Source organism: Amycolatopsis sp. NPDC054798 (genome assembly GCF_053611505.1).
The window spans coordinates 1-111735 of sequence record NZ_JBSHAM010000020.1; the positions used below are offsets into that span (position 1 = coordinate 1).

Genomic DNA, 111735 nt, shown 5'->3' on the forward strand with positions numbered 1-111735 from the left:
GTGCTTGTCAAGGCATCTTTCCCGCCTTGACAAGCACCCGCCGCCCGTCGTCACAATCAGGCTTCGGGGTGCCCCACCGCAACACCCCTCACCCCGCCTTTCACCCCACCGTCGTCAACGGCGGCCTCCCCAGCTTCATCGCCAGCGAATCCAGCTGCCGCCGCACCGCGGCCTGCAACGGCACCCCCAACGCCCGGCACTGCTCGAGATACTGCGCCTCCCGCCACCCCGGATAGCGAATCGGCGTCCCCCCGCCTTCCCAGCCGAGCATGCTCCCGAACACCGCACTGGCCGCGCGATAAAACCCGTCGGCGCTCCGCAGCGTCGTCGGCGCGATCGCGAGCACCAGCAACCCGGTGTCGTGCTCGTGATCAGCGACCCCGGACAGCACCCCGGCGAGAACGTCCACCATCAGCGCGAACCCGGCGAACTGCGGGTCCCGGGCCGCGTCGGCGAGGTCGACGTCGAACACGAACTCCGGATACGCCCCCGCGGGCGCGGCCATCCCGAGCGGATGCACCGGCTGGTCGGCATAACCGCCCGCGGCCATCACGATCCCGATCATCCCGTGCGGCAACGCCCGCGCGGCGTGGTGCCCGACGCGGCCGAACGGTCCCACTCCGCGCACCGACAGCAATCCGACGCCGAAGCGCCCGGCCCGCTGCACCGCGCGGTCCATCGCGTCGCCGACCGCCCACAACCCGGACGCACGCCGGTAGTCGATGAGCGCCGCGGCTCCGCGGTCCGCGATCAGCAATGGCTGCGCGCCGGGACTGACTAATCCGTTTTCGATCGCGGGCAAATGCACCCGGGTCAATTCCCCGACGCCGGTTTCGGGCGCGCCGGTGAGATCGCCGTGGCACAACGCTTCCGCGGCCGGGCGGGCACGTTCTTCGGGAAAGCCTTGTGCCATCAGGACAACAGAGACAAGCGTAACCAGTTCGTCGGCGGGAACGCGGTGCCAGGCCTGCTCGGGAATCGGGGTGTCGGAGGGAACTTCCGGAAGGGGGCGGCTGAGCCGGGGAGCACGCGGTCTGAGGGGCACTTCATCAAGGGTGCCGGGCGGTCTCCGGCCCCGTCAACGAGGATGGCCCGAGAGTGTGATGCGTTCAGCCGAAGACACGTACCCTGAACCCCATGTGCCGAAACATCACGACGCTCCGCGGCCTGCAGCCCGCCGCGACCACGGAAGAGATCGAAGCCGCGGCACGCCAGTACGTGCGCAAAGTGACCGGGGTGCAGTCCCTTTCGGACGCGACGCGCGAACCATTCGAAGCGGCGGTCGCCGAAATCGCCCAGATCACCACGCGGCTGCTGGAAGAACTTCCGCAACGCCGCCAGCCGCCGGCGACCGTGCCGCCGCTGCGCCGCCCGGAAGTCCAGGCGCGGATCGCCCAGCGCGAAGCCGGAAAAGCCTGACGCCGCAATCACTCCACGGCTTCCCCGCGAAACCGCGGTTTGATCTCCTGGTTGAGATACCGCCCCGCGCTTCCGGCGGCCATCAGCTCGCGATGCACCCGCGCGGGCACGAGGTGGTAGCGGTAGACGCTGCCGTTGCGGAAGCCGATTTCCAGCACTGAATTCGCGGCGTCGTAGCCGACGTCGCGGATGACGGAGGACTCCACGGGAACCCGGCGCACAGCACGCGCCAGGGTACCTGCGGCAACCGGACGCGAGCAGTCAACACCGCGCCGGTCACCTGCGGCCGAGACTCCGAGATTTTGCGCGCTTCAGCGTTCACCCGTTCGGCCGGTACTGCGCAAGGCATTGGGGCTGACTGCCTCAGCTGGAAGACAGCCGAATCGCGAACTCCCCCTCCGGTGCCTGCGCCATTTCTTGCTGAAGAAAACGGCCCCGGTCTCCCGCTGCAGGCGCGGAATCCGGGGCCGGACACTCGAGGCGTCAAGCGGAAGCGGAGGGATTTGAACCCCCGGTAGGTTTCCCTACGGACGCTTTCAAGGCGTCTGCATTCGGCCGCTCTGCCACGCTTCCTTCTAGGTCAGGGTATCGCGCCGTCCTTCGACGTCGTCCAGGTGTTCGAGGACCCGGGTGAAGGCCGTGGCCACCGCGGTCTGCTCGTCGTCCGTCAGCAGGTCGATCAGGTGCTCGCGGGCTCCTCGCACGTGCGTCGGCGCGGCTTCGGACAGCACGCGCAGGCCCGCGGCAGTCAGTTCGGTGAGGACGCCGCGTTTGTCCTCCGGGTCCGGGCGGCGGGTGACCAGCCCGGCCGCTTCCAGTTTGCCGATCTGGTGCGACAGCCTGCTCTTCGTCGAGCCGAGCTGCGAAGCCAGCTCCGTCATCCGTGTGCACCGGCCCGGGGCCAGGTCGAGGCAGACCAGGACCTCGTAGTCGGCCAGCGAGATGCCGTGGCTTTCGGCCAGTTCCCGGTGCAGCCGCTGGCGCAGCCGCAGCGACGCGACGATGTAGGCGCGCCAGGCGTGCTGTTCGGCCGGGTCGAGCCAGCGCACGTCCTGGTCATCGCTCATGTCCGGAAGGGTAGAAGGCCGGTTTCGCGCCCTCCGCTTCGGCCCGCTGTGAAATTTTCGGACGAACTTCCCCCAATGGAGGGTTACGAAAAGGTTGAGACTCGGCGCGAAGAAGCGCATCCTCGGGGCAGCGGAGGGAAGACGAGGACCCCGGAGCGCGCCGGAGGGCACGCCGGACCGGTCTCCCTCTGGGAAAGGCCAGGTGGTGGCATGGCAGGTAGTTCCCGCGGTTGACCGCCCGCTGTGACCCCGCGATCGGCACGGCCCCGTTCCGGTTCGGTCGCGATTGCGAACAGCACGAGCATCCCGTGCGCTCCGGCATCGGCCACGCGCACCGGCGTCGTTATGCCGCTGCTTCTCTTCGCGGCCTCGGCACCGCGAAGGCAGCGCCGGACGCCAAGCCCGACCGGTGGCCAACCGCTGTTCACGAAACCTCGGTAGTACCTGGGTGCGGCCCCGAGCGCAGGGGCCGCACCCAGCCTCGTTTCCGGGTTTCCGGCTACCCTTTCCGCGTGCGATTCGACGACAACGCGGATCTGGACGCCTCAGAAATCCAGGACATGCGCGGCAGCGGCGGAGGCGGCGGCATCGGCGGCCGCGTGGCCATCGGCGGCGGCGGGCTCGGCCTCGTCGGCCTGGTCATCTACTTCCTGCTTTCCCAGTTCGGCGGCGTTCCCAGCACCGGGACCTCGCCCGCGGCGGGCGGGCTCGGCCTCGGCGACGTCCAGTCCGGGCAGCAGTTGGACGCCGGCACGCTCGCGAAGAAGTGCAAGACCGGAGCCGACGCGAACCGCGACCACGACTGCGCGATCGTCGCGATCGTCAACTCCATCCAGGATTACTGGACGCAGGAGTTCTCCCGTTCCGGGCAGACCTACCGCAAGGCGACCACCCGCTTCTTCAGCGGCGGCGTGCGCACCGGCTGCGGCGGCGCGACCTCGGACACCGGGCCGTTCTACTGCCCCGCCGACTCGTACGTCTACATCGACCTCACGTTCTTCAACGAGCTGAAGACCCGCTTCGGCGCGAAGGGCGGGCTGTTCACCGAGGCGTACGTGCTGGCCCACGAATACGGCCACCACGTGCAGAACCTCACCGGCACGTCCAAGCGCGGCACCGGCACCGGACCGACGTCCGGTTCGGTCCGGCTGGAACTGCAGGCCGACTGCTACGCGGGCGTCTGGGCCAACCACGCCAGCACGACCCCGACCAGCTCCGGGAAACCGCTGGTCCAGGACGTCACGCAGGACGACATCTCGCGCGCGCTCGACACCGCGTCGCGGATCGGCGACGACTACATCCAGAAGAACCTCGGCAACGGCCACGTCGACAAGTCGAGTTTCTCGCACGGCACCTCGGCGCAGCGCGAGAAATGGTTCACCACCGGCTACCGCACCGGCCAGCCCGCGAGCTGCAACACCTTCAGCACCAACGACCTCGGCTGACCCGGGATACAGTCGGGCGCATGCACGCGATCACTATCCGCGAACCCGGTTCCCCTGACGTGCTCGAATGGACCGAGGTCCCCGATCCGGAACCCGGTCCCGGCGAGGTGCTGCTGGACGTCACGGCCAGCGCGGTGAACCGCGCCGACCTGCTGCAGCGCCAAGGCAACTATCCGCCGCCGCCCGGGGCGAGCGACATCCTCGGCCTGGAATGCTCCGGCACGATCGCCGAACTCGGCGAGGGCGTCGAGGGCTGGCAGGTCGGCGACGAGGTGTGCGCGCTGCTCGCCGGCGGCGGGTACGCCGAGCGCGTCGCGGTCCCGGCCGGGCAGCTGCTGCCGGTGCCCGCCGAAATCGAGACGGTCGCCGCGGCCGGGCTGCCCGAGGTGGCCTGCACGGTGTGGGCGAACGTGGTGATGCACGCCGGTCTCGGCGAAGGCCAGGTGCTGCTGGTGCACGGCGGCGCGGGCGGCATCGGCACGCACGCGATCCAGGTGGGCAAGGCGCTCGGCGCGACCGTCGCGGTCACCGCGGGTTCGGCTGAGCGGCTCGAACGCTGCAGGCAGCTCGGCGCCGACCTCGCGATCAACTACAAGGAAGAGGATTTCGTCGAGGTGCTGCGCGCCGAGACGAAGGGCGCCGACGTCATCCTCGACAACATGGGCGCGAAATACCTGGACCGCAACGTCGACGCACTCGCCGCCGACGGCCGTCTGGTCATCATCGGCATGCAGGGCGGGATCAAGGGCGAGCTGAACATCGGCAAGCTCCTCCGCAAACGCGCGAGCGTGTTCGCGGCCGGGCTGCGTTCCCGTCCGCTGGACCAGAAAGCGGCGATCGTCGCGGATGTCCGGGAACGGTTGTGGCCGTTGGTGGAACAGGGTTCGGTGCAGCCGATCGTCGGCGACGTGGTGCCGATGGCCGAGGCCGCGTCCGCGCACCGGATGCTCGAAGAAGGCAGCATCTTCGGGAAAGTGCTGCTGGCCGCGAAATCCTGAGCCTGGCCTCGTGAGTGTTGATCGCGGCTAGGGCGCACCGCGTTCCGGCTACCTACGTGCGGGCTCAAGCACCCCAATGCCACATTGGGTGCGTCACATGCACCCAATGTGGCATTGGGGCGCACTATCGCCTCTCGACCCGCACCGCCGGAGGTTCCCGCCTCGTGAGTGCTGATCGCGGCTCGAACCGTGATCAACACTCACGAGCACCTCAGCGCAGTTCTTCGAGCACCCGCACCAGCTGGTTGATCTCGAACACGTTGGAGTAGTGCGCGAGCCCGATCCGCACCGCTCCGCCGACCTCGCCGACGCCCAGCGACGCGAACACGCCGCTGGTGCCGTCGTCGGCGAACGCGCACAAGCCTTGCGACGCCAGGTATTCGGCGACCTGGGACGCTTTCGCGCCGGCCACGGCGAAGGCGAGCGCGGGGATCCGCCGCATCGCGTCGCCGATCACCATCACGTGCCGCAGCGAGCGCAGTTCCGTGGACAGCTGCGCGAGCAGGCCCGCGTGGTACGACTTGGCCGAGCCGAGCGAGGTCACCAGGCGTTCGCGACGGGAGCCGGTCGCGGCGTCGTCGAGGCCGGCGAGGTAGTCGATGGACGCGACGAGACCGGCCAGCAGCGGGTACGCGTGCGGGCCGAGTTCGAGCCGCGCGGGACCGGTCGCGGCCGGGTCGAGCGACGCCGACGAGATGCGTTCCAGCAGCTCCGGGTCGCGAAACACCAGCGCGCCGACCGCGGGCCCGCCCCACGAGGGAGCGGACACGACCATCACGTCGGCACCGAGTTCCTGTACGTCAAGCGGCACGAACGGAGCCGCGTAGGTCGCGTCGACCACTACGAGCGCCCCGACGCGCTTGGCGAATTCGATCACCGTCGGCACGTCCGGCCGGGTCCCGACGGACCCGGACGCCAGCGTCACCGACACCGCTTTCGTCCGCGCGGACACGAGGTTCTCGTACTGCCACGCGGGCAGCTCGCAGGTCTCGATGTCGATCTCGCTCCACCGCACGACCGCGCCGACGCGTTTCGCGGCACGCCGCCACGGCGCGATGTTGGCCTCTTCGTCGAGCCGGGAGACGACGATCTCGTCGCCGATCGTCCAGCGTTCGGCGAGCGCGTCGACGAGCCTGCGCAACAGGACCGGCGCGCTCGGTCCGAGCACGACGGCGGCCGGGTCCGCCCCGACCAGATCGGCCACGGCCCGGCGGGCCGCGGTGACGATGCTTTCCGCCCGCTGGGAGGCCGGAAAGGCTCCGCCCGGCCCGGACACCGGCGCCCGCATGGCCGTCGAAACGGCCGAAGCGACCTGTTCCGGCACGAGCATTCCGGCGGCGCCGTCGAAGTGAATCCAGCCGTCGCCAAGCGCGGGGAAGAGCCCACGGATACGAGCGACGTCGAACGCCATGGGGACACCGTACGGACGTGCGGTTTCGCGGTTGCCGCGGGGTTGGGCAGAACTGCCCGAACGGCCGCTAGGCTCGGGTCAGGACCGCTGACCGACGGGGATGGAGCATATGAGCGAGCCGAACTTCGGGGGAACGGGCGCAGCCGGGGACACGGACGCGCCGCGCGTGGTCGTCGTCGGACCGGACGGGGTCCCGGTCGGCACCGCGCAGGCGGTACCCGAGGGCGAGGAGAACGAGTCCGTCGGCGACCTGGTCGAGGAACCGGCCAAGGTGATGCGCATCGGCACCATGATCAAGCAGCTGCTGGAGGAGGTCCGCGCCGCTCCGCTGGACGACGCCAGCCGCAACCGGGTCCGCGAGATCCATCAGACGTCGGTGCGCGAACTGGAGGAGGCGCTCGCGCCCGAACTGCGCGAGGAGCTGGAGCGGCTCGTGCGGCCGTTCACCGAGGACCACACGCCCTCGGACGCCGAACTGCGGATCGCGCAGGCGCAGCTGGTCGGCTGGCTGGAGGGGCTGTTCCACGGCATCCAGACCGCGCTGTTCGCGCAGCAGATGGCCGCGCGGGTGCAGCTGGAGCAGATGCGCCGCGGCCTGCCCGCCGGGTCGTCCGGTTCCGGCGGCCACCCGGGCGAAGGGCACGGGCACGGCATCACCGGAACCGGGCAGTACCTCTAGCTTTCCCGGGCGAAGAAGGCTCGGAGATCCCCGATCAGCAGGTCGGGTTCTTCGAGCGCCGGGAAGTGCCCGCCGCGCGGGAGTTCGGTCCACCGCACGATCCGGTCGGTGCGCTCGGCCAGGTGCCGCAACGGAAGCCCGATGTCGCCAGGGAACACCGCGACCGCGGTCGGCACGGTGGACACCGGCGGCGGCGCGCCCCACTGGACGTCCTGGTCCGCGTAGATCCGCGCGGACGACGCGGCGGTGCGCGTGAACCAGTAGATCGAGACGTTGGCGAGCAGGTCGTCGCGGTCGATCAGGTCGTGGTCGGCGTTGGAGAAGGCCCGGAACTTCTCGGCGATCCAGGCCAGCTGCCCGGCCGGGGAGTCGGTGAGGCCGTACGCAAGCGTTTGCGGCTTGGTGGACTGGATCATCGCGTAGCCGACGCCGCTCTGCTGGAAGGCTCGCGCTTTCTCCAGCGACCGCTCCCCCTTCGCCAGCTCCGCCCCGCTGAGCCCGGCGAGGTCGGCCTCGTCGCGCGCCACCGCGGACGGCAGCATCGTCACGTGCGCCCCGAGAATCCGTTCGGGGAACTGGACGCCGAGTTCGCGGGAGATCAACGCACCCCAGTCGCCGCCGTGCGTGCCGAATTTCCGGTACCCGAGGCGGGTCATCAACTCCGCCCAAGCCCGCGCCGTCCGCGCCGGACCCCAGCCGCGGTCGGGGGTCGGTCCGGAAAAGGCGAACCCGGGCACGGACGGAACGACCACGTGGAACGCGACGGCTGGGTCGCCGCCGTAGGCGCGGGGGTCGGCGAGCGGGCCGATGAGGTCAAGGAACTCGACGATCGAGCCGGGCCAGCCGTGGGTGAGCAGGAGCGGGACGGCGTCCGGTTCGGGCGACGTGAGGTGCAGGAAGTGGACGTTGGCGCCGTCGATGGTGGTGGTGAACTGGGGGAAGCCGTTGATGCGTTCTTCCTGCGCGCGCCAGTCGAAGCCGAGGCGCCAGTAGTCGGCGAGGTCTTGGACCTCGGACACCGGGATGCCCAGCTCCCACGCCGGGTCGTCGAAGGGGTCCGGCCAGCGGGTGCCGGCCAGGCGGCGCTGGAGATCGTCCAGATCGGCTTGCGGGACGCGGATGCGGAAGGGGGCGGGATCTTGAGCCATGGGGCGAAGCTATGCGGGATTGAGGACCGTTCAGGTCCTCAATCCGCAACGCCCCGGCGGCGACGTCGAACGCGCCCGTTCAGTTCCGGATCCGCCGCGCCCACCGCCGCCGCTGGGCAGGCGGTTCCACGTCCACCGGCGGCTCCGGCTGCGGTTCCGGCTCCTCTTCGACCGGGCGGACGACCGGCGCGTAAACCTGTTCGGCGAGCTTGCGCTTGTTCTCTTTGAAGCCGGCCAGCGTCTCGCTCGCGTAGCCGCCCGCGTTCGGACGGTCCGGGACCTGCGAGAGGTCTTCGAGCAGCGTCCAGTTCGAGCCGAGCCCGACCAGGGAACGGTGCTTCGTGGCGTAATAGTCCGGGTGGATGCTCACCGCGACGCCGGAAGCCCCGGCCGCGGCCGCCATCATGTGGAGGTGGAATCGGGTGGAAATCCAGGTTTGTTCCGGCCCGGCGGGAAGACCGTGCGTCCAAATGTGCGAAAACGGATAAAAGCGGGCACCCGGCAATTCGCGTTCGAGCAACGAAAACACTTCGCGGTCGACCCGGGGCACGCCTTCGACGATGCCGATCTTCGCCGGATCCGTCTTCCACGAGCGCAGCATGGAAAGCACCGAGCCGGCCAGCGTGCCGATGCCGACCTCGACCAGGTCGGATTGCAGGCACAGCATCACTTCGGGCAGATCTTCGGAATGGTCGAACCGCTCCGGCCCGATCGTGAGGAACGCGTCGTCCAGACCGACCGGACGGCCCAGCAGATCCGCTGACGCCTCGTCGCGGGCCTCCACCACTTCGAACCGGTCGGCGAGCGCTTTCACCAGCGGAATCGAACCCTCGCAGGCGGGCAGCAAGCCCTGTCCGGTCATGGCCGCCCTGCCGCCGGACCGTTCGACCGCGGCGACCGCGCCGGCCAGCAAGCCGATCTGCTTGGGCCACAGCTTGTTGATGTATCCGCCGCCGACGACGTGCACCACGTCGGCCTTGGCCAGCAGTTCGACACTGTGGTGCAGCCGCGGCAGCATGCCCGGGTTGTGCACCGCGTCGCGCACCCAGGCGGCGGTGCGCCACGGTTCCTCGTCCGGGGCCTCCCAGCACAACCGCCACAAAGTGTCGGTGAACTTCGCGCGCGGATGAATGCCGTCGAGCAGGACACTCGCCGGCCCCGGCGAATGAGTGTCCACCCACACGTCGGCGTCCGGAGCTGTCTCCGCGAGATAACCCAGCCAGCCAGCGGTGATGAGCTCGTCCCCGTAATTGGGGTGGCCCACAGGTGCGACCAGGTGATACTGCGCACGCGAAGAAACAGACTCCGAGTGCGAAGTGCTGATTTCGGGGACCGGCATTGGCTTATCGTAACGTTGCACACACCGCGCCGGACAGCACGGGGGAGAACGGCCGGGACGGCCGCGCGACGGGTCGGGCCTAGCCCGCGTCGTCCCATCGGTACCCTCGTCCACGTGCATGCCACCAGCACGGTTCACGCAGCCGAACCCGATGTCTCGACTCCGGTTCCACCGTCGTCGGACAGCAAGACGTTCGGGCGTGCTATCGACGACATCAAGACCGGTTTCGCCGCCCGCGAGCTTTGGACTCATCTCGGCTGGCAGGACATCAAGCAGCGCTACCGGCGGTCCATCATCGGGCCGTTCTGGATCACCATCAGCCAGGGTGTCATCGCGCTCGGCCTCGGCCTGCTGTACTCGCAGCTGTTCCGGACGCCGATCGAGGTATTCCTGCCCTATCTCTCCACCGGCTTCATCATCTGGGGCTTCATCCAGGGCTGCCTCACCGAAGGCATGGAGACGTTCATCGCGAACGAGGGGCTGATCAAACAGGTCCCGGCTCCGATCAGCGTCTACGTGCTGCGCACGATCTGGCGGCAGACGCTGCTGCTGGCGCACAACATGATCGTCTACGTCGTGCTGCTGATCATTTTCTTCTCGGCACTCGATTCCCCGTATTCGCTGGGGTCGCCAGACGGCGCGTGCCTGCCCGAGAAGTACTGCCACCCCGGGTTGAGCTGGAACATTTTCCTCGCCATTCCCGGCTTCGTGCTGCTCGCGCTCACCGCGGGCTGGGCGGCGCTGCTGCTCGGCATCATCTCGACCCGGTTCCGCGACATCCCGCAGCTGATCAACTCGCTGATCCAGCTGATGTTCTACGGCACCCCGATCGTCTGGCCGGTCGACCAGCTGCTGTCCGGCGGTGCGCGGGACGGCGCCTCGTGGGCGCTGCCGATCATCAAGCTGAACCCGCTTTACCACTACATGCAGGTGGTGCGGTCGCCGCTCATCGGACAGGCGGTGAGCTGGACCAGCTGGGTCGTGGTCGGCGGCCTCACCATCGTCGGGTGGGGGCTCGCGCTCGTCGCCATGCGCAATTACCGGTCTCGCGTCTCGTATTGGGTGTGACAGATGGTCAGCATTGACGTCCACAACGCGTACGTGGACTTCCCGATTTTCGACGCGAAAACGCGTTCGATGAAAAAGCGCGTGCTCGGCAAGGTCGGCGGCAAGATCAGCTCCGACCAGAAAGTGCCGATCATCGAGGCGCTGCACGACGTCTCGATCAGCCTCCGCGAGGGCGACCGGGTCGGTCTCGTCGGGCACAACGGCGCGGGCAAGTCCACGCTGCTGCGGCTGCTCGCCGGGATCTACGAGCCGACCCGCGGATCGTCGCGGATCGTCGGCCGGATCGCGCCGGTGTTCGACCTTGGCATCGGGATGGACCCGGAGATCTCCGGCGTCGAGAACATCCTCATCCGCGGCCTGTTCCTCGGCATGAGCGCCAAGGAAATGGAGAAGCGGGTCGACGACATCGCGGAGTTCACCGAACTCGGCGATTACCTGCAAATGCCGCTGCGGACGTACTCCACCGGCATGCGGGTGCGGCTCGCGCTCGGCGTGGTGACCTCGATCGACCCGGAGATCCTGATCCTCGACGAGGGCATCGGCGCGGTCGACGCGGCGTTCCTCAACAAGGCCCGCGACCGGCTCAAGGACCTGGTCAAACGGTCCGGCATCCTGGTGTTCGCGAACCACTCCGACGAGTTCCTGATGGAACTGTGCGACACCGCGATCTGGATGGACGAGGGACACGTCAAGCAACAGGGTTCGCTGCGCGAGGTCCTCACCCAGTACAAGGGCCGCGACCCGTTCGAGAACATGAGCCAGGAAGGTCTCGAGCGCCTCGGCATCGAGCCCGCCACCACGACGAACGGCGGGGAATGATGGCCGGCGAGACGCGAGAGCTGCCCGAGGGCGCCGTCGTCGGCGTGGTGGTCACGCGGCACCGCCGCGAGCTGCTCGCGGACTCGCTGAAGATCATCGCCGCCCAGACCCGGCCAGTCGACCACCTGGTGGTGGTGGACAACGGACCGGACAAGTCCGCGCGGGACGTGGTGGAGGCCTACCCGCTGCCGTACACGTACCTCCCGTCGCACCGGAACCTCGGCGGCGCGGGCGGTTTCGCGCTCGGCATGCTGCACGCGCTGTCGCTCGGCGCGGACTGGGTCTGGCTCGCCGACGACGACGGCCGTCCGGTGGACGAGCACGTGCTCGAAATTCTGCTGGAGGAGGCCGAAAAGCGCGGCCTCGCGGAGATTTCCCCGGTGGTGGCGAACATCGACGCCCCGGCGAAACTGGCGTTCCCGCTGCGCCGCGGCCTCACCTGGAAGCGCTCGTCGGCTGAACTGGGCACGGACTTCCTGCCCGGCATCGCGTCCCTGATGAACGGCGCACTGTTCCGTGCGTCCACTTTGGACGTCACCGGGGTACCCGATCTGCGCCTGTTCTTCCGCGGCGACGAGGTGGAACTGCACCGCAGGCTCGTGCGGTCGGGGCTGCCGTTCGGCACTTCGCTGCGCACGACCTACCTGCACCCCGACGGCTCGGACGAATTCAAGCCGATGCTGGGCGGGAAATTCCACGCCCAGGATCCGGAGAACGAGGTCAAGCGGTACTACACGTATCGCAACCGCGGGTATTTGCTGTCGCAGCCGGGAATGCGGAAGATCGGCGCGCTGGAGGTGCTGCGCTTCGGCCTGTATTTCGTGGGCGTGAAGCGGGATCCGAAGGCGTTCCTGCAGTGGCTGAAGCTGGTCCGGCAGGGCCGGGCGGAGAAGTTCTACCGGTACTGAGCCGGTCGTTGGTCCGTGAAGGGCCCCTTGAGGGAATCAGATTCCCTCAAGGGGCCCTTCACGGACTACTACAGCAGTGACTATTCCCCGATGACCGGCGGCGCGGAACGGTGCCCGCCGAACTCCTCGTTCTCGTCGATTTCCATCACGAACGCGGGCTGGTCGTTGCCGTCGTCGTACGGGCGGGCTCCGAAGCCCATGCCAGGGCGGGCCGGGGCGCCGCCCATTCCGCCCGCCGCGACATCCGCCGCGCCCGGGGTCATGGCTCCGTCGCCGGGGCCGAAGGAACCGCCGCCGCCGCGGCCGACCTTGGTCTGGTGTTCCTCGTCGCCGCCGAAACCGCCGCCGCCACCGCCCATCATGCCGCCCATCGGCATCGCGCCCATGCCCATTCCGGCCGATCCGGCGCTGCCGCCGCTCGGGCCCGCCTGGGCCGCGGCCGGTGCGTAACCCGCCGCGGTGGTCGAAGCGCCGTCCAGCATCGGCTGGTGGACCGCACCGGTGAACTGGCTCGGGCCGCTGACGGTCGGGGCGCTGGCCGCCGCGTGTCCCGCTGCCGCGCCGCCACCAGCCGCTCCAGCACCCGCTGAGCCAGCGTCGGCCACCGCAGGAGCTGGGGTGGCCGGAGGAGCGTCCGCGTGTCCGGCGGGTGCCGCGTCGTGGTGCTCACCGCCCGTCGGCATCGCCACCGCGGCACCGCCACCGGACGCGACGCCGAACTTCGGCGGGTGCGCGAAAGCCGGCTGCTTCGAACCCGACGAGTACAGCGAAGCGTCGTACTTCGACATCGTCTCCGCGGCCTGTTCGTGCGCGGAACGGCTGTCCTGCTGCTTCTTCAGCGTCGCGTCGATCGCGTCGCCCATTTCGAGCGGGCTCGCGTGCGACCATTTGTCGAATTCCTCGGACCAGTCGAACGGCACCGCGTCCGGCATCGAATGCTTCGCCACCTGCGCGGCGGACGCCTGCTCCTCGACGATCTGCGCGGCCAGCTTCGCGTTCTGGCCGTTCGCCTCGGCCCATTCGGCGAGGCTCACGAAATACGCCTGCGCACCGGCCGCGGCCTCGCCGCTCCAGGCGTGCGCGGCCTTTTTCACGGCCTCGCCCAGCTGCGTGGCGAAATCCTCGAACGCCTTCTGCACCTCGGTGTACGCGTGCGACACCGAGGAAACCTGCTCTACATCGAGGTTCGCTTCGACGTACGACTTCAGCTGCTGGTGCGGGTGCCCGAGGTAGTCGGCGTCCGACGGCGCGAGCCCCGGCTGCGGCGTGCTCATTCGGTGCCCTTCACAGTGCGGTGGGAGTCGATGGCCTGGCTCTCGTTCTCGGTGTAGACCCCGCCGGCGCGCGCGAGGGCTTCGTCGGCCTCCCGCAGGATGCGACCGAACTGGTCCAGCACGTCGAGGGCCGCTCCGGGGGCGTCGGCACCGCTCTTGCGGTCATGCTCGGCCACGGTGTGCCCGTACGGGTGGCTGCCGAGCTTCGGCGCGGACGTCAGCGCCTGTGTCTGCGGCTTGAGCCGTTCGAGGCGCGTGACCATGTCGGTGAGCGCTTTGCGCAGGTCACCGAGTGCGTCGCCGTCGATGCTGAACCCGCCGGCTTTCGCAGTGCCGGCCAGCTTGTGCGTTTCGGCCGCGGCTTCGGCGATGCCCTTGGCGTTCAGCCCGCCTGCCGCCAGCGGATCAGTGCTCATGCGCCGGAGTTTACCGACGCGAGCCGCTCCGGTCAGGCGTTTGCCGAATAGCCTTCAAGCTGGGTGAACAGTTGTTGGGCCAGACGGGCATTGTCGGCCGGGGCGTAGGTGAGCCAGCGGTTGCCGTCGCTGGAATCGCGCGTGCTGAGCAGGTAGCGGCCGAGTTCGGTGTCGAACCACGCGAGCGACGGCAGTGCCTTTTCGTGGCCGGCGCCGTCCCGGACGTACGGCGTGAACTGGCCGACCGCCAGCCGCGGCTTCTCGAAGATCCGCTGTACGGCCCTGAGCTGCGGATTGTGCGTGCGCGGGCCGCTGACCCCGGCGAACGGGTCGTAGGCGTCGCCCTGGACCGGCCGCTTCGACGGCCGCGCGACGGTCACCGACTGACCGGGCGCGGCGGGCGTCAGCGGCAGCAGGTCGACGATCGCCGGGACGATGCCGGTCGGCCGGACCTCCTCGAAGACGAACATCCCGTCCCGCTGGCAGACGAGCACCGCGAACTGGCCGTTGGACGCCACCCGCGCGAACAGCTGCTCGTCGCCGAGCTTGGCCGCCGCGGACACCGCGAGGCCGGGCTTGGCGAACGTGGCGAGCGCGATCTGGATGTCGTCGTCGACGGTCCCGCGCCGCAACAGGCCGCGGCCGTCGAGGTCGCGGAAGACGGCGTCGCGGACCGCGGCGCGTTCCTCACCGGTGATGCCGATGTGCGGCACCACGAACGGCACCGGCGCGCGGCCGAGCCCGAGTTCGGCCAGCAGGAGATCCACCGCCGCCGGCGACAGCGTGAACGAATACGGCACGACCCACCCCTAAATCCGGTCTCTCCCCGGCGAAACCGTAGTCCACTCCGCCCGGTCGCGGCCATCGGCTCCGGACCGCCACGAGATCCGCCCCGGTTCCGCTTCCGCTGTGAGCAGATCCGCTGTCGGCGAACCGCTCTTGCCGCCGTTGATCACCCGCTGCTGCCATGGAGACATGGCAGATCCCAAACCAGCACTGGTCCTGCACCTCGCGGCGGGCGGCGAACCGCTGATCTTCCCGCTCACCGCCGACAGTTCGTCCGCTGTTCAGGAAAAGCTCCCGGATCTTCTGAAACACGGCGGCGTCCACTCGCTGGAAACCCGGGACGGCAATGCTGTTTCCGTGAATTTCGTCCACGTGGCAGCCGCTTATGTGGACGATCTGAGCCGAAAGGGCAAATTCGGCCTGTCCGTTTAGCGCCGGGCGAGGGCGAGCAGTCCGGCGCGGATCTCCGGTCTGCTCGCGGCCACCAGGAGGAAGGTCGCCTCGCGCACCAGACGGCCGGCGTGCGCCCCGGGCAGCACCGCCCGGCTGCCCGTCGCGGCGACGAGCGCGCCCGCTGACCGGTACGCCAGGTCGGCACCAGCAGCGCGCGCCGCCGGGAGCGTGGCCGGGTCGGCGAGACCGGCGTTGAGGCGACGACGGATTTCGTCCTGTTCGACCCGCAACGCCGTCGCGGTTTCCTTCTCGCCCGCAGCCTCGATCAAAGTGGCGCAACGCTCGGCCAATCCCAGCGGAGCGCACCCGTTGAGCCGTGACACGAGAGTGCTTTCCGCCACGAATTTGTCGTAGCTGACCTTGGCGAAAACCGACTCGTCCGGAATGAAGTGATTGTCGAGCTTCAACCGCACTGTCGCGGTGCCTTGCGCGGCCATGAGCGTCAACGGCTCGGCGACCAGGCTGTGCCCGACGATCGGCGACACCAAGGCGTTGACCACCGTGTCACCGTCCCGGCCGGACAGTTGCAGCAGGTCGATCGCGTCCCAGCCGCTCACGAACGGCGCTTCGCCGTCGAACCGATAGCCGCCGTCGACGCGCTCTACCCGCACTCGCGGCGGCGTCGGGATCACGCCCGCGCGTGCGACGCCCGCGCGCAGCCGTCCGCTGATCAGGTCCGCCAGATACCGCTCGCGCAGGTCCGCCCGTTCCGTCGCGGCCAGCCCGGACACGAGGCCGTGATGCTGCAGCCAAGTGAACGCGGTGCTCAGGCACCCGCTGGCCAGCGCTTCGATGACGCCGGCCAACTGTTCGAGGTCAGCCCCGGAATCCGGCGCGGCGAGACCGTAGAAACCCTCCTCGGCGAGCGCGTCGAAATGCGATCGCGGCACCACGCCTAGCCGGTCCACCTCGGCCGCCGCCGGAAACAACAGATCGTCGGCAAGAGCACGCGCGCGGGAAACCAGGTCGGCCATGAAACCAAGCTACCTAAAAAGACAAAAAGGGCGTCTCGCCGAACGCGAGACGCCCTTTCCGGATCAGCTCAGGCAATCACAGCTTGTACAGCCGCTTCCAGTTCTCCCGCGAGGTGAGTTCCGGCATCGCGCGCTTGTACTGCTCCTGCACGCTCGCACCCTCCTTGCGCAGCCGGTTGATCACCTTCGCGCCGCGCTTGGCGAGGTCGAACATCTTGACCTTGTCGTAGGTGCGCACGCGCACGCCTTCCTGCGACGCGTCGGTGACCACAGCGGTGTCGAACAGCGCGATGTGCCACCAGTGCGCCTCGTCGACCGGCACCGCGCCCAGCCCGAAGCGGCTGCGGCCGAGCACCTTGTCGAGGATGCGCTTGATCAGCACGAGCCGCTGCATGCTCGGCCGCGGCGCGCTGTTGATGATGCCGATGTCGTTGGACGCGATGCCCGGCACGTCAGTGGCCTTGTGCCGCTTGGTCTCCGGGTACGCGTCGCGGATCCGGCGGATCTCCTTCATCGCCTCGACGCCGCCGTCGCGCAGGATCTCCGGGCCCTCCAGGAAGTCCTCGACCGCCTTGATCAGCGTCGCGGACAGGCCGTACTGCATGCCGAGCAGGTAGCGCACCAGCTGCGCCATCAGCACGCGGGACAGCAGGTTCAGGTTGAACGGCGAGTGCAGCGCGGCGGTGATGATCGAGTTGCGCAGGTTGAAGTACCGGTGCCACTCGTCCCAGTCCTTCCAGTGGAAGTCCGCGTGCCACACGCCCGCACCCGGCAGGGTCACGGTGGGGAAGCCGTATTCGCGGGCCCGGTAGGAGTACTCCGCGTCGTCCCACTGGAAGAAGAACGGCAGCGGGTAGCCGATGGCCTTGACGACCTCGTACGGGATCAGGCACGACCACCAGCCGTTGTACCCGGCGTCGAGGCGGCGTTCCTGGCGGTTCGGGTTGCCGTCCTCGTCCACGCCGAGCAGGTCGGCGGTGGACAGCGAGTGCTGCACCGGCTGTCCCGGCTCCAGCGTGTTCAGCCGGGCGTACTCGGCGCCGACGTGCAGCTGGTTCGGGTGCAGCAGGTTGAGCATCTGGCCGCCGACGATGATCGGGTTGGCCGCGCGGTTGGAGAACGCCGTCATGCGCACGACGAGGTCCGGCTCGAGCAGCACGTCGTCGTCCATGAACAGCACGTTCGCGTGCTCGGTGGCGGTGTGCCCGGCCACCTCGTACAGGCCGCGGGTGAAACCGCCGGCACCGCCGAGGTTCGGCTGCTTGATGTAGTGCAGCTTCTCGCCGAGGTCCTTCGCGACCTGCTCGAAGCCCTCGCGCGATTCGACCAGGTCGGTGCCCTGGTCGGCGACGTAGATGGCGTCGAGGGTGTCGAGCGAGGACACGTCGGCGGCGAGCGCCTGGAGGTTCTTCAGGCAGTCGTCGGCCCGGTTCATCGTGCAGATGGTGACCGCGGTCGGACGGATCGACTCCGGCGCGTCGACGGTCCAGCGGACCTGCTCGACCCGCAGCGTCTGGCCGCCCTCGGTCTCGAGGTCGAGCCACAGCGCGCCGCCGTCGTAGAACTTGTCCAGCTTGCCGGTCAGCTCGACCGTGGCGCCCTTCGCGCCGGACACCTGCTGGGCGTCGACCACGCGCGGGTCGCCGAGCATGTCGGAAGCGCCGAGCGACAGCAGCCCGTCGCCGGTGACGACGGCTTCGAGCTTCACCTCGGTCGCGTTGGTCCAGCGCTGCCAGTAGCTCGCCGGGAAGCGGCCGAAGTAGGTGTTGCCGGTGACCTTCGCGGACGGCTCCAGCACGACGCTGCCGCGCTCGCGCTGGGCGTTGCCCTGCACGACCTCGGCGTACATGTCCTTGCTGACGATCGGAGCCGGCCCGGCGTACAGCCCGCGCTGGGCCGTGAGCCTGCCTTCGGGGGCGTGTTCGGCGAACCGCGTCTGGCCTGCGGGGGCCGCCTCCGCGACCGGGGCTGCTTTACCGGGCATCGAACTCAGTTCTCCTTTACCGGCCGTACACGGAACACGACCCACTTGAGCATCACGAAATTGATCACAGTCGCCGTTGCCTGGGACACCACCCAGGCCAGCGTGGCCTTCCACCCCGACTCCGGCAGCACGTGCAGCATGAGCTGGTTCACGCCGACGGCGACGAAGAAGGTGACGGCATACAGCAGAACGAAGCTGCCGACCTGGGCGTTCCCGTCGCGCCGCCCGTCGGCGAACGTGAAGCGCCGGTTCAGGAAGAACGCGGTGGTCGTGCCCACGACGAAGCTGATCGCGCGCGCGAGGTCCACCCAGGGGGTGGCGTCCATGCCGATCGCGCGCAGCAGCGAGTACGTGCCCAGGTCGAGCAGGGCGCAGAAGCCGCCGATCACCCCGAACCGGATCAGCTGGCCCAGCAGCCCAGGGCCCGCGGGCGCCGGCTGCGCTTGGTCACTCTGCGGTTCTGTAGCCACCACTTGGAATACCTTCTCGGCCTATTGCGTCAGTGTCCGTATTACCCACTTCGACGCTCGGACGCTTGTGCCTTGATGCGCAAAGTGTAGAAGCGAGCACTTCAGGGTCACGTTCCGGGCGGGGTTCGGCGTGGCTACCCTGGTCCGCGTGACCCAAGCACCGCAGACACAGCGCCGAACGCTCACCGGCTGGGGCCGCACCGCCGGGACCGTCGCCGACGTGCTGAGCACGCGCGATGTCGAGACGATCGCCCGCGCCGTCGCCTCCGCAGGCCCGCGCGGGGTCATCGCTCGCGGGCTCGGCCGGTCCTACGGCGACCCGGCGCAGAACGCGGGCGGCCTGGTCGTCGACATGACCGTGCTCGACCGCATCCACTCGATCGACCCGGACTCCGGCCTCGTCGACCTCGACGCGGGCGTCAGCCTCGACAAGCTGATGCGCGAGGCGCTGCCGTACGGCCTGTGGGTGCCGGTACTGCCGGGCACCCGCCAGGTGACGATCGGCGGCGCGATCGCCAACGACATCCACGGCAAGAACCACCATTCGGCGGGCAGCTTCGGCAACCACGTGGTGTCGATGGACCTGCTCACCGCCGACGGATCCGTGCGCACGCTGACCCCGGAGGGCCCGGATTCGGAGCTGTTCTGGGCGACCGTGGCGGGGGTCGGGCTGACCGGGATCATCACCCGCGCGACGATCCGGATGAAGAAGACGGAAACGGCGTACTTCTACGTGGACGCCGACCGCACCTCGAACCTCGACGAGACCCTCGGGCTCTTCACCGATGGTTCAGACCTCAACTACGACTACTCGATGTCGGTGCCGGACTTGATCTCGTCCGACAGCCGCCTCGGCCGCGCCACGTTCTCGCGCGGTTCGCTCGCGAAGCTCGACCAGCTGCCGCCGAAGCTGCGCAGCAACCCGTTGAAGTTCGACGCGCCGCAGCTGCTCACGCTGCCCGACGTGTTTCCCAACGGGCTCGGCAACAAGCTCACCTTCGGCTTGATCAACGAGCTGTGGCAGAAGACGGTGCCCAAGAAGGGCGCGCGCGGCAAGATCCAGAACCTGACGCAGTTCTACCACCCCCTCGACATGCTGAGCGAGTGGAACCGCGGCTACGGCAGCAAGGGCTTCCTGCAGTACCAGTTCTCCGTGCCGTTCGGCGCGGAAGACCAGCTCAAGGGCATCTGCCGGGCCATCTCGCGGTCCGGGCACTACTCGTTCCTGAACGTGTTCAAGCGGATGGGCGACGCGAACCCGGCTCCGATGTCCTGGCCGGCGCCGGGCTGGATGCTGAGCGTCGATTTCCCGATCAAGAACGGCCTCAGCCGGTTCTGCGAGGAAATGGACGAAATGGTCCTCGACGCGAACGGCCGCCTCTACACCGCGAAGGACTCGCGCACCTCGCCCGAGACGTTCGCGAAGATGTACCCGCGGCTGGAGGAGTGGCGCAAGGTGCGCGCTTCCGTTGACCCCGAAGGCGTTTTCGCCTCTGACATGAGCCGGAGGCTCGCACTGTGATCGACGCGGTCGGTAACCCCCAGTCCCTGCTGCTGCTCGGCGGCACGTCCGACATCGCGCTGGCGATCGCGGAGAAGTACCTCGCGGAGAAGCCGCTGCGGGTCGTGCTCGCCGCTCGGCCTTCGCCGCGGCTGGAGGAGGCCGCGCAGCGCCTGAAGGATCGCGGCGCCGAAGTGTCCACTGTGGCCTTTGACGCCAAGGACCTGTCGTCCCACCCGAAGGTGCTGGACGAGGCGTTCGCCGGCGGCGACATCGACGTCACGGTGGTCGCGTTCGGCCTGCTCGGCGAGGCCGAGGAGCTGTGGCAGGACCACGGCAAGGCGGTCGAGCTGGCGACGGTCAACTACACCGCCGCGGTTTCGGTCGGCGTGGCGCTGTCGGAGAAGCTGAAGACGCAGGGCCACGGCAAGGTCATCGCGCTGTCGTCGGTGGCGGGCGAGCGGGTCCGCCGGTCGAACTTCGTGTACGGCTCGACCAAGGCCGGTTTCGACGGGTTCTACCTCGGTCTCGGCGAGGCGCTCGCGCCGCACGGCGTGCAGGTGACCGTCGTCCGGTCGGGCCAGGTCAAGACCAAGATGACCGCCGGGATGAAGGACGCTCCGCTGACCCGGACCGCCGAGCAGGTCGCCGACGTCGCGGTCGAGGCCGCGCGCAAGGGCAAGGAACTCGTGTGGTCGCCGTCGGAGTTCCGGCTCGTGATGTCGATCCTGCGGCACGTGCCGCGGCCGATCTTCCGCAAGCTGCCGGTCTGACGTTTTCTTCGGGCCCGGCATCCACCGGACGGTGGATGCCGGGCTGACCAGCTCGACGATGCCCGGAGGCGCCCAGTGCGCCGAAACTCGGGGCATGGGGAACGAGTTCCGGTCTTCGCTGGCCTCGCTGCTGATCGATCTCGGCGCGCCGGTCGGCGGCTATTACCTGCTCCGCGCCTTTGACGTCCCGCCAGTGTGGGCGCTGCTGCTGAGCGGCCTGCCGCCCGCGCTGCGCGTGCTGTACACGCTGCTCACCCGGCGTCGGGTGGACGGGATCGGCCTGCTCGTCCTGACGTTCCTGGCCGTCGGCTTGGCCACCACCCTGATGACCGGCGACGCCCGGCTGATGTTGGTGCGCGGGGCCTGGTTCAGCACTCTGGCGGGCGTCTGGCTGCTCGCGAGCATGGTCGTCGGCCAGTACCCGACGACCTATCAGGCGGCCCGCGCCCTGCTGCCGGGTCGCGGCTCCCGGCTGGACTCGGCGTGGGAGGAGCGGCCGTCGTTCCGCCGCGTGTGGCGGACGCTGACCGTGGTGTGGGGTGTCGGCAGTCTGGTCCACAGTGGACTGAGCATCGCGATGGCGTACACGCTGCCGGTCGACGACGTCCCCGCGCTCGACGCCGGGCTGTCGATCGCGTTTTTCGTCGGACTGCAGGTGATCACGCAGATTTTGCTGATCCGCGAGGGCAGTCTGCGTCAGGTGCTTCGACCATCCACAGTGGACTGATCGGCATCCGACGGCGGCCGTAGCCCGTCCACCAGCCGAGCCGGGTTCACCCCGAGCCCGTCGGCGAATTTGAGCAGGTTGTGCAGATTGATGTTGCGCAGCCCGCGTTCGACCTGACTCACGAACGTCCAGTGCACTCCGGCCAGTTCGGCCAGCTGTTCCTGGCTCAGCCCCGCTTCGGCGCGGAATTCGCGCACACGTTCGCCAACGGCGCGCGTCGCGGCGGAGATCGGAGGCTTGGCCATCGTCGGTTAATCACACACGTCTACCGCCGCCGAAGCCAGAGCAGGAATGCTCAGAACATTTATGCCTATAGCGTCTGCGTCTAGCCGGAGGCGGCATTTCCGATAACCGCTACCTGTTCTCAATTGCAGACACCAACACCATGCGGGTGATCAATCGACTACCGTGCCCATGGGGCAGCCGATTGCGAAAAGCCAGAGCCGAGGGGGCGCCGGTGCGGGAGGACGTCGATCAGGCGATAACCCTGCCCGCCGAAGCACTCTCCGCCGTCTGGGACATGCTCGACCTCGGCGAACAGCATCCGATGCTGCGCGCCAACCGAGTCTGGGTCAAAACCGGTGCGCACCGCGAACTCCATGCCGCCACCGTCACTCTCCTCGCCCAGCTCGGCCTCGCGGACAATGCCGCGCCGTCCCCGTATTTGCGCGCCACCCTGCAGGTGCTCGCCTACGCCGAACGGGAGTACTTCGCCTGGTCGGCATTACCCGGCGGAATCCAGAAAACCACGATAGTCGCGCAACGAGAACAAACCGCGATTCTGGTGTCCGCTCAGGACGGCCTGGTCGAAATCCGCTCAGCCGCACCGACCCGGCTAGCCACAACGCTTTTCGGTGCCCTTCCGCAAATCCCCGGCGCGCCAGTCCGCTCGGTCTCGGTAACATCCGCGTCCGACGCCGCCCCGGACCCGTTCGACGAGACCAACAGCCACGAATATCTCGCCTCGGTCCTGAACCAGCCCGCGGAAGCCACCCACCAGCTCTACGTCGCGCGACGCGCGAACGGCCGCCACCTCACCGGCGGACCGATCCTCGCCGCCGACGTGAAATCGGGCCGAATTCTCACTTACCAAACCACCAACGGCCGGACCGAACTCATTCCCGGCACCCCGCGGGCGATCGTAAAGATCCTCAACGACACCTTCGCCGCTCTTTAACCCAGCACGACCGGGCAATGCGGATTCGGCGCCTCCGCCAATTCGATCATCGCCTCCAGCCGCTCACGAGTGCGTTCGAGACCGGAGATGTACTCGTCCAGCCGGGCTTTCTCCGCACGCAACCGAACCCGCGACTCCGGGGTGCTGACACCCGCGCGCAGGCACGGCATCAACTCGCGGATAGTCGTGCTGGACAGCCCCGCCGCGTAAAGCTGCTGGATCAGCCCTACCCACGACACCGTGTCCTCGCCGTACCGGCGCTGGCCGCCGGACGTGCGCGTCGACTCGATCAGCCCCTGCTGCTCGTAGTAGCGCAGCGAACGCACGCTGACCCCGGCGCGCTCCGCCACCTCTCCGATCCGCATCCGAGCCTCCGAAGTGATCCGCACTACAAACACGAGAACCTGACACCAACGTCAGGATTCAGGATAGCCGTTGTCCCCTTCTGACGGCTTTTCCAGGAGAACCCCATGCAGATCGAAGGCTCAACCACGCTGGTCACCGGTGCCGGACGCGGACTCGGCACCCATTTCGTCCGCGCCCTGCTGGACCGCGGCGCGGCAAAGGTCTACGCCACCGCTCGCCGCCCACTCGACATCGACGGTGCCGTGTCCTTGTCGCTCAACGTCACCGACCCCGCCTCGATCTCCGCCGCCGCGGCTGCCGCGCCGGACGTCAACCTGCTGATCAACAACGCCGGAATCGCCGCCTTCACCGACCTGGTGACCGGCGACCTGGCCGCGATCCGGCAGGAAATGGAGACCAATTTCTTCGGTCCGCTGCAGATGATTCGCGCATTCGCGCCAGGTTTGCAGGACGGCGCGGTTCTGAACGTCCTGTCCGCCTTGTCCTGGGCGACCTACCAGGGCTCAGCGGGATACGCCGCGTCGAAAGCGGCGGCGTGGAGCATGACCAACTCGGTGCGGCTGGAGCTGCTGGCCCAGCGCACGCTGGTGAGCGGCCTGGTCATGGCCAGTACGGACACCGACATGATGGCGGGATTCGACATCCCGAAGAACGACCCGGCCGAGGTCGTCCGCGCCGCGCTGGACGGTCTGGAAGCGGGAGAAATCGAGATCATCGCGGACGCGGACAGCGCGACGGCGAAAGCCGCGCTGTCGCAGCATCCGACGGTGCTCTACCCGGCACTGCTGGCCGAATGAGGTACGAGAGGCAGTAATTCTGCGCGAAAGGCTCGATCGAAGCCGTTCGCTCAGTTGCCGGACCCGGTGCCGCCGCCATTTCCGTTGCCGAACCCGGGACCGTTGTTCTGATTGCCGCCGTCCTGGCCGTCCGGAACGCGGTGGCGCTGGCCTGGACCGCCGTCGTCGAAGCGATGGCCATTGCCGCCCTGGTGCTGGCTCATGCCGGGACGGCCGGGGTGGTGGTGTGTCGCGGCCATGACACCGCCGACGATGCCTCCTCCGACGGCCAAACCCAGGACGCCGACCGCGACCAGCTGCGTGGCCCGGTGGGCGACGAACCGGCGGAAGCCGCTCTGCTTCGGCGGCGGCAGCGGCATGCCCCACGGGCCGGGTTGAGCGAATGGGCCGGGCTGAGTGGGTTGTTGGGCGGCCGGACCGGCCTGCTGGCTGGTCTGAGCGGCCTGTTCGGCAGACGGTGCGGCCTGGCCAGTCTGCTCACCAGGCGACCCCGGTCCGCTCTGCTGAGCGGCTTCCTCGGCTTCCCCCGGCCGACCAGCCGAAGCGGCCCCGGCCGGGCCTTCACCGGAAGAGTCCCCGCCCCGGCCGAACTGCTCAGTCGGCTCGTCAGACGAGGGGTTCTTGTCGTCGTTCATCGTCGGTCCTCCGGGCTGAGCGGGTGGGAGGCGGGGTGTCCCGGCTCCCACCCCCGAGGGTGACCGTCGATGCTGTGGAGAAGCTGGATGCCAGCTGTTTAAATCCGCGCGCCGTTCACAGGTAGAACGACAGGAACAGGGTCACGACCCAGGTCGCGCCGAGCACCTGCAGCACGCGGTCCTTCAAGGCGATCTCGTCGGGCGCGCCGGCGTTGCCGCCGTCCACGTCGACCGCGTAGCGGAGCACCGCGATCACGAACGGGACCATCGACACGACCGCCCACACCGAGTTGTGCTCGGCCTGCCGGATCTCGAACGCCCACAGGCAGTACGACATGATCAGGATCGCCGCGGACGTCGCCCACACGAACCGCAGGTAGCTCGCCGAGTACTTCTTCAGCGAGGACCGGATCTTCGCCCCGGTGCGCTCGAACAGCATGATCTCCGCGTACCGCTTGCCCGCCACCATGAACAGCGAGCCGAACGCGGTGACCAGCAGGAACCACTGCGACATCGCGATGCCGCCCGCGACACCGCCGGCGACCGAGCGCATCAGGAAGCCCGAGCCGACGATCGCCAGGTCCACCACCGGCTGGTGCTTCAGGCCGAAGCAGTAGCCGAGCTGCACGGCTTCGTAGACCGCCAGCACGATCGCCAGCCGCCAGTCCGCCGCGAACGACACGGCGAGACCGGCCAGGAAGAACACCACGGCCGCCGCGTAGGCGACCGGGACCGGGACGATGCCCGCCGCGATCGGGCGGTTGCGCTTCGTCGGATGGGCCCGGTCGGCCTCGACGTCGACGGCGTCGTTGATCAGGTAAACCGACGAGGCGGTGAGCGAGAACGCCACGAACGCGATCAGCGCGTCGATGACCAGTTCGGTCCGGTTCGTCGCCTTCGAGAACGCGAAGAACGGCGCCGCGAAGACGAGGACGTTCTTCACCCACTGCTTCGGCCGCGCGGTCTTGATCACCCCGAGCACGAGACCCATCGGGCTCGGGCCGGCTTTCGGGGCCGAAGTCGGAGTCGAGGTCGGGGCCGGGGTCGCCGGAGCCGGAGCTTCGGTTTCCTCGGCCGCGTCGGTCTTCTCGGCAGCCGGCTTCGTCGCTTCTGCGGATTCGGCCGTACCGGACGCGTTTTCGGTTCGCTCGTCGGTCGTTTCGCTCATCGCTTTGTGGTCAGCTTCCGTCGGATCAGACCGCCGACTGCGCCTCCCAGGGCGGCTCCGGCCAGAACGTCTGTCGGATAGTGAACGCCGAGCAGCAGCCTCGAGGCGAGCATCGGCGGTACCAGGGCGGGGACCAGGTTACGCCCGGTCAATCCGGAGTAGAGCACCGCCGCCGCTGTCGTCGACGTCGCGTGCGACGACGGAAAGCTCAGCTTGCTCGGCGTGCCGACCAGAACCTCCACGCTGGGATGGTCCGGACGGCGCCGCCGCACGACGCGTTTCACGGCGATCGACGCGGCGTGCGCGCCCACCACTCCGGCCGCCGCGACCAGCCAGTCTTTGCGCCGGTCGCGGTCCGCCGCCGCTCCGAGCAAGCCCAGCGCGAACCAGCCCGCGCTGTGCTCCCCGAACAGCGACATTCCCCGCGCGACCTGAACCGTGCCCGGCTTCTTCAGCACCTTCTGGGTGGTGGAGAGCACAGCCACTTCGCCGCGCGGGGTGTCTTTCTCAAGCATCGATCGTCCCGTCGAGGGGCGCACCGTCGGTGAAATGCGGGGCGATCTTGTTGTCGAACATCGAGAGCGCCGACCCGATCGCCATGTGCATGTCGAGGTACTTGTACGTACCGAGCCGCCCGCCGAACAAGACGTTCTTCTCGCGCGCCTCGGTCTTCGCCAGCTCGCGGTAGCTTTCCAGCTTTTCGCGGTTCTCCGCGGTGTTGATCGGGTAGTACGGCTCGTCGTCTTCCTTCGCGAAACGCGAGAACTCGCGGAAGATGACGGTCTTGTCCTTCGGGTAGTCCCGCTCCGGGTGGAAATGGCGGAACTCGATGATCCGGGTGTAGTCCACGTCGGCGTCGTTGTAGTTGACGACCGAGGTGCCCTGGAAGTCGCCCGTCTGCGCGACCTCGGATTCGAAATCGACGGTGCGCCAGGTGAACCGGCCCGCCGAATAGTCGAAGTAACGGTCGAGCGGACCGGTGTAGACGGTCGGGGTGCCCGCCGGGATCAGGTCGCGCACATCGAAATAGTCGATGTTCAGCCGGATCTCGATGTTCTCGTGCTCGGCCATCTTCTCGAGCCACGCGGTGTAGCCGTTGACCGGCAGGCCCTCGTAGGTGTCGTTGAAGTACCGGTTGTCGAAGGTGTAGCGGACCGGCAGGCGGGTGATGATGTTCGCGCCGAGGTTCTTCGGGTCGTTTTCCCACTGCTTCGCGGTGTAATCCCGGATGAACGCCTCGTAGAGGGGACGGCCGATCAGGGAGATCGCCTTCTCCTCGAGGTTCTGCGCGTCCTCGGTCCGGAACTCGGCGGCCTGCTTGGCGATCAGCTCGCGCGCCTCGTCCGGCGTGTGCGATTTGCCGAAGAACTGGTTGATCAGGCCGAGGTTCATCGGCAGCGGGTAGACCTGCCCGTCGTGCTTGCCGAACACCCGGTGCTGATAGCCGGTGAACTCGGTGAAGCGGTTGACGTAGTCCCACACCCGCTTGTTGGACGTGTGGAACAGGTGCGCGCCGTAGCGGTGCACCTCGATGCCCGTTTCGGGCTCGACCTCGGAGTAGGCGTTGCCCCCGAGGTGGTGGCGGCGCTCGAGGACCAGGACCTTCTTGCCCAGCTCGGCCGCGGCCCGTTCGGCGATGGTCAGGCCGAAGAAACCGGACCCGACGACGACGAGGTCGTAACCGCGAAAGTCGTCTTCAGTAATCTTGGCGGAGTTCGTGTGCTCGCTCACGGGCGCTCAGGGTACGCAGTCGCGCGACCGCCTCCCGAACCGACCTCGGCATCCCGCCGGGTTTTACCCGCACTACACAAGTGAGAAGCATGCCTGCACCAGACACCTTCTGGACTTATTTCGGCGCGGTGGCCACTTACCTGGCCGTGCTGATGGTCCCGGGCGGCATCATCGGAAGGGCCGCGGGATTGCGCGGCTGGGCCCTCGCCGGACTAGCGCCGCTGCTCAGCTACGCCGTCACCGGTCTGGGCGGGCCCTGGCTGGCGGCGGTCGGCCTCCCCTACAACGTCCTCACCGCCGCGGCCTGCACCGTGCTGCTGGCCGGGGTCGCGTGGGGCGTCCGCAGGCTCTGCCTCGTCCGCGGCTGGATCAACCCCGGCGCGGAGGAACCCCCGGTCGTCTGGAGCACGCGCGCGCACTGGTCGGTCGCCGCGTGCGTCGTGGTGGCGACCGCGCTGTCCATCGCCGTGGTGCTGTCCGCGCGCGGCGGGACGACGGCGGTCTTCCAGCGCTGGGACACCGTCTACCACGCGAACGGCATCCGCTACATCGCCGACACCGGCGACGGCTCGCTCATCGGCATGAGCAAGATCAACTGGTACCCGGACGGCTCGTTCTACCCGAACGGCTATCACCTGGTCAGCGCGCTGGTGTACCAGATCTCCGGGACGACCATCCCGGTCACGCTGAACGCCGTCACCATGCCGGTCGCGGGCATCTTCGCGCTGTCGATGGTCGCTGTGGTCCGCCAGATGGGCGGCCGTGCGGTCTTCGCGGGCTGCGCGGCTCTCATCGCCGCAGCAGCCACGACGGGCGCGTACGAGTCGGTTTCGAGCGGCCTGCTGCCGTACGCGCTGGGCGTCGTCCTGACCCCGCTCATGGTGGTCTCGCTGCAACGCTTCCTCGTACGCCCCGGTATCGACACCGGCCTGGTGCTCGCGCTCACCGTCGACGGCTTGCTTGTCGCGCATTCGAGCGCACTGTTCGGCGGCACGCTCTTCGCGGCGCCGCTGGTGCTCCAGCGCTGGTACCGCTCGCTTCGCGGCCTTCAAGTGGACGGTGTGCCCGAAGGACGCAACGGGCTGCGCGTGATCGGCGGCGACATCGTGCGCGTAGTGCCGGTGATGGCGCTCGCGCTCGCGCTCGCCTCGCTGCAGATCATGGGCGCGATCGGCTTCACCAACGGCGCGTACCCGTACCAGCCGTGGAATTCGGACCTGCCGGTGATGTCGGCGCTGAACATGCTCGCCACGTTCCAGCAGGTGCTGCACAGCCCGCAGCTCTGGCTCACCGCGCTGCTCCTGGTCGGCGTGCTGAGCTTCCGCTCGCTCGGCAGGCTGCGCTGGCTGATCATCTCCGCGATCGGGCTGTCCGGGCTGTTCGTGCTGGTCACGTCCTACGGAGCCTCGCCGCTGGTGATCTCGCTGTCCCGGCCGTGGTGGAACGACCGGTTCCGGCTGATGGCGCTGGCCGCGATCCCGCTGTGCCTGCTCGCCGGGCACGGCATGGCGGAACTGCAGCGCTGGATCGCGCAGCTGATCCGCTCGGTCAGCTGGGCACAGGCGCGGCCGAAGGTGGTGTCGCGGCTCGGGGTCGCGGCGGCGGCGGTCGTCGTGGCCGTGACCGCGGTGCTGACCGGCGGTTTCTACCGCACCGCGAACGCCACCGCGGTGTCGTTCCTGTACTACAACGGCCCGGAGGGCGAGGTCACGCCGCCGGTCAGCCGGGACGAGATCGCGGCCATGGACTTCCTCGGCCGGATGGGCATCCCGGCCGAGGAGAAGGTGCTGAACGACCGGCTCGACGGCACCGCCTGGATGTACGCGCTGACCGGCGTGCACCCGGTGGCGGGCCACTACGACGGCGGCGGCCCGATCTCCCCGGACGCGGCGTACCTGGCGCTGCACTTCCGCGATTACGACCTGGACCTGCGCGTACGCGAGGCGGTGCAGCGGCTCAAGGTGCGCCACGTGCTGGTGGGCAGCGGTTCGATCGCCAAGGACGCGCCGCTCTCCCCCGGGCTGCGAGACCTGGCGGGCAGCGATTTCCTGCGGCTCGTCTACCGCAATCCCGGCGCGCAGATCTACACGATCATCAAGTGACTCCCGGGGACCGCAGCCAGCACCGCCGCGGTCCCCGGGCCGCTACTCGGCCTTGAGGCCCGGCAGCACTTCTTCGACGACCTTCTCCAGCACCGATTCGTGCCCCTCGTACGGCCCGCTCGAGCGCGGCCAGTGCGCGATGACGTCGGTGAAGCCCAGCTCACGAGCCCGTTCGGTGGCCTCGCGGAACGCCGCGACGCTGCTGAGCGAGAACACCGGCGCGGCGTCCAGGCTCAGGTACCGCTGGATGCTCGCCGGTTCCCGGCCCGCCGCTTCGGCCCGCTGATCGAACGTGCGGACCAGCTCGGCGATGCCGGTCCACCATTCGTCGAGGGTGTCCCCGCCGCGACCGGTGGTGACCCAGCCCGCCCCGAACCGCGCGGCCAGCGTCATGGTGCGCGGGCCGTTGGCCGCGACCAGGAACGGCAGCCGGGGCCGCTGCACCGTGCCGGGCAGGTTCCGCGCGCCGCGCGCGGAGTAGTACTCGCCGGAGAAGTCGAAGTTGTCGGTCATCAGCAGCCCGTCGAGGGCCTCGACGAACTCGGTGAAGCGGTCGACCCGCTGGCGCGCGGTCAGCTCCGGAGCGGCGAGCACCTGCGCGTCGTAACGCGAGCTGTCCACGCCGGCTCCGACGCCCAGCACGAACCGCCCGTCGGACACGTCGTCCAGGGTGATCAGCTCGCGCGCGAACGGCACGGGGTGCCGCGCGACCGGCGAGGCGACGAAGGTCCCCAGCCGGATCGTGGAGGTGACCATGGCGGCCGCGGTGAGGGTGGGCACAGCGGAGAACCACGGCCCGTCGACCAGCGATCGCCAGCCGAGATGGTCGTAGGTCCACGCGTGGTCGAAGCCGTACTCCTCGGCCGCGCGCCATTTCGGCTCGGCCGCCCACCAGCGGTCTTCAGGAAGAATTACGATGCCTGCTCGCACGAGGCCGACCGTAACGTCCGGCACTGACATTCGCTCGAACGGGCGGCGACCGGGAGAATGGGACGCGTGGAGAAACCCCGGTTGATCGCGTCCGATGTCGACGGCACCCTGCTCGGCCCCAGCGAACAAGTGACGCCGCGCACGGTGTCGGTCGTCCAGCGGATTCTCGCCGGCGACGTGCCGTTCGTGCTGTGCACCGGCCGCCCGCCGCGCTGGATCGCGCCGATCGCCCGCCCGCTCGGCCTGACCGGTTACGCGGTGTGCGCCAACGGCGCCGTGCTGCTCGACATCGGCAACGATTCGGTGGTGGCCGTGCACGGCGAACTCGAGCCGAAACTGCTGCACGACCTGGCCTCCGCGCTCGACAAGGCGCTGCCCGGCTGCCGGCTGGCCGCGGAACGGATCGGCACCGGATCGGTTGACCACGAACTGCGCAATTTCGTGATCGAACCCGAGTACCACAACCCGTGGGGCGACGAGGAGAGCCGGATCGCGCCGCGCGCCGAGGTGCTCGGGAAAACCGCGATCAAGCTGCTGATCAGCCGCCGGGGGATGACGTCGGAGGAGATGGCCGAGGCGGCGAGCGCGGTGCTCGATGGCGCGGTGGACGTCACGTATTCGTCTTCGGGCGGGCTGATCGAACTGGCCGCTCACGGCGTGACGAAGGCGACCGGGCTCGCGGACGTCGCCGAACGCTTCGACGTGCCGCAGTCGTCCGTGATCGCCTTCGGAGACATGCCCAACGACGTCGAGATGCTGCAATGGGCCGGACACGGCGTCGCGATGGCCAACGGACACCCGACCGTACTGGCCGTGGCGGACGAGATCACCGGACCGGCCGCGGAGGACGGCGTGGCGCAGGTGCTGGAGCGCTGGTTCTAAGCGCCCCAATGTGGCATTGGGTGCATCTGACGCACCCAATGTGGCGTTCGGTGCGCTGAGCGCACCCAATGTGGCATTGGGGCGCTTACCCGGTCACGAGCGGCGGTCGAGCGCGGCGGCTTCCTCAGGCGTCGGCGCGCTGCCGCCGAGGTGGGCGGGCAGCCACCAGCGTTCGGCGTCGCTCTCCGGGGCCTCCGGGTACTCCGCCTGCGCCTTTTCCAGCAGCTCCGACATCCGGGCGCGCAGATCCGTCGTGAGTGCCTCGCACGAGTCGTCCGGTCCGGGGCGCATCGGCTCGCCGATCACCACGGAAATCGGCACGTGCCTGCGGGTGAGGTCCTTCGGGCGGCCCTTGGTCCACAGCCGCTGCGTGCCCCACAGCGCCATCGGGATCACCGGCACGCCCGCCTCGGCGGCCATCCGGACCGCGCCGGTTTTGATGTCCTTCACGGTGAACGACCGGCTGATCGTGGCCTCCGGGAAAACGCCGACGACCTCGCCCGCGCGCAGCCGGGCCACCGCTTCGTCGTAGGACGCCTGCCCGGCCGCGCGGTCGACCGGGATGTGGTGCATGCCGCGCATCAGCGGACCGGCGACCGGGTTGCTGAAGATCTCCTGTTTGGCCATGAACCGCACCAGCCGCTTCGCCGGACGGGCGCCGAGGCCGCAGTAGATGAAGTCCAGGTAGCTGACGTGCGTGCAGGCGAGCACCGCACCGCCGCGGGCGGGCACGTGCTCGGCCCCGGTCACCCGGAGTCGGTTGTCGAGCAGCCGGAACATCAGCCGCGCGGCGACCAGGACGGGCGGGTACACGAAGTCAGCCATGCGACCAAGGCTACGGGACCGTAGGTTTCCCGCCGGTAGGTCGCGCGGGTCGGCTCCGCCACACTTCAGGGGCAGGACACGTAGTGGAAGTCCGGGGCGCGGTCGAGTTCGCCGACGAGCCTGCTCGCGTCGTCGGCACGGGGGTAGACCGAGATCCAGAACGGCGTCCCGATCCGCCGGAAGGTCGCGACGCGGTACCAGGCGGGCAGGTCGTCGGCGCAGTCCTGGCGGCTGGCGTACCCCGACCGGCCGGGCACGGCGAGCGTCGACCGTTCCGTGTCCAGCCCGACCACCACCACCTTCGAGCCGGCGCGGCTAGCGAGCAGCCCCGGCGCTCCGGCGCTCACGACCGATCCCGGCGGCAGGTAGCGGGCGAGCCAGTCGCCGACCTCGGCCAGCTGCGCGCCCTGCGTGCTCCAGGCCCGTACGCGCTCCAGCACGTCCGGGCTGAGCACGGAGATCGCCACCGCGATCCCGGTGAGCGCCGCGGTGACCGCCGGAACCGCCCGGGACATCGCCCGCGGCCGCGGGGCCGGGGTGAGGACGCCGCACCCGGCTACCGCGGCGACCGCCAGCAACGGCGGCACCGGCACGAGCAGCCGCCACGAAAGTCCCGGATCCTCCTCGAAAAGCACCACGAACGCGGTGTGCCCGACGGCGAGAATCAGCAGCAGCCACAACGCCGACCGGGCTTCCACCGCGCGTCCCCTGCCCGCTGCCAGCCCCGCCACCACGACGGCCGGGACGAGAAAACCCAAGTGCGCCAAGGAAAAACTACCAAGATACGGCCAATCCAGCCCGGGCGGCGAACTCTCGTCGGGCACGAAACGGTCGTAATACGTGACGCGCCAAGCCGTCCACGGAACCAGGAACACCAGCGCGCCCAGCACGAACCCGGCCGGAGCCCACCAGGTGTGCCGTCCGCGCGCGGCGGCGAAAACAAGCCACACCGCGCCGACGACAGCGAGCACCAGTCCTTCCGGCCGCGTCATCACCGCGCTGGCCACGAGCACCCCGGCAACCAACGGCCGGCCTGCCACCAACGCGTACGCGGCACAGAGCACAAGCAACGCGAACATCGGCAGCTCAGTGCCCGAAAGCCCGTACACCGCGAGCCCGTTCGCCCCCGCGGTCAGCAACGCCGCCGCGACCCCGACCGCCCGCCGAGGCTCAACCCCCTCCGGCAACGCGAGCGCAGTGATGCGATTGGCGAGGAAATACGCCATCAACACGCACCCCAGCGCGGCCGCGCCACTCAAGACGACAGCCGCGGCAGGCACTTCCGCACCGAATGCCCCGCGCGGCAACGCGATCATCACCAGCCAGAGGAAATTCGCGTACATTTCGCTGCGGTCGCCTGTATTGAATACCGGGCCATTGCCGTCGGCGATGTTCTGCGCGTACCGGAAACTGACGTACGCGTCCTCGGTGGCGATCGCGAACAACAGCTGATGCAGCAGCGAAAACCCGAGAATGAGAAGAAGAGCCGCGACGCGCCACCGCCGGTCCCGCCCCAGCCGCCGCCAAGCGGCGACGACCAGTGCGGCCAGCACCAGCCATCCCCCCACGACCGCGTAAACCACGCGCCCCCAGCCTCCCGCGCCCCTCACCCGTCCGGCCGACCCCTCGCGGACCGCTCCTCACCGGTTCCAGTCAAGCGCGCCGCCGCGCTCCCCCGACATCAGCCGTTCGGGTGCATATGGCGCCAGCTAGTCTTGGCGACGATTTCAATCCGCCACGGCGGGGGCCGGCGGAATCCCGTGACCCGAGGAAGACTGTGCCGAGCGAACCCACCATGCTGTCCGTGGCAGCCAGCATCGCCTGCTGCCTGCTTGTCCTCGGGATTCCCGGGCTCATCACCGGCGTCGCGGCCGGGCTGCGCGGTTGGCTGCTGGCCGGGCTGACGCCGCTGCTGAGCTACGCCATCGGCGGCCTCGCGGGCCCGTGGACAGCGGCGATCGGGCTGCCCTTCAACGCCTGGACCTACGCGCTGACCACGGTGCTGTTCGCGGCCGTCGCGTTCGGACTCCGCCAGCTGACCGTGCGCCGGTGGCCGCCCGAGCCGGAACCGCGAGCCTGGGAGCCGCGGGCGAACTGGGCAGTCGGCGCGTGCCTCGTCCTCGCGACCGTGATCGGGTTCTACACGGCCGTACGCGGCATGGGACACCTCGGCGCGATCGCGCAGGGCGGCGACGCTCCGTACGCGGCCAACGGCGTGCGCTACATCGCTGAAACCGGCGACGGCAGCCTCTTCGGCATGAGCACGGTGAACTGGTACGGCGACAGCTCACCGCCCTTCTACCCCAACGCCTACCACCTGCTCGCCTCCGTGCAGTACACGCTCAGCGGCGGTTCGATCCCGCTGACTCTGGACGTGAACACCGCCCTGCTGCCGGGACTCCTGGCACTTTCGCTTGTGACGATGGTGTGGGCGTTCCGCGGCCGTGCCGTGCTGGCCGGGGCTGTCGCGCTCGCGGCGGCAGCGCCGACGATGGGCCTGTACGAGTCGATGAACCGCGGGCCGTTGTACCCGTTCCTGCTGGGCATCGCCCTCACCCCGCTGGCCGCCGTGGTGCTGCGCCGCTACCTCGACCGGGTCGCGCCGGACACCGGCTTCGTGCTGATGATCGCGGCGATCGGGCTGCTGTGCGTCCATTCGTCCGCGTTGTTCGGCGCGATCCTGTTCGCCGGCCCGCTGCTGGTGCAGCGCTGGATCGAGCGGTGGCGTTCGATCGGCCGGGACCTGCTGGCGCTGGCTCCGATCGCGGTGGTGTCGGTTCTCGTGGCCTCGCTGCAACTCTTCGGCGCGATCGGACAGGCAAGCAGCTGGGGCTACCTCGGCTGGCCAAGCGAATGGCGGGCGACAACCGCGCTCGGTGCGCTGCTCGGCTTCCAGCACGTCGAGCCGCACCCGCAGATCTGGCTGTCGGCGGCGTTGCTCGTCGGTTTCATCTTCTTCGCGAGGCTCGGCGCCCTGCGCTGGATCGGACTGACCGCGCTGATCACCGGCCTGTTCTACATGGTGGTGGCGTCCTCGGACGCACCGCTGGTCATGGCGCTGTCGCGGCCGTGGTGGGACGACCCGTTCCGGTTCATCACGATGGCGATCGTGCCGCTGACGTTCATCGCGGGGCACGGCGTCGCGGCACTGCACGAGTGGCTGAAGGAACGACTGCCCTCGCGCCTTCCGCCCGCCGCGCTGGCCGCGGTGGTGCTGCTCGCTTTCGTCGGCGTCACGAAGGGCCTGTACACCGAGACCAACAGCGACATGGTCGCGGTCGGCTATCAGAAGCCCGATCCGCGCGAGCTGAACATCACGCCCGGCGAGGAACGCGCGATGGCGGAACTGGGCAAGCTGGCGAAGCCCGGCGATTGGGCGATGAACGACCGCTACGACGGCACTCCGTGGACCTACGCCCTCAGCGGAGTCCGGACTGTTGCCGCCCACGACGACGGCTCCGCCCGGCCGTCGGACGCCGTGCTGCTCGCCGGGAAGTTCCGCGACTACGAAACGGATCCAGCGGTTCGCGCGGCGGTCGAACGGCTCAACATCCGCTGGGTGATACTCGGCCGCCCGGCTGCGCCGCCGAACCGCGCGTACGCGGATGAAGGCGTGGTCGGACTGGACGGGCTGCCGTTCCTGAAAGAGGTTTACCGCAATGAGGACGCGGTGATTTACCAGCTGAAGCGCTGAGTCTGGTTGATTTCAGCGGCAGTTGGCAAAGGAGGCCCGCCCGAGCGATACGCCCGGGCGAGCCTCCCCTTTCCCAAGCCTGAACAACGAACCCGGCGGTTCGCGCTGCGGTCGAACGACTCAACATCCACTGGGCGATCCTCGATCGCCCGGCCGCGCCGCCGAAGCCCGCATACGCGAGCGAAGGGCTGCTCGGGCTGGACGGGCAGCCGTTCCTGAAAGAGGTCTACCGCAACGAGGACACGGTCATTTACCAACTGAGGCGCTGAGCCTGGCCCATTCCAGCGGCAGGACCTTTAGCACCCACAAAAAGGAGGCCGTCCGAGCAACACGCCCGGACGGCCTCCCCCTTGTCTCAAGCCTGAATCAGGCCGCGTCCACCGCGACTTCCCGGCGAGCGGCCAGCTTCGCCGCCAGCGCCGCCAACCCCGCCGTGAGCAGGTCCGCCACCGTGAACATGACCCGCGACGCCACCGCGAACGCCGTCGCCTGGCCGACCGTCAGGCCGCTCGCGGTGAGGACCGCGACCTGGGCGACCTCGCGGACGCCGACGCCGCTGGGCAGGATGAACGCGAACGTGCCGACCGTCATCGCGACGGCCATCGCGCCGATGCACAGGATGAGGCCGTTGATGCCGGGCGCTCCGACCGAGTTCGCCAGCAGCCACAGGTGCACGCCCTGGAACACCCAGGCTCCCATGGACGCGCCGAACGCCTTCAGCACCACGCCCCAGCCGAGCGGCTCGGCGAGCGGCGGGCGGCGCAGGATCTTCAGGACCAGCGACGTGCCCCAGGTCAGGATGCGCGGGTGCAGCAGCGCGAGGCCCACCGGGATCAGCACGAACAGCCACATCGCGCGCGGGCTGTTGCTGAACAGCGCCGGGGCCGCGAGCAGCGACACGACCAGCGCGGACACCACGCCGAGGCCGAGCTGGATCAGCGAGCCGGTGAAGATCCGGGCTCGCGCCAGGCCCGCCTTGCGGCCGAGCTCCATCTGCAGCAGGTACGCCCACACCGAACCGGGCACGTACTTGCCGAGCGAGCCGACCAGGCAGATCTGCGCGCCGCGGGCGTAGCCGACCGGCTTGCCGCCGAGGTGGTCGACCAGGACCTGCCAGCCCCAGACGGACACGAGGATCGCCGCCGTCAGCGACACCAGGCTGAGCACCGACGACTGCCAGGCGACGTCCGCCAGGGTGTGCCAGAACTCGTTCCAGTTGGACGCCAGGCTCTTCGCGGCGAAGCCGATCACCAGCAGGATGGCGACCCAGCGCACGACGTCGAGCACCCGCGCCTTGGTGGACTTGCGGGCTTTTCCGGTGGTCGGGGCGTCCTCAGCGGACGGGGCGTCGTCCCCCGGTGTCTGCGTACGAACGGTCGTCACTGCCTCTCAGCTCCTCAGGCCGATACCGTGACCAGGCGGCTGAACTCGGACAGCAGATCGTAGCCGTCCCAGACCCCGGCGAACGTCAGGGCCGAGCCGAAGGGCACGACCCGGTCCACCCCGCGTCCGGCGAGCGCCGTCACGAATCCGGTCAGTTCTTCGCGGGTGAACCCGAACTGGCTCACCGTCTGGTCTTTGCGCTGCACGATCGGCACCAGCTCGTCCAGCGACGCCACCGAGGCGTTCGCGAACGTGCCCGCGCCCAGCCATTCGCGCGGCATCACCGTGGCGTCGGCCAGTTCGAGCGTCGCCAGCGCGTTGCCGTCGAAGCGGATCGACGACACGAGGCCGTCGACCGCCGCGCCGTACGCCGACACTCGCTTCTGCACGGCCATCGCCGGCTCGGTGACGTGTTGTTTCGCTGCCAGCACCTGGGCGAGCAGCTCGCGGAACTCCTGTCCGGCGGCCTGCGCGCCCGCCGAATCGCCGACCCAGAACACCGCGCGCGGCGACGAGCAGGCGGCCTGGTCGAACCAGTACGAGTCGTTGTAGAAGCCCTCGGCGGCGGCCTTGCGCTGTTCCGGCGCGGCCTCCTGCCAGCCGCGGACCGACGCGATCGCGAAGGACGAGCGGTCCGGGAAGGTGAGGTCGCGCGCGTGCGGGGCGAGCGGGTACTTCCGCAGCGCGGCCACCGAAGCGTCGCCGCCCCAGATCACCCGCAGGTCCGCGGCCAGCGACAACGCGCCGCTGACCTCGTCGCTGCGGTCGTAGGTGACCATGCGCTGGGTGGCCCGGATGGTCGCCGCGGTTTCCGGCGACACGTCTTCGAGCGCCGCGTTCAACGCTTCCAGCACGGCCTCCGCCGCACCGGCCGAACGCGACGACACCCGCACGACGTTGCTGTTGCCCGCCAAGGCGGACAGCGCCCACGAGTACACGAAGATGGTGTCCACATTGGCGGGCGGCACGTGGAAAACGAGCCCGCGCGGAAACCGCAGCGAATCGCCGTCAGTTTCCAAAGTGGACAGTGACTTCGCGAGTTCTCCCTTGCGCAGGAAGAAACCCAGCGACGCCAGCTCGGGGAAACGACGCGCCAGCGCGGGCGCGAGCAGCTTGCGCGCGAACTTGGTGACGAATTCGACCACCCGCGGGTCGCCGACGGTCAGCCGGCCGCCGGGCGGCTCCTCGCGCAGTTCGTTCAGCACCGCGTCGACCGAAATCGCGTCGCCCAGCGGGAAACGCTGTTCCAAAGCACTCACGCGGCGGCTCCGGTGAACGTGTCCGAGCATCCGCGAGCCTCGGCCTTCGGCAGCCTGCCCAGCACGGAGAAGTGCTTGCCGGGCCAGTCGCCGTCGTCGATTCCGTTGTAGACGCCGAGGTCCTCGGTCAGCAGCACGTGTCCCGGGTACGACCGCGGCAGCGTGCTCACCACCTCGATGACGCCCGGTTTGCCGACCGGCTGCTCTTCCCAGGTCTCCGGGTCGCGGATCACAACGTCGGCGAAATCGGGGCAGTACAAGGAATTCCCGGACGGTCCCTCGAGGAACACGGTGCCGATCTGCTCGATCATCCCGTAGTAGTTGTGGATCCGGGTGAGACCGGTGTCCTCTTTGAACCGGCGGCGGAACTCGCTGTTGTCGACCGCGCGGTCGATCAGTTTCTTCCATCCGCCGGAGTGGATGAGGATGCCGTTGGACAGGTCGAGCTTGTGCTCGCGGGCGACCTCGTAGAGGTACTGCCACACCATGAACGTGAAACCGAAGATCAGGAACGGGCGGTCCCCGTACTCGGCGAGGAACTTCCGCACGGCCTCGACGTCCGGCTTGTCGTTCTCGTCCAGCACGTAGGTGTGCTTGCGGCCGAAGTTCGCCATGCCGAGCACGCCCGCGCCGCGCGCGGAGAACGACCGGCGGTTCTTGATGATGCCGATGGTGTCGACCATCAGCATCGGCAGCCGCTCGCCGCCCAGCACCTCCTGCAGGGTGGCTCCGAGCTGCTTGGTCTGCGCGGCCGCCGCGTCTTTGTCCAGGTAGATCCGCGACGCACCGGCCCCGGTGGTTCCCGAGGACGTGAGGGTTTTGAACACCTCGGCGTCCGGGATCGACTTCAGGTCGTGCGTCTTGAACATCCGCACCGGCAGCCACGGCAGGTCGGCGATCGTGTCGAACGACGCGTCCGGCGCGAAACCGAGCGAGGACAGGATCCGCTCGTACCCGGCGGAGTTCGCCCGGTGGTGCGCGGTCAGCTCGGCAAGCTCAGGGAGCAGTGCCGCCTCCCGCTGCGCCTGCGAGCGCGTGAACACACTCATACCCGTCCTTCCAGCGACCGGTAGTCGATCTTGCCGCTGGCCAGCAGCGGCACGGTGTCGATCGGACGCACGTCGAACCCGCTGGCGTGCAGGTGCAGCCGCTCCGAAAGCGCCCGCGCCGCGTCCTTGCAGATCGCCTTCGCGCCGTCGCCCTCGGGCAGTTCGGCGAACAGCACGACCTTGTCGCCCGCCGCCACCGCGGCCACCACGTCGATGCCCACCGCGGCCGTGCGCACGGCCTGCTCCAGATCGTCGAGGCTGACCCGGTTCCCGAACACCTTGCCGATCCGCTTGAGCCGTCCGGTGATGTACAGGTATCCCTCTTCGTCGAGATACCCGAGATCGCCGGTGGCCAGCGTGCCGCCGTATTCGTCGCCCGCGCTCAGCCCCGCTTCGTCCTCGGCGTAACCCATCATGACGTTGGGTCCACGGTAAAGGACCTCACCGACAATTTTGGGATGCGTGGTTTCCTCGCCGTCGTCGCGGCGGATGGCGAACTCGCCGCCGGGCAGCGCCGGGCCGGCCGAGCCGATCTTGTCCGCGAGCCGTTCCGCGGGCACCGTGGTCATCCGCGGGGCCGCCTCGGTCTGGCCGTACATGACATACATCCGGCCGCCGACCGCGATCATCTTGTCGTTGAACTCGGCGACCAGTTCGTCCCGCAGTTTCCCGCCCGCCTGGGTGAGGGTGCGCAGGGTCGGGTACTTCGCCGGATCGAATTTCAGCCGGCGCAGCATTTCGTAGTGATAGGGCACGCCGGACAGCGAAGTCACGCCGTGTTCTTTGACCGCGTCCCAGAATCCGCGACCCAGAACGCCAGACTGCTCGATAACCACAGTCGCGCCGCGCAAAAGATGCGAATTCAGCACCGAAAGGCCGTAGCTGTAGTGCAACGGCAGGCAGGTCGGCGCAACCTCGTCCGAGTCGATCGCCAGCACCTGCGCGATGGCGTCGGCATTGGCCAGCACCGCCTGCCGCGACAGCCGCACGAGCTTCGGATTGCCGGTGGAACCGCTGGTCGGCAGCAGTACGGCCAGGTCGGGATGCGGCTCGACGCCCTCGGCGGAGTCGCGCACCCAGTCCGCGCCGCGGGTGGTGTACCCGGACGGCGCTTCGCCGGACGCGGCGAGCACCGCAGCCGGGCGGAAGCGCTCGACCAGCCCGCTCAGCACGTCGGCGTCCAGCGCCGGATCGATCAGCGCGATCGCCCGGCCGCCCTCGAACGCGCCGAGGTAGGTCAGCACGCTGTCGAGGTCGACCGACATCCGCGCGAAGACGACGCCCACCGGCAACGAGGCCAGCGCGTCGGTCTTCCGGCGCACCTGGCCGGACAGTTCCGCGTCGTCCAGCGTGCGGCCCCCGGCCACGTCCACCAGCCGGGAACCCGCACCCACCAGAGTCACAGCACCAAGCCTCCGTCGATCCCCACTACCTGCCCGGTCACGAACGACGCCTCGTCGCTCGCCAGGAACCGGATCACCGCCGCCACCTCGCCTGCCTGGCCGAGCCGGCCGAGCGGGGTCTTGGCGATGTTCGAGGCGCGGGCATCCTCGCTCAGGCTTTCGGTGAGGGCGGTTTCGATCACACCAGGAGCGACCGCGTTGACCCGGATGCCGGAGCGGCCGAGTTCCTTCGCCGCCGAGCGCGCGATGTTCGCGACCGCCGCCTTCGAGGCCGCGTAGACCGTCTGGCCCGCGCTGCCGTATTCGCCGACCACCGAGGCCAGCACCACGATCGCCCCGGTTTTCTTGCGCATCATGGCTCGCGCGGCCGCCTGCACGGTGTGCAGCGTGCCCGCGACGTTCGTGGACAGCGTCCGGTCGACATCGTCCGGGCGGATCATGCCGAGCAGGCCGCCCTCCATGATCCCGGCGTTGGCGACCGCGACGTCCAGCCGGCCGTGCTCCTTGGTCACGTCCTTGACCAGCGCGGCGACGGCCTTCGCGTCAGTGATGTCGAGCGCGCGGCCACTGACCGAGGGGCCCACCGAAGCGGCGGCCTCCTTGGCGGCGGTCTCGTCCCGGCCGGTGAGCACCACGGTGGCCCCGGCCTCGGCGAGCGCGTGGACGGTGGCCAGGCCGATGCCCCTGGTGCCTCCGGTGACCAGCGCGACCTTCCCCGCGAACGTGCTCACGCCTTCTCCTGCAGCTCCTTGACCATGTCCACGGCCACCTTGAAGCTGCTCATGTCGATCACCTGGTCGGTGTCGAATTCCACGTCGAACTCGTCCTCGATGGCCGCGATCAGTGCCATGTGGCCGACCGAGTCCCACGCTTCGATGTCGCGGTACTTGAGGTTCTCGACGTCGACCCCGTCCTCGAGCTGGAGAGCGTCGACGAAGACTTCCTTCAGCTTGTCCTGCACAGCCATGTCTACCCGGCACTTCCTTCTCGAATGGGGCTGGTGACCACTATCGACGGTACCAACCATGGAGTTTCAGCCCGCGCGTGCGGGCAGCAGTTCACGGAGCGTCTCGAGGTAGCGGTCCGCGCCCTCGGGCCGGAACTTCAGCGAGTCGTTGCGCACGACCACGCTGAGAGCACCGGCGGCATGCGCGGCCTCCACGTCGTGGAAGGTGTCGCCGACGAGCACCGCTTCCTCCGCGGCCGCGCCGAAGTGCCGGAGCACCGCGGTCACGCCCTCGGGATCCGGCTTGAGCCGGCGGACGTCCTCCCGACCTATGACGTGCAGGCCCCGGGCGAGGTTGCCCAGCGCGTCCTCGACGCACAGCCGTGAGTTCCTCGTCACCACTGCGAGCCGGTAACTGCCAGCCAGTTCCGTCAGGAGTTCGCGGGCGCCGTCGGTGAATTCGCCATTCGGCACCGCAGCGCGCTCGAACCGCGTCACCACGTCGAGCCGGGCGGTGTCGCCTTCGTCGAGCCAGCGCTGGAACAGCTCGCCGAGCTTGTCCTCAGCGGACAACTCCAGCTCAGCGCGCAGGCCCGCGAAGTCGACCGGCAGCCGGAACAGCGTGCCGTCGAAGTCGAAGGCCAGGACCGTCCGCCCGGTCAGATCCGCTTCGAGGCCCATTCGCCTTCCTTGACCAGCTTGTAGCCCATGTCGATCATGCGGACCCAGTACAGGTCGTCGGGCAGCGGGTTGTAGACCTCGGGGCGCTCGGTCAGCTCGTTGCCGAGCCCGAGCTGGACGTACATGTCGGGCATGTTCAGCCCGGCGTGCGCGAAGAAGTTGCTGGTGGTGAAGAAGCGGCCGACGTTGATCTCGGTCACCATCGGCACCCCGGCGGCGTTCTCCTTCATGTCCACGCAGAACACGCCGTGCGGCTTCTCCGACACCGCGCGCACCGCGGACTCGCCGATCTTGTTCACGTCGTCGCGGTTGACCGTCTTGGCCACCGACGGCGACGAGCTCTGCCCGCTGGGAGTGAGGTTGCCGAAGATGTACTCGATGCGGGAGCGCGCCTGCGAGGTGATCAGCTCGCCCTCGTGCCACAGGCTCTGCCACGCGAACTCCTCGCCCGGCAGGTATTCGCTGGCCATGAAGTCGCCGTAGTCGAGGCCGCGGAAGCCGCGCCAGTAGTCGATCCAGGCGTCGCCCTGGTAGAAGGAGTTGATCGGCAGGCTGCCCCGGGAACCGGCGCCGCGGATGGCGCGCAGCCAGACCCGCGGGTTGATCTTGAGCAGCTCTTCGAGGCCGCCCTTGAGGTCGTCCGGCGAGTCGATTTTGATCGCTTCCGGCACCGAGACGCCGTTCGCCTTCATGTGCGCGTTGAACGCCATCTTGTCGTGGCACAACGCGATGGCGCGCGCGTCCGGCAGGAACGTCGGCGCGTTCAGCTTGTCGCGGTTCTCGGCGAGGTAGCCGACCTCGACGTCGGGCTGCGGGTGCACGAAATCGATGCGCTCGGTTTCGATGACGCGGTTGATCGCGTCGGCGTACCCGGGATCGCTGACCGGCGGAACCAGATATTTGGCCTCGACGTCGAGAAGCTCGAGATGGAACGGCTTCACGTCGGTGCCGACGACCTGGTAGTCGTTTCCGGCGACGGCGAGCGCGTCCCGGAAGTTGTAGGCGGCCGATCCGCCGGCGCCGGTGATGAGGATGCGTGCGCTGCTCATTCGCGTGTTCTCAGCCTTACCTGTTCAGTTCCCGCCGGAGCCGGGACGGTAGCCGGAAGCCCACTTGTGGTCGGCGAGTATCGTGACGCCCGCGTCTGTGCTGACTGCACCGAACTCGGGCTAGTGCCATGCCGAGGCAAGACTGTACCGGACGCGCCGAAAGTGCCCGCCGAGAGCGAGAGACTGCAGATGATCCCCATTACCGTGGTCGACGTCCGCGCTGCGGAGGACCTGGTTGTCGAAGTGCTGCGATCCGGCGCTATCGCCCAGGGCCCGATGGTGAAGCGTTTCGAAGACGCGTTCGCGCACGTGTCAGGAACGAAACACGCCATCGCCGTGAACAACGGGACGACCGCGCTGGTCGCGTCCCTGCAGGCACTCGACCTGCAGCCCGGCGACGAGGTGGTGACCTCGCCGTTCACCTTCGTCGCCACCCTGAACGCGATCCTGGAGGCGGGCGCGACCGTCCGGTTCGCCGACATCCGCCGCGACGACTTCGCGATCGACCCGGACGCCGTCGCCGCCGCGATCGGCCCGCGCACCAAGGTGCTCATGCCGGTGCACCTGTACGGGCAGACGGCCGACATGGGCAAGCTCGCCCCGCTGGCCGCGGAGCACGGGCTGCACGTGGTCGAGGACTCCGCGCAGGCGGTCGGCGCCTCGTTCGAGGGCCGCAAAGCCGGGTCGTACGGCATCGGCTGCTTCTCGCTCTACGCGACGAAGAACGTGACCACCGCCGAGGGCGGCGTGATCACCACGGACGACGACGCGCTGGCCGACAAGCTGCGCGTGATGCGGAACCAGGGCATGAAGGCCCGGTACCAGTACGAGATGGCCGGCCACAACTACCGGATGACCGACCTGCACGCCGCGGTCGGCATCCCGCAGCTGGAGAAGCTCGACCAGCTCACCGCGGCCCGCCAGGCCAACGCGAAGCGGCTGTCCGAGGGACTGGCCGGCACGCCGGGCCTCGAGGTGCCGCAGGTGCTGCCCGGCCGCGAGCACGTGTGGCACCAGTACACCGTGCTGGTCGGCCCGCACGCGATGCTCTCGCGCGAGGAGTTCGCCTCCGCGCTGACCGAACGGGGCATCGGGAACGGGATCTACTACCCGAAGATCGTCTTCGACTACGACTGCTACCGCGGGCACCCGCTGATCCCGGACGCCAGGGTCGAGGACTTCCCGGCGGCGGCCGCCGTTGCCGCGCAAGCGCTTTCGCTTCCGGTGCACCCGCATCTGACCGAGTCCGAAGTGGACAAGATCATCGAGACTGTTCGAGAGGTACTCGGCGCATGACGCACCGCATCGCACTCGTCGGCACCGGCAACATGGGCTCGCTGCACGCGCGCGTCCTGTCGCAGAACGACCGGGTGGACCTGGCCCGCGTGATCGACCCGCGCGAGGAGGCCGGCCGCGCGGTCGCCGAACGCTACGAAACCCAGTGGACGCCGGAAATCGGCTCACTGTCCGATGTGGACGCAGTAGTGCTCGCCTCGGCCACCGAGGTGCATTACGAGCTGGCACAAGAGATTCTCGGCCAGGGCAAGCCGATGCTGGTCGAGAAGCCGGTGTGCAACAGCCTCGAGTTCTCGCAGGAAATCGTTGCCCTGTCGGCGAAAAAGGACGTCCCGCTGATGTGCGGGCTCCTGGAGCGCTACAACCCGGCGGTGATGACCGCGCGAGCGCTGGTGAACGAACCGGTGCACCTGATGGCGCGCCGGCACGGCCCGTACGCGCCGCGGATCAAGACCGGCGTCGCGTGGGACCTGCTGGTGCACGACGTCGACCTGGCGATCCAGTTCTTCGGCGGGGACACGCCGGGCCGGGTCACCTCCAGCGCGGGCTACTTCCACCCGCAGTCGGTCGACGGGGCCGAGGACACCATCGAAACGGTGCTGTCGTTCCCCGCCGGGCTGGCCACGGTGTCGGCCTCGCGGCTGGCACAGCGCAAGGTCCGGTCGCTGATGGTGTCCGAACTGGACCGGATGGTGGAGATCGACCTGCTGCGCCGCGACGTGACGATCTACCGGCACGTCTCGCACGATTCGGTCACCCCGGACGGGCTCGGCTACCGGCAGCAGACCGTGATCGAGATCCCGGAACTGATCACCGCGCGCGAACCGCTGGCGACCCAGCTGGACCGGTTCATCGACCTGCTGGAGGGCAAGGTCGACGCGGACGTCGAGCGCGCGCTGATCCTGCCGTCGCACGAGGTCGTGGCGCAGGTCCTGGCCGAGGCCGCCTGATTATTCGGTGAGGCGTTTGCCGTCCGCGGAGTAGGCGACCAGCGGGGTCGCCCTCTCGGCGGACGGCACGTCGTCCTGGTCGAACCAGAACACCACCACGTCGGGGTCCTCGCTCCAGCGCGCCGTGTGCGCCGGGACCGTGCGACCGTCCACTGTGGTCTCGATGCGGGCGGCTGGCCCGCTGAAGTAGCCGTACACCGGCACCCAGATGTCGGACACCGTCGTGCCGCCCGAGGTGGCGTGGAAGCCGAACGACCGGTCCATGCCGTCGGATTCGTTGGCGAGGTAGAGCGGACGCAGGTTGCCGTTCGGCTCGTACAGGCTGGCCATCACTCCGAATTGGACGCTCGGCAGATTGTCCGGATCGTCGATTTCCGTTGCGTAGAAGACAAGTTCCGCGCCATCGGTGTAGGTGCCGGTGGAGATCACCTCGCCGAGCGGCCGCGATTCCGCCGGCGTCGGAGCCGAAACCGGAGTCGACGAGGCCACACTCGTCACCATCGGCACCGGTGAAGCCGCCGCGTGCACCTGCTCCGGCGCACCGCCCGGCGAACGCAGCCACACCGCCCCGAACACCACGGCGACCACCGCCACCGCCGCCCCCGAGGACGTCAGAAACCGCCGCCGCCGCCGGATCCGGCCGCCCTCTTTGAAGATCCGGTCAAGATCGGGCTCGGCGAAGGGTTCCACGGGCGCTTCCTGAAGCGCGGCCCGCAACCGGTCGAGTTCGTCGGTCACGCGCTCACCTCCCCGACCAGCGCGTCGCCGTCCACGCGCAGCTTCGCCAGCGCGCGTGAATTGGTGCTCTTGACCGTGCCAACGGACACGCCCAGTTCCTCGGCGACCTGATGTTCCGGCAAATCGAAGAAATGCCGGAGAACCACCACAGCGCGTTCCCGCGCGGTGAGCCGGGCCAATGCGTCGGAAAGCCATTCCCGATCCGTGACGGCGTGCGAGATGTCCGGCACCTTAGCCGGTTCCGGCATCTCCTCGGTGGCGTATTCGCGGATCGGGCGGCGCCAGAGGTCGATGACGTGATTGGCCAGCACCCGCCGGGCGTAGGCATAGGGATTCTTCCGCCGCACCCTCGGCCAGGCGGCGTAGGTGCGGGTGAAGGCGGTCTGCGCGGCGTCCTCGGCCTGATGGCGGTCGCCGGTGAGCAGGTAGGCCGCGTGCGTGAGCCGGGCCGAACAGGACCGCACGAAGTCGGCGAACTCGTCGTCCCCGCGCACCATCCCACCCCTGTTTCCCGGTTGCCTTGCTGTCCAGGTTACGGGGTGGGAGGTGTGCGTCGAGGTAATGGCTGGTCGGTCTCGGTTCAACGAGAACGCAGGGTGGTGGGGGCGGTGCTTGGCGTCAGCGTTGGGCTCGCGGGTTGGTCAGTGCGTTGAGGTCCAGCTTCGCTGGGGTGCCCGCGACCTCCAGCTCGGCATTGCCGGAATGCTCGCCGAAATTCTCGTAATCACCGTCGATCAACCGATACGCGATCAAGCTGACCGGCGGATCCAGATCCACAACCCAGTAATGCTCGATACCGGCATCCGCATACTCGAACAGCTTCGTGCCCAGGTCGACGTGTTTGGTTCCCGGGGAGAGCACCTCGACCACCAGCTCGGCGTCGGCCGCCGCGATACGCGCCGGGTTGGCCTCCGCGACCTCGGCCGACGTCACCACGACATCGGGGACGCGGATGGTCAGCGGGGACTCGCACAGGAGCAGCTCCGCCTCGGCACCGGCGCTCATCTCCGGGCAGAGCTGCTAGTCGAGCAGGAAGGCCAGCCGCGTCACTGACCGCAGGTGAAACCACATCGGACGCGGCGACGGGGCGAGAACTCCGGCGACGACCTCGGCCCGGCCCTCCGGCAGATCCGCCCAATCATGGAGAACAGTCAGCGTTGCGCACGCGGGTCGATCAGCGCGTTCAAGTCCAGCTTCACCGGCACGCCCGCGACCTCCAGCTCGACACTGCCGGAATGCTCGCCGAAATTCTCGTAATCACCGTCGATCAACCGATACGCGATCAAGCTGACCGGCGGATCCAAATCCACAACCCAGTAATGCTCGATACCGGCATCCGCATACTCGAACAGCTTCGCGCCCAGGTCGACATCCCTGGTGGCGGGCGAAAGCACCTCGACCACCAGGGAAACGTCGCTCGCCGCGACCCGCGGGATATTCGCTTCGATGAGGTCCGATGGGGCGACCAGCACGTCCGGCACCCGCACTGTAGGCGGGATCTCGGCCAATACCGCCTCGAATTCCCCGACCGCAACCAGCTCCGGCGGCAGCTGCGTCGTCAGCAGATACGGCAATCTGCTGATGATCAGCTGGTGGAGCGACATCGGACGCGGCGACACTGACAGGACCCCTTCGACGACCTCGACTCGGACCTCCGGGTGCGCCGGAAGGTCCGCCCAGTCGTCAAGGGTCAGGAGGTGGTGAGGCCATTCAAGGACACTCATGAGATCTCCTTCACCGACAGTGACTGAGAGCAGTGTCCCATGTTACCCGGAGCATCCGCCAGCGCGTGACGCACCGTGTCCGAATCACTTCCCGCTGAAGTCCCCGGACGGAGAGCCCCAGCCGGACGGGTCGTCCGACAGCGCGCGGCGGCGGGCGTTTTCCTCGCGGACCCGCTTCACCTCCGCCTCGATGTACTCCTCGTCGTAGCGCTGGAACACCCGCGCCGGGTTGCCCGCCACCAGCGAACGTTCCGGGACGTCCTTCGCGACCACCGAGTTCGGCTGCACCGTCGCGAAGTCACCGATCGTGACGCCCGGCATGATCACCACGAGGCCGCCGATGAAACAGCCCTTGCCGATTTTCACCGGCTTGCGTTCGATCAGGTCGCTGCCGGAATGGTTTTCCAGCGCCATGTTCGCCAGCCAGCTCGAATGCGTGAACACGAGCGTGTTCAGCCCGATGCTGGTGTGCTCGCCGATTTCCAGCCCGCCGCTGGCGTCGAGGACCGCGCCCTCGCCGATCCAGCAGTGTTCGCCCATGGTGAGGTTGCCCGGGCTGACGATCTTGGCCCGTTCCCGCATCCGGCACGATTCCGGCAGCCCGTAAAAGGAAGCCCGCTCGGCGTCGTTCATGTACTGCGTGACGAGGTCGTTCAGGATCATCGGGCGCAGCCGGTTGCTGCGCTCGTCGTCGAAGAACATCAGTTGTCCGCCACCAGTTTCGTGAGCACCCGCAGGTGTTCCTCGGCCACTACGTCCAGCCCGAAGTTGTCCCGGACCATCGCGGCTTCCCGTTCGGCGATCCGCGCGCGTTCCTTCGGGTCGTCCAAAAGGGACAGCACGGTGGTCGCGACCGCCTCGGGGTCGTTCGGCTGGACCAGCAGGATGTTCTCGCCGTTGTGCAGTTCGATGCCGGGGTAGTTGTCCTCGGTGACCGACGCGATGGTCGCGGTGCCGGACAGCATCGCCTCGAGCGACGCGGTGCCGCAGCCGCCGTTGAGGTCGTGCGTGACGATGTCCGCGGCCGCGAAGTACGCCGGCACGTCCGCCTTCGGCACCGCGCCGGTGACGATCAGCGCGTCGGAGACGCCCAGTTCCTTGGCCCGCTGCTGGAAAGCGTCGTGGTACACCCGGCCGACGACCACCACGCGCAGCCCGGGGTGCCGCTCCAGGATCGCGGGCAGCGCCTCGATCAGCGGCAACCGGTCGCGCAGCGGGATCACGTGCCCGAGCGACACGATCAGCGGCGCGTCCCCGATTTCCAGTTCCGCGCGCACGTCCTTGGTCACCGGCTTGGCGAAATGCCCGGTGTCCACGGCGATCGGGAAGTACTCGGAGTTGTCGTCGCTCGTGCCGTAGCGCTCGACGCAGTAGTCCACGCCCTGCTTGTCCAGGATGATGTAGCGCGGGCGCAGGTACTTGAGCACCGGGTTGACCAGCATCGCGTCGAGCGCCCGGAACACCCGGCCGTACATCTTGTTCTCGCTGATCAGCAGCGTGTGGATGGTCAGGAGAACGGGCAGCTTGTGCCGGCGCGCGTAGATGCCGACCATCCAGGACAGGTCGAAGAACTGCCCGTGCAGGTGCACCGCGTCCGGTTTGAACTCGTTCAGCAGCTTCCACAGCCGCCGCCAGTTGCCCGGCCGCATCGACGCGAACGTCATGTCGAAGTCGATCGACAGGCCGAGCTGCGGCATTTTCACCGCGGGCAGGCGCACGACGCGGTAGCCGTCGCGCTCCTCTTCCGCCGGCGCGTCACCGTAGGCGGCGGTGATCGCCAGCACTTCGTTCCCGGCGGCCGCGTACTCGGCGGCCAGCGAGGCCGACATGTGCGCGCTTCCGCCCACTCGCGGCGGGAAGAAGTTGTTCACCACCACGATCCGCATGGGCTTTCCTTCTGCCGGGCCCGCAGTGCTCATTACGCATTCCCTTCGGAAAACGCGCCGACGGACGTGCTCACTCGGAGTCCCGCACCAGGGCGCGCATGCCCTCTTCAACGGTGATCGTCGGCTCCCAGCCGAGCACCTCGCGGGCACGGGTGATGTCCGCGGCGCGGCGGGACACGAGGACGTCGCGCTTGTTGAACACCGGCTCGACGTCGACGCCGACCGCCTCGATGAGGATCTTCGCCAGGGTGGCGATCGAGGTGTCGATGCCGGTGCCGATGTTGATCGGCATGTTCGACTGCTCCGACTCCAGCGCGGCGACGACGCCCTTGGCGAGGTCGGTCACGTGCACGAAGTCCATCGACTGGTCGCCCGCGCCGTCGATGATCGGCGGCTGGCCGGCGCGCAGGCGCTGGATGAAGTGGTTGATGACCGAGGTGTAGTACGCCTCGATCTTCTGGCCGGGGCCGTACACGTTGAAGAAGCGCAGGGCGTTCCAGGAAAGGCCCTTGGTGCGCTCGTAGAAGCCCAGCATGTCCTCGCCCGCGCGCTTGGAGATGCAGTACGGGGTGAGCGGGTTCAGCTTGTCGTCCTCGTGCATCGGCAGCCGCTCCGGCTCGCCGTACACCGAGGCGGTGGAGGCGAACACCAGGCGCTCGACGCCCTCGTCCGCCGCTGCCGAGAAGACGTTGTTGTTGCCGACCATGTTGATGTCGATCGACTCGCCCGGGTCCGCGACCGACTTGTTGATCGACACGGTGGCGAAGTGGATCGCGTGCGTGCAGCCGCGGATGGCCTCGCGGACGCCGACGCCGTAGCGGACGTCCTTCTCGACCAGTTCGACCTTGCCGGTGGCGACGAACTCGTTGACGCGGTCACGGTCGCCGCGGGTCATGTTGTCGAAGATCCGGACCGTGTAGTCCTTCTCCAGCAGGATCGGGATCACGTGCGAGGCGATGAAACCGCCGGCGCCGGTGAAGAAAACTTTCTTGTCGGACATGGGTTCTCCTCAGGAAGGTCGGCGGGTCAGGAAAGGGCGGACACGGCCTCGCGCACGGTGGTGACCACGCGCTCGACTTCGCTGTCGGTGAGTTCCGCGTGCATCGGGATGGCCAGCTGGCGGCGGAACGCGTCGGCGGAGACGGGCAGCGGCTGCTGCTCGCCGTACACCGGCTGCAAGTGGGAGGCGTAGGTGCCGAAGTTGCACTGCACGCCCTGCTCGCGGATCCGCAGAGCCAGCGCGTCGCGGCTGATCTCCGGGGCCACCGTCATCAAGTATGCCTGCCACGGGTGCTCGCGGTCCGGCGCCTCGACCGGCACGGTCAGCGCGTCGACGTCCTCGAACGCTTCGTGGTAGCGCTTGGCGACCGAGCGGCGAGAGGCGAGCAGGTCCGGCAGCCGGTCGAGCTGCACGCCCATGATCGCGGCCTGGATGTCCGAGAGCCGGAAGTTCCAGCCGAGCTCGTGGAACGTCGGGATCGGCAGTTCCTGCGAGCCCTCGCGGGTGAACGCGGGCTCGATGCCGTAGGTGTGGATCTTGCGCGCGTGCGCGATCAGGTCCTCGCGGTTCGAGACCAGCGCGCCGCCCTCGCCCGCGGTGATGCCCTTGCGGCCGTGGAAGGAGAACGCGGCAAGGTCGGCGAGGCTGCCCGCCGGGCGGTTGCGGTAGGTCGCGCCCGCGGAGCAGGCGGCGTCCTCGAACAGCCACAGGCCGTGCTTGTCGGCGATGGCGCGGTACTCGTCGAAGTCGCCGGGCTGGCCCGCGACGTCGACCGCGAGGATGCCGACCGTGCGCGGCGTGATGAGCGCTTCGATCGAGGCCGGGTCGGCGCTGAAGATGTCCGGGCGGATGTCGGCGAAGACCGGCTTCGCACCCGCCTGCAGCACCGCGTGGCCGGTCGCCGGGAAGGTGTAGTCCCCGACGATCACCTCGTCGCCGGGCTGCACGCCGAGCACCTTCAGTCCCAGGAACAGGGCGGAGCCGCAGTTGCTGGTGGTCAGAGCGTGCGCGGTGCCGGTCAGCTGCGCGAACCGCTCCTCGAAGCGGCGGCACGCCGGGCCCGCGCCGGCCAGCCAGCCGGAACGGAACACTTCGGCGACGGCTGCGAGCTCTTCGTCGCCGACGGTCGGCTTCCCGAGCAGGACGGGTTCGCCCACTGTAGATCTCCTGTGCATCGGGGTGTCCCGCATTGCGCGGGGTCGTGCCGAAGTGTATAGAAGTCGCGCTCGACGCCTGTTTCGGGGACAGAACCCACGGGTAAACACCCGATCGGGGGCCTAGGCTCGCGGAATGCGGATCGGGGTACTGGGGGCCGTCGTCGCGTGGGACGGCGCGGGCGGGACGGTCGCCGTCGGCGGGCCGCGGGGCAGGGCGCTGCTGGCGTTGCTCGCGGCGGACGCCGGGCGGTTCGTATCCGCCGAACGGCTCATCGACGGGCTCTACGGCGAGTACCCTCCCGACGGCGCGGCCAACGCCCTCCAGTCGCAGGTCTCGCGGCTGCGCAGCGCGCTGAAACTGCCGATCGAACTCACCTCGGCGGGGTACCGCCTCCGGATCGAACCGGACGAAGTGGACGCGCACCGCTTCGAACGGCTGGCCGTCGAGGGCCGCCGCGAACTGGCCGCGGGCGACCCGACGCGGGCCAGCGATCTGCTCGGCGAGGCGCTGGCGCTGTGGCGCGGACCGGCGTTCGCCGACGTCCCCGCCGCGTCGGCGGTCGAGGTTCTCACCACCCGGCTGAGTGAACTGCGGGCCGAGGCGGCCGCCGACCGGGTCGACGCGGAGATCTCGCTCGGTCGCGCCGCGGACGTGCTCGACGAGTTGCGCACCGCCATCGCCGAAGACCCGCTGCGCGAGCGTTCGCGAGCCCAGCTGGTGCGGGCCCTGCACGCGGCCGGTCGGACCGCCGAGGCGCTGGCCGCGTTCGAAGACGCCCGCCGCACGCTCGCGGACGAGCTGGGCGCGGACCCTGGTCCAGACCTGACCGAGGCGCACCTGGCCGCCTTGCGCGGCGAGTCCGCGAACGCCGCGACGCCGTTGCCCGCACAGCTCACCAGCTTCGTCGGCCGCGACGGCGAGCTGCGGCAGGTCGCGGGTCTTCTGCAACAGGCCCGGCTCGTCACGCTGCTCGGCCCGGGCGGGACCGGGAAGACCCGGTTGGCCATCGAAGCAGCGGCGGACGCGGGACCGTGCGTCTTCGTGGAGCTGGCCCCGCATGTCGCCGACGACGTTCCGCAGGCCGTCCTCACCGCGCTCGGCCTGCGCGAAGGAGCCCTGCGCGGACCAGGGCGGCAGGATCCCGTCGACCGCCTCGTCTCGGCGTTGCGCGACCAGGCGACCCTGCTGGTGCTGGACAACTGCGAACACGTCATCGCCGCCGCTGCGCGGTTGGTCGCCCAGCTGCTGCCTGCCTGTCCCGGACTGCGCGTCCTCGCGACGAGCCGGGAACCGCTTGGCATCACCGGCGAACAGCTCGCGCCGATTCCCCGCCTGACCGTTCCGCCGCCGGGCGATCCAGCCGCCGAGAGCTACCCCGCGGTCCGGCTGTTCCTCGACCGCGCTCGGGCGAGCGACCCCGCGTTCCGGCTGACCGACGAGACCGCCGCCGACGTCGTGCGGATCTGCACCGCGCTCGACGGCCTTCCGCTCGCGCTGGAATTGGCCGCTGCCCGGGTGCGCACGCTGCCGGTCGCCGACATCGCCGCGCGGCTCGACGACCGCTTCCAGCTCCTCGCCCGCGGAAGTCGCACTGCCGACGAGCGGCACCGCTCGCTCCGCGGCGTCGTGGAGTGGAGCTGGGACCTGCTCGATGAGGACGAACGCCGCCTCGCCCGTCGCCTGACCGTCTTCACCGGCGGCGCGACGCTCGCGTACGCCGAGCAGGTGTGCGATGTCCCGGTCGACCTGCTGCCCGAACTCGCCGACAAGTCGCTCGTCGAGCCTTCCAGCGGGCGCTACCGAATGCTGGAGACGATCCGCGCGTTCTGCGCGGAAAAGCTCGACGCCGCAGGCGAGACCGAGCGATTCCGGCACGCCCACGCACAGGCGTTCCTGCGGCTCGCCGAAGAAGCCGACCCGAAGCTGCGCACTGCGGAACAGCTGGACTGGCTGCGGAAAATCGACGCTGAGTACGACAACATCGTGGCCGCGCTTCGGTGGTCGGCCGCAGCGGATCCGGCGACCGCCTTGCGGATCGCCACCGCGCTGTCGATGTATTGGTGGCTGCGCGGACGACGCTACGAAGGCGCGGCGTTGTCGAGGGAAATCGTGCGCCACTGCCAAGCGGAGCCGCCGGAAGGACACCGCGAGCAATTCCTCATGTGCCTGCTGACCGCGATGGCCGGTGCCCCCGAAGCCGCCGAGACGGCGAGCTATCGGTCCTATGTGGAGCAATACCTGGTGGAGAATTCCTGGACGCCGGAGCATCCGATGATGCTCATGCTGTCCGGCGTCGTGCTCGGACCGCCCGAAGACGACGACGCGCGGCTCCGGCTGTCCGGGCTCGAAAAACACCCTGACCCGTGGCTCACCGCACTCGTCCCGATGGGCGACGGGCTGCGGTCAATGCTCGCCGGAGAATTGGACGAAGCCGAACGCGGCCTGCGAGAAGGCGAAGCGTGCTACCGAGCGCTCGGCGAACGCTGGGGGCTGTCGATGGCGCTGGACCACCTGTCGCAGCTGCTGGTTTTGCGCGGCCGCCACGAGGAAGCCCTCGCCGCGATGACCGAATCCCTGTCGCTCATGCAGACGCTCGGCGCGACCGACGACTACGCCGACCTGCTGTGCCGTCGCGGCGACAGCCGAGCGTTGCGCGGCGATCTCGCCGGGGCGAAGGCCGACTACGAGCGGACCGTCGAACTGGCCCACCGCACCGGCATGCCCGAGACGCGCGCCAGCGGTCACGTCGGACTGTCCGGCCTCGCTCGCCGCTCCGGCGATCTGACCGGCGCGCGGGCGCTGGCCGAGCAAGCGCTGGCTGAATGCACGGCGGACTCGTTCTCGGCCGCCATGGGGCGGGCAGCCGCGTCGATCGCGCTCGGCTGGATCGACGTGGCCGAGCACCATCCGGCGGACGCCCGCCGCCGGATGCAGCTGGGCGTCGAGATCGCACACCGCTGGCATGACCACGGGTCACTGGCCACCGCGTTCGAGGGCGTCGCCGGGGTCTTCGCCGAGGAGGGCCGGTTCGCCGACGCCGCGACGTTGCTCGGCGCGGCGACCGCAGTGCGCGGGACCGCCGTGCCCGGCAAGCACGATGTCGCGCAGGTCACCGCGGCCGCCGAAAAGGCACTCGGACCCGAGGCGTTCACCGCCGCGTACACCGCCGGTAACCAGCTGGAACCGCATCAACGGCTCGCGTTGGCCGGATTGTCCACGGTCCAGTGAACGGGTACCACGCCGTCGGGGGGTACGCAGCGACGCACCGAAGCGCGTAGCCTTCCCTGCCGTGCGGAACGTCGTTGTGATCGGTGGGGGAATCGTCGGGCTGGCGGTCGCGTGGGAGCTGTCCCAGCGTGGCCAGGACGTGACGGTGCTCGAAAAGGAAGCTAGCTGGGCTGCGCACCAGACCGGGCACAACTCCAATGTCGTGCACGCTGGGCTCTACTACAAGCCGGGCTCGTTCAAGGCGCGGATGTCGGTCGGCGGCAACCGGTCCATTGTGGATTTCGCCCGGCAGTACGGGGTGCCCGTCGAGGTGTGCGGCAAGCTGGTCGTGGCCACGCGGGAGGAGGAGATCCCCGCGCTGAACACGCTCGCCGAGCGGGCCGAGGCCAACGGTGTGCCAGCCAAGCGGATCACCCCCGCCGAAGCCCGCGAGTACGAGCCGGAGGTGTCCTGCGTCGCCGCGCTGCGCGTCGAGTCGACCGGGATCATCGACTTCCCCGCGGTGTGCGCGGCGCTCGTGCGGCTGCTCGACGAGGCGGACGCGGACCTGCGGCTGAACACGCCCGCGCTGGGCATCCGCCCGGCCCGCGGCGGCGGGGTCGAGGTGGCCACCGGCACCGAGGTGCTGCACGCGGACGCACTGGTCAACTGCGCCGGCCTGCACGCCGACCGCGTCGCCGAAATGGCCGGCATCAAGCCGAGCGCGCGGATCGTGCCGTTCCGCGGAGAGTACTACGAACTGAAGCCGGAGCGCCGTCACCTGGTGCGCGGCCTGATCTACCCGGTGCCGGACCCGACGTTGCCGTTCCTGGGCGTGCACCTGACCCGCATGCTCGACGGCAGCGTCCACGCGGGCCCGAACGCAGTGCTCGCGCTGCGCCGCGAGGGCTACCGCTGGGCCGACGTGTCGGTGAAGGACCTCGCCGACGTCGCCCGCTTCCCCGGTGCCTGGAAGCTCGCGCGCAAGTACGCGTACCCGACCGGCCTCGAAGAGGTGCTGCGGTCGTTCTCGAAGAAGCGGTTCGCCGCCAGCCTCGCGCAGCTCGTGCCCGCGGTCACCGAGGACGACATCGTGCGGCACGGCTCCGGCGTCCGTGCGCAGGCGCTGCGCCCGGACGGTTCGCTGGTGGACGACTTCCTGATCGAGTCCACAAAGGACCAGGTGCACGTGCTCAACGCGCCGAGCCCGGCGGCGACGAGCGCGCTGGAAATCGCCAAGTACATCGCCGACCGGGTGACCGACTGAGCGCTGGCCAGATGCCGTGAAGGGCCCCTTGAGGGAATCTGATTCCCTCAAGGGGCCCTTCACGGCTGTTCAGCTTGAGCCGCGGGAGGCGGTTCAGCTTGGAAGATTCCCGGTTACCATCGGGATTCCGGCCTTGATCGCGTCGCACGCCTTGGTCTTGTCGGACAGCTGCCCGCTGACGATCTGGATCGAGGCGGTGTCCGAAACCGAGAGCCCGGCCGCGCAGATCACGCCGCCGGAATCGTTGAAGTTCGGGAACAGCGACCATTTCCGGCCGTTCGCGTCGATCTGCTCGGTCGGCGCGACTTCCATGCCGGGCCAGCGTTTCAGCGGCACGTCCGGGCCGAGCCAGACCTCGAACGGCTTCTGCCCGCCGTCGCCGTCGGTGTCCTTCCACAGGCAGTAGGTCACGTTCGGCGAGATGACCTTGGAACTGTCCAGTTCGCCGTTCGGCACCATTTTCAGCTGCTGCGCCTGCTCCGGCTTCAGCAGCTGACACGGATTGACCGACGCGAGCGGCCCGGTCGGCGCGGTGCCCTCCGGCGGAGTGCTCGGCGCGATCGACGGCGCGGGCTGCCCGCCCGGCAGATGCGCGGCGACCTGCGGGATGACCTTCTTCGTGCGCTCGCACGCCTGCGCGTCGTCCGGATAGGACACACTCACGAAGGCGAACGACTTCGGCCCGAGCGTCGTGTACAGGTCGCAGCTGCCGCCCATGAACCCGGCGTAGCGAGTCCACTGGAACCCGCCGAGCGACGTCGGCTCGGCCTTCTTGATGGCGCCCTGGAGGTAGTCGTCGAGGCTCAGGTCCACCGACCAGCCAACGGACATGACCACCGTGTGCTCGGTGTCCGTCGCCGTCCACAGGCACATCGCGGGCGCGCGCTGTGCCTTGCTGGCCTTCACCGACCTGCCCTGCGGCTTGTAGCCAAGCCCGGCCAGTTGCTGCGCGTCGAGCAGCTTGCACGGTTCGACGACCGGCGTGACCGGTCCCTGCCCCGGCACCGGCGAAGCCACGCCGCTCACCTGCTGCGTGCACCCGGCGAGCAGCATCGCGACCGCCGCCATGGCGACCGCCGCACCTTTGAACCTCATCGGCTGTTTCCTCCTCCGCACCCGCATCGCACCCTACTGACCAGTGCGGTTCCGCACCTGCGGAACGGAGAGGAACAACCCGGCGATCGCCGAGGACGGCCACCGCGGAACTCCGTCCACTGTGGCCGTCCGGCGAAGTTCAGCGCTTGACCGGCTCCAGCACCTCGAGCCCGCCGAGGAACGGACGCAGCGCCACCGGCACGCGGACCGAACCGTCGGGCTGCTGGTGGTTCTCCACGATCGCGACGATCCAGCGGGTGGTCGCCAGCGTGCCGTTCAGCGTGGCGGCCGTCTGCGGCTTTCCGTTGTCGTCGCGGTAGCGGACCGACAGCCGGCGGGCCTGGAACGTGGTGCAGTTGGACGTCGACGTCAGCTCGCGGTAGGTCTCCTGCGTCGGGACCCACGCCTCGCAGTCGTACTTGCGGTAGGCGGACGTTCCGAGGTCGCCGGTCGCGGTGTCGATGACCCGGTACGGGACCTCGATCGCGGCGAGCATGTCCTCTTCCCAGCCCAGCAGCCGCTCGTGTTCGGACTCGGCGTCCTCCGGCTTGGCGAAGACGAACATCTCGACCTTGTCGAACTGGTGCACGCGGATGATGCCGCGGGTGTCCTTGCCGTACGACCCGGCCTCGCGGCGGAAGCACGACGACCAGCCCGCGTAGCGGCGCGGACCGGCGGCGAGGTCGAGGATCTCGTCCGAGTGGAAGCCCGCGAGCGGGACCTCCGACGTGCCGACGAGGTACAGGTCGTCGTCGCGCAGCCGGTACACCTCCGACGAGTGCGCGCCGAGGAACCCGGTGCCGGCCATGATCTCCGGACGCACCAGCGACGGCGTGATCATCGGCGTGAAGCCGTTCGCCATCGCCCGCGCGACAGCCATGTTCAGCAACGCGAGCTGCAGCTGCGCGCCGACGCCGGACAGGAAGTAGAACCGCGAGCCCGACACCTTCGCGCCGCGCTCCATGTCGAGCGCGCCGAGGCCTTCCATCAGGTCGAGGTGGTCGCGCGGGGCGAAGTCGAACGACGGCACCTCGCCGACGGTCTTCAGCACCGCGAAGTCGTCCTCGCCGCCGATCGGCGCGTCCGGGTGCACCAGGTTCGGCAGGACGCGGAACAGCTTGTCGAACTCTTCCGACGCCTCGTTCTGCTCGACCTCGGCGGCTTTGACCTGCGCCGAGAGGTCCTTGGCGCGGGCGAGCAGGGCGGGCTTCTCCTCCGCGGAGGCCTTCGGCACCTGCTTGGAGACGGACTTCTGCTCGGCCCTCAGCTTGTCCGCGGTAGCGATCGCAGAGCGGCGGCGCGTATCGAGGTCGAGCAGCTTGTCGACTACTCCCTCGTCCTCGCCACGGGCACGCTGCGACGCGCGCACGGCTTCCGGGTCTTCGCGCAGAGTCCTGGGGTCAATCACGGACAGAAGGGTAGTCGCAGACCAGCCTCGGCTTCGACGCGGTTTCCCGTACACACTGTGCGGCTGCCCGGAGACAACCCGACAGTCTGATCGTTGTCGCCCGTTTCCCGCGCTCCCCATACTCGCTAGAACCCGGAGCGGAGGGAACTCACATGACCGACGACCTGCTCGCGCGCCACCGCGCGGTGCTCCCGTCCTGGATGTCCCTGCTGTATGACGAGCCGATCGAAATCGTGCACGCGCAGGACCGCCGGCTCACCGATTCCACCGGCCGCACCTACCTCGACTTCTTCGCCGGCGTGCTCACCAACGCCATGGGTTACGACGTCCCCGCGATCAGCGACGCCGTCCGCAAACAGCTGGACACCGGCGTCCTGCACACCTCGACGCTGTACTTGATCCGCTCGCAGGTGGAGCTGGCCGAACGGATCGCGCAACGCTCCGGCATCCCGGACGCCAAGGTGTTCTTCACCAACTCCGGCAGCGAAGCCAACGACACCGCGCTGATGCTCGCCACCCAGTACCGCCGCAGCAACCAGGTGCTGGCGATGCGGAACTCCTACCACGGCCGGTCGTTCGGCACGGTCGCGATCACCGGCAATCGCGGCTGGTCTGCGTCCTCGCTCAGCCCGATCAAGGTCAACTACGTCCACGGCGGCTACCGCTACCGCAGCCCCTTCCGCGACCTGCCCGACCCCGCCTACATCGACGCCTGCGTCGCCGACCTGGTGGAACTGCTGGAAACCGCCACCGCGGGCGACGTGGCCTGCCTGATCGCGGAGCCGATCCAGGGCGTCGGCGGCTTCAGTTCCCCGCCGGACGGCCTGTACAAAGCGATGAAGGAAGTACTGGACGCACACGGCATTCTCTTCATCTCCGACGAGGTCCAGACCGGTTGGGGCCGCACCGGCGACCACTACTGGGGCATTCAGGCCCACGACGTGGTGCCGGACATGATGACCTTCGCCAAGGGCCTGGGAAATGGCCTGGCGGTAGGCGGTGTGGTCGCCCGGGGCGACGTCATGGACTGCTTCCGGGCAGAGTCTTTCTCCACTTTCGGCGGCAATCCGGTGTCCATGCAAGGCGCGCTGGCCGTCCTGGACTACATCGACGACCACGATCTGCAGGCGAACTGCAAAGCCCGGGGCGACCAGCTGATGCGCGGCCTGCGCGCGGCGAACAGCCCGTTCGTCGGCGAGGTGCGCGGCAAGGGCCTGATGATCGGCGTAGAACTCATCGAACCAGGCACCACAACCCCGAATACCGCCGCCGCGAAACAAATGCTGGAAGAAACGAAAAACCGCGGCCTGCTCATCGGAAAAGGCGGCCTGCACAAAAACGTACTGCGCATCGGCCCGCCGATGACCCTCACCGAAGCCGAAGCCGCCGAGGGCCTGCAGATCCTGCTCGACTCGCTGGCCGCGCTGTCCTGACCGCTCGCTCCGGCGATTTTGTCGTACCCCGGTGCGAAGATCCGTGCTCGTGAACACCGAACAGTTCTGGGCCCTGATCGACGAGGCACGCCGCCAGGCCTCCGCGCCGGAGGACGGCTACGAGGTAGCCGAACAAGCCTGCGCCCTGCTCGCCGCGCGCCCGCGGGAGGAGATCGTGGCCGCCCAGCAGATCGTCTGGGACCTGCTGGCCGACTCCTACCGCGGCCCGCTGTGGGCAGCCGCCTACCTGGCCAACGGCGGCTGCTCCGACGACGGCTTCGACTACTTCCGCGGCTGGCTGGTCCTGCAAGGCCGGGAGGTTTTCGAGCGGATCGTGGCCGACCCGGACGAGCTGGCCGAGCTGCCCGCGGCGCGCGAGGCCGCCGCGGACGGCGAAGAACTGGAGTGCGAGGCCACCCTGGGCATCGCGTCGAGCGCGCACATCGACGCGACCGGCGAGGAGCTCCCCGCCGACTCGTTCACCATCCGGTACCCGCCGCTCGACCCCGACTGGGAGTTCGATTACGAGGACGCCGACGAGATGCGGCGCAGGCTGCCTCGGCTGGCCGCGGCCTACTTGAACTGACCTCCGCGACTGCCGTGCGGGAACTCCGCCCGCACGGCAGTGAGTCAGCGGCGGGCGAAGCGGGCCACGTGCTCGGCGAGCGTCTCCCCCGCGTCCTCCTGCAAAAAGTGCCCAGCCCCCGCGACCGTCGGATGGTCCAGACCAGCCGCCCCGCGCATCGAACGCTGCAGAATCGGCCCCATCGCCCCGGTAATCGGATCCCCGTCCGAAAACGCGCACAAGAACGGCACGTCCAAGTCCGTCAACGTCGCCCAGGCCGCCCGGTTGGCCTCCGACGCCGGATCGTCCGGCCGCGTCGGCACCAGCCCCGGCATCGCCCGCGGCCCGGCCTTGTACATCTCGTTCGGGAACGGCGCGTCATACGCCGCCCGGACCTCCTCCGGCAGCGAAGTGCGACACCCGGACTGCACGCACCGCCCGACGTCCAGGATCTGCGCGCCCTCCACCGCTTCGCGGAACTTGTGCCACACCGGCGGCATGTCCACGTCCCCGGTCGGCAGCCCGGTGTTGGCCGCGACCACCCCGGCGAAGCGCCCGGGGTTCTCGGCCACCAGCCGCAGCCCGATCAACCCGCCCCAGTCCTGCCCGACCAGTGTGACGTCGGTCAACCTCAGGACGTCGAAGGAGAACCGGCGCATCCATTCGACGTGCCGCGCGTAGGTGTGGTCGACGATCTCCGCGGGTTTGTCCGACCGGCCGAACCCGACGAGGTCCGGCGCGATCGCCCGCAACCCGGCGTCAGCCAGCACCGGAAGCATCTTCCGGTAGAGGAACGACCAGCTCGGCTCTCCGTGGAGCAGCAGAACCGGCGGCCCGTCCGCGGGCCCGGCCTCGACGTAGCCGACTCTGATCAGCCCGCCGTCCGGGTCGGACAGATCGGTGTACTGAGGTTCGAAGGCGAAATCGGGCAGGTCCGCGAACCGGTCTTCCGGCGTCCTGAGGAGTCGCACGGTTCCCACGTTAGTGGGAACGGGACCGCGCGGCAGTGCGCGAAAGCTACGAAATCGCCACCGCGACGACCAGCCCGAGCCCCAGGTGCGCCGCCGCGACGACGATGCTCGCCGGCGCGAACTTCTCGCTCTGGATCGTGGACCCGACATCGATCCGGGTCGCCCACTCCAGCAGCCGCACCGCCAGCACCTGCACGATGACCCCGAGCAGGCCGTAGACCAGCGACGTGATGAGCCCGGCGGTCAGATCGCTCGCGGAGCTGTAGATCGCCACCACCACGATGAACGCCATCGACAGCAGCCCGGACGCGGTCACGATCACCGCGTTGGGCAGCCCGCGGGTGACCAGCTTCGACAGCTTCCCCGGGGTGGTGAAGTCGATCGCGTAGAAACCCGCGAACATCAGCAGCAGGCCGACGATGCCGTACAGCAGGATCGCGCCGATCCCGCGCACGAGGTCGGATCCGAAGGTCGCGGGCAGCGCGAGAGTCGAGGTCACGGGGTCTCCCTGGATGGCCAATTCGCACCGGTTGAATCGGACATCCAGGGTTGTATCACGACTCCGGGATCCGGTGCGGCACAAACGCCGCGCCGTCGTCGGTGACCAAACCGCTGGTCTCGCGGATGCCCAGCCCCGCCGAGGAGTCCCCGACAATCCACGCGCCGAGCGCGGGCCGGTAGCCGTCGAACTCCGGCAGCGGGTCGAACGCCTGGTAGACGTAGCCTTCCGCGCCATAGACGCCGTCGGTCTGCGTTTCGTACCCGGTGGCCACGATCTGCACGTTCGCGCCCTCGCGGCCGAGCTTCGGCTTGCGCACGTACTCGGTGAGCAGGCCGGGGTCGTCAGCGAAAGCGGGCAGCAGGTTCGGATGCCCGGGGTAGTTCTCCCACAGCACGGCGAGCAGCGTCTTGTTCGACAGCAGCATCTTCCACAGCGGTTCGACCCACAGCGTGCGCGGCATGGTCTCCACCGCGAACTTGCCGAACTCCTCGTCGACCACCCATTCCCACGGGTACAGCTTCACCACCGTGGACATCTGTCCCTCGGCGAGGTCGACGAACCGCTTGAGCACCGGGTCCCAGCCGATCTCCTCGATCGCGAGGCCGACCGTGTCGAGCCCGGCCTCGGCCGCGGTCTCCTGCAGGTACGCCGTGGTCACGTGGTCCTCGCCGCTCGGGTCGGCCGAGGACCAGGTGAAGTGCAGTTCGTTCGACGGCAGCTTGCCGCCGAGCTCCTCCCAGCGCTCCACCAGCTTCTCGTGGATGGAGTTCCACTGGTCGTCCTCCGGGAAGACGTCGGTCTTCCAGTGCCACTGCAGCAGCGACGCCTCCAGCAGCGTGGTCGGCGTGTCCGCGTTGTACTCCAGCAGCTTGGCCGGCGATTTGCCGTCGTAGCGCAGGTCGAAGCGGCCGTAGACGTGCGGGTCCTGGCGCTTCCACGATTCCGCGATGTGCGGCCACACCCATTCCGGGATGCCGAAACGGTGGTACTGCTCGGTGGTCACGACGTTGTCGACGGCCTCCAGGCACATCGAATGCAGCAGTTCGACGTCCGCCTCGAGCGAGAGCACCTCGTCCATGTCGAAGACGTAGTGCACCGATTCGTCCCAGTACGGCCGCGGCTTGCCGGTGCCGTCGCGCGCCGGGGTGCCGTAGACCAGGCCCTGCTCTTCGACGATCCGCTGCCAGTCGCGGCGCGGTTCCCGCCGGTCCCGATACACCTACGAGCCTCCGCTCTTGCCGGTCCCGCCGGTGCCTCCGGAGGTGCCGCTCTTGCCGCTGATGCCGAACCCGCCGCGCTGGATGCTGGAGCCCGACTTGGTCGAAACGTTGGTGTTGCCCGACGGCGCGGTAAAGCTGCCGCCGGAGACGTGCTGGCCGACGTTGCCGGAGCCGCCGTAGTTGTAGCGGTACTGGGTGTACCCGCCGCCGCCCGGAATCGGGATGAACCAGAATCCGCCGCTGTAGTGGCCGCCGTGGGAGACCGCGTAGTTCTCGTCGCAGTTCCGATCGTCCTGGATGACCCCGTTGGAGTCGGTGCAGACCGCGGTCACCTCTGCGGGCTTGGCGATCGTGTAGAACGTCGCGACCAGCCCGACCAGGCCGACGGTGACGCCGCTGCCGATCAGGATCTTGCGTTTGGTGGCCGCCTTCGCGTCGGCCGCCTCCCGCGCCGCGAGGGCTTCCTGCCGCTGGCGTTCCTGGTCGGCGATGGCCTGTTTGCGGGCCCGCTGCTCGGCCACCGAGGGCTGCCGCGGCTGCGTGTTCTCGTCCTGGAACCGCATGGAGCCGGGCTTCTTCGGCTCCTCGGGCGGCTGCACGCCGCTGTTGTCGTCCTGCGTCATGTGCGCTCCGTAATCCCCCAGCACTGCAAACCCCGCGTTCCACCCTAATCGACCCGCCACACGCGCGGTTCATGCGGCGCGGGCATCATGGGTATCGATGTCTCAACGCTCGGAGCGGTTCCCTTCGCGTATGCAGACCCTGACCACCCGCGTGGTGATGGCCGGGGTGTTCTTCGGCGCGGTCATCGCGCTGGCCTTGAGCGTCGCCTTCTCCTGGACCGACACGCTCGCCGGAGGCGCGGGCGGCGGGGAGGGCAAGCTCAGCGAGGCCGCCCAGCAAGCGTTCCATTCGCCGCCGGGCACCTGCCTGACCTGGAACGCCAAGGACGCCTCGGACGCACACCAGGTGCCGTGCGAGCAGCCGCACCTGTTCGAGGTCACCACCGTGGTCGACATCGGCGCGAAGTACCCGCAGCAGGCTCCGTTCCCGAGCCTCGACCAGTGGCAGGACATCGCGCAGCAGCAGTGCAACGCCGACGTGCGGCCGTATCTCGGCCACCCGCTCGACCCGTACGGCAAGCTCACCACCAACCTGCTGCGGCCCACCTCGGCGCAGTGGTCCCAGGGCGACCGCCAGCTGCGCTGCGGCCTGCAGTTCGCCGGTCCGGGCGGGACGCTGCAGACCACCACCGGCGCGGCGAAGACCCAGGACCAGTCGATGGTGTGGGCCCCGGGCACCTGCCTCGCGCTGGTCGGCAAGGGCGTCGGCGACCCGGTCGACTGCAGCAAGCCGCACTCCTACGAGATGATCGCGACGCTCGACCTCGCCTCGCACTTCAAGGACGGCTACCCGAAGCTGGACGACCAGAAGTCCTGGCTCGACACCGAGTGCAACAAGGCCGCGAAGGACTACACCGGCAGCTCCGACCTGTCGGCGAAGAAGCTCACGCTGGGCTGGGACTCGCGCGAGCAGGAGAGCTGGGACGCCGGGTCCACCAAGGTCAACTGCAAGGTCGCGGCCACGCTGCAGGACGGCAGCGGGTTCCAGGCGGTCACCGGCAGCGTGAAGAGCGGGGCGTCCGGATCCACCGGTCAGCAGCAGAGCCCCCCGCCCAAGTCCAGTTCCGCTTCCAGCGGAGGCAACTGAACGTGCCGGTCGAGATGAGCCAGGCGCGGTTCGAGGAACTCGTCGCCGACGCGCTCGACCAGGTGCCCGCGGAGTTCGCCGCGGCGATGGACAACGTCGTGGTCCTGGTCGAGGACTTCAACGAGGAAGCACCGGACATTCTCGGGCTCTACCACGGCATCGCGCTCACCGAGCGCACCAGCCACTACAGCGGTGCGCTGCCGGACCGGATCTCGATTTACCGCGAGCCGATCCTCGACATCTGCGACACCGAGGACGACGTCGTCGAGGAAGTGCTGATCACCGTGATGCACGAACTCGGCCACCACTTCGGCATCGACGACGAGCGGCTGCACGAACTCGGCTGGGGCTGATTCCGGCGCGACCCCGCCGGACCGTTGCTCTTCCCTGATCAACTTCGCGCCGCGAACACGGAAAACACCGAAGGTCACCAAAGCGTCACGGAACGCCGTTGATCTCCCTAGACTGGCCTCACCAGGGCGTTTCCTTTTCTCGTGAGGTGGTTCGTGTCGCATCGCCAGACGGACAGCCGGCTGCGCTGGCTGCTCGCCTCGAGCGGCACGTCGAACCTCGCCGACGGCATCGCCAAGGTCGCTTTCCCGCTGCTGGCCACCACGCTGACCCGCGATCCGGTGGAGATCGCCGCGCTGTCGGCGGTGCAGTTCCTGCCGTGGCTGCTGTTCGCCATCCCGGCGGGCACGCTCGTCGACCGGGTCGACCGCAAGAAGGCGATGATCGCCGCGAACGCGCTGCGGGCGCTCGTGGTCGCCGGGGTCACCGCGCTGATCGCGTTCGGTTCGGTGGAGATCTGGTCGATCTATGTCGCGTCGCTGCTCGTGGGCGTCGCGGAAACGGTCGCGGAGAGCGCGGCGAACGTGCTGCCGCCCGCGCTGGTCAAGGCGGACCGGCTGGAGAGCGCCAACAGCAAGCTGCAGGCGTGCGAGATCGTCGGCCAGACCTTCCTCGGCGGCCCGGTCGGCAGCGCCACCTTCGCGCTGTTCGCGGTCTTCCCGTTCCTGATCTCGTCGGTCGGGTTCGCGGTCGGGGCCGCGGTGCTGCTGGGCATGGCGGGCAGCTACCGGCCGCGGCAGGAAACCACGTCGCACATCCGGTCGGATTTCGCGGACGGCTTCCGCTGGCTGCGGCGGCATTCGCTGCTGCTGCGCCTGCTCGCGATCGCGGGTCTGCTCAGCCTGATCAGCGAACTCGCCCAGGCGCAGCTGGTGCTGTACGCGCTGGAAGACCTGCATTTGTCCGACGCCACCTTCGGCGCTTTCGCCTTCGTCGGCGGAGGCGGTGGCCTGCTCGGAGCCGGGTTGACGCCGCGGCTGGTCCGGCGCATCGGACGGCGGACGGTCCTGGTCGGCGGGGTGCTGTTCTGCGCGCTCGGCTTCGGCGGCATGGGCCTGGTGCGCCAGCCGGTGGTCTCCGCGGTGCTGTTCGGCGTGTTCGCGGCGGCGGTGGTGGCGGTGAACGTGGTGCTCGCGACCGCGCGCCACACGCTCGTGCCAGGCGAGCTGCTCGGGCGCGTGCTCGGGGTCTGGCGCACTGTCGTCTGGGGTGCGATTCCGCTCGGCGCGCTCCTCGGCGGGTTGCTCACGAAGCTGCTCGGTTCGGCGGGCGACACGTTCACCGCTTCCGGCGTCCTGCTGCTGTTCGTGACCGCGTACGCACTGTTCGCACTGCGCGGACGCCCGCTCGATGACAAAACGGCCTCGACCGGGGACGGAGCCCGTTCGCAGCAGTGATCCGGCGCGGTTTTGGTGCTGAAATAGCACCTCACCCCGGCTGCCCGGAGGTACGTGATGACTGCGCTCGACACTCCGCCGCTCCCGGACGACGACCGCGACACCGAACTGGAATCACCGCCGCCCGCCGCGCGCCGGCCGCTCGTCCTCGCCGCCGTCGCCGGATTCGTGCTCGGCGGATGCGTGCTCGGGCTGTTGTGGGGCCTGTCCGGCCAGCGCACCGGAGCGAATGTCGACGCCGCGGCCGCGTGCGCCGCGTTCGCCCGCGCGGGGCGGATCCCGGACACCACCGGTGGCGTCGACGCGGCCCAGTTCACCCGGATGTCCGACGACGCGGTGCACCGCGTCACCGGGGCGATGGAGCTGGCCAAGGCGGCGGCGACGTTCGACGGCAACTACCAGCCGCTGGCCAAAAGCCTCGACGCGGTGAACAAGATGGTGCTCAGCAGCCGCTTCGACAACCGCGACGGGCAGGCCGCGGTCGTCCAGGTGGAACAGCTCTGCGCGCGGGGCTGACCCCACGCGCAGAACCCCGTCAAGACTTGTGCACGGTCTTCACGCCGAGCTGCTTGCCCGGAATGCTCGTGCCCGCGCAGCCCGTGCCCTCGAGCGGCACGAACTTCGACGCCGTCTCCTGCGGCAGGTACACGCGCAGGCCCTTGACCGGAGTCGGCTTGCAGACGCCCGGGTCGAAGTTGCGCACCTGCGCGAACTGCAGGTCCGCCGCGGCGGTCTGGCCGGGAGCCAGCTTCACCGGAGCGCCCTTGGCACCGTCGCGCTCGGCGGCCGGGCCGATCTGGGCCCCGTTTTCACCGCCGACGTAGGACACGCCCGGGAAGCCCTGGATGGTGCACGGCGTGCCGCTGGTGTTCTTGATCAGCAGCGGCCGGTACTGCGAACCCGCGCCGGCGTCGCCGCTGCCCAGCGACAGGGAAACGTCGCCTGCCTTGCACAGGCCGTTGTCGGCTGGCGGTTTCTCGGCCGGCGCCGAGCCGCCGCTCGGGGCGGACGACGCGGAAGACGGAGCGGACGACGCGGCGGACGACGCCGACGACATCGGGCTGCTCGACGGGGTGTCCGAACTCGCCGGGCCGCTCGCGGCGGGAGCGCCCTGACCGCACGCGGAAAGCAGCAGCGCCCCCGACGCGCCCACTGCGGACAGGAAGACCAGGGAAAACCACGGTTTCTTCGTGTTTGCCATCTCACTCGCCTCGCTGTGCTGGTGAACGCCGAACTGGGTGAAACCTTCATCCGGAGGACGTGCCAGCTCCGGACGGGGTTGCTCCGCATCCGGTGAGTTCCCCACCTGGCCCAGCTTCACTCAGCCTTTCCCCGCACGAGTGATCAAGCGCTCACGAAAGGCGGGTGTCGATCCACCGGAGGCACTCCCAGCCGTCCTCCCTGGCTTCCAGCTCGACGAACTTCGTATTCGGGATCAGCGCCTCGTTCGCCAGTTCGGCGGGCACGTTCGCGGCCAGCCACTCCCCGGCGAGCCGGATCGCGCCGCCGTGGCTGACCAGCACGACCACTCCGTCCGGAGAGGTTTCCTCGTGCTTCGCCCGCAGCTCGTCGGCCGCGCCGACCATCCGGTCGCGCACCTGCGTGCCGGTCTCCCCGCCGGGGATCGGAACGTGCAGCTCGCCTTCCGTCCACGCCTTCACCACGCGCAGGTAGACGCCGATCGACTCCAGGTCGGTGTTGCCCTCGAGATCCCCGGCGTCGACCTCCTTGACGCCTTCGATCACCTGTACGTCGAACCCGAACGTCTCGGCCAGCGGTGCCGCGGTCTGCTGCGCACGCACCGCTTCCGACGCGTACACCGCCACGATCGGCTCGGATTTCAGCTCCTCGGCGAGCGCGGCGGCCTGCTCCCGGCCGAGTTCGGTGAGCGGTGGGCCAGGCAACGCGGTGTCCAGCGCTCGGCGGACATTGCCCTCCGTCTGTCCGTGCCGAACCAGCAGCAGTCTCATGCGCCTTCTCCCTTCAAAACCGCGTCGACCCATGCCTGCGCGTCGAGGAAATCCTGATTCCCCGCGCCGTCCTCGATCGTGGCCGCGACCTCGTCCGCCCGCGGGTGCGAACCGAGAAAACGCAGGTGACAGCGTCGGCGAAGGGCGGTCATCGCGTCGATGATCCGGGGTTCGGCGAGATGACCCTCGAAGTCGATGAAGAACCGGTACTCGCCGAAGTTGCTGCGCGTCGGCCGGGCGTCGATCCGGGTCAGGTTGATCCCGCGGCCGGCCAGTTCGACCAGCAGATCGGACAGCGTCCCGGTGCGGTTGACCGCGGCCGCGACGATCGACGTCCGGTCGGCGCCCGTGGGCGCGGGCAGTTCGCCGGGGCGGCGCACCATGAGGAACCGGGTCTGCGCGTCGCGGACGTCGGCGACGCCGGTCGCCAGCTCCTCCAGCGGATAGTGCTCGATCGCGACCGGCGCGGACACCGCCGCGTCGAAATCGCCCTCGACCACGCCGACCGCCGCCGCCGCGGTGGACGACGAGGCGACCGGGGTGGCGTCCGGCAGATTCGCCTCCAGCCACTCCCGCACCTGGGCGAGCGCGTGCGGATGGCTCGCGACGGTGCGGATTTCGCCGCTGCCCGGCCGTTTGAGCACGCTGAAATGAATGGGCAGGATCGTCTCGGCCGTGGCGACGAGCGGGTCCCCGTCGCTGAGCCCGTCGAGCGTCGCGGGGACCACGCCCTCGACGGAGTTCTCGATCGGCACGCACGCGGCGTCCGCGGCACCGTCGCGGACGGCCTGCAGCGCCAGCCGGACGGTCTCGTAGGGGGTCAGGTCCTCGCCCGGCGCGAGCGCGCGGGCGGCCTGCTCGGTGAACGTGCCCTGAGGGCCGAAATACGCGATCCGCAACACGACCGTCAGGCTAGCGACCGCGCGCGTGGCGCTTTTCACTCGGACAGCCGGTGGCTAAACCGGTTACGCCGGGTGGCGTTTTTTGCCATGCTGGAACGGTGACCGCCGACTCAGGCACACACGCCGGGCACGGGGAAGCCGTTTCGCCGGATCCTCCCCGAACGCCGGAATTGGTGCTGTGCGCCGTCGATGAACCGCTGGCCGCCGCGTGGACCTCCGCCGTGGCGGACTTCGGCGGCTCCGTCCGCGTGCACCGCGGTTCGGTGCTCGACATCCCCGCGCAGGCGGTGGTCAGCCCGGCCAACTCCTACGGCTGGATGCGCGGCGGGATCGACGCGGTCTACGCGCGGGCGTTCCCCGGCATCGAGCAGAGCGTGCGCAGCGCGGTACTGGCTTCTTACGGCGGTGAGCTGCCGATCGGCGAGTCGGTGATCGTGCCGACCGGCGAGTCCGAACCGGCGTGGCTGATCAGCGCGCCGACCATGCGCGAGCCCGGCGAACAGCTGCCCGCCGACACCGTCCACCCGTATCTCGCGGCGCGCGCGGTGTTCCTGCAGTGGCAGCGCGGACAGCTGGATTCCGGCTCGGTCGCCTCGGCGGTGCGGACGATCGCGATGCCCGGTCTCGGCACCGGCGTCGGCGGCGTGGCACCGGCCACGTGCGCGCGTCAGGTCGCCGCGGCGTGGCAGGAAGTCTTCGGGGCCAACGGTCACCTTCGGTGATCGCATTCCCGCTGGCTCAGGGGTGCGTGCATCACATCACAGCGCGTTCACGCGCGGTAAGCCCTACCGTTGATACGGCGTTACGGAAGTAGCGCAGACGGAGCCAGCGCAGGCGACGGCCGAGGAGTGTGCGATGCCCACACGGGTCCGTGAACTCAGCCCTTATGTAGAGCTGCATCGGGAACAGTGGCGGGAGCTGCGCAGCTCCACTCCGCTGCCGCTGACCGCGGACGAGCTGGTCCGGCTCCGCGGGCTCGGGGAGCAGATCGATCTCGCCGAGGTCGCCGACGTGTACCTGCCGCTTTCGCGGCTGATCAACCTCCAGGTGAAGGCCAGGCAACAGCTGTACGAGGCCACCACCACCTTCCTCGGCGAGGACTGCCGCAACACCAAAGCCCCGTTCGTGATCGGCGTCGCGGGCAGTGTCGCGGTCGGCAAGTCGACCACCGCCCGGATCCTGCGCACCCTGCTCGCCCGCTGGCCCGACCACCCGCGCGTCGACCTCGTGACGACCGACGGGTTCCTCTACTCGCGCGACGAGCTGACCCGGCGCGGAATCATGCACCGCAAGGGTTTCCCGGAAAGCTACGACCGGCGCGCGCTGCTGCGGTTCGTCACCGAGGTGAAGTCCGGGGCCGAACGGGTGTCCGCGCCGGTGTACTCGCACCTGGCCTACGACATCCTCCCGGACCAGGAGCAGGTCGTGGAACGGCCGGACATCCTCATCATCGAGGGGCTGAACGTCCTGCAGCCGGGCCCGAGCCTGACCGTCTCGGATCTGTTCGACTTTTCGATTTACGTCGACGCGCACATCGACGACATCGAGCACTGGTACGTCGAGCGGTTCCTGAAGCTGCGGCACACCGCCTTCGCCGACCCGGCCTCGCACTTCCACCACTTCGCCGGCCTGCCCGACGACGAGGCCCGCGAAGAAGCGCGGCACCTGTGGCGCACCATCAACGAGCCGAATCTGATGGAGAACATCAAGCCGACGCGGCCCCGGGCGACCCTCGTGCTCCGTAAGGACGCCGACCACGCGATCAACCGGGTCAGGCTGCGGAAACTCTGATTCACCCACACGCGTCTCTCCGGTCTCCCGCGGCACACGGGCCGGGGTTGCTGACCGATCGGCCGGTGTCTTCGTAACCACTTGGCCGATACCAGCGGCCTCCGTCGCGAGCGACCCTGAACACAGCAGGATGTCGCACTTGACCTGCGAAGGAGGACACGATGGTGACTATCGTCCTGACCTGGGTCGGCGCGGTATTGGGATTGACGCTGCTGGTTGCGATGGCCGCGGGGGCGTTCGTCGTCGACTTCGACGAGGCGATGCGCGAACGGCGCTTGAAGGCGCGGAGCACGGCGGGACCGACCAGCTGAGGCCTGAGCTTCGGCGCGGGGCAAGATGTGCGGCATGAGTCCGGTGAGCCGCGCGCGCAAAAAGAGTTCCCTACCCACCGCCCCCAGCGTCAACGGTCTGTTCAAGGACGTGCTGCGGGACTTCTCCGCGGTCGCGGCCGAGCCCGGTCCGTTCGACATCGACCTGCTCGGTTCCGAGGTCGTCGGGCAGTGGCGGGACGTCATCGTGGAGGACGAACCGGAAAACCAGCTCGGGCTTGAGCTGATCGCGTTCGCCCAGCGGAAGATCACGCCCGGCGCGGCGGCGCTGCTGACCGCGCTGAAGGTGCTGGCCGAGTCCGAAGAGGAGCGGTCGGCGGCGGCCGAAGCGCTCGCCGTCGTGCTCGGCCGGGGCATCCCGGAACCGGAGTGGGCGAGCGAGGTCGGGCAGGTCAGTGTCGGCGAATGCTGGCGCACCGGGGACGTTTACGGCGACGAGTCGTCGTTGCTGTGCGTCTTTTCCCGCGGAGACCACTCGCTCGGCCTGCTCGCGCTGCTGGACTTCACCGAGGGCGGCCGGGTGCGCGACCTGGTGGTCATCGAGGAGCCGCACGAGGTTCTCGCCGAAATGCGTTCGCAGGTCGAGGAAGACGGCGAGCTGGTTGTCCTCGAGAAGATCGAGCCCGCCGACGCGCACCGGCTGCTGGTGTCCGGGATCGCGGCCACGGACGCGCTGGACGAGCCGGACGTCGGCGAGGACTACACGCGTTTCCACGCCATCGCGCTGACCTGGGCGCGTTCGCTGCCGGAGCCCTCCGAGGTTCCGCCGGTGACCGAGTGGAGCGCTGAGCAGCGCGAGGAAGCCGTCACCCGGTTCCTCGCCGACACGAACCTGCCGGACGCCGATGCCGCCCGCGAAATCGCCAACCTGCTGGTGGACCACGGCTGCCGCACCGAACCGGCGAACCCGCTGCGCGTCGGTCCGGAGAAGCTGGCGCGGTTCCTCGAATCCTTGCTGGACGGCGAATACGAGCTGGAAGACGAGGACGCCGTCGCGCCGGTCGTGCTGTCCTGGGCCGGCTGGGCCGCTGCCCGCGCCGGACTGTCCGAAGTCGCGACGGCCGCGTTGCTGGAGGAGGTCACCGAATACCTCGGCGAGTACCTCTCGGACGAAGACGAGGAAGAAGACTTCAGCGACTACCTCGACGGCACCGAATCCGCCGAGGAAGCACTGGAAGTGGTGGCGCGCCGCCGTTTCGCGGTCCCCGAACTGTCCACAGTGATCGGTGACGAGGAACTGACCGACCTGGACCCCGGCGACCCGGAACAGCGCAGGCTGCTGGTGATCGGCTCTCACCCGGAGTATCACGAATCGCTGGCCGCGGAGGAATTCGACGGCGCGGACGGTCTCCGGCTCGCCCTTGAGACGTCCATTGTGGACCAGTTGTGGGACGACGAGCCCGCCGAGGTGTGGACCGCCGCGCAGAATCTGCTGCAGCAGGACCTTTCCCGCGCCGACGTGCTCGACCGGCTGGTGACTGTCCTCGAAGGACAGTTGACCGAAACCGAGGAAGAAGACCAGCTGGACTACGACCTGGACGCCTACCGCGCCGCACTGGCCGAGATCTAGCTCTTCGGGAGCGCGATCCGGGCCGACCGGATCTCCGCGAGCAACCGGGTTTTGCGGCGGTGGACGTTCACCAGCTCGGCGACGTAGCCGGTGAACTCCTCCGCCGTACCCGCTTGTTTGTGCAGGGTGCGCAGTTTCTTCAGGCACTGCGCCGCTTCCCGGTACGCGCTGGCTTCTTTCTGCGCGATCAGCTGCTCGATCCGCTCGCGATACTCCGGAATCGATTCCTCTTCCCTCGGCGGAAGCTGCACCTCTGTCCGTTGTGGAGTCAACGCGCGCGCCGCGTAAGCGATCGCTTCGCTGTGCCGTCCGGCCGCCCGCAGCACCCGGACGATCTTGAGACTGACGTCCACCCTCGGCGGCTTGGCCGCGAGAATGGCGACCAAACCGTCGACGTCCCCGCTGGCCTCGGCGATTTCCTCCTGCAGCCGCTGCGCGATCTCGAGCTTTTCCCCCGGCCCGCTCGCCACCTCGTCCACAATGGACTTCATCCGGGCGAGCCCGGCCTCCCCGAGCGCCGCCGAGAAATCGGCCACCGCGACCGCCCGCCCGCTGAACGCCGCCTCCAGCACCCAGTCCGCGAGCTGCTCCGGGTCCGGCGGCCGGGCCGCACAGGCCCGCGCGTACAACGCGACCGCCTGGTCAAGCCGCTCTTGAAGCTCCGAGGCGAGATCGCCGTGCTGCTCCAGCATGCCCACGATGTCGTCCACCGCCCGCCGGGCGAGCGGTGCGAGATCAGCGCGGCTGCCGGAGTCGAGCAGCCGCCGCACAGTGTCGAGAACCGCACCGATTTTGGCGGTGTACTCGACCGGGTCGGGGACGCTCACGCGAACAGTCTGCCGTATCGCCCGTAACCGGCGTGTGGGCCAACGGCGTACTCTTTTCGGCCCAACCCGGACACCCCAGGTGAGCACCGCGCGTGATAGTCAGGTCCAGTGACCCTAGACGACCTCACCCAGCGCCTCCGGGACTTCGCCGCCGCCCGCGACTGGGAACCGTTCCACACCCCGAAAAACCTGACGATGGCCCTGTCCGGCGAAGTGGGCGAGCTGATCTCGCTGTTCCAGTGGCTGACGCCGGAGGAAGCCGCGAACTGGCGCGCCGACCCGGCCCAGGAGTTCAACGTCCAGGACGAAATCGCCGACGTGATGCTGTACCTGGTCCGGCTCGCGGACGTGCTGGGGATCGACCTGCTGGAGGCCGCGAACGCGAAGGTGGACCGGAACGAGAAGAGGTTCCCTCCGCTAGCTCGCTGACCTGACCCGCTTCGTCTCGTCCAGGTACCAGCCGCCGACCAGCGCACCGACCGCGAAGACGGCCAGCACGATCCCCGGCCCCAGCCCGGCGCCGCCGAACATCGCGGCGACCGTGACGACCATCAGGACCAGCCCGATTCCGATCAGCACCCGCCCGGCGAGCCGGGCATTGCCCGCTTTCCGCTGCGTCTGCTGCTTCGGCTGCGGGTCCGGTGCGCTCTCGAACCCGAGCAGCACCGGGGCCTCGTCCATGCGCACGACCTGCGCACCGAGTTCGAGCGCGCGGGAAAGCCGCGGCTCGGACTCTCGCACCCCTTCGTCGTACACCAGGTGCGTAACCGAACCCGTCAGGTTCTTCGCGAGCTGGAAGCCTTCCGAAAGCACCCGCGCCCGCAGCTGGTCCGCGTCCGCCGTCGCGCCGAGCACCAGCACCCTCGTCGGCTTTTCCCCGGTGCTGGTGACCTTGAGGTCCACCACCACTTCCAGCGCCCCGAGCGCGTCAGCGACCTGACGCAGCTCGCGGTACTCGGCGGGCGTCACCACCCCGTCCGCCTCGGCGACCTGGCGCAGTTCAGCGACGAAGCCGGCGTGCACCCGCTGCACCTCCGCCGCGGCCATCCCGGCTTCGGCCGCGAGGTCGGCGAGCGCCCAGACCTCCTCGTCCGTCAGGAACTGGTCGCCGACCGCTTCGGCGAGCAGATCGAGATAAGCCTGCGCGACCGGTCCGCCGTCTCCCGCGGAAACCCGGTCCACGGCCTCGGCCATCCAGCCCTTTTCGGCACCGGCGATCGACCGGCGCAGGGCTGCCGCACCGGAGGCGTACCGCGGCAGGTCCGGAAAACGCACGGGTTTCGCCAACCGCAACCCGTGCGCACCGACGAGAGCGATCATCGCCTCCGCGCACGCCCGAGCGGCCGGTTCGGCGAGATAGCCGGGGAAGTCCTCGATGCCGAAGGCGCGAGCGATGGTGGCGAGACGGTAGTTGGGCAGCGGTAACGCCGCCTGCGCGGTGTCCTTGAGCGAAATCGCCGGCAGCGGGGGCACTCGGACGCCCAGCAGGCTGATCTCGGAGAGGAGACCGCTCACCGACGACAGGTCGTGAGCCACGACAACCGCGCCTCGGCACAGATCGAACAACCGGCTGAGGACGTCCCCCAAGGTCGGCGCGTCAGTCAGCTCCGCCGCGGTGATGCGGTGCGGATTGCGCCGGTTCGGTTCACCGGCGAGGACCGTCGCGAACTCGCCGAGGAACGTCCCGTCCCCGCGAAACCGGATCGCGGCGATCTCCAGGACGCGGCCAGTGCGCAGTCCGGTCGTCTTGACGTCGAGCGCGGTGAACTCCGTGCCGCGCGCGGACACCTGCCCGGCCGAGGACAGGGACAGTCGTTCGATCAGCTGGGACATCGTGGATGCGCTTTCTCCTGGACAGCTCCCCTGAACATCGCGGGAAAGGCGCGAATCGTGACACCGCCGGCAGAAAAATCTGTCTTTGTGACGCGTCCGTGACGTTTTCTCCGCTCGTGAAAATTTGACCTGTCTGAGGCGTAACACTGGCCGCCGTTTTTGCGAATTCCATTCGGCACCCGGCTCAGGAAGAGGATTCCGAATGCACTCCACGCCCGCGCCGCCGTCGCGTCCCAAGCTGAAATTCCCGGCCTGGCTGACGGTCGTCCTCAGCGTCTTCGCGGTTCTCTTCGTTCTGGGCGCGGTGTTCGGAAAGCCGACGCCGACGCCGGAACCGGTTGCCGCGCCAGCGACCCCGTCCGCGACCCCATCGACCACATCAGTCTCTCCGGTACCGGTGACCTATACCGTGGACAAAATCACCGACGCCGCAAACGTCGAACTGACCGGTTCCGACGGCAGCCATCGCGTTGTGCGCATCCTCGGTCTCGAAGTGGCGACCGGAAACAACTGCTACGGGAACGAAACCGCGGTTTGGGCCACCAACAAGCTCACCGGCGCGGCAGTAAAGATCACCACGGACACCAGCGACGGCGTCGCACTCGCTTTGAGCGACGGCACCGACTACGCGACCGCGGCGCTCTCCGCCGGGTACGCCCGGCTGGCGGGGAACGTCGTCTCCGACTCGCTCCGCAACGCGGCGAACGCAGCCCAGCAAGCCGCGATCGGATTGTGGGCGGAACCCTGCAAAGGCGTGATCACCGCGCCGACCCCGGTGGCTACTCCGGCTCCGACTCCGCCTCTGCCGAAGGAAACGCCCGCTCCGCCAGCCCCGCGCACGTCCGAACAAGCCGCCCCGCCGCCGGTTGAACAAGCGCCGGAACCTCAACAGCCGAGCAACGTGTATTACAAGAACTGTGCGGCCGCTAAAGCCGCTGGGGTGACCCCTCTCCACCGCGGCGACCCGGGCTACCGTCCCGCGCTGGACCGTGACGGCGACGGAATCGCCTGCGAGCGGTAACACCTCGTGTCCTGCGGCACCACTGGCGGACGAACCGCCGCACGCCCCGTAACCTGGACATATGCCGATCCAGGTGCTGCTAGTAGACGACCACGAACTCGTCCGGCGGGGCCTGCGCGACCTGCTCAGCGACGAGGCCGACCTGGAGGTGGTCGCCGAGGCCGGGAGCGTCGAAGAGGCGCTCGCGGTGGCCATGCACGTCGAGCCGGATGTCGCGGTCGTCGATGTCCGGCTCGGTGACGGCGACGGCATCACGCTCTGCCGCGAGCTGCGGTCCAAGCCGAATCCGCCGGCCTGTCTGATGCTCACCGCGTTCGATGACGAGGAAGCCATGGTCGGCGCGATCATGGCGGGTGCTTCGGGCTATCTGCTCAAGCAGGTTCGCGGCCAGGACGTGGTGAACGCGGTACGCGAGGTCGCCGCCGGACGCTCGCTGCTCGATCCGGTCAGCACCGCTCGCGTGCTCGACAAGCTGCGCCACCCGCCGACCGACGAGCTGGCCGCCCTGACCGACCGCGAACGCGACGTCCTGGAGCTGATCGGGCAGGGGCTGTCGAACCGCGAGATCGCCGAACGTCTTTTCCTCGCCGAGAAAACGGTGAAGAACTACGTGACGTCCGTGCTCGCGAAGCTCGGCATGCAGCGCCGCACGCAGGCCGCGGCATGGATCGCCCGGCGCGGCAAGTGAATCAGCTGCCCGCGACGGCGCGTCCGTAGCGTTCGGACAGCAGCCGCAGCCGCGGAATCAGCTCCGGCGGCGATTCGACGGTGAAGTCCATCATCAGCATTCCAATGTAGACAGCCACGGTGTCCAGGCTGTCCGCGCCGGTGACGAGCACGCACTGGTTGTCGTCAATAGGTTCGACGACGCCGACCGCCGGATTGATCCGCGCCAGCACCTTTTCCGCCGGGGCGTCGATGCGCAGGCGCGCGTGCACGATCCACCCGCTCGCCGCGATCGTGCGCATCGCGAAGGCGGTGTAATCCCCGCCGGGCAAGGGATTCGGCTCGAACCGGCGGCGGGTCGGCATCCGCGGCCGCATCAGGTCGACACGGTAGGTCGCCCAGCTGCCGTCCTGCGGATCTCGGGCGACCAGGTACCAACGCCGTTGCCAGCTGAGCAACCGGTACGGCTCGACCAGCCGCAGCTCGTTCGCGTAGTCGAACCGGAGCCATTCGACGTGCCGGATCGCCCGCGCGACCTCCTGCAGCACTGTGCCGTCGACCTCCGGATCCGGCGCGTCAGTGCCGGTGTTCTCCGGACCGCGGTCGATGGTCGACCGCAGCGCGTCGACCGTCGGACGCAGCCTCGACGGCAAGACCTGCTCAAGCTTCGCGAGCGCCCGCGTGCCCGCCTCCTCGATCCCGGAGATGCCCGCCGCGGCCCGCAGCCCGACCGTGACCGCCACCGCCTCCTCGTCGTCCAGCAGGAGCGGCGGCAGCTTTCCGCCGGAACCGAGCCGATAGCCGCCGACGTTGCCGCGCGTCGCCTCGACGGGATAGCCCAGGTCACGCAGCCGTTCGACGTCGTTCCGGATGGTCCGGGCCGAGACGCCGAGCCGTTCTGACAGCTCCCTGCCGCTCCGCCCGGCAGCGGTCTGCAGGAGAGCGAGAAGCGCCAGCAACCGCGCCGTCGGATCAGCCATCGAAACTCCCTTTTCTATTAGGAACTGATACTACCTAATAGCCTCCTAATGTCCTTCTCATGACGAACGCACCCGCCTCCCTCGCCCTCCGCCCCTTCACCGTCGAGATCACCGACGCCGAGCTCTCGGACCTGTACGACCGTCTCGCCCGCACCCGCCTGCCGCAGCCGTCGCCGGCCGACGATTGGGACGCCGGGACGCCGAACTCCTACCTGCGCACGGCCGTCGAAGCGTGGCGGGCCTTCGACTGGCGCGCCGCCGAAGCACGGATCAACTCCGTCCCGCACTTCACCACCGAGATCGACGGCCAGACGTTCCACTTCATCCACGTCCGCTCCGCCCACCCCGGCGCGACGCCGCTGCTGCTCGCGCACACCTACCCCGGTTCGTCGGTCGACTACCTCGACCTGATCGACCGGCTCGTCGACCCGGTCGCCCACGGCGGCCGCGCCGAGGACGCCTTCGACGTCGTCATCCCCGACGCACCCGGCTACGGCTTCTCCCAGCCCCTCGCCGAGTCCGGCTGGACGGTCGCCCGCGTCGCCACCGCGTACGACCGGCTGATGCGCGGCCTCGGGTACGAGAGCTACGGAATCCACGGCTCGGACAACGGCGCGATGGTCGCCAGGGAACTCGGCCTGCTCAACCCGGACGGTTTCCTCGGCCTGCACGTCCTGCAGCTGTTCTCGTTCCCGTCCGGCGACGCGGGCGAATTCGAACGCCTCGAACCGGCCGACTACGCCGGCCTCGAGCACATGCAATGGTTTCAATCAGTCGGTGGCTACAACACGATGAACGCCTCGCGCCCGCAAACGGTTTCCGTCGGCCTCAGCGACTCCCCGATCGGATTACTCGCCTACAGCGAACTGTTCAACTCCTTCGGCAACGGAACCTCGCTCGTGCCGCTGGAAACGATCCTGCTGGAGGTGAGCGTGAACTGGTTCGCCAACGCCGCGTCCGGGATGAGCCGCAGCTATCTGGAGAACGCCCGCGCGCAGGAGGAACCGAGGGTGAGCGACGCGCGTACCGGAGTGGCGGTGTTCAAGGACGACTTCCAGACCATCAAGACCTTCGCCGAGCGCGACAACACGAACATCGTGCGCTGGAGCCGCTTCGAGGAAGGCGGTCACTTCGCCGCGATGGAACGCCCCGACCTGCTCGCCGGTGACATTCGCGCTTTCTTCGCTGCCCGCGACTGACCCCTGCTGATTCCGCGCCCCAACCCCGCCCGCGTTGCTGCGGACGGGGTTCTCGGCGGTCAAGACGGAGCTGAGGGTAGCCGTTCCCCGTGGATTGGTTCACCCAATTGAGTGCCGAATAGATGTTCGATTTGCCGATACCATGGGGAACGGCTCGGTGGCAGGGCGGGAGAGTTCGAGAGTGTTCGGAGCTTGCGGGAAGGAGCGTGTTCGATGACTCGTGAAGGCTGAATCTCTTGGTGCGCGGTGTGTTCACAGCGGTGGGTTCACAACGGCGCGAGGCTGAGACAGCGTGTTTGCCGCGGTCGATTCAGGACAATCGTTTCAGGACAACCGCAGCGGCAACACGTTCACGACGATCCGAGGCGGCGGATTTCAAGACGACAGCTGCTGGTTTTAGGCAGCTCGCTCGAGGTGGCAGCTCCGAAACAGCACTAGGCCGGTGTGGCGTTTCGACACGGCACTAGGTCGCCGCAACGCGGGGTCGACGACACAGTGCAGGGCTATTGCGGCTGGCGCAAGGAGTCTGCCGCGATGACGGCTCAGTGCGATGTGGTCTCGGTGCGATGTGGTTACCGCGACGTGCTCCGCGCAGCACGGCACGGCGCGGTGACTGCCGCCCGGGCTCGCCTTCGCGCGGACTGTTTCGCGCGGACTATTGCCTTGCCGGACAGGGCAATGCGGCTGCAGACGCTGCAGCGTGAACCGCCACAGTGTGTCCTGCTAGTAACGCCGGGTGTGGCGGATCCCTGCCCCTGCGGAGGTCCGTGAGGGGAACCCTGAGGGAATCAGAGTCCCTCAGGGTTCCCCTCACAGACCTCCTCCCGTACCGAGCGTGGTGGATTCGTTGCGGTTGCGATAAGAGCCGTCGCAGTACGGTAGCCGTGTCACGAACCGCCACAGCCGCGTCGAAAAGCGTGGCCACACCGCGAGCCAAAGCGCGAGGCAGCTGGCGAAGCGATGCGCTGCGATTACCGAAACCCCTACACCGCAACATGATCCCCGAACCACTCACTCCAGCGGCAGATCAAACGCGACAAGCGTCCCCAAACTAGGCGACGAATTAAGAAAGAACCGACCCCCAGCAGCATCAGCCCGCTCCGCGAGATGCCGAAGCCCCCGAGTCGCAACCCCTTGCGGCACCCCGGACCCGTTGTCCCGCACGCGAAGCTTCACACCCTCAACATCGCGGGTCAGCGTCACGCGAGTCTCGCTCGCCCCGGAGTGTCGGACCACATTGGACAGTGCCTCGCGCAACGCCGCTCGAATGTGGTCGGCCCGCTCGGCCGGGATATCGGCGAACTCGCCGGACAGCTCCAGGGTCGGCGGATACCCGAGCAGCTCACCGGCGATGCGCACTTCGCCGCGCGCGGATTCGGCGAGGTCTGTCGGGGTGCCGGGGTCGTGGCGCGGCTCCGGGGAGCGCAGCGCGCGCACGGTGCCGCGGATTTCCTCGATGGTCTGGTCCAGCTGGTCGATCGCGTCGGACAGCCGGGCCCCGTCGGCCTGCGCGAAGCGTTTGCGCATGTTGCGGCGTACCCGGTCCAGCTGCATTCCGGTGCCGTAGAGCCGTTGCACGATCACGTCGTGCAGCTCGCGAGCGATGCGTTCGCGCTCTTGATAGAGAGTCACGCGATGCCGCGCGTTCGCCCCCTCCGCCAGCGCGAGCACCACGCCGGCCTGCGCCGCGAACGCCGCGAGCATCTCGACCGTGCCCGCGGAGAACGGCTCGCGACCCTGCCGCCGGTACACCGTGAGCGCGCCGAGCACCCGCCCGCCGGACCCGAACGGCGCGGCCGCGAACGGCCCGTATCCGCGCAGTTCATCCGGCACATACGGGGCCGTGCGCGGGTCGACGATGAAGTCCTCCGCCGCGATCGGCTCGCTGCCGCGCGCGACCTGGCCTGCCGCGGATTCCGTCTCGAGCGTCAGCCCGCGCAACTCGCCGACCGGCGCGCCTTCGACCTCGCCCGTCGGCACTTCCGCGAGCAAGCCGTCGACGCCGTACGCCGCTTCGACCACGACCCGGCCGTCGTCGGCGCTCACCATCGCCAGGCCGAGGTCGGCGTCCGCGAGTTCGACAGCCCTGGCCACGACTGTTTCCAGCACCGCCTCCGGGTCGTCCCCGGACAGCGCGGTGCTGGTGATCTCCGTGGCCGCGGAGAGTGCGCGCGCGGCGAGTGTCGGGTCCATGAGCAACTCCGACCTTAGCGCGGCCCCCTGCCCCAGACCCGAAATCGTGACCGTCACCAACAACCCTCCGTCACGCCGCCACCCGCGGCAACGCCCGGCGCACGACGCGCCCGTCCCGGACCTCGAAGACGATGTCCGCTTGCAGCTCTTCATCCGCATTGTGCGTTACGTGCACGACCGTCCGTCCGGCAAGCTCAGCACGCAACATCGCCCGCAACGCCCTCGCCGTCGGCTCGTCCAGATGCGACGTCGGCTCGTCGAGCAACACCAACTCCGCCGACGGAGCCGCCAGCAGCGCCCGCGCCAACGCCACCCGCTGCGCCTGCCCACCGGACAACCCGGCCCCGGCGCTGTCGAGCACCGTCGTCAAATCCAGCTCCGGCAACTGCGCCTGATCCAGCACCCGACGCAAATCGGCCGTCTCCGCGTGAGGATCCGCGAGCCGCAAGTTCTCCGCCACAGTGGTCGACACGAGCATCGGCTCCTGCGGTGCCCAAGCGACCTTCGCCGGCACGACAACCTCGCCGTCGCGCGGCTGAAGGAATCCCAGCAAAGCCGCCACCAATGTCGACTTACCCGCCCCGCTCGGCCCGACGACCGCGACGTAAGCCCCGGTCGGCACGCTCAAGTCGACGTCCTTCAGCACCGGCTCGCCGCCAGGCCACCCCAGTTCAGCGCCCCGCAACTGAATTGCGGCTGGGCAGTCCAGGCCAGGCTCGCCCGCAACCTGAACAGCGGCTGCGTCCCGCGTTCCCGCCGATCCGCCGACCCCGCGAACTGCTTCCTCGTCCCGTGAATGCCCGGCTTCCGAATCGCCAACCACCGCACCAAGCCGAACCCGAGCCGCCCGCAATGTGTCCCAATGCACCGCCGCCTGCGGCAGCAACGCCAGAACCTCCGCGAGCGCCAACGGCACCAACGCCAGCAGCGGCGCCATCACCCCCGCCAGCTCCCCTCGGCCGACAGCGCCCGCGGCCAGCATCGTGCTGACCACCGCAGCCACCCCGGTCGCCAGCGTGATCAGCGCATCCGCCGCGCCTGCGCCGAATGCTTGCCGCCGGGTGTCGGCGGCCAGTTGGGTGTCCGTCGAAGCCAAGTCCCGGCGGCGCGAAGCCGCTCGGCCGTAAGCGAGCAATTCCGCCGCCGACGAGAACAGCACCAACACCCGCGCCGCGACGTCACGTCGGCCAGCCGCGAGCGCCGAAGTCGCCCGTCGTTCCAACCGCAGCGCGACCGCCGGTGCCGCCAAGCCCACCAGCACCGTCAACGCCAGCACCAAACCGGCCGACGGCAGCACCATCGTCTGCACCGCGATAGCCCCGGCCGCGACCAGCCCGACCACGATCGGCGGCGAAACGACTCGCGGCAGGAGATCCCGCATCGTGTCGACATCCGTCACCAGCCGCCGCTGGCTCTCCCCGGCTTCGAGGCTGCGCGCCGGACCTAAGCGCACCAACGCGTTCCACAACCGAACCCGCAACCGTCCGGCGATCCGGAAAGCGGCGTCGTGCGTGACGAGCCGTTCGACATACCGCAGTCCGGCCCGTCCCAACCCGAACGCGCGCACTCCGACGACCGCGACTGTCAAGGTCAGAATCGGCGGCTGCAACGACGCTTTGGCGATCAACCAGCCAGAAGTCGCGGTAAGGGCGATCCCGGCCAGTAGGGCCAAGGCACCCAGCAAGGCACCGGAGAACAGGCGTCGGTCAAGCAACATTCGCCAGTGAAGCGGCCGGGCCTCGACACTGTCCGAAATGGACTCGACTGCCGCGGCGGGAGCTTCGTCCGAAACGGCCACTGCGGCAGAACGTTCGTGAGCAGCGATGACCGCCGCCGCACCGTTTTCGACGGCTCGCTCTACGGCGTCCATCACCCGTCGAGCGTTGACGTCGTCCAGGTGCGCGGTCGGCTCGTCCAGCAGCAGCAACCACGCACCCGACTGGACGCGCAGCAACGCTCGCGCCACGGCGACGCGCTGACGTTGCCCTTGGGAAAGCCGGTCGACTGGACGGTCGGCGAGACCGTGCAAGCCCAGTTCAGCGAGCACGGGATCGATGTCCGAACCAGCGACCGCGAGTTCTTCCCGCACTGTGCCGCCGCTGAAAACCGGCGACTGCGGAACCCACGCGATACCGGCGCGCCACCGTTCGAGGTCGGCTTCGGCGAGCGGGACGTCCCCGGCCAGCACCGACCCGTCATAGGACGGCACGAAGCCCAGCAGCGTCGCCAGCGTTGTCGATTTGCCGCCACCGCTCGGGGCGCGCAGCCATACGAGCTGGCCGCGCCGGACCGAGAAACTCTCGCCATCCGGGGCGAATCCGCCGCGCCGGGCGACTTTTAGGTCGGACACAACCAACGATCCACAGGGCGCGGTCCGCGTCCCTTCGGCCGGGACCGGCTCCGCGAGCACCGCGGTCACCCGGCGGACCGCTTCCACGCCGTCCTCGCTCGCGTGGAAAGCCGCACCGACCGCGCGAATCGGCTGGTAGCACTCGGGCGCGAGGATCAGCACGCCGAGTCCGATCGCCAGCGGGAGCGATCCCGACACCAGCCGGACGCCGATGACGACAGCGACCAGCGCGACCGACAGCGTCGCCGCGAGTTCCAGCACGAACGCCGAGGAGAACGCGACCCGCAACGTCTTGAGCGTCGCGCGACGATGCCGTTCCGACAGTTTCCGCACGGTCTCGGCCTGTGCGTCCGCCCGCCGGAACGCGGTGAGCACGGGCAACGCGCGCACCAGTTCGAGCAGGGAACCGGACATCCGGTGCACCGCGTCCGTCGCGCCGGAAACGCGGTCGGCGGTGAATTTTCCGACCAGGACAGCGAACATCGGCAGCAACGGGACCGTCGCGGCGATGATCACCGCAGACGGCCAATCTGTCCACAGGATCGCCGCGCCCGCCGCGATCGGGACGACCGCGGCGGTGACGAGCGCGGGCAGGTACTCGCGGAAATAGGAATCGAGTGCGTCGAGGCCACGCGTGACGAGCGTCGTGAGTTCGCCGTGGCCGCGCCGGGCGAGCCATTCCGGACCGAGGCGCAACGCGTGGTCGACGACGCGGGCGCGCAGGTCGCGTTGCGCGGTCGCGGCGGCGCGCGCGGAGACAACCCGCACCGCCCAGCTGGTGCCCGCGCGGCCCACGACGAGCGCGACCAGAACAGCCAACTGGACGGTGCGGCCCCCTTCCCCCAGCCCCCGGGAGACGATGTCCGCGAGGATGTTCGCTAGCAGAAAGGCTTGTCCGACAAGGAAAACCGCGTTCCCGAACGACAGCACCGCGACCAGGATCAGCGCTCGGCGCGCGGCCGGCCCCAGGGCCGAAAGCGCGCCGAGCGGACCCTTGCCCGGCCGCACTGGGTCCATGGGGGACCCGGTGGCGGAAAGGGGTGCGCGGCCGGGAAGCTCGGTCATGGTGCGTGCACCGCCGGGATGTGCTGGACGCCGATGCGCTTGCGGAACACCCAGTAGGTCCAGCCTTGGTAGATCAGCACCGCTGGCGCCCCGAACGCGCCGACCCAGGTCATCACCGTCAGCGTGTAGTGGCTGACCGCGGTGTTCATGATGGTCAGCGAGTGCGCCGGGTCGAGCGTGGACGGCAGGACGTTCGGGTAGAGCGCGCCGAAGAAGGTCACCGCGGCGGCCGTGATGACGACCGCGAGCGCGGCGAACGTCTGCCCGTCGCGGTCGACGTAGAGCCGCAGCCACGCCACCACCGCGGCGAGGACGGCGATCACCAGCGAGATGAGCGTCCACAGTTTGCCTTCGCGGACCTGGACGACCACCAGGAAGGCGACCAACGGCAGCAGCCCGGCGGGAAGGATTCGCAGCGCTAGCGTGCGCGCACGTTCCCGCAGTTCACCGGTGGTTTTCAGGGCGAGGAACGCCGCCCCGTGCACGAGCGAGAACCCGACGATGGCCACCGCGCCCAGCAACGTGTCCCACCGGACCGACTCGAACGCCGACCCGACGCGGTTGCCCTGCGCGTCGAGCGGAAGGCCGAGCACAGTGGTCGCGAGCAGCAGCCCGACGCCCAGCGGCGGGACCCAGGAACCGATGATGATCACGCGGTCCCAGACGCGCCGCCACCGTTCGGAGTCGACCTTGCCGCGGTACTCGAACGCGACGCCGCGCCCGATGAGCGCGATGAGGACGAGCAGCAGCGGGAGGTACGCCCCCGAGAAAAGCGACGCGTACCAGCCAGGGAACGCCGCGAAGGTCGCACCGGCCGCGACGATCAGCCAGACCTCGTTGCCATCCCAGACCGGCCCGATGGTGTTGACGAGGACGCGCCGCTCGGTGTTCGTTTTCCCGAGGACCGGCAGGAGCATCCCGACCCCGAAGTCGAATCCTTCGAGGAAGAGATACCCCAGCCAGAACAACGCGACGATCGCGAACCACAGCGTTTCGAGTGTCATGCCCACTCACCTCGTCCGGCGACTGCCGGCGTCATCCGGTCGGCCACCGGGTTGTCCCCACGATGGCCCTGAGTTATCCACAACCCAGCGAGTTGTCCACAGATTTGTTGTGGGTAACCCGCGAGAGCCACCGCGCGATTACGCTGGGTACGGGGCGTCCCCCCGGTGAGGGTGGGGGCTGCCTTCGCGGCGGGAGACTCGCTTCGGCACCCAGTCCAGGCCAGTGGAGCGGGCCGCGCCCAGACCCGGCCCTCCGGGTCCTCTGGCGGCACCCCGGCCCGCTCCACCGGGTCAGTAGGCGAACGAAAGCGCCTGGTCATCGGAGTCCTCGGAATCATCAGAACCGCCCGAACCGTCGGAATCAGAAGAAGCAGCAGGCGGCATCACCGCGTCCACGCCGCCCCGTACGTACTTGCGCATCAGGTACAGCTCCACCACACCCAGCACCGCGTACAGCACCGTCAGCGAGATCAGCGACGTCAGCACCTCGCCGACGGTCAGCTTCGACACCGCCTGTGCCGTGAACATCCACATGCCCTCGACGCCGGTCGGGTTGGGCGCGACCACGAACGGCTGCCGCCCCATCTCGGTGAAGATCCAGCCCGCGCTGTTGCCGATGAACGGCGTCGCGATGCCGCCGAGCACCATCAGCGGGAACCAGCGTCCGCCGGGGATCCGGCCTCGGCGCGTGAGCCACAGGGCCAGCAGGCCGATGCCCGCCGAGATCGCGCCGAAGCCGATCATGATCCGGAAGCCCCAGTACGTCACCGGCAGGCTGGGCACGTAGTCGATCGGCTTGCCCGCCAGCGAGCCAAGCGCCGGATCGTCCGGGTAGTTGGTGCCGTATTTCGCCTGGTATTCGGTGACCAGGTTCTCCACGCCCTTGACCTCGGTCGAGAAGTCGTTGTGCGCCAGGAAAGACAGCAGCGCGGGCACGTTGAACGTCTTGACGTCCTCGCAATTCGCGTTCGCCACGTCGCCGATCGCGATGATCGAGAAGCTCGCCGGTTTTTCCGTGTGGCACAACGCTTCCGCCGACGCCATCTTCATCGGCTGCTGCTCGAACATCAGCTTGCCCTGCATGTCGCCGGTGATCGCCAGCACGGCGAACGCCACGATGCCGACCCAGCTGCCGAGCCGCAGCGACGAGCGCCAGACGTCGCGGTGTTCGTCCGAGGTCGAGCGCCGCCGCCACAGGTGCCAGCCGGCCACGCCGACCAGGAACGCCGCCGCCACCGAGAACGCCCCGGCGAGGGTGTGCGGGATCGCGGCGAGCGCGGTGTTGTTCGTGAGCACCGCGCCGATCGAGTTCATCGTCGGCTTGCCGTCCACGAACTCGACGCCCACCGGATGCTGCATCCACGAGTTCGCGGCGAGAATGAAATACGCCGAGGCCATCGTGGCCAGCGAGAACGCCCAGGCACAGGCCAGGTGCACGCGACGAGGAAGCCGGTCCCAGCCGAAAATCCACAGGCCGAGGAAGACCGACTCCACGAAGAACGCGAGGAGGCCTTCCATCGCGAGCGGCGCGCCGAACACGTCGCCGACGAACCGGGAGTAGGCGCTCCAGCTCATCCCGAACTGGAATTCCTGCACGATCCCGGTGACCACGCCCATGGCGAAGTTGACGAGCAGCAGTTTGCCCCAGAACTTCGTCATCTTCAGGTGCCGCGGATTGCCGGTGCGCACCCAGGCGGTCTGCATGGCCGCGACCAGCACCGAAAGTCCGATGGTCAGCGGGACCATCAGGAAGTGGTAGACGGTGGTGATGCCGAACTGCCACCGCGCGAGCTCAAGGACATCCACGTGTCCGATCCTCCGCGCGGGCACTCGCGCCAGCCAGTTCAACACGTCCTGAACTAACCGGGACCAACGTCCCGCCGACCTGCTGAAATCCGCGGCCGGGCGACGGCGGAGCTACCCCCGATCAGGTGGTGCTCAGCGGGTCTCCTCCACGAGCCACGACAGATACCGCGGGCTGCCGCCGATGATCGGCGTGACGATGACCTCCGGCAGGTCGTACGGGTGCCGCACGTTCAGGAACTCCTCCAGCGCGCCGGAGCGGTCCGCGGCCGTCTTGCACTCGACCCGCCATTCGGCCGCCGTCTGCACCTCGCCCTCCCACCGGAAGACGCTGGTGATCGGCCCCACGATCTGGGCGCAGGCGGCGAGCCGGGCCTCGATGGCGCTCGCGGCGAGGGTGCGCGCGGCGGCTTCGGAGTCGACGGTGGTGGTGACGACGACGTGGTCAGCAGACATGACCCGCACCGTACCGCAGCCGGAAAACAGAATTCGGTGCACCGAAAAAAATTATCCGGCCAACCGGCGGCGAGCATTCTGCCGACCTGAACAGGCAATTCGCGAAACCCATCAGCTTGCGGCTTTCTGAATCACCCCTTTATCGTTGCAGTGAAAGGGGTGAGCACGAACCCATGTCTCCCGCATTGATCGCTCTGTTCAGCGCGTTCGGCCTGGTACTGGCCGTCGAGCTGCCGGACAAGACACTTGTCGCGACCCTTGTGCTCACCACCCGTTTCCGCGCCTGGCCGGTATTCGCCGGAGTGTGCGTGGCATTCGCCGTGCAATGCGTGATCGCAGTGGCTTTCGGAAGCCTGCTCACGCTCTTGCCGGAAACCCTTGTTTCAGTGCTGGTCGCCGCGATGTTCGGAGTCGGCGCGTTCCTGCTGCTGCGCGAGGGCTTCGCCGAAGGCCGCGATGCGGGCGAGGACGCGTCGCGGTCCGGTCCTGGGCCGGTGACGTTCCTGCGCTCCGCGCTGACGTCGTTCGGCGTGCTCTTCGCCGCGGAGTGGGGCGACGCCTCACAGCTGGCGACAGCCGGTCTCGTCGCCCGCCTCGGCAATCCGTTCGCGGTCGGCCTCGGCGCGTTCGTCGCGCTGGTGTCGGTCGCCGGACTGGCGGTGTTCATCGGCGCGAAGATCCGCGACCGGATCCGGCCGAAGCTGATCCAGCGGACCGCCGGGTTCGTGTTCGCCGGATTCGCCGTGTTCGCGCTGGCCCAGCTGCTCTGGTAACCGCGGTTTCACAGGAACTCCGGGTAGCCTCTTCGGAACCCCCGAACGAGGACCAGGTGAACCCCCGGTGACGCCATGGCCTCCGCCATGACTGCCGAGGAGCGCCCGTGCCGACGACTTCACGCGCCGCCGCGCCGCCGGTTTCGCCGGTGCACGGCAAGCTCGCGCTGGTCGGCATCGGGGCGGCCGTAGCCATCGCCACGGACCTGCACCTGCGGCTCTCCGCCCAGATCAGCCCGATCTGGCAGACGCTGTCGGAGTACGTCTACGGCAGGCTCGGCGACCACTCGGCCGCGCAGCTGTTCGCCGTCATGTGCCTGGCTCTCGCGCTGGGTTCGCTGGCGTTGCTGGCCGGGCTCGTCAAGGCCCGCCGTTCGCCCGCGGTCGTCATCCTGCTCGGCGTCTGGTGCACCGGCCTCACGATCTGCGCGACGGTCCCAGTCGACCCCAACGGCGAAGCCCGGTCCTTCGACGGCCAGCTGCACAACGCCGCCGCTCTCACCGCGTTCCTCGCGCTCCCCACCGCCGCCTGGCTGCTGACCCGCCGAGGCGGCCGCTCGTGCCCGTGGGAACCGCGCCGCACCACGATCCGCAGGCTGGCCGTCGCGAGTTTCGCCAGTGTGGGGATGGTGCTGGGCGGCTTCGTGTTCACCCTGCTCACCGGGCCCGCGCAGCAGGGAGTGACGCTCGGGCTGTTCGAACGGCTCCTGTTCACGGTGGACCTGGCGCTGCTGCTGGCCATGGTCCGTCCGCTGATCGCCGCGTCTCGCCGCTAGGTCCGCAGTACCTCGGCGAGCTTCAAAGCGGCCTCCACGGTCAACGGCCCCACGTCGTCCGAAGCCAACGGCTCCAACGAAATCACCCCGACGCTCGCCCGCAGCCCAGGCACCCCGCGCACCGGCGCGGCGACCCCCGAAGCGCCAGCCTCGATCTCGCCGCTCGAAACGCTCCATCGGTCAGTGCCACCCGGCCGCAACGCCATCGCCCGCCCCGCCGCGCCCGCGGCAAGCGCGTGCCTGCTGCCGACCCGGTACGCCACGTGGTAACTCGTCCACGACGGTTCCACCACCGCGACCGCCTGCGCGTGATCGCCCTGCGCGACCGTCAGATGGGCCGTAGCGCCGACCTTCTCGGCCAGCTCGCGCAACACCGGCCGCGCGGCCTCACGCAGCTGTGGCAGCACCTGACCGGCCAGCCGCAGCACCCCGACACCGAGCCGCACTTTCGTGCCGTCTCGCCAAATGAGGCCGCGTTCGGACAACGGCACCAGCAGCCGGTACACCGCCGCGCGGCTCGCGCCGATGGTCACCGCGAGTTCGGAGATGGTCGCCGCCTGCTCGCCCGAATCGGCCACCGCCTGCAGCAGCGCCAGACCGCGGTCGAGGGTCAGCGACCCCTCCCTGCTCACAACAGCTCGAGTTCACCCAGGTCGGCCACTGGCTCGTCGAACGACGCCGCCGCGTACGACCCGAAAAGCTCCCGCACTGCCTTCGCGGCCGGTTCCGGCAACGCGCGCGCTTCGTCCGCGAGCGCCTTGCCGTCGGTCGATTCCAGCGCCGCGCGAACGTCGCCGCCGGAGAGGCAGCGCGCCGACGCGACAAGCAGGTTCAGGAAGCCGTGGTGCGTGAAGCCGGTCTCCGGGTCGACGTGCCGGACCGCGCGGTGCAGGCTGTTCGTCGCCTTGAACGACGCCCCCGGCGAACCGCTGACCACGGACAGGAAGTCCGCGACCTCGTCCACGCTGGGGAAGTTCTCCCCCGCCTTGCCGCCGCAGCGGATCTTCGGCCAGCTGCCGTGCTCGATCACGTTGCGCACGCCGTCCAGCCAGCCGACGCCGCGCCGCGGTTCGACCACCCGGATCACGTCCTCGGGCACGAACTCCGAGACGCGCTCGAGCCACACCTCGTCGACGTCGGACGGCGCGGGCATCTCGACCATCCGCAGCGACAGCAGTTCGCTGCGCGATTCGACGATCGAGATCGCCTTCGGAACGCCGCCGAGCCCGGTGTCGATGATCAGCGACAGCGGCAGCGGCTCCTTGGGCTTGATCTTGATCAGCTCGGTGATCAGCTCCGGCAGCCGCGAGGCCTGGCACAGGAAAACCCCGAGCACCCCGGCGTGTTCCCCGCTGCGCGACGCGAAGTGCGCGCGCAGCGCCTCCGGCATCGCGACGTCCGCGGGCGGGAAGAGCGCCGAGTCGTCGACGAGCCGCGCGAACAGGGGAGGAATTCCACGGGGGCCGGGTGGCGTGAGTTCCACAGCGCTTGACACGACTGACACGCTAGTAGCGTACGGCAAGGGGACAAAATCGTTCGCTCTGCGGACACTTTTCGAGGGCATTTCCGCCCGGCATCCACTGGGCCGATTGGCGCAATCCGCTCAGCCCCGCTGTTTCGTCGATCCGCTGACCAGCGCTTTCCCGCACCGTGGGTGATCTTCCCGTGCGCTCTTCCCTTTGCGCGTCAATTCAGGTTAGGCTCACCTAAGTAGGAGGTGAGCCGTGACCGAGGCACCCGTATCCGTGCGCCGCCCGCCCGCGCCGAACCCCGCCGAACGCGCCAAGACGATCGCGACCCGCGGCGGCCCGGCGACGATCATGCCGACCGTCGAGAGCGCCGGCTGCGAAGCCGAACGCGTCGAACCCGTCCTGCATCACGTGCACCACAGCGGAAGCGTCAGCATTCTTCTGCCGGACGAACACCCGATGGTGTGCGCGTCCCGGCAGGCTCAGCGCGGCGAGCTCGCCGTCATGGTCGAGCTCGCCGACCACGCCCCAGTGGCGCTGCGGGAACCGATCCGCGGCCTGCTGTGGATCACCGGATGGCTCCGGCCGCTGACGGAGGTGTCGGCCCGCGCGCGTGCGGTGTCGATCGCCGAACAGCGGCCGGACCACCGGCTTCTCGACGTCGGACACGGCCTCACGCTGCTCCGGCTGACCCCGGCCTCGCTGGTTCTCGCCGACGCGGAGGGCACGCATTCGCTGCGGCCGCACATGTTCAGCGCGGCCCCGCCGGACCCGTTCCACGACTACGAGGCGCAGTGGCTGCGGCACCTGGAAAGCGACCATCCGGACGTGGTGGAACAGCTGGCCCGGCACCTGCCGGCCGAACTGCGCGGCGGCCGGATCCGCCCGCTCGGCCTCGACCGGTACGGCCTGCGCCTGCGCGTCGAATCGACCGCGGGCGACCACGACGTCCGCCTCGCCTTCTCCCGCACAGTCGACAGCCCGCCACAGCTGGCCGCGGAACTGCGGCGGCTGCTCGGCTGCCCGTTCCTGCGCCACCAGCACGGCGAGGACTGACTGGCCGTGAAGGACTCCTTGAGGGAATCAGATTCCCTCAAGGAGTCCTTCACGGACCTCAGTCGTCCGCCAGCTCCGGCGGGAAACCGCCGGTGGCGATCGGTCCCCACCGGTCGATCGTGATCCGGATCAGGCTCTTGCCCTGGGTGCGCATCGCCTCGCGATACTCGTCCCAGTCCGGGTGCTCGCCCGAGATGCTGCGGAAGTAATCGACCAGCGGCTCGACCGAATCCGGCAGGTCGATCACCTCCGCGGTCCCGTCGACCTGCACCCACGGGCCGTTCCACTCGTCCGACAGCACGCAGACCGACACCTTCGGGTCGCGCCGGAGGTTGACCGCCTTCGCCCGCTTCGGATAAGTCGCGATGACAATGCGGCCCTCGGCGTCGACGCCGCAGGTGTTCGGGGACAGCTGGGGCCGCCCGTCGGCACGGGTGGTCACCAGGATCGCGCGGTGACGCGGTTTCAGGAACGCGACCAGTTCCGCGCGCTCAACCTTCGTGTTGGTGGCGATAGTCCTCGGCATACCCCGACGGTAGCGTGCGTTCATGCGCACCACAGAGCGTTCCGGAGGGCCCGGCGGCCTGCGATCCTGGCTCAACCCGGCACTTCCGGCGTTCCCGGCCCAGCTCACCGACCCCCGCGAGCGGCGAGCGGTCAAGATCGAGCTGATCCTCGTTTTCGGCATCACGCTCGGAATGTCCGGTGCGCGCAGTCTGCTGTCCCTTGTGGACTCTCTGTTGCGCCCGACTCCGTTGGCGCAGCAGCAAGTCCAGCTCAACGTACCGCGCGCCGCCGCGAGCCTGCTGGACCTGCTCCAGCAACTGCTCAGCGCCGCGCAGCTGGTCGGCTGGGGCGGGCTCGGGCTGTACCTGCTGTGGCGGGCCGGGCTGAAACTGCGCGAAATCGGCCTGAGCCGGCGCATCCGCACCGATGCGCTCATCACCGTCGGAATCGCCGCGCTGATCGGCATTCCCGGACTCGCGCTGTACTTCATCTCGTACCACCTCGGCTTCAGCCTCGCGGTGCAACCGTCCACTTTGGGCGATACCTGGTGGCGGCCGATCGCGCTGACGCTTTCCGCGTTCGGCAACGCTTTCGCCGAGGAAGTGCTCGTGATCGGCTATCTGCTCACGCGCCTGCGGCAGCTCGGCGTGCGCGAGAACGCCTCCCTGTTCGGCGCCGCGGTACTTCGCGGTTCCTACCACCTCTACCAAGGGTTCGGCGGGTTCGTCGGCAACCTCGTCATGGGGCTGGTGTTCGGCCGCGTGTGGCAGCGCTCCAACCGGCTGTGGCCGCTCATCGCCGCGCATACTTTGTTCGATGTGGTGTCCTTCGTCGGCTATTCGTTGCTGAAAGGCCGTCTTTCCTGGCTCCCGTGATGCCCGCTCATTAGGCTCACCTTTCGTGAGCGAGACGAGCGAGATGACCGCACCTCCCATGGTGGACAGCGAAGTCGGGCCGCTTCGGGCAGTCCTGCTGCACCGGCCGGGAAACGAGCTGAAACGGCTCACTCCCCGCAACAACGACAAGCTCCTCTTCGACTCCATCCCGTGGGTGAGCCGCGCTCAGCAGGAACACGACGCGTTCGCGGACGTCCTGCGCGGCCGCGGCGTCGAAGTGCTGCTGCTGGCCGACGTTCTTCGCACCGCGCTGGAGGATCAGCGCGCGCACGCGGCCGGCGTCCACGCCGCGGTGGACGACCGCCGCCTCGGCAACGACCTCGCGGATTCGCTGAGGTCGCATCTGGCGAGCGCGGACGCGCCCGCGCTCGCCGAAGTCCTGATGGCGGGCATGACGTTCGAGGAGCTGCCATCCGCCGAGGGCGCGTCGCTGGTGCGGATGATGCACAATCCGCGCGACTTCGCCGTCGATCCGTTGCCCAACCTGCTTTTCACCCGCGATTCGTCCGCGTGGATCGGCGACCGCGTCGCGATCTCGTCGCTGACCATGCCCGCGCGGCGGCGGGAAACGGCGCTGCTCGACCTCATTTACGCCTACCATCCGCGATTCCGCCACGCCGCCCGCGCTTACGGCGCGCATTCCGCGCCGATCGAAGGCGGCGACGTCATGCTGCTGTCCCCCGGCGTCGTCGCGATCGGCGTCGGCGAACGCACGACTCCGGCCGGCGCCGAATCGCTCGCCCGTTCCGTATTCGCCGACGGGCTCGCGCACACCGTCGTCGCGGTGCCGATCGAACAATCGCGCGCGACGATGCATCTCGACACCGTGTGCACGATGGTCAATGTCGACGCCGTCGTGATGTATCCGCTCGCGCGCGATTCCCTCACCGCGTTCACTATCAAGCCGACCGGCGACGGCGGCGTGAAAGTGGCCGGCCCGACGCCATTCCTCGAAGCCGCCGCGGAAGCGATGGAGATCGACCGGCTGCGGGTGATCGACACCGGCCTCGACCCGGTCACCGCGGAACGCGAGCAATGGGACGACGGCAACAACACGCTGGCACTGGCCCCGGGCGTGGTCGTGGGGTACGAACGCAACGCGGAGACCAACGAACGGCTGATCGCGGCGGGAATCGAGGTGCTGCCGATCACCGGGTCCGAACTGGGGTCCGGACGCGGCGGCCCGCGCTGCATGTCGTGCCCGGTGCGCCGCGATCCCCCGCCGAAGAAAAGTTAGCCTCTCCTTAATAAGGGTAAACACATTAAGGGAAGCCTAACCAAAATAAGTCTTTCCTTCTTGAGGAATGGTAACCCTAATAGGGTGGAGATCACCAGCCAAAAGTGGAAAACAATCGAATACTGACGTACCGTGATGGACATGGCCCTCACGAAGAAAGAACCGCGCTCCAAGTTCTACGAACTGCTGCAGGCGCAGATCCACAACGAGTTCAACGCCTCCCAGCAGTACATCGCGCTCGCGGTCTGGTTCGACAACGAGGACCTGCCGCAGCTCGCGAAGCACTTCTACAAGCAGTCGGTGGAGGAGCGCAATCACGCGATGGCGCTCGTCCAGTACATGCTCGACCGGGACCACCACGTCGAGATCCCCGGCACCGGCGAGGTCCGCAACGAATTCTCCGCCCCGCTCGAGCTGCTTGAGCTCGCGCTGGAGCAGGAGAAGGAGGTCGCCGCCGACATCTCCGCGATGGCGAAGGCCGCCCGGTCCGAGGAGGACTACATCAGCGAGCAGTTCACCCAGTGGTTCCTCAAGGAGCAGGTCGAGGAGATCTCCCAGATGTCGACGCTCGTCACGGTCGCGCGCCGCGCGGGTGACAACGTCTACGAGATCGAGAAGTTCCTGCACCGCGAGGCCGTCGGCGACGCCGGCGCGGACTCGGGGATGCCCCCGGTCGCGGGTGGCGCGCTGTAACGCTCGAAACAGGCCTGGAAGCCCGGTTGTCCCCAGTGTGGACAACCGGGCTTCCCCATGTGGATAACTTCAGCGCCGCTCGTACTGCGCGATGAGCACGCCGGTGGTGGTCGCGACGCTTCCGGCAAGCGAGAACTCGGTCAACGGCGCCGGCGCGTCGAACAGCCGCGCGCCGCGGCCGAGCGTCAACGGATGGATCAGCAACGTGTAGTTGTCGACCAGTCCGGCGGCGTGCAGCGAGCGCACCAGCGAAACGCTGCCGATGATCGAAAGATCCTTGCCGGGCAAGGCTTTCAGCTCAGCCACGGTCTCCACCGCGGAGCCGCGCAACAACACCGAGTTCTGCCACGCGTCCGCGTTGTCCAGGGTGGTGGAGACGACGTACTTCGTGACCGCGTTCATGTGCGCGGTGTACGGATTCCCGTCCGTCCGAGGCCCCCATGCACGGGAGAAATCCTCCCAGGTGCGCCGGCCGAACACCATGTCCCCAGGCTGGCTCAGGCCCTTGCCCATCTCGCGGGTCATGACTTCGTCGGAGTATCCGATCGCCCATCCGCCTAGGTCGAACCCACCGAGCGGGTCCTCATCCTTGCGGCCAGGGCCTTGGACGACACCGTCGAGGGTGATGCTCAGGGTGACGCTGATCGAACGCATCGGGGATGTCCTTCCGCTTCCGCGGGCCGCGAACCGGCCCGTCACCCGCTACACGAGCGGCGGGAAGCCAGATCGACATCGCCCCCGGCGGAATTTTCAGCTGGCGCAATCCTGCGTCTTCGCCCGGACCTCGATGCCCTGGACCGCCCCGTCCGAATTCAGCGTGAAGTGATACGCACCCTGGTCGCCGGTGGGCGACACGAGCGCGCTCCCCGACTCCGACGTGCCCGGATAGGTCGCGGTGACCTGGTCCTTCGGCGATCCGTCGCCCACGCCTTCCGGGGTGTGCGCAGCGCCGTCGGGCTTCACCGCGACCACGCGATTGTCCGGAGACACGACCGCTGTCGCGTCGGGAACGCCAGCACCGCTGACGTCGTAGTAAGTGCAACCGGCCGACTCTTTGACCGCCGTGAGCTTCATGCCCTGCTCCGTCAGCTGCTGCTCGGTCATCCCGAGCTTCACCGCACCGAGGCCGTCCGCGGTCACCAACGCTCCGGACGCGGCCTTCGACGGCGTGGTCTGCGGCGGCGCGGGCTTCGTGTGGTGCGGACGCGTGGGCGGCACCGGTGGATCGGCCACGCTGGTCTCCATCGGCGCGGACGGCGCTTGCACCTGCGTCGATTCGGCGCTCGAAGCAGGCTGGGGCACCGAAGAAGGCAGCGCAGGCTGGACCGCCGCTGGCTGCCGGGCGGCGACTTCGGTTGCCGCGGGCTGCGTGGTGCGCAACTGGATCACCACCAGCCCAGCCGACGCCACCGCCAGCACGCACGCCGCCCCGGCCGCGGACGTCAGGATCCGCTGTCTGCGCCGCCGCCGGCGCGCACCAGCCACGATGGCGGTCGCGGCGTCCTCGGCTGGTTCGACGGCTAACCGGTCGTCGGCGAGGAGGGCGCGGAGCCGCCGCTCCAGATCGTCGGGCTCGGTCACCCAGCGTCGCCTCCTTCCTGGGTCTTCAGTTTCGCCCGCAAGGACGCAATCGCCTTGCTCGCTTGGCTTTTCACCGTCCCCTGGCTGATGTCCAGCGCTTTGGCGATTTCCACTTCGGACAGTCCTTCGTAGTACCGCAACACCATCACCGTGCGCTGCCGCGGCGGAAGGTCCCGCAACGCCTGCCACAGCGGCTCGTGCTCGAACGGATCCTTCGGCGCGCACGGGCTGGTGTCGGGCAGGTCCGCGACCAGGTTTTCCCGGCGCGTCCGGCGCCAGCGGCTGACGTGCGCGTTCGCCATCGAACGCCGCACGTAGGCCAGCGGGTCGCCGGTCTTCTGCTGCACGTACGACCAGCGCGCGCCGATCTTTTCGAGCACGGTCTGGACGAGGTCCGCGGCGTCGTGCGGGTTTCCGGTGAGCACGTGGCCGTAGCGGAGCAGTCCGGGCAGGGCCTCGCGCACGAAGTCGCCGAAGTCGGTGATGCGGTTGACGGCCTCTGCCCGCTGGCCGGCCCAGGGCGGATCTCCACTCGTCAGAGGCAATGCGGCTGCCGTCACCGTATCGCCCCCTCCCTGGATGACCGCGTCGAGCGACGGCTCCTCGTCATCCCCACCACGCACGAGCGCCCCCGAGGGTTGTCCGGTCTCCGTCGCTACTTTCCGTAGCCACAGACCCCGGTGGTCAGCGCACGGAAAGCGACTCGGGCAGCGTCAAGGCGCCGCCGGTGTCAGTGGGGAAATCGTGTACCGCGACCACAGCGTTTCGCGGGATCGGGCCGTAGATGTGCGGAAACTGGATCCCGCGCGGGTCCGGCGGCACCCCGTCCTCCCAGCGGACGGGCGCGTCGACCAGCTTGGGGTCGATTTCGAGCAGCACCAGACCGGTTCGGCCGCGGTAGAGCGCGTTGGCGGGCAGGGCGACCGTGCCCGGATCCGAACAGTGGATGAATCCGACGTCTTCGAGCGATGACGCGCGGTATTCGCCTTCGGCGGGCACCGCGGCCCACTCGTCGCGAGTGCAGATGTGGAGGATCACGCGGTGATCATCCACCTGTGGACAACCCAGGTCGAGTTGTCCACAGGTGGACAACTCAGCGGATGGTGAGCTGCCGCCCGATCAGACCGTCTCGGGCCCGCCGCTCGGCGGCGTTGAGCGGCTCGGAGTCGAGGGACTTGAGCGCTTCGTCCAGCCGGGCGCCGAGCTGGTCCTTGGGCTCGGCCCACTCCCTGGCGTGCGCCTCCGGGTCGAGGTCCCACACCGGGACGAGCAGGCCGTGCGCGCGGAACGAACCGGCGTAGCGAGTGCCCTCGCCGAGTCCGAGCGTGCCCGCCGCGGACAGCCGCGCAAGCGCTTGCAACAGCAGGTTCTCCGGTTCCGGGCGAACCCAGCGCAGGTGCGCCTTCTCGCCGGCGAGCACCCAGTACGCGCCGGAGCCGAGCCGCTCGGTGGGCATGATCGCGGCGTTCGCGCGCTCAAGCGACACCGCGACGTCGCCGGTCGCGTCCGCGTCCTCGGGCAGCCACCACGCGAAGTCGGTGTGGAGGGCGACCTCCAGTTCCGCGCTCGGCACGAGCAGGTCCTGGAGCCGGTTGTGCTCGTCCGGGTCGGTGGGCGAGGTCGTGTCCGGCACCGACAGCACGTCGCCCGGTTCGGCGTCGAGCAGCCAGCGAAGCGCGCGGCCGAGGTCGCGGCTGATGTCGGAGGACCGCGTCTGCACCTGCAGGCCGAGGAAGCGCTCGCCGTCCGAGCGGACGAACCCCGCGGCGGCCATGGGCAGCACCGTGCCGAGCGTGACGTCGCCGCCGTCGGCGAGCGTGAGCTTCGCCGTGGCGGACGGGACGAACTCGCGCAGCGCGATCAGCTCCGGCTCCGCCGCCAGGCCCTCGAACGGCTGGCCGACGAAGACGTCGCGCACCTTTGGCTTGCGGTCCGGCTTGGGACCCTTCTTACGCGCGCCCTTACCCATTTCAGCCTCCTCGGAACTCAACGTCAGACGCTATCGAAGGGACCGGCCGTCCAGACTCGCGGGTTAGAGTCGGCTTGTGTTCGACCCTCGCGATCCCGCCTTCCTCGCCGACCCGTATCCCGCGTTCGCCGCGCTGCGCGCCGAAGGCGAGGTGCACCAGCACGACGGACTCGGCATCGCGATCACGGTTTCCCACGCCGCGTCCGCCGCCGTGCTCCGCCACCGCGGGCTCGGCCGGATCTGGACCGACGCGCAGCCGCTCGAACGATTCGCGTCGTTCAACCTGCTGCACCGCAACTCGCTGCTGGAGAACGAGCCGCCCGCGCACACCCGGCTGCGCCGCGTCATCGCCGGAGAGTTCGGCCGCGGCCACGTGCAACGGCTGCGCCCGATGGTCACGGAACTCGCCGAGTCCATGGTGGACACTCTGGCCGCGAAAATCGCCGCCGACGGCAGCGCGGACCTCCTCGAACATCTCGCGCAGCCGCTGCCGGTCGCGGTGATCGCCGAACTGCTCGGCGTCCCCGCTTCGGCTGGCTCGCAGCTGGTGACGTGGAGCAACGCCATCGTGAAGATGTACGAATACGGCCTGTCCGAAGACGGAAAGGACGCCGCCGAGCAGGCCGCGGCCGACTTCGTGGCGTACCTGCGCGAGGTTGTCGCTGGCTCGCCGCGCGGGATCGTCCGAGACCTGACCGCGAGCGAACTGACCCCCGACGAGGTCGTCGCCACCGCGGTGCTGTTGTTGATGGCCGGCCACGAGGCAACGGTGAACGTGATCGGCAACGGGGTCACCGCACTGCTCACCCACCGCACGGAATGGGAACGGCTTAGGTCCGACCAAACGTTGCTCGACTCGGCTGTGGAAGAACTGATCCGCTACGACTCGCCGTTGCAGCTGTTCGAGCGCACGGCGACTGAGGATGTGGAAATCGCCGGTCACCGAGTCGCGAAGGGTTCGAAGATCGGGGCGCTGCTGGGTGCCGCGGCGCGTGATCCGAAGGTGTTCGACGCCCCGGACACCCTGGACGTGGGCCGGTCGCCGAACGCGCACCTCGGGTTCGGGATGGGGATCCACTACTGCGTCGGAGCACCGCTGGCGCGGGTGGAGATCGCGGCCGCGCTGACGGCGTTGACGAAGCGGCTGCCCGGGCTGCGGCTGGCCGCGGAGCCGGAGCGGAGGCCGGAGTTCGTGATCCGGGGGTTGCGGACTTTGCCGGTGACTGCCTAAGCCTGACGGCCCAGTTCTATCCACAACCACCGGCTGCGAGCGAGCCACCGCCTCATCGCAACCCCGCGAACAAATCGTCCTCCACTCCGGTGCCGATCTCGACGGAACCGTTGGTGCGAGCCAGGTGGTAGTCCTCCCACGGCCATGCCTTTCGCTCAATCTCGCGGGAGTGCGCGAAAAACGGATGCCCCGGATCCATCTGGGTGGCGTGCGCGCGCAACGCGGCGTCCCGGGTCGCGAAGTGTTCTTCGCAGCGGATGCGAGCCGTCACGGTGAGCACGTCGGTCGGCGGTAGTTCTTCCAGGACCGGGCCCATCAACGACTCTTCGCCAGCGGCGAGGGTCGCTTCGTGCATGGCTTCGAACCATGACCGGCTGAGGGTGGCCAGGTAGTAGAGCTTGCGCGGGGTGCCGTCGTCGGACTCGTCGAACGCCGCGCTCGTCACCTCGTGCGTGCGGATGTGGTCGGGGTGTGGATAACCGCCGGTTTCGTCATAGGTGACCACTACCTGTGGACGGAATTCCCGCATCAGCTCCAGCAGCGGTTTTGTCGCTGCAGCCAAGGGAATCTGTGCGAAGCTCCCGGTTGGGGACGGCTGACCCAGACCTGAGTCCTCGTGGCCGAGGAACGTCTGACGAACGCCGAGAATCCTTGCCGCGTCAGCCATTTCCCGGCGACGAATGGCGGGCAGCTCCCGTCGGACGTCCTCTCGGTCCAAAGCCGGGTTGAGTACATCGCCGCGTTCGCCGCCGGTGCAGGTGGCCACCAGGACGTCGACGCCTTCGGCTGCGTAGCGGGCCAAGGTCGCGGCACCTTTGCTTGATTCGTCATCGGGATGGGCGTGCACGGCCAAGAGGCGCAGCGTCATGCGCGGGTTCCTTTCGGGAAAAAGAGGGCGGGGATAAAGCTCAGCAGGGAAAGGCCGAGTGCCCAGGTGAAGGTCGTGCCGAACGCGGCGGCACCGGACGGTTGCGCGTGCAGAACGGCCACCAGCAACGCCGTCCCCAACGAGCCGCCGATGCGGTTGACGACGTTGATCGCACTCGCCGCGCGGGGGATTTGGCTGCGTTCCAGCGAGGTGTAGAGCATCGTCATGCCGGGCGTGGCGGTCGCGCCTAGGCCGAACCCACGGATCAGCAGCGAAACTGTCAACAGGGTCGGGCTGGGGGAATCGCCGAGCTGAGTGAAGGCGATCGTGCCTGCCAACGACAGCGCGATGCCGGTGAGCATGACTGTTCGTGCGCCGAAGCGGTCCAAGAGCCTTCCGCCCGCGATGAGGACGACGGCTGAACCGAGGGCCTGTGGTGCGAGCAAGAGCCCGGCGGCGAGAGCGGAGGTGTGCTGAATCTGCTGATAGTAAAGCGGAAGCAGCAACATCGAGCTGTACAGCGACGCGCCCAGCAAGAAGGTACTCGCACTCGCGACCGCAAAAGCCTTGTGCGCGAACAACTTCAGATCGAGCAGCGGCGCTTGCGTGCGACGCGCGTGCCAGGCGTAGGCGATCAGCAGCACAGCACCGGCGACGGCGAATGCATTGGAGCCTTCGCCTAGGCCGTAGCCGAGCGCACCGAGTCCCGGCGGAAGCAGCAGGAGGCCGCGGACGTCGAGCGGATCGCGCGTGCCAGCGGGTTCCTCGCGCGGCAGCACCCGGACGGCGAGCAGCAAAGTGGCGACGCCGAACGGCACGATCCCGAAGAACAGCCAGCGCCAGCCCAGGTCCTGGACCAGCGCGCCGCCGAGCATCGGGCCGAGCACCGGCGCGACGGTCGCGGGCAGCGTGACGACGCCGATCATCCGGCCCAGCCGAGGCCCGGCCGCCTGCGCGAAAATCGCCTGGCCGACCGGTTGCATGAGACCGCCGCCGAGCCCGTGCAGCACGCGGAACGCGATCAACGCCGGTGCCGACCAGGCGAATCCGCACAGCACCGTCCCCAGCGTGAACAGCCCGACGGCCGCGATCCACACCTGACGGCCGCCGAACCGGTCGGACAGCCAGCCTGACAACGGGATGGTGAGCGAGGCGGCCAGCAGGTACGCGCTGGCCACCCACTGCACGGTCGGCAGCGAACTGTCCAGGTCGCGCGCCATCACGCCGATCCCGACCGACACGATCGTCGCGTCGAGGATCGACAGCACCGCGCCGAGGATCAGCACTCCGCCGAGCCGGCGAAGCCCGGAATCGGAGACCGGAAGCTGCGTGGTCATCGAATCACCCCCTTCATTAGGTCGGACCTGAGATTAGGTCGAACCTAGCGAATGGGTCAAGTATAATTTTAGGTCGGACCTAGTACACTGGCGGAGGTGAGCCTCAGGGAGCAGAAGAAGCTGGAGACCCGGCAGACGATCTCGGCGGTGGCGACCCGGCTGTTCATCCAGCGCGGGTTCGACCAGGTGACGATCGCCGAGGTCGCGGAGGCGGCGCGGGTCGCCAAGATGACCGTGACGAATCACTTCAGCCGGAAGGAAGACCTGGTCTTCGACATCCGGATGGACTTCGTGGACTGGCCGGCGAACCTGGTCCGAGCCGATCCGGAGACGCCCGCGCTGGTCGCGGTGCGGGACGGCTGCTTCGCGGAGCTGGACAAGACGAGCCCGCTGCTCGGGTTCGCGGACGTGTCCTTCGTGCGGATGGTGCGGCAAAGCGAACGGCTCACGTCCGCGCTCCGGGACATGCACATGGAACGGGAAACCCAGCTCGTCGCCGCGCTGCTCGACCGGCATCCGGACCGGGAAATGCTGTCGCGGACGGCCGGGGCGCACCTCACTTCAGTGCTGCGGCTCCTTCTCGACGACGTCTGGCAGCTGACCTGGCAGGACGTCAAGCTGAACGAACTGGTGGATCAGCTCCGGAATTCCGCGGCGGTCGCGTTCGGCCAGCTGGAACCCGCGCTCGGCGACCTTTAACGCGCGGCACCGACCGGACGCGCGGTCCGCAGCTCCGGCTCCGGCGCGCCCTCGATCTTGAGCACCCGGAAGTCGCGCAGCCGCTCCGGCGCGATCGGCATCAGCAGATGCGAGAAGCGCCGGATGACCAGCGCGGTGACAATCGCGAGCGCGGCCGCGGCGAGGTCGGTGAACGCGACCAGCAGGACGCTGTCCGCCATCGCCTGCACGCCCGGCCGGATCCGCCAGATGATCGTGATGACGAGCAAAACCCAGTTCGCCACCCACACGCCCCACCAGCCGAGCACGAGCCGCGAAGGCTTCGGCCGCTCGTCGCGGGAACGGCGGAGCACAGCGTGCTCCAGCTCGCTGACCACGGACAACGCGAGCGGCAGGTTCACGATCGGCACCAGCACGCCCACGAGGACCTGCCAAACCGGCCGGGGCGGCGCTTCCCCGGCTTCGTCGGCGGCGGCTTGCCGGGCGACCAGCAGCCACCAGACCGAGAGGCCCGCCGGGAGCAGCGAAAAGATCGTGGTGAGCAGGCCGGCGAGCATGACGAAGGCGTCGGAGAACCCGACGACGCCGGTGCTCAGCGCGGAATCGCGGCTCTCCACGAGGAGTGTGTACCGCCAGACCTCCGCCGCCGCCGCGGTCACCGCGAGGACAGCGAACGTCCAGAGGATCGTCGTGAGACTCCGCGCGAGCACCGGAATCCGGTCGATGGGCCGGATCTCGCCGGACGCGGTGCCGGGCACGTTCGTCGGACGGCGCCAGGTCAGATTCGGGAAACCCCATCGCGGCGGCACCGGATAGGACGGCGGCCCGGAGTAGGGCGTCGCGGGCACGGCGCGGCGACGTCGGACGGCGCTCGGCGGCGGGGAGGCGACCCAGCGCAGTTTGGCCGCTCGCTTCGGCGGAGTCGGCTGCGGCTGCTGCGGGGCTGGCCGGTGGATCGCACCTTGCGGAGCGGCGGTGAACGGACGCGCGTACGCCGGATGCTGCGCCGCGTACTGCGGAGGCGCGGGGTACTGCGGCTGGTACGGATACTGCTGGCCAGGATGCGCTGGCCCAGCTTGCGGCGGTGCCCAGTGTCCGGGTTGCGGCTGCATCGGACGCGGCTGCTGAGCCCAGCCGGGAATCGGCCCAGGCACCGGCGGCACCCCAGCCGACCCGGCATTCCCCGCGCCCGGACGAGATGCCGGCTGCCCGGCCCCAGCCTCACCCGGCCGGGAACCGTGCCCAGCGTCCCCCTCGCCCGGGCCGAAGCCAGGCACGAAGGCCGCCGGATCCGAGGATTCCGGCGGCTCGGGAACAGACTGGGCAGGCATTCCTCAGAGAACCTCGGGTTCAGCGTCGGGGTTTTCGCTCACCATGCGGCGGCCTTCGCGCGCCCAGGCTCCCATTCCGCCCGCGACGTTGACCGCGTCCCAGCCGCTCGCGTTCAGCCAGGCCGTGGCGCGCGCCGAGCGGCCGCCGGAGCGGCAGATGACGTACACCGGGTTGTCCTCGGGGAATTCGGCGAGTTCGCCGACCCGCGCGGGCAGTTCGCCGAGCGGGATGTGCACCGCGGCGGGGGCGTGCCCGGCGGCCCACTCGTCGTCCTCGCGGACGTCGAGCAGTGCCACGTCCGCGGGCAGGTCGCGGACTTCAGCGGTCGGAATTTCAGCAGGGCTCACCACAGGTCCATGCTCCCATGTCATGACGTTGTACGCGTGTGAGGAACGCTAGCCGCTACGCCTTGCGGTGGCGTCCCCGGCCGGTGCGCAGCTTCTCGTCGGCCTGGCCGAACCGCGCGACCGCGCGGTCGCGCATCAGGCCGAGCGGGTCAGGGGCGTGCAAGCGCAGCATGATGTCGTTCACCAGTTCCGGACGGCCGTACCGGGTCAGCCGGCTCACCACGTAGGTGGCCAGGAACGCCGCGGGCACCGAAATCAGCGCCGGCTGCACGGTGAACCACGGCATCCGGTCTCCGGTGTACTCGCACACGATGTTGTACGCCAGTGCGCCGAGCACCATCCCGCCGCCGACGATCATCCCCGCCAGCGCGCCCGGCCAGCTGAGCTTGCGCCACCAGATGCCGAGCAGCAGCAGCGGGCTGAAGGTGGACGCGGCGAGCGCGAACGTCATCCCGATCGACAGCGAGATGTCCTCGGTGCGGAAGATCAGCGTGAGCAGCATCGGGCACACCGCGACCAGCAGGGTCGCGACCCGGAAGTCCCGGACCCGGCCGGGCAGCAGGTCCGTCGACACCACCCCGGCCACGCTCACCAGCAGTCCCGAGCAGCTCGACAGGAACGCCGCGAACGCGCCCGCGGCCGTCACCGCGGCGAGGATCTGCCCTGGCCAGCCGGGCAACACCGCGGTCGGCAACAACAGCACCGCCGCGTCGGTGTTGCCGGTGAGCAGCAACTGCGGCACATACATCCGCGAGAGCGCGCCGAGCATCGTCGGGAACAGGTAGAACAGCCCGAGCAGCAGCAGCACGTGCACGGTGGTGCGGCGCGCGGCCTTGCCGTCGGGGTTGGTGTAGAAGCGGACCAGCACGTGCGGCAGGCCCATAGTGCCGAGGAACAGCGCGAAAATCAGCGAGTACGTCTGCAGCAGATCGCTGATGCCGCTCGACGCCGGGTGCAGCCACGCGTCGTTCGACGTGGGCGCGTCGCTCACGATCGGCACCGGCGTGCCCGCGGCGAATTGCAACGTGGTCCCCGCGGACACCTTGTGCGGCACCAGCGGCGACCAACGCGCCATGCCGCCCGCGGGACCGTTGTCGATACGGCCGTGGGCGTAGAAGAAAGTCTCGGTGGTGACCTTCACGGTCACGTCGGTCTGCACCGTCACCTTGGTGTCCGACGGGAACACCGGCGGCGCGGGCGCACCGAGCGCACGCACCCCGCCAGGGCCTCCGCCGGCGAAGAAAACCATGCACAGCACGAAAGTCGGCACGGCGATCGCGAACAGCTTGAGCCAGTACTGGAACGCCTGGACCACGGTGATCGCCCGCATCCCGCCGGCCATCACGTTGACCGCGACCAGGACGATGACGAGGAGCGCGCCAGCCCACGCCGGTACCGGGACGATCTGCGCGAGCGTCAGACCGGCGGCCTGCAGCTGCGGGACCATGTAGAGGATCCCGATGAACACCGCGCCGGCGGTCGCGAAGCGGCGCAGGCCGATCGAACCGAGCCGTGCCTCCACGAAGTCCGGCAGCGTGTACGCCCCCGACCGGCGCAGCGGCGCGGCGACGAACAGCATCAGCGCGAGGTACCCGGCGGTGAAGCCGATCGGGTACCAGGTCGCGTCGGCGCCCTGCTTGAGCACCATGCCCGCGACACCGAGGAACGACGCCGCGGACAGGTATTCGCCGGAGATCGCCGCGGCGTTGCGGCTGGAGCGCACGGTTCGGCGGGCGACGAGGAAGTCGTGCGTGCTGGTGGCCCCGCGCGACGAACGGTACCCGAGGTAGAACGTCGCGAAGGCGACCAGCGCGAGGCCGGTCAACGTCCACGGGGTCAGCTGCACGGCGTGAATCCTCGCACGACCACACGCTTCCGGGACGCGCCGCCACTAGGGCGCGTCTCCCCGCGCGGGTCAGTTCTCAATCATGTCGACGAAATCGCGTTCGTGCCGTTCGGCCAGCCGGTTGTACCAGAGGCCGACGGCGAAGAGGAACGGGAACGGAAGCAGGCCGAGCACGAGCCACGGGATCGGGATGCCGATCACGGTGAACCGCGCGACCGCAGGGAGGAAGTAGAACAGCGCGGGCAGCGCCCCGAGCACGACCACCACGAGCACCGCCAGCCACACCGAGGTCCGCAGCTGCACCTTCACCAGGTCGCGGACCAGCAGTTTTCCCCAGCTGGTCTGTTCCTCCAGCTCGACCCGGCCGCGCATCCGGCCGGACGACTGCCGCGAATCGGCGAGCACCACACGTTCCCGTTTCGGCCGCACGTGCGCGGGTTCGCTGGACCGCGGGACCGGTTCGGGTGCGGGCGGCACCGGTTCGACCACCGCGCGGTCCTCCGGCCGCACGCCCAGCGTCGGGTCCGGTTCGCGGACTCCGTTGGAGAGCCGGTGGTAAGGGTCTTCGGGAGAGGACATCTACGGCTAGCCGCCCCGGCCGGAACCGACGATGCGGTCCTTCAGCGCCCGGGTGTGCCGTCGGCTGACCGGCAGCACTTTCTCCTCGTTGCCGATCACGACCTGGTAGCCGCCCTGACCCATCCGCATTTCGGTGATCAGCGGCAGCGCGACCAGGAACGACCGGTGGATCCGGACGAATCCGGCTTTCTCCCAGCGTTCTTCCAGCTGGGCGAGCGGGATCCGGACCAGGTGGCTGCCCTCGGTGGTGAAGAGCCGCGCGTAGTCGCCCTGTGCTTCCACCCAGCGCACCGACGAGCGCGGGATCAGCTTCGTGGTGCCGGCCAGTTCGACCGGGATGACCTCGTCGTCGTTCTTGACCGGCTCGGCGCCGCCGCCGGCGGGCGGGCCCGCGACCGTGGCCAGCTTCTCGCGCACCCGCGCGACCGACCTGTCGAGCCGGTCCTGCTGGAACGGCTTCAGGACGTAGTCGACCGCGCCGAGGTCGAAGGCGTTGACCGCTTCCTCGGCGTGCCCGGTGACGAACACCAGTACCGGCGACGGGTTCATCGCCGCGATCACGCGCGACATCTCCATCCCGGACAGGCCGGGCATGTCGATGTCGGCGAACACGGCGTCGACCGTCGGCAGGCCGTTTGCCCGCCGGGCAGCCAGTTCCGGGTCGTCGTGCGAGAACAGCCGCAGCGCGTCGGAGGCGTCGGAGGCCTGGAAAACGCGGTGGATGTGCGGGTTGTTCTGGAGTCCGTGGCTGAGTTCGTCCAGCCCGGCCAGCTCGTCGTCCACGGCGAGGACGATGAGTTTCCGGGTGTCGTCGTGAGCACTCACAGTGAGACGCATCCTGCCGATTGCGAGGTGCGTTGTCCAGACCCGATCGCAGAGAGCCCCTTGTGAGTGGCGTACCGGAGTCGCCACTCACCTGCGGTCACAGCCCGAAACGCGACCAGGCGGCCTTCGTGGTCACCGCGTCCAGCAGCGCGTTCGCCGCCGCGGGCGCACCGATCCCGAGCCGGGCGAGCAGCGGTTTCTTCGGCTCGGCCACGGAAATCTCGGCGTCCGGATACCGCTCGCGGACGATCTCGCGCAGCGAACCGAGCCCGTCGACCAGTCCGAGGTCGACGGCTTTCTGGCCGAGCCAGACGTCCCCGGTGAACAGGTCGGTGGAGTCGGTCAGCCGGTCGCCGCGGCGCTGTTTGACCCATTCGACGAACAGTTCGTGCAGCTGGCTGTGCATGTTTTTCAGCCACTCGACGTCCTCGGGCTTCTCCGGGCTGAACGGGTCGAGCCGCGATTTGTTCGCTCCCGCGGTGTGCAGCCTGCGCTCGATGCCGAAGCGTTCGAGCAGCCCGGTGAACCCGAAGCCGCCGCTGATCACGCCGATCGAACCGACCATGGACGTCCGGTGCGCGTAGATCTCGTCGGCCGCGCAGGCGAGCCAGTACCCGCCGGACGCGGCGACGTCCTCGGCGAACGCCAGCACCGGCACGCCCTTCTCGTCGGCCAGCTGCCGGATCCGCTCCGCGACGAGGCCGGACTGCGTCGGCGCGCCGCCGGGCGAGTTGATCTGCAGCGCGACCGCCTTGAGCCGGTCGTGGGCGAACGCCCTGGTGAGCGCGGATTCGACGGCGGCGAGGTTGATCGCACCGCGAGCCAGCGGCGACGGCGTCGGCGTGATCACGCCGTGCAGCTTCACCACGGCGACCACGTCCTTGCGGTCGCCCCGGTCGCCGAGCATGGGAAGGCGGGAAGTCAGCTTGTCGGTCACGCTCATCTGCCCAGGCTAACCAGTTCAGTGCGCGGGCAGCATTCCCGAGCGCGAGCCGTGCACTCCGTCGGGTTCCGGTTCCGGCTCGATCGGCGCGGGCGGCTGCTGCGGGACGTCGGCGGAGTAGTCCGGCATGTTCGGCCGCACGCCGAGCTTGAACTTCGGCACCCGAAGAGCGACCTTCATGCCCGCCCCCGGCGCGGTTTCGACGGTGAGCGCGTAATCCTCGCCGAACACCTGCCGCATGCGCTGGTTGATGTTGCCGAGCCCGACGTGCGCGCCGGTGCGGTGCGCGTTGCGCAGATCGGTGAGCTGGCGTGGATCCATCCCGATGCCGTCGTCCTCGACCGTGATCAGCGCTTCGTGCCCGTCGTCCCGCGCGATCACCGTGACGCACCCGCCGCTCGGTTTGCTGGCCAGCCCGTGCTTGACGGCGTTTTCCACGAGCGGCTGGATGATCAGGAACGGCACCACGACGCTCAGCACCTCGGGCGCGATCTTCATCCGCACCTCGAGCCGACCGCCGAACCTCGCGTTCTCGATCGTCAGATAGCGGTCGATGTTGCGCAGTTCCTCGGCGAGCGTGGTGTACATGCCGGAGGTGCGGAACGAATAACGCGTGAAGTCCGCGAAGTCCTGAAGCAGCTCTCGCGCTTCCTCGGGGTCGGTTCGAATGAGCGCGGAGATCGTGTTGAGCGCGTTGTAGACGAAGTGCGGCGAGATCTGCGCGCGCAGTGCTTTGATTTCCGCCTGCTGCAGCTGATTACGCGATTCTTCCAGCCGCGCGAGTTCGAACTGCGTGCAGACGAACTGCCCCACGGCCTCGGCCATCTGCACCAGTTTGCCGCGCGTGCGCCCGACCACGATCAGCGTCGCTTCGGCCTCGCCCTCGACAAGAATCGGCACGATCGCGGCGGTCTTCATCTTGCAGGTGCCGCGGTGGTTGCACGGCATCTTGTTGTGGTCAGCGACAGCCCGCCGATGCTTGCGCAACGCGGTGCCGATGTCCTCGACGACGTCCAGGTAGTGGTCGGTGGCCTCGCCCGCCCAGGACAGCAACGTGCCTTCACTGTCGGTGATGCCGACCGCGAGACAGTCGAGCACCTCGAGCAGCTCCGCCGTCATCCGGTTGGCGGCCTCCTCGTCGAGCCCCGCCCGCAGGTTCGGCGTGGCTTTGGACATCCGGTGGACGGCCTGGAGCACGGCGTCCTGGATGACCCCCTTG

113 protein-coding genes and 1 tRNA gene (1 of these 114 only partly in view) are annotated in these 111735 nt (G+C 68.9%); 42 read left to right on the plus strand and 72 right to left on the minus strand.

Annotated features, from left to right (window positions below; genetic code table 11):
* Window positions 1–100 precede the first annotated feature (100 nt).
* Window positions 101–1045, minus strand: a complete 945-nt coding sequence (locus ACWGIC_RS15035) for an Ldh family oxidoreductase (protein ID WP_452076495.1) — start codon at window positions 1043–1045, stop codon at window positions 101–103.
* A 92-nt stretch (window positions 1046–1137) separates the two neighbouring features.
* Here ACWGIC_RS15035 and ACWGIC_RS15040 point away from each other — a divergent pair, with 92 nt between their 5' ends.
* Window positions 1138–1419 (plus strand): DUF2277 domain-containing protein, encoded by a 282-nt coding sequence (locus tag ACWGIC_RS15040; protein WP_452076496.1) that lies wholly within the window; start codon window positions 1138–1140, stop codon window positions 1417–1419.
* Between the two features lie 8 nt (window positions 1420–1427).
* On the opposite strand, the gene ACWGIC_RS15045 is transcribed toward ACWGIC_RS15040, so the two are convergent.
* From ACWGIC_RS15045 to ACWGIC_RS15055, 3 genes are all read right to left on the minus strand, one after another.
* The gene (locus tag ACWGIC_RS15045; protein ID WP_452076497.1) at window positions 1428–1640 is read right to left on the minus strand and encodes a KTSC domain-containing protein; all 213 of its coding nucleotides are present in this window, start codon (window positions 1638–1640) and stop codon (window positions 1428–1430) included.
* Between the two features lie 267 nt (window positions 1641–1907).
* A tRNA-Ser gene (locus ACWGIC_RS15050) sits at window positions 1908–1992 on the minus strand.
* 2 nt (window positions 1993–1994) lie between these two features.
* Complete coding sequence (locus ACWGIC_RS15055; protein WP_452076498.1) at window positions 1995–2486, minus strand: MarR family winged helix-turn-helix transcriptional regulator; 492 nt, start codon at window positions 2484–2486, stop codon at window positions 1995–1997.
* Window positions 2487–2998: 512 nt separating this feature from the next.
* Between ACWGIC_RS15055 and ypfJ the strand changes: the two genes are divergently transcribed.
* Window positions 2999–3931 (plus strand): KPN_02809 family neutral zinc metallopeptidase, encoded by a 933-nt coding sequence (gene ypfJ, locus ACWGIC_RS15060; protein WP_452076499.1) that lies wholly within the window; start codon window positions 2999–3001, stop codon window positions 3929–3931.
* A gap of 20 nt (window positions 3932–3951) precedes the next feature.
* The gene (locus tag ACWGIC_RS15065) at window positions 3952–4929 is read left to right on the plus strand and encodes an NAD(P)H-quinone oxidoreductase (RefSeq protein WP_452076500.1); all 978 of its coding nucleotides are present in this window, start codon (window positions 3952–3954) and stop codon (window positions 4927–4929) included.
* Window positions 4930–5140: 211 nt separating this feature from the next.
* Here the strand turns inward: ACWGIC_RS15065 and ACWGIC_RS15070 are convergent, their stop codons facing one another.
* Entirely contained in the window at window positions 5141–6340 is a 1200-nt protein-coding gene (locus tag ACWGIC_RS15070) for a cysteine desulfurase-like protein (protein ID WP_452076501.1), read from the minus strand.
* A gap of 100 nt (window positions 6341–6440) precedes the next feature.
* On the opposite strand from ACWGIC_RS15070, the gene ACWGIC_RS15075 reads away from it, so the two are divergent.
* Window positions 6441–7019 carry a bacterial proteasome activator family protein gene (locus ACWGIC_RS15075; protein ID WP_452076502.1) on the plus strand — a complete coding sequence of 193 codons (579 nt, stop codon included), beginning with the start codon at window positions 6441–6443 and terminating at the stop codon, window positions 7017–7019.
* Here ACWGIC_RS15075 and ACWGIC_RS15080 read toward each other — a convergent pair.
* Window positions 7016–8167: an epoxide hydrolase family protein gene (locus ACWGIC_RS15080; protein ID WP_452076503.1), complete on the minus strand. Its 1152-nt coding sequence runs from the start codon at window positions 8165–8167 to the stop codon at window positions 7016–7018. The two genes, ACWGIC_RS15075 and ACWGIC_RS15080, sit on opposite strands and share 4 nt — an antisense overlap.
* 79 nt (window positions 8168–8246) lie before the next feature.
* A complete protein-coding gene (locus tag ACWGIC_RS15085) occupies window positions 8247–9506 on the minus strand; it encodes a polysaccharide pyruvyl transferase family protein (RefSeq protein ID WP_452076504.1) in 1260 nt (419 codons plus the stop codon).
* Window positions 9507–9620: 114 nt separating this feature from the next.
* Here ACWGIC_RS15085 and wzm point away from each other — a divergent pair, with 114 nt between their 5' ends.
* From wzm to glfT1, 3 genes are read left to right on the plus strand one after another with little or no spacing between them, the layout of a single operon-like run.
* Window positions 9621–10574 carry a galactan export ABC transporter permease subunit Wzm/RfbD gene (wzm, locus tag ACWGIC_RS15090; protein ID WP_452076505.1) on the plus strand — a complete coding sequence of 318 codons (954 nt, stop codon included), beginning with the start codon at window positions 9621–9623 and terminating at the stop codon, window positions 10572–10574.
* Window positions 10575–10577: 3 nt separating this feature from the next.
* Entirely contained in the window at window positions 10578–11393 is an 816-nt protein-coding gene (gene wzt, locus ACWGIC_RS15095; protein WP_116200762.1) for a galactan export ABC transporter ATP-binding subunit Wzt/RfbE, read from the plus strand.
* Window positions 11393–12301, plus strand: coding sequence for a galactofuranosyltransferase GlfT1 (glfT1, locus tag ACWGIC_RS15100; protein ID WP_452076506.1), 909 nt, complete (start codon window positions 11393–11395; stop codon window positions 12299–12301). The genes wzt and glfT1 overlap by 1 nt, the downstream gene beginning before the upstream one ends.
* A gap of 80 nt (window positions 12302–12381) precedes the next feature.
* On the opposite strand, the gene ACWGIC_RS15105 is transcribed toward glfT1, so the two are convergent.
* The 3 genes from ACWGIC_RS15105 to ACWGIC_RS15115 are packed head-to-tail and all read right to left on the minus strand — an operon-like array spanning window position 12382 to window position 14791.
* The gene (locus tag ACWGIC_RS15105) at window positions 12382–13575 is read right to left on the minus strand and encodes a hypothetical protein (protein WP_452076507.1); all 1194 of its coding nucleotides are present in this window, start codon (window positions 13573–13575) and stop codon (window positions 12382–12384) included.
* Window positions 13572–13991, minus strand: a complete 420-nt coding sequence (locus ACWGIC_RS15110; protein ID WP_452076508.1) for a hypothetical protein — start codon at window positions 13989–13991, stop codon at window positions 13572–13574. Before ACWGIC_RS15110 ends, ACWGIC_RS15105 begins: the two co-directional genes overlap by 4 nt.
* A 32-nt stretch (window positions 13992–14023) precedes the next feature.
* Window positions 14024–14791, minus strand: a complete 768-nt coding sequence (locus tag ACWGIC_RS15115) for an ESX secretion-associated protein EspG (RefSeq protein ID WP_452076509.1) — start codon at window positions 14789–14791, stop codon at window positions 14024–14026.
* A gap of 175 nt (window positions 14792–14966) precedes the next feature.
* Between ACWGIC_RS15115 and ACWGIC_RS15120 the strand changes: the two genes are divergently transcribed.
* On the plus strand, window positions 14967–15209 hold the full coding sequence (locus ACWGIC_RS15120; protein WP_116200769.1) for a hypothetical protein: 243 nt from the start codon (window positions 14967–14969) through the stop codon (window positions 15207–15209).
* On the opposite strand, the gene ACWGIC_RS15125 is transcribed toward ACWGIC_RS15120, so the two are convergent.
* The 3 genes from ACWGIC_RS15125 to ACWGIC_RS15135 all read right to left on the minus strand — a co-directional run bounded on the left by ACWGIC_RS15125 (window position 15206) and on the right by ACWGIC_RS15135 (window position 18661).
* A complete protein-coding gene (locus tag ACWGIC_RS15125) occupies window positions 15206–16204 on the minus strand; it encodes an acyl-CoA dehydrogenase family protein (protein ID WP_452076510.1) in 999 nt (332 codons plus the stop codon). The two genes, ACWGIC_RS15120 and ACWGIC_RS15125, sit on opposite strands and share 4 nt — an antisense overlap.
* A gap of 76 nt (window positions 16205–16280) precedes the next feature.
* Entirely contained in the window at window positions 16281–18188 is a 1908-nt protein-coding gene (locus ACWGIC_RS15130) for a glycosyltransferase (RefSeq protein ID WP_452076511.1), read from the minus strand.
* A 5-nt stretch (window positions 18189–18193) separates the two neighbouring features.
* A complete protein-coding gene (locus tag ACWGIC_RS15135) occupies window positions 18194–18661 on the minus strand; it encodes a GtrA family protein (RefSeq protein WP_452076512.1) in 468 nt (155 codons plus the stop codon).
* 145 nt (window positions 18662–18806) lie between these two features.
* Between ACWGIC_RS15135 and ACWGIC_RS15140 the strand changes: the two genes are divergently transcribed.
* From ACWGIC_RS15140 to ACWGIC_RS15150, 3 genes are all read left to right on the plus strand, one after another.
* Window positions 18807–20180 (plus strand): FAD-binding protein, encoded by a 1374-nt coding sequence (locus ACWGIC_RS15140; protein ID WP_452076513.1) that lies wholly within the window; start codon window positions 18807–18809, stop codon window positions 20178–20180.
* Entirely contained in the window at window positions 20177–20932 is a 756-nt protein-coding gene (locus tag ACWGIC_RS15145) for a decaprenylphospho-beta-D-erythro-pentofuranosid-2-ulose 2-reductase (RefSeq protein ID WP_452076514.1), read from the plus strand. The genes ACWGIC_RS15140 and ACWGIC_RS15145 overlap by 4 nt, the downstream gene beginning before the upstream one ends.
* Before the next feature lie 94 nt (window positions 20933–21026).
* Window positions 21027–21659 carry a VC0807 family protein gene (locus ACWGIC_RS15150; RefSeq protein WP_452076515.1) on the plus strand — a complete coding sequence of 211 codons (633 nt, stop codon included), beginning with the start codon at window positions 21027–21029 and terminating at the stop codon, window positions 21657–21659.
* On the opposite strand, the gene ACWGIC_RS15155 is transcribed toward ACWGIC_RS15150, so the two are convergent.
* Entirely contained in the window at window positions 21629–21904 is a 276-nt protein-coding gene (locus ACWGIC_RS15155) for a helix-turn-helix domain-containing protein (protein ID WP_452076516.1), read from the minus strand. The genes ACWGIC_RS15150 and ACWGIC_RS15155 overlap by 31 nt on opposite strands.
* A gap of 212 nt (window positions 21905–22116) precedes the next feature.
* Here ACWGIC_RS15155 and ACWGIC_RS15160 point away from each other — a divergent pair, with 212 nt between their 5' ends.
* On the plus strand, window positions 22117–22836 hold the full coding sequence (locus tag ACWGIC_RS15160; RefSeq protein WP_452076517.1) for an ESX secretion-associated protein EspG: 720 nt from the start codon (window positions 22117–22119) through the stop codon (window positions 22834–22836).
* On the opposite strand, the gene ACWGIC_RS15165 is transcribed toward ACWGIC_RS15160, so the two are convergent.
* Window positions 22833–23201 carry a MerR family transcriptional regulator gene (locus ACWGIC_RS15165; protein WP_452076518.1) on the minus strand — a complete coding sequence of 123 codons (369 nt, stop codon included), beginning with the start codon at window positions 23199–23201 and terminating at the stop codon, window positions 22833–22835. The two genes, ACWGIC_RS15160 and ACWGIC_RS15165, sit on opposite strands and share 4 nt — an antisense overlap.
* Before the next feature lie 105 nt (window positions 23202–23306).
* Between ACWGIC_RS15165 and ACWGIC_RS15170 the strand changes: the two genes are divergently transcribed.
* Window positions 23307–23999 (plus strand): SDR family oxidoreductase, encoded by a 693-nt coding sequence (locus ACWGIC_RS15170; protein WP_452076519.1) that lies wholly within the window; start codon window positions 23307–23309, stop codon window positions 23997–23999.
* 50 nt (window positions 24000–24049) lie between these two features.
* Here ACWGIC_RS15170 and ACWGIC_RS15175 read toward each other — a convergent pair whose 3' ends face one another.
* The 4 genes from ACWGIC_RS15175 to glf form a co-directional block, all read right to left on the minus strand.
* Window positions 24050–24634 (minus strand): hypothetical protein, encoded by a 585-nt coding sequence (locus ACWGIC_RS15175; protein ID WP_452076520.1) that lies wholly within the window; start codon window positions 24632–24634, stop codon window positions 24050–24052.
* Between the two features lie 115 nt (window positions 24635–24749).
* Window positions 24750–25802, minus strand: a complete 1053-nt coding sequence (locus ACWGIC_RS15180) for a decaprenyl-phosphate phosphoribosyltransferase (protein ID WP_452076521.1) — start codon at window positions 25800–25802, stop codon at window positions 24750–24752.
* Window positions 25799–26317, minus strand: a complete 519-nt coding sequence (locus ACWGIC_RS15185; protein WP_452076522.1) for a phosphatase PAP2 family protein — start codon at window positions 26315–26317, stop codon at window positions 25799–25801. The genes ACWGIC_RS15180 and ACWGIC_RS15185 overlap by 4 nt, the downstream gene beginning before the upstream one ends.
* The gene (gene glf, locus ACWGIC_RS15190) at window positions 26310–27533 is read right to left on the minus strand and encodes a UDP-galactopyranose mutase (RefSeq protein WP_452076523.1); all 1224 of its coding nucleotides are present in this window, start codon (window positions 27531–27533) and stop codon (window positions 26310–26312) included. The genes ACWGIC_RS15185 and glf overlap by 8 nt, the downstream gene beginning before the upstream one ends.
* A gap of 89 nt (window positions 27534–27622) precedes the next feature.
* Here glf and ACWGIC_RS15195 point away from each other — a divergent pair, with 89 nt between their 5' ends.
* On the plus strand, window positions 27623–29635 hold the full coding sequence (locus ACWGIC_RS15195; RefSeq protein WP_452076524.1) for a DUF6541 family protein: 2013 nt from the start codon (window positions 27623–27625) through the stop codon (window positions 29633–29635).
* Between the two features lie 42 nt (window positions 29636–29677).
* Here ACWGIC_RS15195 and ACWGIC_RS15200 read toward each other — a convergent pair whose 3' ends face one another.
* Window positions 29678–30565 (minus strand): LLM class flavin-dependent oxidoreductase, encoded by an 888-nt coding sequence (locus ACWGIC_RS15200; RefSeq protein ID WP_452076525.1) that lies wholly within the window; start codon window positions 30563–30565, stop codon window positions 29678–29680.
* Window positions 30566–30622: 57 nt separating this feature from the next.
* On the opposite strand from ACWGIC_RS15200, the gene ACWGIC_RS15205 reads away from it, so the two are divergent.
* Entirely contained in the window at window positions 30623–31447 is an 825-nt protein-coding gene (locus ACWGIC_RS15205; protein ID WP_452076526.1) for an HAD family hydrolase, read from the plus strand.
* Between the two features lie 93 nt (window positions 31448–31540).
* Here ACWGIC_RS15205 and ACWGIC_RS15210 read toward each other — a convergent pair whose 3' ends face one another.
* A complete protein-coding gene (locus tag ACWGIC_RS15210) occupies window positions 31541–32272 on the minus strand; it encodes a lysophospholipid acyltransferase family protein (protein ID WP_452076527.1) in 732 nt (243 codons plus the stop codon).
* A gap of 65 nt (window positions 32273–32337) precedes the next feature.
* Window positions 32338–33855: a hypothetical protein gene (locus ACWGIC_RS15215; protein ID WP_452076528.1), complete on the minus strand. Its 1518-nt coding sequence runs from the start codon at window positions 33853–33855 to the stop codon at window positions 32338–32340.
* Between the two features lie 212 nt (window positions 33856–34067).
* Between ACWGIC_RS15215 and ACWGIC_RS15220 the strand changes: the two genes are divergently transcribed.
* A complete protein-coding gene (locus ACWGIC_RS15220; protein ID WP_452076598.1) occupies window positions 34068–35966 on the plus strand; it encodes a DUF6541 family protein in 1899 nt (632 codons plus the stop codon).
* 366 nt (window positions 35967–36332) lie between these two features.
* Here the strand turns inward: ACWGIC_RS15220 and ACWGIC_RS15225 are convergent, their stop codons facing one another.
* The 8 genes from ACWGIC_RS15225 to ACWGIC_RS15260 form a co-directional block, all read right to left on the minus strand.
* A complete protein-coding gene (locus ACWGIC_RS15225) occupies window positions 36333–37349 on the minus strand; it encodes a lysylphosphatidylglycerol synthase domain-containing protein (RefSeq protein ID WP_452076529.1) in 1017 nt (338 codons plus the stop codon).
* Between the two features lie 14 nt (window positions 37350–37363).
* Window positions 37364–38608, minus strand: a complete 1245-nt coding sequence (locus tag ACWGIC_RS15230) for an acyl-CoA reductase (RefSeq protein ID WP_452076530.1) — start codon at window positions 38606–38608, stop codon at window positions 37364–37366.
* Complete coding sequence (locus tag ACWGIC_RS15235; RefSeq protein ID WP_452076531.1) at window positions 38605–39657, minus strand: LuxE/PaaK family acyltransferase; 1053 nt, start codon at window positions 39655–39657, stop codon at window positions 38605–38607. The genes ACWGIC_RS15230 and ACWGIC_RS15235 overlap by 4 nt, the downstream gene beginning before the upstream one ends.
* The gene (locus ACWGIC_RS15240; protein ID WP_452076532.1) at window positions 39654–41060 is read right to left on the minus strand and encodes an AMP-binding protein; all 1407 of its coding nucleotides are present in this window, start codon (window positions 41058–41060) and stop codon (window positions 39654–39656) included. The genes ACWGIC_RS15235 and ACWGIC_RS15240 overlap by 4 nt, the downstream gene beginning before the upstream one ends.
* Window positions 41057–41791, minus strand: coding sequence for an SDR family NAD(P)-dependent oxidoreductase (locus tag ACWGIC_RS15245; RefSeq protein ID WP_452076533.1), 735 nt, complete (start codon window positions 41789–41791; stop codon window positions 41057–41059). The genes ACWGIC_RS15240 and ACWGIC_RS15245 overlap by 4 nt, the downstream gene beginning before the upstream one ends.
* The gene (locus ACWGIC_RS15250) at window positions 41788–42027 is read right to left on the minus strand and encodes an acyl carrier protein (RefSeq protein ID WP_452076534.1); all 240 of its coding nucleotides are present in this window, start codon (window positions 42025–42027) and stop codon (window positions 41788–41790) included. Before ACWGIC_RS15250 ends, ACWGIC_RS15245 begins: the two co-directional genes overlap by 4 nt.
* A gap of 66 nt (window positions 42028–42093) precedes the next feature.
* The gene (locus tag ACWGIC_RS15255) at window positions 42094–42687 is read right to left on the minus strand and encodes an HAD family hydrolase (RefSeq protein ID WP_452076535.1); all 594 of its coding nucleotides are present in this window, start codon (window positions 42685–42687) and stop codon (window positions 42094–42096) included.
* Window positions 42666–43736 (minus strand): hypothetical protein, encoded by a 1071-nt coding sequence (locus ACWGIC_RS15260; RefSeq protein WP_452076536.1) that lies wholly within the window; start codon window positions 43734–43736, stop codon window positions 42666–42668. The genes ACWGIC_RS15255 and ACWGIC_RS15260 overlap by 22 nt, the downstream gene beginning before the upstream one ends.
* Window positions 43737–43925: 189 nt before the next feature.
* Here ACWGIC_RS15260 and ACWGIC_RS15265 point away from each other — a divergent pair, with 189 nt between their 5' ends.
* Complete coding sequence (locus ACWGIC_RS15265; protein ID WP_452076537.1) at window positions 43926–45032, plus strand: DegT/DnrJ/EryC1/StrS family aminotransferase; 1107 nt, start codon at window positions 43926–43928, stop codon at window positions 45030–45032.
* Window positions 45029–45982 (plus strand): Gfo/Idh/MocA family protein, encoded by a 954-nt coding sequence (locus ACWGIC_RS15270; RefSeq protein ID WP_452076538.1) that lies wholly within the window; start codon window positions 45029–45031, stop codon window positions 45980–45982. The genes ACWGIC_RS15265 and ACWGIC_RS15270 overlap by 4 nt, the downstream gene beginning before the upstream one ends.
* On the opposite strand, the gene ACWGIC_RS15275 is transcribed toward ACWGIC_RS15270, so the two are convergent.
* The 8 genes from ACWGIC_RS15275 to ACWGIC_RS15310 all read right to left on the minus strand — a co-directional run bounded on the left by ACWGIC_RS15275 (window position 45983) and on the right by ACWGIC_RS15310 (window position 52505).
* Window positions 45983–46720 carry a hypothetical protein gene (locus ACWGIC_RS15275; protein WP_452076539.1) on the minus strand — a complete coding sequence of 246 codons (738 nt, stop codon included), beginning with the start codon at window positions 46718–46720 and terminating at the stop codon, window positions 45983–45985.
* The gene (locus ACWGIC_RS15280; protein ID WP_452076540.1) at window positions 46717–47217 is read right to left on the minus strand and encodes a SigE family RNA polymerase sigma factor; all 501 of its coding nucleotides are present in this window, start codon (window positions 47215–47217) and stop codon (window positions 46717–46719) included. Before ACWGIC_RS15280 ends, ACWGIC_RS15275 begins: the two co-directional genes overlap by 4 nt.
* 121 nt (window positions 47218–47338) lie before the next feature.
* Window positions 47339–47725, minus strand: coding sequence for a Uma2 family endonuclease (locus ACWGIC_RS15285; RefSeq protein ID WP_452076541.1), 387 nt, complete (start codon window positions 47723–47725; stop codon window positions 47339–47341).
* A gap of 146 nt (window positions 47726–47871) precedes the next feature.
* On the minus strand, window positions 47872–48444 hold the full coding sequence (locus ACWGIC_RS15290) for a Uma2 family endonuclease (RefSeq protein WP_452076542.1): 573 nt from the start codon (window positions 48442–48444) through the stop codon (window positions 47872–47874).
* Between the two features lie 84 nt (window positions 48445–48528).
* Complete coding sequence (locus tag ACWGIC_RS15295) at window positions 48529–49146, minus strand: acyltransferase (RefSeq protein ID WP_452076543.1); 618 nt, start codon at window positions 49144–49146, stop codon at window positions 48529–48531.
* A complete protein-coding gene (locus ACWGIC_RS15300) occupies window positions 49146–50330 on the minus strand; it encodes a glycosyltransferase family 4 protein (RefSeq protein ID WP_452076544.1) in 1185 nt (394 codons plus the stop codon). The genes ACWGIC_RS15295 and ACWGIC_RS15300 overlap by 1 nt, the downstream gene beginning before the upstream one ends.
* Before the next feature lie 70 nt (window positions 50331–50400).
* A complete protein-coding gene (locus tag ACWGIC_RS15305) occupies window positions 50401–51330 on the minus strand; it encodes an NAD-dependent epimerase/dehydratase family protein (protein ID WP_452076545.1) in 930 nt (309 codons plus the stop codon).
* Window positions 51331–51356: 26 nt separating this feature from the next.
* Window positions 51357–52505 (minus strand): DegT/DnrJ/EryC1/StrS family aminotransferase, encoded by a 1149-nt coding sequence (locus ACWGIC_RS15310; RefSeq protein WP_452076546.1) that lies wholly within the window; start codon window positions 52503–52505, stop codon window positions 51357–51359.
* Between the two features lie 115 nt (window positions 52506–52620).
* On the opposite strand from ACWGIC_RS15310, the gene ACWGIC_RS15315 reads away from it, so the two are divergent.
* Both ACWGIC_RS15315 and lhgO read left to right on the plus strand, forming a co-directional pair.
* The gene (locus ACWGIC_RS15315; RefSeq protein ID WP_452076547.1) at window positions 52621–55716 is read left to right on the plus strand and encodes a BTAD domain-containing putative transcriptional regulator; all 3096 of its coding nucleotides are present in this window, start codon (window positions 52621–52623) and stop codon (window positions 55714–55716) included.
* A 61-nt stretch (window positions 55717–55777) separates the two neighbouring features.
* Window positions 55778–56962 carry an L-2-hydroxyglutarate oxidase gene (gene lhgO / locus ACWGIC_RS15320; protein ID WP_452076548.1) on the plus strand — a complete coding sequence of 395 codons (1185 nt, stop codon included), beginning with the start codon at window positions 55778–55780 and terminating at the stop codon, window positions 56960–56962.
* 93 nt (window positions 56963–57055) lie between these two features.
* On the opposite strand, the gene ACWGIC_RS15325 is transcribed toward lhgO, so the two are convergent.
* Both ACWGIC_RS15325 and serS read right to left on the minus strand, forming a co-directional pair.
* On the minus strand, window positions 57056–58057 hold the full coding sequence (locus ACWGIC_RS15325) for a DUF3558 family protein (RefSeq protein ID WP_452076549.1): 1002 nt from the start codon (window positions 58055–58057) through the stop codon (window positions 57056–57058).
* 139 nt (window positions 58058–58196) lie between these two features.
* A complete protein-coding gene (serS, locus tag ACWGIC_RS15330; protein WP_452076550.1) occupies window positions 58197–59465 on the minus strand; it encodes a serine--tRNA ligase in 1269 nt (422 codons plus the stop codon).
* A gap of 152 nt (window positions 59466–59617) precedes the next feature.
* On the opposite strand from serS, the gene ACWGIC_RS15335 reads away from it, so the two are divergent.
* Window positions 59618–60898: an aspartate aminotransferase family protein gene (locus ACWGIC_RS15335; RefSeq protein WP_452076551.1), complete on the plus strand. Its 1281-nt coding sequence runs from the start codon at window positions 59618–59620 to the stop codon at window positions 60896–60898.
* A gap of 49 nt (window positions 60899–60947) precedes the next feature.
* Window positions 60948–61484 carry a DUF4240 domain-containing protein gene (locus ACWGIC_RS15340; protein ID WP_452076552.1) on the plus strand — a complete coding sequence of 179 codons (537 nt, stop codon included), beginning with the start codon at window positions 60948–60950 and terminating at the stop codon, window positions 61482–61484.
* A gap of 44 nt (window positions 61485–61528) precedes the next feature.
* Here the strand turns inward: ACWGIC_RS15340 and ACWGIC_RS15345 are convergent, their stop codons facing one another.
* From ACWGIC_RS15345 to ACWGIC_RS15360, 4 genes are read right to left on the minus strand one after another with little or no spacing between them, the layout of a single operon-like run.
* The gene (locus tag ACWGIC_RS15345) at window positions 61529–62443 is read right to left on the minus strand and encodes a haloalkane dehalogenase (protein ID WP_452076553.1); all 915 of its coding nucleotides are present in this window, start codon (window positions 62441–62443) and stop codon (window positions 61529–61531) included.
* Window positions 62444–62480: 37 nt separating this feature from the next.
* Window positions 62481–62933 carry a DUF350 domain-containing protein gene (locus ACWGIC_RS15350; RefSeq protein WP_009085819.1) on the minus strand — a complete coding sequence of 151 codons (453 nt, stop codon included), beginning with the start codon at window positions 62931–62933 and terminating at the stop codon, window positions 62481–62483.
* Window positions 62934–62988: 55 nt separating this feature from the next.
* Window positions 62989–64155: a glutathionylspermidine synthase family protein gene (locus ACWGIC_RS15355; RefSeq protein ID WP_452076554.1), complete on the minus strand. Its 1167-nt coding sequence runs from the start codon at window positions 64153–64155 to the stop codon at window positions 62989–62991.
* A complete protein-coding gene (locus ACWGIC_RS15360; protein WP_452076555.1) occupies window positions 64156–64779 on the minus strand; it encodes a hypothetical protein in 624 nt (207 codons plus the stop codon).
* Between the two features lie 97 nt (window positions 64780–64876).
* Here ACWGIC_RS15360 and ACWGIC_RS15365 point away from each other — a divergent pair, with 97 nt between their 5' ends.
* From ACWGIC_RS15365 to ACWGIC_RS15380, 4 genes are all read left to right on the plus strand, one after another.
* Window positions 64877–65866: a septum formation family protein gene (locus tag ACWGIC_RS15365; RefSeq protein WP_452076556.1), complete on the plus strand. Its 990-nt coding sequence runs from the start codon at window positions 64877–64879 to the stop codon at window positions 65864–65866.
* Window positions 65867–65868: 2 nt separating this feature from the next.
* A complete protein-coding gene (locus ACWGIC_RS15370) occupies window positions 65869–66219 on the plus strand; it encodes a metallopeptidase family protein (protein ID WP_452076557.1) in 351 nt (116 codons plus the stop codon).
* Window positions 66220–66372: 153 nt separating this feature from the next.
* On the plus strand, window positions 66373–67614 hold the full coding sequence (locus tag ACWGIC_RS15375; protein WP_452076558.1) for an MFS transporter: 1242 nt from the start codon (window positions 66373–66375) through the stop codon (window positions 67612–67614).
* A gap of 57 nt (window positions 67615–67671) precedes the next feature.
* A complete protein-coding gene (locus ACWGIC_RS15380; protein ID WP_452076559.1) occupies window positions 67672–68130 on the plus strand; it encodes a hypothetical protein in 459 nt (152 codons plus the stop codon).
* Window positions 68131–68149: 19 nt separating this feature from the next.
* On the opposite strand, the gene ACWGIC_RS15385 is transcribed toward ACWGIC_RS15380, so the two are convergent.
* The 3 genes from ACWGIC_RS15385 to pheA all read right to left on the minus strand — a co-directional run bounded on the left by ACWGIC_RS15385 (window position 68150) and on the right by pheA (window position 70486).
* Entirely contained in the window at window positions 68150–68815 is a 666-nt protein-coding gene (locus ACWGIC_RS15385) for a DUF4232 domain-containing protein (RefSeq protein ID WP_452076560.1), read from the minus strand.
* A 151-nt stretch (window positions 68816–68966) separates the two neighbouring features.
* Window positions 68967–69584, minus strand: a complete 618-nt coding sequence (locus ACWGIC_RS15390; protein ID WP_452076561.1) for a histidine phosphatase family protein — start codon at window positions 69582–69584, stop codon at window positions 68967–68969.
* Window positions 69581–70486: a prephenate dehydratase gene (pheA, locus tag ACWGIC_RS15395; RefSeq protein ID WP_452076562.1), complete on the minus strand. Its 906-nt coding sequence runs from the start codon at window positions 70484–70486 to the stop codon at window positions 69581–69583. Before pheA ends, ACWGIC_RS15390 begins: the two co-directional genes overlap by 4 nt.
* A gap of 98 nt (window positions 70487–70584) precedes the next feature.
* On the opposite strand from pheA, the gene ACWGIC_RS15400 reads away from it, so the two are divergent.
* The 4 genes from ACWGIC_RS15400 to ACWGIC_RS15415 all read left to right on the plus strand — a co-directional run bounded on the left by ACWGIC_RS15400 (window position 70585) and on the right by ACWGIC_RS15415 (window position 74176).
* The gene (locus ACWGIC_RS15400; protein WP_452076563.1) at window positions 70585–71208 is read left to right on the plus strand and encodes a macro domain-containing protein; all 624 of its coding nucleotides are present in this window, start codon (window positions 70585–70587) and stop codon (window positions 71206–71208) included.
* A gap of 133 nt (window positions 71209–71341) precedes the next feature.
* Window positions 71342–72277 (plus strand): type I pantothenate kinase, encoded by a 936-nt coding sequence (coaA, locus tag ACWGIC_RS15405; protein ID WP_452076564.1) that lies wholly within the window; start codon window positions 71342–71344, stop codon window positions 72275–72277.
* 161 nt (window positions 72278–72438) lie between these two features.
* Window positions 72439–72588, plus strand: a complete 150-nt coding sequence (locus ACWGIC_RS15410; protein ID WP_452076565.1) for a hypothetical protein — start codon at window positions 72439–72441, stop codon at window positions 72586–72588.
* Between the two features lie 34 nt (window positions 72589–72622).
* Window positions 72623–74176, plus strand: a complete 1554-nt coding sequence (locus ACWGIC_RS15415) for a hypothetical protein (protein WP_452076566.1) — start codon at window positions 72623–72625, stop codon at window positions 74174–74176.
* Here the strand turns inward: ACWGIC_RS15415 and ACWGIC_RS15420 are convergent.
* A complete protein-coding gene (locus ACWGIC_RS15420; protein ID WP_452076567.1) occupies window positions 74173–75003 on the minus strand; it encodes a hypothetical protein in 831 nt (276 codons plus the stop codon). The genes ACWGIC_RS15415 and ACWGIC_RS15420 overlap by 4 nt on opposite strands.
* Window positions 75004–75111: 108 nt before the next feature.
* Here ACWGIC_RS15420 and ACWGIC_RS15425 point away from each other — a divergent pair, with 108 nt between their 5' ends.
* Window positions 75112–75432 (plus strand): nucleotide pyrophosphohydrolase, encoded by a 321-nt coding sequence (locus tag ACWGIC_RS15425; protein ID WP_452076568.1) that lies wholly within the window; start codon window positions 75112–75114, stop codon window positions 75430–75432.
* Here ACWGIC_RS15425 and ACWGIC_RS15430 read toward each other — a convergent pair.
* On the minus strand, window positions 75421–76836 hold the full coding sequence (locus ACWGIC_RS15430) for a 3'-5' exonuclease (protein WP_452076569.1): 1416 nt from the start codon (window positions 76834–76836) through the stop codon (window positions 75421–75423). The genes ACWGIC_RS15425 and ACWGIC_RS15430 overlap by 12 nt on opposite strands.
* A gap of 202 nt (window positions 76837–77038) precedes the next feature.
* On the opposite strand from ACWGIC_RS15430, the gene ACWGIC_RS15435 reads away from it, so the two are divergent.
* The gene (locus tag ACWGIC_RS15435; RefSeq protein WP_452076570.1) at window positions 77039–77857 is read left to right on the plus strand and encodes an excalibur calcium-binding domain-containing protein; all 819 of its coding nucleotides are present in this window, start codon (window positions 77039–77041) and stop codon (window positions 77855–77857) included.
* Between the two features lie 61 nt (window positions 77858–77918).
* Window positions 77919–78545: a response regulator gene (locus ACWGIC_RS15440; RefSeq protein ID WP_009085782.1), complete on the plus strand. Its 627-nt coding sequence runs from the start codon at window positions 77919–77921 to the stop codon at window positions 78543–78545.
* Between the two features lies 1 nt (window position 78546).
* On the opposite strand, the gene ACWGIC_RS15445 is transcribed toward ACWGIC_RS15440, so the two are convergent.
* Window positions 78547–79503 (minus strand): helix-turn-helix transcriptional regulator, encoded by a 957-nt coding sequence (locus ACWGIC_RS15445; RefSeq protein ID WP_452076571.1) that lies wholly within the window; start codon window positions 79501–79503, stop codon window positions 78547–78549.
* A 59-nt stretch (window positions 79504–79562) separates the two neighbouring features.
* On the opposite strand from ACWGIC_RS15445, the gene ACWGIC_RS15450 reads away from it, so the two are divergent.
* Window positions 79563–80702 (plus strand): epoxide hydrolase family protein, encoded by a 1140-nt coding sequence (locus tag ACWGIC_RS15450; protein WP_452076572.1) that lies wholly within the window; start codon window positions 79563–79565, stop codon window positions 80700–80702.
* 1011 nt (window positions 80703–81713) lie between these two features.
* On the opposite strand, the gene ACWGIC_RS15455 is transcribed toward ACWGIC_RS15450, so the two are convergent.
* From ACWGIC_RS15455 to cutA, 5 genes are all read right to left on the minus strand, one after another.
* Entirely contained in the window at window positions 81714–82895 is a 1182-nt protein-coding gene (locus ACWGIC_RS15455; protein WP_452076573.1) for a GAF domain-containing protein, read from the minus strand.
* A gap of 70 nt (window positions 82896–82965) precedes the next feature.
* A complete protein-coding gene (cydD, locus tag ACWGIC_RS15460) occupies window positions 82966–86262 on the minus strand; it encodes a thiol reductant ABC exporter subunit CydD (RefSeq protein WP_452076599.1) in 3297 nt (1098 codons plus the stop codon).
* Window positions 86263–86306: 44 nt separating this feature from the next.
* Window positions 86307–87314, minus strand: coding sequence for a cytochrome d ubiquinol oxidase subunit II (gene cydB / locus ACWGIC_RS15465; RefSeq protein ID WP_452076574.1), 1008 nt, complete (start codon window positions 87312–87314; stop codon window positions 86307–86309).
* 291 nt (window positions 87315–87605) lie between these two features.
* Window positions 87606–89120, minus strand: coding sequence for a cytochrome ubiquinol oxidase subunit I (locus ACWGIC_RS15470; protein ID WP_452076575.1), 1515 nt, complete (start codon window positions 89118–89120; stop codon window positions 87606–87608).
* A gap of 132 nt (window positions 89121–89252) precedes the next feature.
* Window positions 89253–89573: a divalent-cation tolerance protein CutA gene (gene cutA / locus ACWGIC_RS15475; protein WP_452076576.1), complete on the minus strand. Its 321-nt coding sequence runs from the start codon at window positions 89571–89573 to the stop codon at window positions 89253–89255.
* A 173-nt stretch (window positions 89574–89746) separates the two neighbouring features.
* On the opposite strand from cutA, the gene ACWGIC_RS15480 reads away from it, so the two are divergent.
* Together ACWGIC_RS15480 and ACWGIC_RS15485 are read left to right on the plus strand one after the other, a co-directional pair.
* Window positions 89747–90346 (plus strand): TMEM165/GDT1 family protein, encoded by a 600-nt coding sequence (locus ACWGIC_RS15480; protein WP_452076577.1) that lies wholly within the window; start codon window positions 89747–89749, stop codon window positions 90344–90346.
* Between the two features lie 107 nt (window positions 90347–90453).
* Entirely contained in the window at window positions 90454–91122 is a 669-nt protein-coding gene (locus ACWGIC_RS15485) for a DUF998 domain-containing protein (RefSeq protein ID WP_452076578.1), read from the plus strand.
* Here ACWGIC_RS15485 and ACWGIC_RS15490 read toward each other — a convergent pair.
* Both ACWGIC_RS15490 and ACWGIC_RS15495 read right to left on the minus strand, forming a co-directional pair.
* Window positions 91119–91754: an IclR family transcriptional regulator gene (locus ACWGIC_RS15490; RefSeq protein ID WP_452076579.1), complete on the minus strand. Its 636-nt coding sequence runs from the start codon at window positions 91752–91754 to the stop codon at window positions 91119–91121. The two genes, ACWGIC_RS15485 and ACWGIC_RS15490, sit on opposite strands and share 4 nt — an antisense overlap.
* Entirely contained in the window at window positions 91751–92605 is an 855-nt protein-coding gene (locus ACWGIC_RS15495; RefSeq protein ID WP_452076600.1) for a hypothetical protein, read from the minus strand. Before ACWGIC_RS15495 ends, ACWGIC_RS15490 begins: the two co-directional genes overlap by 4 nt.
* Window positions 92606–92846: 241 nt before the next feature.
* Between ACWGIC_RS15495 and ACWGIC_RS15500 the strand changes: the two genes are divergently transcribed.
* A complete protein-coding gene (locus ACWGIC_RS15500) occupies window positions 92847–93647 on the plus strand; it encodes a DUF2470 domain-containing protein (RefSeq protein WP_452076580.1) in 801 nt (266 codons plus the stop codon).
* A 58-nt stretch (window positions 93648–93705) separates the two neighbouring features.
* Here the strand turns inward: ACWGIC_RS15500 and ACWGIC_RS15505 are convergent, their stop codons facing one another.
* Window positions 93706–94173: a PPOX class F420-dependent oxidoreductase gene (locus ACWGIC_RS15505; protein ID WP_452076581.1), complete on the minus strand. Its 468-nt coding sequence runs from the start codon at window positions 94171–94173 to the stop codon at window positions 93706–93708.
* A 22-nt stretch (window positions 94174–94195) separates the two neighbouring features.
* On the opposite strand from ACWGIC_RS15505, the gene ACWGIC_RS15510 reads away from it, so the two are divergent.
* The 3 genes from ACWGIC_RS15510 to ACWGIC_RS15520 all read left to right on the plus strand — a co-directional run bounded on the left by ACWGIC_RS15510 (window position 94196) and on the right by ACWGIC_RS15520 (window position 96980).
* Window positions 94196–95029: a CPBP family intramembrane glutamic endopeptidase gene (locus ACWGIC_RS15510; RefSeq protein WP_452076582.1), complete on the plus strand. Its 834-nt coding sequence runs from the start codon at window positions 94196–94198 to the stop codon at window positions 95027–95029.
* Window positions 95030–95090: 61 nt separating this feature from the next.
* Complete coding sequence (locus ACWGIC_RS15515) at window positions 95091–96287, plus strand: arginine deiminase (RefSeq protein ID WP_452076601.1); 1197 nt, start codon at window positions 95091–95093, stop codon at window positions 96285–96287.
* A gap of 141 nt (window positions 96288–96428) precedes the next feature.
* Entirely contained in the window at window positions 96429–96980 is a 552-nt protein-coding gene (locus ACWGIC_RS15520) for a ferritin (protein ID WP_452076583.1), read from the plus strand.
* A 69-nt stretch (window positions 96981–97049) separates the two neighbouring features.
* On the opposite strand, the gene ACWGIC_RS15525 is transcribed toward ACWGIC_RS15520, so the two are convergent.
* From ACWGIC_RS15525 to ACWGIC_RS15545, 5 genes are all read right to left on the minus strand, one after another.
* Entirely contained in the window at window positions 97050–97634 is a 585-nt protein-coding gene (locus ACWGIC_RS15525) for a dihydrofolate reductase family protein (protein WP_452076584.1), read from the minus strand.
* 96 nt (window positions 97635–97730) lie between these two features.
* On the minus strand, window positions 97731–98561 hold the full coding sequence (locus ACWGIC_RS15530) for a hypothetical protein (protein WP_452076585.1): 831 nt from the start codon (window positions 98559–98561) through the stop codon (window positions 97731–97733).
* Window positions 98558–99100 (minus strand): SigE family RNA polymerase sigma factor, encoded by a 543-nt coding sequence (locus ACWGIC_RS15535; protein ID WP_452076602.1) that lies wholly within the window; start codon window positions 99098–99100, stop codon window positions 98558–98560. The genes ACWGIC_RS15530 and ACWGIC_RS15535 overlap by 4 nt, the downstream gene beginning before the upstream one ends.
* A 145-nt stretch (window positions 99101–99245) precedes the next feature.
* Window positions 99246–99599: a DUF952 domain-containing protein gene (locus tag ACWGIC_RS15540; protein ID WP_452076586.1), complete on the minus strand. Its 354-nt coding sequence runs from the start codon at window positions 99597–99599 to the stop codon at window positions 99246–99248.
* 55 nt (window positions 99600–99654) lie between these two features.
* On the minus strand, window positions 99655–100530 hold the full coding sequence (locus tag ACWGIC_RS15545; protein ID WP_452076587.1) for a DUF5926 family protein: 876 nt from the start codon (window positions 100528–100530) through the stop codon (window positions 99655–99657).
* Window positions 100531–100606: 76 nt separating this feature from the next.
* On the opposite strand from ACWGIC_RS15545, the gene ACWGIC_RS15550 reads away from it, so the two are divergent.
* A complete protein-coding gene (locus tag ACWGIC_RS15550; RefSeq protein WP_452076588.1) occupies window positions 100607–101761 on the plus strand; it encodes a cytochrome P450 in 1155 nt (384 codons plus the stop codon).
* A 52-nt stretch (window positions 101762–101813) separates the two neighbouring features.
* Here ACWGIC_RS15550 and mca read toward each other — a convergent pair whose 3' ends face one another.
* Together mca and ACWGIC_RS15560 are read right to left on the minus strand one after the other, a co-directional pair.
* Window positions 101814–102629, minus strand: a complete 816-nt coding sequence (gene mca / locus ACWGIC_RS15555; RefSeq protein WP_452076589.1) for a mycothiol conjugate amidase Mca — start codon at window positions 102627–102629, stop codon at window positions 101814–101816.
* Entirely contained in the window at window positions 102626–103966 is a 1341-nt protein-coding gene (locus ACWGIC_RS15560; RefSeq protein WP_452076590.1) for a DHA2 family efflux MFS transporter permease subunit, read from the minus strand. Before ACWGIC_RS15560 ends, mca begins: the two co-directional genes overlap by 4 nt.
* Before the next feature lie 96 nt (window positions 103967–104062).
* Here ACWGIC_RS15560 and ACWGIC_RS15565 point away from each other — a divergent pair, with 96 nt between their 5' ends.
* Complete coding sequence (locus ACWGIC_RS15565; protein ID WP_452076591.1) at window positions 104063–104665, plus strand: TetR/AcrR family transcriptional regulator; 603 nt, start codon at window positions 104063–104065, stop codon at window positions 104663–104665.
* Here the strand turns inward: ACWGIC_RS15565 and ACWGIC_RS15570 are convergent.
* The 7 genes from ACWGIC_RS15570 to ACWGIC_RS15600 form a co-directional block, all read right to left on the minus strand.
* Window positions 104662–105756 (minus strand): DUF4328 domain-containing protein, encoded by a 1095-nt coding sequence (locus ACWGIC_RS15570; RefSeq protein WP_452076603.1) that lies wholly within the window; start codon window positions 105754–105756, stop codon window positions 104662–104664. The genes ACWGIC_RS15565 and ACWGIC_RS15570 overlap by 4 nt on opposite strands.
* Window positions 105757–105978: 222 nt before the next feature.
* The gene (locus ACWGIC_RS15575) at window positions 105979–106347 is read right to left on the minus strand and encodes a rhodanese-like domain-containing protein (protein WP_452076592.1); all 369 of its coding nucleotides are present in this window, start codon (window positions 106345–106347) and stop codon (window positions 105979–105981) included.
* Between the two features lie 31 nt (window positions 106348–106378).
* Complete coding sequence (locus tag ACWGIC_RS15580; protein ID WP_452076593.1) at window positions 106379–108169, minus strand: sodium/solute symporter; 1791 nt, start codon at window positions 108167–108169, stop codon at window positions 106379–106381.
* A 69-nt stretch (window positions 108170–108238) separates the two neighbouring features.
* Window positions 108239–108748: a hypothetical protein gene (locus tag ACWGIC_RS15585; protein WP_452076594.1), complete on the minus strand. Its 510-nt coding sequence runs from the start codon at window positions 108746–108748 to the stop codon at window positions 108239–108241.
* Between the two features lie 6 nt (window positions 108749–108754).
* On the minus strand, window positions 108755–109585 hold the full coding sequence (locus ACWGIC_RS15590) for a LytR/AlgR family response regulator transcription factor (RefSeq protein ID WP_452076595.1): 831 nt from the start codon (window positions 109583–109585) through the stop codon (window positions 108755–108757).
* 85 nt (window positions 109586–109670) lie between these two features.
* Entirely contained in the window at window positions 109671–110516 is an 846-nt protein-coding gene (locus ACWGIC_RS15595) for a S49 family peptidase (protein ID WP_452076596.1), read from the minus strand.
* Window positions 110517–110534: 18 nt separating this feature from the next.
* On the minus strand, window positions 110535–111735 hold the 3' portion of the coding sequence (locus ACWGIC_RS15600; RefSeq protein WP_452076597.1) for a sensor histidine kinase. It continues 104 nt past the right edge of the window; the window shows 1201 of its 1305 coding nt (coding positions 105–1305); its start codon lies beyond the right edge, outside the window — the gene reads right to left on this strand; the stop codon is at window positions 110535–110537.

Excerpts from the sequence above, each read along its gene's own strand:
- ACWGIC_RS15445 (WP_452076571.1), bottom strand. The coding sequence starts at position 79,503 with ATGGCTGATCCGACGGCGCGGTTGCTGGCGCTTCTCGCTCTCCTGCAG.
- ACWGIC_RS15570 (WP_452076603.1), bottom strand. The coding sequence starts at position 105,756 with ATGCAGCCGCAACCCGGACACTGGGCACCGCCGCAAGCTGGGCCAGCG.
- ACWGIC_RS15110 (WP_452076508.1), bottom strand. The coding sequence starts at position 13,991 with ATGAGCACTGATCCGCTGGCGGCAGGCGGGCTGAACGCCAAGGGCATC.
- ACWGIC_RS15120 (WP_116200769.1), top strand. The coding sequence starts at position 14,967 with ATGGCAGATCCCAAACCAGCACTGGTCCTGCACCTCGCGGCGGGCGGC.
- ACWGIC_RS15520 (WP_452076583.1), top strand. The coding sequence starts at position 96,429 with ATGGCCCTCACGAAGAAAGAACCGCGCTCCAAGTTCTACGAACTGCTG.
- ACWGIC_RS15290 (WP_452076542.1), bottom strand. The coding sequence starts at position 48,444 with ATGAGTGTCCTTGAATGGCCTCACCACCTCCTGACCCTTGACGACTGG.
- ACWGIC_RS15505 (WP_452076581.1), bottom strand. The coding sequence starts at position 94,173 with ATGCCGAGGACTATCGCCACCAACACGAAGGTTGAGCGCGCGGAACTG.
- ACWGIC_RS15220 (WP_452076598.1), top strand. The coding sequence starts at position 34,068 with ATGCTGTCCGTGGCAGCCAGCATCGCCTGCTGCCTGCTTGTCCTCGGG.
- ACWGIC_RS15210 (WP_452076527.1), bottom strand. The coding sequence starts at position 32,272 with ATGGCTGACTTCGTGTACCCGCCCGTCCTGGTCGCCGCGCGGCTGATG.
- ACWGIC_RS15055 (WP_452076498.1), bottom strand. The coding sequence starts at position 2,486 with ATGAGCGATGACCAGGACGTGCGCTGGCTCGACCCGGCCGAACAGCAC.
- ACWGIC_RS15440 (WP_009085782.1), top strand. The coding sequence starts at position 77,919 with ATGCCGATCCAGGTGCTGCTAGTAGACGACCACGAACTCGTCCGGCGG.
- ACWGIC_RS15280 (WP_452076540.1), bottom strand. The coding sequence starts at position 47,217 with ATGGTGCGCGGGGACGACGAGTTCGCCGACTTCGTGCGGTCCTGTTCG.
- ACWGIC_RS15085 (WP_452076504.1), bottom strand. The coding sequence starts at position 9,506 with ATGCCGGTCCCCGAAATCAGCACTTCGCACTCGGAGTCTGTTTCTTCG.
- ACWGIC_RS15075 (WP_452076502.1), top strand. The coding sequence starts at position 6,441 with ATGGAGCATATGAGCGAGCCGAACTTCGGGGGAACGGGCGCAGCCGGG.
- ACWGIC_RS15180 (WP_452076521.1), bottom strand. The coding sequence starts at position 25,802 with ATGAGCGAAACGACCGACGAGCGAACCGAAAACGCGTCCGGTACGGCC.
- ACWGIC_RS15195 (WP_452076524.1), top strand. The coding sequence starts at position 27,623 with ATGCCTGCACCAGACACCTTCTGGACTTATTTCGGCGCGGTGGCCACT.
- ACWGIC_RS15585 (WP_452076594.1), bottom strand. The coding sequence starts at position 108,748 with ATGTCCTCTCCCGAAGACCCTTACCACCGGCTCTCCAACGGAGTCCGC.
- ACWGIC_RS15385 (WP_452076560.1), bottom strand. The coding sequence starts at position 68,815 with ATGGCAAACACGAAGAAACCGTGGTTTTCCCTGGTCTTCCTGTCCGCA.
- ACWGIC_RS15325 (WP_452076549.1), bottom strand. The coding sequence starts at position 58,057 with ATGAGGTTCAAAGGTGCGGCGGTCGCCATGGCGGCGGTCGCGATGCTG.
- ACWGIC_RS15070 (WP_452076501.1), bottom strand. The coding sequence starts at position 6,340 with ATGGCGTTCGACGTCGCTCGTATCCGTGGGCTCTTCCCCGCGCTTGGC.
- ACWGIC_RS15155 (WP_452076516.1), bottom strand. The coding sequence starts at position 21,904 with ATGGCCAAGCCTCCGATCTCCGCCGCGACGCGCGCCGTTGGCGAACGT.
- ACWGIC_RS15150 (WP_452076515.1), top strand. The coding sequence starts at position 21,027 with ATGGGGAACGAGTTCCGGTCTTCGCTGGCCTCGCTGCTGATCGATCTC.
- ACWGIC_RS15455 (WP_452076573.1), bottom strand. The coding sequence starts at position 82,895 with ATGGACCCGACACTCGCCGCGCGCGCACTCTCCGCGGCCACGGAGATC.
- ACWGIC_RS15260 (WP_452076536.1), bottom strand. The coding sequence starts at position 43,736 with ATGAGCAGCGCACGCATCCTCATCACCGGCGCCGGCGGATCGGCCGCC.
- ACWGIC_RS15480 (WP_452076577.1), top strand. The coding sequence starts at position 89,747 with ATGTCTCCCGCATTGATCGCTCTGTTCAGCGCGTTCGGCCTGGTACTG.
- ACWGIC_RS15525 (WP_452076584.1), bottom strand. The coding sequence starts at position 97,634 with ATGCGTTCGATCAGCGTCACCCTGAGCATCACCCTCGACGGTGTCGTC.
- ACWGIC_RS15315 (WP_452076547.1), top strand. The coding sequence starts at position 52,621 with ATGCGGATCGGGGTACTGGGGGCCGTCGTCGCGTGGGACGGCGCGGGC.
- ACWGIC_RS15080 (WP_452076503.1), bottom strand. The coding sequence starts at position 8,167 with ATGGCTCAAGATCCCGCCCCCTTCCGCATCCGCGTCCCGCAAGCCGAT.
- mca (WP_452076589.1), bottom strand. The coding sequence starts at position 102,629 with ATGACGCTGCGCCTCTTGGCCGTGCACGCCCATCCCGATGACGAATCA.
- ACWGIC_RS15255 (WP_452076535.1), bottom strand. The coding sequence starts at position 42,687 with ATGGGCCTCGAAGCGGATCTGACCGGGCGGACGGTCCTGGCCTTCGAC.
- ACWGIC_RS15450 (WP_452076572.1), top strand. The coding sequence starts at position 79,563 with ATGACGAACGCACCCGCCTCCCTCGCCCTCCGCCCCTTCACCGTCGAG.
- ACWGIC_RS15165 (WP_452076518.1), bottom strand. The coding sequence starts at position 23,201 with ATGCGGATCGGAGAGGTGGCGGAGCGCGCCGGGGTCAGCGTGCGTTCG.
- ACWGIC_RS15125 (WP_452076510.1), bottom strand. The coding sequence starts at position 16,204 with ATGGCCGACCTGGTTTCCCGCGCGCGTGCTCTTGCCGACGATCTGTTG.
- ACWGIC_RS15410 (WP_452076565.1), top strand. The coding sequence starts at position 72,439 with ATGGTGACTATCGTCCTGACCTGGGTCGGCGCGGTATTGGGATTGACG.
- glfT1 (WP_452076506.1), top strand. The coding sequence starts at position 11,393 with ATGGCCGGCGAGACGCGAGAGCTGCCCGAGGGCGCCGTCGTCGGCGTG.
- ACWGIC_RS15310 (WP_452076546.1), bottom strand. The coding sequence starts at position 52,505 with ATGCACAGGAGATCTACAGTGGGCGAACCCGTCCTGCTCGGGAAGCCG.
- ACWGIC_RS15285 (WP_452076541.1), bottom strand. The coding sequence starts at position 47,725 with ATGAGCGCCGGTGCCGAGGCGGAGCTGCTCCTGTGCGAGTCCCCGCTG.
- ACWGIC_RS15365 (WP_452076556.1), top strand. The coding sequence starts at position 64,877 with ATGTCTCAACGCTCGGAGCGGTTCCCTTCGCGTATGCAGACCCTGACC.
- ACWGIC_RS15175 (WP_452076520.1), bottom strand. The coding sequence starts at position 24,634 with ATGAACGACGACAAGAACCCCTCGTCTGACGAGCCGACTGAGCAGTTC.
- ACWGIC_RS15265 (WP_452076537.1), top strand. The coding sequence starts at position 43,926 with ATGATCCCCATTACCGTGGTCGACGTCCGCGCTGCGGAGGACCTGGTT.
- ACWGIC_RS15235 (WP_452076531.1), bottom strand. The coding sequence starts at position 39,657 with ATGAGTGTGTTCACGCGCTCGCAGGCGCAGCGGGAGGCGGCACTGCTC.
- ACWGIC_RS15250 (WP_452076534.1), bottom strand. The coding sequence starts at position 42,027 with ATGGCTGTGCAGGACAAGCTGAAGGAAGTCTTCGTCGACGCTCTCCAG.
- ACWGIC_RS15595 (WP_452076596.1), bottom strand. The coding sequence starts at position 110,516 with ATGAGCGTGACCGACAAGCTGACTTCCCGCCTTCCCATGCTCGGCGAC.
- ACWGIC_RS15335 (WP_452076551.1), top strand. The coding sequence starts at position 59,618 with ATGACCGACGACCTGCTCGCGCGCCACCGCGCGGTGCTCCCGTCCTGG.
- ACWGIC_RS15415 (WP_452076566.1), top strand. The coding sequence starts at position 72,623 with ATGAGTCCGGTGAGCCGCGCGCGCAAAAAGAGTTCCCTACCCACCGCC.
- ACWGIC_RS15510 (WP_452076582.1), top strand. The coding sequence starts at position 94,196 with ATGCGCACCACAGAGCGTTCCGGAGGGCCCGGCGGCCTGCGATCCTGG.
- ACWGIC_RS15575 (WP_452076592.1), bottom strand. The coding sequence starts at position 106,347 with ATGACATGGGAGCATGGACCTGTGGTGAGCCCTGCTGAAATTCCGACC.
- ACWGIC_RS15300 (WP_452076544.1), bottom strand. The coding sequence starts at position 50,330 with ATGCGGATCGTGGTGGTGAACAACTTCTTCCCGCCGCGAGTGGGCGGA.
- ACWGIC_RS15560 (WP_452076590.1), bottom strand. The coding sequence starts at position 103,966 with ATGACCACGCAGCTTCCGGTCTCCGATTCCGGGCTTCGCCGGCTCGGC.
- ACWGIC_RS15185 (WP_452076522.1), bottom strand. The coding sequence starts at position 26,317 with ATGCTTGAGAAAGACACCCCGCGCGGCGAAGTGGCTGTGCTCTCCACC.
- ACWGIC_RS15270 (WP_452076538.1), top strand. The coding sequence starts at position 45,029 with ATGACGCACCGCATCGCACTCGTCGGCACCGGCAACATGGGCTCGCTG.
- ACWGIC_RS15380 (WP_452076559.1), top strand. The coding sequence starts at position 67,672 with ATGACTGCGCTCGACACTCCGCCGCTCCCGGACGACGACCGCGACACC.
- ACWGIC_RS15545 (WP_452076587.1), bottom strand. The coding sequence starts at position 100,530 with ATGGGTAAGGGCGCGCGTAAGAAGGGTCCCAAGCCGGACCGCAAGCCA.
- ACWGIC_RS15390 (WP_452076561.1), bottom strand. The coding sequence starts at position 69,584 with ATGAGACTGCTGCTGGTTCGGCACGGACAGACGGAGGGCAATGTCCGC.
- cydB (WP_452076574.1), bottom strand. The coding sequence starts at position 87,314 with ATGACACTCGAAACGCTGTGGTTCGCGATCGTCGCGTTGTTCTGGCTG.
- ACWGIC_RS15295 (WP_452076543.1), bottom strand. The coding sequence starts at position 49,146 with ATGTTCTTCGACGACGAGCGCAGCAACCGGCTGCGCCCGATGATCCTG.
- ACWGIC_RS15040 (WP_452076496.1), top strand. The coding sequence starts at position 1,138 with ATGTGCCGAAACATCACGACGCTCCGCGGCCTGCAGCCCGCCGCGACC.
- ACWGIC_RS15360 (WP_452076555.1), bottom strand. The coding sequence starts at position 64,779 with ATGACGCAGGACGACAACAGCGGCGTGCAGCCGCCCGAGGAGCCGAAG.
- ACWGIC_RS15430 (WP_452076569.1), bottom strand. The coding sequence starts at position 76,836 with ATGTCCCAGCTGATCGAACGACTGTCCCTGTCCTCGGCCGGGCAGGTG.
- ACWGIC_RS15590 (WP_452076595.1), bottom strand. The coding sequence starts at position 109,585 with ATGCGTCTCACTGTGAGTGCTCACGACGACACCCGGAAACTCATCGTC.
- ACWGIC_RS15105 (WP_452076507.1), bottom strand. The coding sequence starts at position 13,575 with ATGAGCACGCCGCAGCCGGGGCTCGCGCCGTCGGACGCCGACTACCTC.
- coaA (WP_452076564.1), top strand. The coding sequence starts at position 71,342 with ATGCCCACACGGGTCCGTGAACTCAGCCCTTATGTAGAGCTGCATCGG.
- wzt (WP_116200762.1), top strand. The coding sequence starts at position 10,578 with ATGGTCAGCATTGACGTCCACAACGCGTACGTGGACTTCCCGATTTTC.
- ACWGIC_RS15305 (WP_452076545.1), bottom strand. The coding sequence starts at position 51,330 with ATGTCCGACAAGAAAGTTTTCTTCACCGGCGCCGGCGGTTTCATCGCC.
- ACWGIC_RS15065 (WP_452076500.1), top strand. The coding sequence starts at position 3,952 with ATGCACGCGATCACTATCCGCGAACCCGGTTCCCCTGACGTGCTCGAA.
- cutA (WP_452076576.1), bottom strand. The coding sequence starts at position 89,573 with ATGTCTGCTGACCACGTCGTCGTCACCACCACCGTCGACTCCGAAGCC.
- ACWGIC_RS15170 (WP_452076519.1), top strand. The coding sequence starts at position 23,307 with ATGCAGATCGAAGGCTCAACCACGCTGGTCACCGGTGCCGGACGCGGA.
- ACWGIC_RS15435 (WP_452076570.1), top strand. The coding sequence starts at position 77,039 with ATGCACTCCACGCCCGCGCCGCCGTCGCGTCCCAAGCTGAAATTCCCG.
- ACWGIC_RS15130 (WP_452076511.1), bottom strand. The coding sequence starts at position 18,188 with ATGCCCGGTAAAGCAGCCCCGGTCGCGGAGGCGGCCCCCGCAGGCCAG.
- cydD (WP_452076599.1), bottom strand. The coding sequence starts at position 86,262 with ATGGACCCAGTGCGGCCGGGCAAGGGTCCGCTCGGCGCGCTTTCGGCC.
- ACWGIC_RS15205 (WP_452076526.1), top strand. The coding sequence starts at position 30,623 with ATGGGACGCGTGGAGAAACCCCGGTTGATCGCGTCCGATGTCGACGGC.